Origin of the sequence: Bacillus aerolatus, assembly GCF_009183655.1 — a bacterium.
Classification (GTDB): domain Bacteria; phylum Bacillota; class Bacilli; order Bacillales; family Domibacillaceae; genus Pseudobacillus; species Pseudobacillus aerolatus.
Genome location: NZ_WEIO01000002.1, coordinates 288,358 through 403,700 on the forward strand (window position 1 = coordinate 288,358; position 115,343 = coordinate 403,700).

The window sequence follows — 115,343 nt, forward strand, 5'->3', positions numbered from 1 at the left end:
GTCATGAGCGGAAGTTTGTTTTGGGAGCGACTCACGAAGAAGTTATTACAAGCTTGATCCGCGATGAAGTAAAATCGTACAAGCGTCTGCCGTTAACACTCTATCAAATCCAGACAAAGTTTCGTGATGAACAGCGTCCGAGGTTCGGTTTGCTGCGCGGAAGAGAGTTTGTTATGAAAGATGCGTATTCTTTCCATACATCACATGAAAGCCTCGGAGAAGTGTACGATCGTTTATTTACGGCTTATTCGAATATTTTCCGCCGCTGCGGTCTCAATTTCCGGGCGGTCATCGCCGATTCAGGCGCCATGGGCGGGAAAGATACACATGAATTCATGGTGCTTTCCGACATTGGGGAAGATACGATTGCTTACTCTAATTCATCCGATTATGCAGCTAATATCGAAATGGCTCCGGTTGTCACAGCTTACGAAAAAAGCGGAGAAGCGGAAGGTGAAGTCGAGAAAGTTTCCACACCAGATGCGAAAACGATCAGCAGCGTAGCAGAGCTGCTTAATGTTTCTGCCGAACAGTGTCTTAAGTCTCTCCTCTTTAAAGTAGACGGAGAAAACGTGCTTGTCCTTGTGCGCGGCGATCATGAAGTGAATGACATTAAGCTGAAAAACTTGTTCCAGGCAGACACTGTAGAGCTTGCCCCCCATGAGGAGGTCAGCGAAGTACTTGGCTGCACGATCGGTTCTCTCGGACCAGTGAATGTGAAAGAAGGCGTCAAAGTGATTGCTGATCACGCAGTGAAGGCCATCACAAACGGCGTATGCGGAGCAAATGAGGAAGGCTATCATTTTATTAACGTGAATGCGGAGAAAGATTATCGTGTCGATCAATATGCTGACTTGCGTTTTATCCAGGAAGGTGATGTGTCGCCGGATGGGGAAGGAACGATTCAGTTTGCTAAAGGCATCGAAGTAGGGCACATTTTCAAATTAGGTACAAGATACAGCGAAGCGATGAATGCGGTTTACTTGGATGAAAATGGGCGGACACAGCCAATGATTATGGGCTGCTACGGAATCGGCGTTTCTCGGACGATGGCCGCAGTTGCCGAGCAGTTTAATGATGAGAACGGATTTGTTTGGCCTAAAGCACTTTCTCCGTTTGATGTTCATTTAGTTCCGATTAACATAAAAGATGAAAACCAGCGTACGCTCGCAGAAGAAATTTACAGTGCGCTTCGAGAAAGCCGGTATGATGTGCTGATGGACGATCGGGCTGAGCGTCCGGGAGTGAAATTTACCGACAGCGACTTAATTGGTTTGCCTGTCCGGGTAACCATCGGTAAAAAAGCAGCTGAAGGCATCGTCGAAGTGAAAGTCCGCAAAACAGGCGAAATGATAGAAGTTCAGAAGAGCGAATTAGTTTCAACGCTTCATGAAATTTTTCAAACAATATAAACAATTAAAGGTGCCTAATACAGGTGCCTTTTTTCTTCCGAATTTCTGTTAAAATAGAAGAGAACGATGAAATTGGGAGGCATATAAATGAATGAAGAATCCCAGGGAAGACGACAGCGGATGCAGTTGTTGCTTCAGCAGCTGCAATTGACAGAAGATGCAGTTGTCAAACATTTTGAGGGAGCAGAAATAGTAAAGTTAACTGTAGAACGCCAGACGAAACGATGGCATTTTTCTTTTATAACAGAAGCGATTATTCCTTGCCAGGTGCTCGAGAAATTCACGAATGCATTAAACCATGCATTTAAAGAAATTGCTCGTGTTACATTTTCAGTAACAGTGAGGAGTGCGGCTGTGTCGGAGGAGTTGATCAGCGAGTATTGGACTTATTGCGTGAGCCAGCTCGAAGGTATTTCCCCGCCAATGCTCGCACTGTTAAATGGCCGCAAGCCCGTTGTAAAAGGCAATAAATTAACGGTCCATGTCGGCAATGATGCGGAAGGAATGACTCTGAAAAACAAATACGGCGATTGGATTTGCCGGACGTACCAAAGTTATGGTTTTCCGCCGGTTACGTTTGATGTGGCCGTTATGAAGCAGGAAACAAATGATGAATTTCAACAGTTTCTTGAAGCGAAACAAAAAGAAGACGCCGAACGGGCCATGCAGGCAGTTGTGGAAATGCAAAAACGGGAAGCGAATGCTGGGGAAAGCGATGAAGCAGCGAGCGGTCCACTTATGATCGGTTTGAAAATTAAGGATGATGCTGAGTTTAAAAGACTGGAAGAAATTCAAGATGAAGAACGCAGAATAGCTGTTGAAGGCTTTGTATTTGACGCGGAAACGAAAGAACTCAGGAGCGGCCGAACGCTGCTAACGTTCAAGATTACCGACTACACCGACTCGATATTAATTAAAATGTTTTCCCGTGATAAAGAAGATGCCGCTCTTTATGGCCGGGTGAAAAAAGGCATGTGGGTAAGGGCAAGAGGGACTGTTCAAAATGATACGTTTGTCCGGGATCTTGTCATGATTGCCAATGATGTGAATGAAATTGCCCCGATTACGCGTCAAGATACCGCTCCAGAAGAGGAGAAGCGCGTGGAACTTCACCTTCATACGCCGATGAGCCAGATGGATGCCGTATCGCCAATTGGTGATTTGATCGCCCAGGCAGGCAAATGGGGACATAAAGCGATTGCTGTGACCGACCATGCCGTTGCTCAGTCGTTCCCGGATGCATACAGTGCCGGCAAAAAGCATGGCGTTAAAGTGCTGTACGGTCTTGAAGCAAATTTAGTCGATGATGGAGTGCCAATTGCGTATAATGACGCCCATCGCTTATTGGCAGACGAAACGTATGTCGTTTTCGACGTGGAAACGACTGGTCTCTCCGCTGTATATGACACGATCATTGAGCTGGCTGCTGTTAAAATTAAAGACGGCGACATCATTGACCGGTTTGAGTCATTTGCTAATCCGCACCATCCTCTTTCTTCTACGACCATTAACTTAACGGGCATCACCGATGACCTCGTTCAAAATGCCCCGGAAGTGGAGGAAGTGTTAAAGAAATTTAAAGGCTGGACAGATGATGCCATTCTCGTGGCCCATAACGCTTCATTTGATATGGGATTTTTAAACGCAGGCTACACCCGCTACGACCTTGGCAAGTCGGTGAATCCGGTGATTGACACGCTGGAATTGGCTAGGTTTTTGTATCCTACGATGAAAAATCACCGGCTCAATACACTTGCCAAAAAGTTTGATGTGGAATTGACCCAGCACCATCGGGCGATTTACGATGCGGAAGCGACAGGATATTTGTTTTTGAAAATGCTCAAAGATGCCGCCGAAAAATCCATCTCTTATCATGATGATTTTAATGCTCACATGGGAGAAGGCAGTGCCTATAAACGCGCCCGGCCATACCATTGCACCATCCTCGCACAAAATGACACAGGTTTAAAAAATTTATTTAAACTCGTCTCTATTTCTCATATTGATTACTTTTACAGAGTGCCGAGAATTCCGAGGTCCGTTTTGCAAAAACACCGGGAAGGACTGATTATCGGCTCGGGGTGTGACAAAGGTGAAGTATTTGAGAGCATGATGCAAAAAGGAATGGAGCAGGCAGAGAAAGCGGCTAAATTTTACGATTACCTCGAAATACACCCGAAGGAAGTATACGCCCATTTACTTGAAATGGAACTTGTCCGTGATGACCATGCGCTTGAAGACATTATAAAAAAAGTAGTGGAGCTCGGTGAAAGAATGCAGCTGCCTGTAGCCGCTACCGGTAATGTTCACTATTTAAACCCGACGGATAAAATCCATCGTAAAATCCTAGTCAATTCCCAAGGAGGAGCCAATCCGCTTAACCGTCATGAATTGCCGGACGTCCATTTTCGAACGACAAATGAAATGCTGGACGCATTCAGTTTCTTAGGAAAAGAGACAGCGGAAAAAGTCGTTATCGAAAATACGAATAAAATAGCGGATATGATCGATGAGGTAAAGCCAATTAAGGACGACCTTTATACGCCAAAAATTGAAGGGGCGGATGAAGAGATCCGTAATATGAGCTATGAAATGGCGAGAAGCATTTATGGCGAGCAATTACCTGAAATCGTTGAAGCTAGGTTAGAAAAAGAGCTGAAAAGTATCATCGGCCATGGATTCGCGGTTATTTACCTTATTTCACATAAGCTCGTGAAGAAATCATTGGATGACGGCTATCTTGTCGGTTCGCGGGGGTCTGTCGGTTCTTCATTCGTCGCAACAATGACTGAAATCACCGAAGTAAACCCGCTGCCGCCTCATTACGTCTGTCCGCAGTGCCAGAAATCCGAGTTTTTCAATGACGGTTCTGTCGGCTCCGGATTCGATCTGCCTGATAAAAACTGTCCGGACTGTCAGATTAGATACACGAAAGACGGCCACGATATTCCGTTTGAAACCTTCCTTGGATTTAAAGGAGACAAGGTCCCGGATATTGATCTCAATTTTTCCGGTGAATACCAGCCCGTTGCCCACAATTACACGAAAGTGCTGTTTGGTGAAGAGTATGTGTATCGTGCCGGAACGATCGGAACAGTGGCGGATAAAACGGCATTCGGGTACGTGAAAGGATATGCAGGAGACAATAATTTGCAGCTGCGAGGAGCGGAGGTAGATCGGCTTGCGAAAGGCTGTACAGGTGTGAAGCGGACGACGGGACAGCATCCGGGCGGAATTATCGTTGTGCCGGATTATATGGATATTTATGATTTTTCGCCGATTCAATATCCGGCAGACAGTGACAAGTCAGAATGGAAGACGACTCATTTTGATTTCCATTCTATTCACGATAATTTGTTGAAACTTGATATTCTGGGGCACGATGACCCGACCGTCATTCGGATGCTGCAAGATTTGTCTGGCATTGATCCGAAAACGATTCCTACAGATGACCCGGAAGTAATGAAAATTTTCAGCGGCACGGAATCACTCGGTGTAACAGAAGAGCAAATTATGTGCAAAACAGGGACGCTCGGTATTCCGGAATTCGGCACGCGATTCGTCCGGCAAATGCTTGAAGACACGAAGCCGACGACTTTTTCCGAGCTCGTCCAGATTTCGGGATTATCCCATGGTACCGATGTATGGCTCGGCAATGCCCAGGAGTTGATTCATAACGGCATTTGCGAATTGAGCGATGTGATTGGCTGCCGGGATGATATTATGGTGTATTTAATCTACCAGGGACTCGATCCCGCCTTTGCCTTTAAGATCATGGAATTTGTCCGTAAAGGCAAAGGTCTCACTGAAGAAATGGAAGAAGAAATGCGCAACAAAGGAGTGCCTGAATGGTATATTGATTCATGCAAAAAAATCAAGTACATGTTTCCTAAAGCGCATGCCGCAGCTTATGTATTAATGGCTGTCCGGATTGCTTACTTTAAAGTCCATATGCCTCTTCTTTATTATGCGGCATACTTTACCGTAAGGGCAGAGGACTTTGACGTGGATGCGATGGTCAGAGGAGCGGCGGCCATTAAATCCATCATTGAAGAAATTAACGCGAAGGGGCTTGAAGCTTCGCCGAAAGAGAAAAGTTTGTTGACTGTGCTGGAATTGGCGCTTGAAATGTGCGAGCGGGGCTTTAAATTCCAAAAAGTCGATTTGTATCGTTCCAGTGCCAATCAGTTTATTATTGATGGCGATTCGCTCATTCCTCCTTTTAATTCGATTCCAGGACTGGGCACAAATGCCGCTTTCAATATTGTGAAGGCTCGTGAACAAGGAGAGTTCCTTTCAAAAGAAGATTTGCAGCAACGCGGAAAGGTATCTAAAACAATCATTGAGTATTTGGATAATCACGGCTGTCTCGCTTCACTTCCTGATCAGAACCAGCTGTCCCTTTTTTGAGCCGAACAGCGGCTGAGTTGCATAAAATAAAGGGTTATGGTATATTTTTAATGGAAATACTAATTGATAACTCTCTTTGAAAGAGTGGGGCATCCCCACTCTTTCGTGTTTGTAAAAGGGTTTCATTCTTGGTCAGGGATTTCATTCAACCAGGAGGGTATATATGAGTAAAGTGATTGAAACAGTTGAACAGTTAGTAAAACCAATTACTGAAGACCTGAATTTAGAATTAGTTGATGTTGAATACGTAAAAGAAGGAAAGAATTGGTTTCTGCGTGTCTACATTGACAAAGAAACAGGAGTAGATATTGAGGAGTGCGGAATTGTCAGTGAGCGGCTGAGTGAAAAGCTGGACGAAACAGATCCAATCTCTTATAACTACTTTTTGGAAGTTTCTTCTCCGGGTGCGGAACGCCCGCTGAAAAAAATCAGGGATTATGAGCGTGCGGTTGGAAAACGTGTGCATGTGAAAACATATGAGCCGATTGATGGAGAAAAAACGTTCGAAGGCACTTTATTGTCATTTGAAAAGGAAGAGCTGGTCATTGAGTATTTAATCAAGACGAGAAAAAAACAAGTGACCCTTCCGTTGGAAAAAGTAGCAAAAGCCCGGCTTGCCGTTTCTTTTTCTTAAAAGAAACAGGCCGTACAGGCGCGCAGCTTTTTCTATAATAGCGAGGAATAGCCGGAATTCCGGCTTACCTTGTTTTGACTTCAAGGGGAAAAATGGCAGTTTATCATTATGTAAGGGGGGCGGAAAGTCCGATGAGCACTGAACTATATGATGCTCTTTTATATTTGGAAAAAGAAAAAGGAATTGAACGAAATCTAATTATCGAAGCGATTGAAGCTGCACTTGTCTCTGCTTACAAGCGAAATTTCAACCAAGCGCAAAATGTCCGCGTTGATTTGAACCTTGAATCAGGCACGATGCGCGTGTTCGCCCGCAAAGAAGTGGTAGATGAAGTGTTCGATTCGCGTCTCGAAATTTCCGAAGCTCAAGCGCGCGAAATCAACCCGTCTTATGAAATCGGGGACATTGTCGAGCTTGAGGTTACACCTAAAGATTTCGGCCGCATCGCCGCTCAAACAGCTAAACAAGTTGTTACTCAACGTGTGAGGGAAGCGGAGCGAGGTATTATTTATTCGGAATTTATTGACCGTGAGGAAGATATTATGACGGGAATTGTCCAGCGGCAAGATTCCCGTTTCATCTACGTCAGTCTCGGCAAAATCGAAGCGCTTTTGCCGCTGGCTGAGCAAATGCCAAATGAAAGTTATAAGCCCCATGACCGAATTAAGGTGTATATTACGAAAGTAGAACGGACAACAAAAGGGCCGCAAATTTTTGTTTCAAGAACCCATCCGGGACTGTTAAAGCGTTTATTTGAAATTGAAGTGCCGGAAATCTTTGACGGCACAGTGGAGATTCGATCTGTTTCCCGTGAAGCGGGTGACCGTTCGAAAATTTCGGTCTATGCTGAAAATCCTGAAGTCGATCCGGTCGGTGCGTGTGTTGGGCCAAAAGGAAACCGCGTCCAGGCGATTGTCAATGAACTAAAAGGCGAAAAAATCGATATCGTGAAATGGTCCGAAGACCCAGTTGTATTTGTAGCCAACGCGCTAAGTCCATCGAAAGTAGTCGATGTGCAGGTAGACGAAGAGGCGAAAGCAACAACGGTCGTCGTTCCTGATTACCAGCTGTCTCTCGCCATCGGCAAACGCGGTCAAAATGCCCGCTTGGCAGCCAAGTTAACAGGTTGGAAGATTGATATTAAAAGTGAGACAGATGCGCGTGAAGCCGGAATTTATCCACGTGAAAACGTTGTATCGGCTATTGAAGACGAAGAGGCTTATGACTTTTCCTCCGAAGAAATTGAATAAGAGGTGAAGAAAAATGACTCATCCCAAAAAAGTACCGTTAAGAAAATGTGTAGCTACAGGGGAAATGAAAGCAAAAAAAGAAATGGTACGTGTTGTCCGCTCTAAAGAAGGAGAAGTGTCCGTGGATGTAACTGGAAAAAAGTCCGGCCGCGGAGCGTATGTGTCAAAAACAAAGGAAGCCGTTGAATTGGCGAAAACAAAAGGCATTTTATCCAGGCAGCTGAATGTCAGTGTGCCGGACAGTGTATTTGAAGAACTCCTTTCAATTGTGGAAAAGGAGACGAATTAAACGATGAATGAGCCTCAATGGGCAAGGCTATTAGGATTAGCTACAAGAGCACGAAAGATCATTTCAGGTGAAGAGCTGACAGTAAAAGAAATTCAAAAAGGCCGGGCAGAGCTGGTGTTGCTCTCAGCAGATGCATCACCAAATACAAAGAAAAAAATCCAGGACAAAGCAAGCTTTTATCAAGTGCCCTTAAAGTGGATTGATAATCGGTATGTTCTCGGCCAGGCAATCGGCAAAGAGGCAAGGGTAGTTGCAGCCGTTTTAGACGCAGGGTTTGCTAAGAAGCTTTCCGCCCTCCTCGATGATACTATGCGGGGGTGAACATATGAGTAAACAAAGAGTATATGAATACGCGAAAGAAAAAAACGTGTCAAGTAAAGTAGTCATTGAAAAATTAAAAGAGTTGAATGTAGAAGTCTCTAACCATATGACTGTTATTGACGAGGAGGCTATACAAAAATTGGATAAATCGATCTCAAACAAACAAACTAATCAACCAAAAACAGGCCAGCAAAACAAGCAGGCAGCAAGCACTCAGGGAACAAGCCGTGGAACTGCTGCTAATAAAAGCAAGCCGGGAACTAAAGGAACATCCGGACAGAAAAATACGCAACAAAAAGGATTTAATCAGGCAAAAGGGAACAATAGAAATCAAGGGAGAGGCAAGCAGCAAGGTAATAAACAAAGGCAATCAAAGCCAGTTGCTGCAACACAGCCGCCAAAAGTAAAAGAACTCCCTGAGAAAATTACTTTCTCCGGCTCGTTAACGGTTGCGGAATTGGGGAAAAAATTAAACCGTGAACCGTCCGAGATTATTAAAAAGCTGTTTATGTTAGGTGTCATGGCCACGATCAACCAAGAATTGGACAGCGATGCTATTGAGCTTGTAGCCAGCGAATATGGTGTAGAAGTAGAAGAAGAAATTTTAATCGATAAAGCAGATCTGGAAGTATATTTTGGAGAAGATGATGAAGGCAAACAAATCGAACGTCCAGCAGTTGTGACTATCATGGGGCACGTTGACCACGGGAAAACAACACTTCTTGATTCGATCCGTAACACGAAAGTATCAGAAGGAGAAGCCGGCGGGATTACGCAGCATATCGGTGCGTACCAAATTGAGGAAGGCGACAAGAAAATCACGTTCCTTGATACACCAGGGCATGCGGCGTTTACAACGATGCGCGCACGGGGAGCAAAAATCACAGATATTACCATTCTTGTCGTGGCTGCAGATGACGGTGTCATGCCGCAAACAGTCGAAGCCATCAACCATGCGAAGGCAGCTGAAGTGCCAATTATCGTAGCTGTGAACAAAATTGATAAGCCAACAGCTAATCCAGACCGCGTGATGCAGGAATTAACTGAGCAAGGACTTGTTCCGGAAGCATGGGGCGGCGAAACGATCTTCGTTCCGCTTTCAGCCAAGACAGGTGAAGGTATTGAGCAATTGCTTGAAATGATCCTGCTCGTTGCAGAGGTGGAAGAGTTAAAAGCGAACCCTGGCCGCCGGGCAATTGGTACTGTAATTGAAGCCGAGCTTGATAAAGGGCGAGGCTCTGTTGCGACATTGCTTGTGCAAAATGGAACGTTAAATGTCGGAGATCCGATTGTTGTCGGCAATACGTTCGGCCGTGTTCGTGCTATGGTGAATGACCTTGGCCGCCGGATAAAAACAGCTGGTCCATCGACACCGATTGAAATTACCGGTTTAAATGACGTTCCGCTTGCCGGTGACCGCTTTGTCGTATTTGACGACGAGAAAACAGCTCGTCAAATTGGTGAATCCCGTGCTCAAGAAGCTCTGCAGGCACAGCGCAGCGAAAAAACGCGTGTTAGTCTTGATAACTTGTTTGAGCATATGAAGCAAGGGGAAATGAAAGACTTAAACATCGTTTTGAAAGCTGACGTTCAAGGATCACTTGAAGCTGTTGCGGCAGCTCTTAACAAACTGGAAGTAGAAGGCGTGAATGTGAAAATCATTCATACGGGCGTCGGTGCCATCACTGAATCCGATATTATTCTTGCTTCTGCTTCAAATGCAATCGTGATTGGCTTCAACGTCCGTCCAGATGTAAATGCGAAGCGGGCAGCTGATGCAGAAGCAGTCGATGTTCGTCTTCACCGCATCATTTATAAGGCAATTGAAGAAATTGAAGCGGCAATGAAAGGGATGCTCGACCCTGAATTCCAGGAAAAAATTATCGGTCAGGCAGAAGTACGCCAAACCTTTAAGGTATCCAAAGTGGGTACAATTGCCGGCTCTTACGTCACAGAAGGAAAGATTACCCGTGACAGCGGCGTGCGTTTAATCCGTGACAGCATCGTTATTTTTGAAGGGCAAGTCGACGCACTTAGACGTTTCAAGGATGATGCCAAAGAAGTCAGCCAAGGATATGAGTGCGGAATTACCATTAAAAACTTCAACGATGTTAAGGAAGGCGACATTATTGAAGCCTTTATTGAGGAAGAAATCGAGCGCAAATGATTGGTTACGCCGAAGTAGAATATTTAATTTATGATTCGCACTCGTTAAAGGAAAAGCGGGCAGTGTTGCAGCGCACCATTACGCGTCTCAAGCAAAAGTTAAATGTCTCCGTGGCGGAAATTGACCATCAAGACGTCTGGCAGCGTACAAAACTTGCCATAGTCACTGTCGCTTCCTCCAGGAAGGCAGCGGAAAGAGAGCTGGCTAATGCCTTACACTTTCTGGATTCTTTCCCTGAGTGGGAACGGCTCGCTACTTCCTATGAATGGCTATAGTGAGGTGAGAAAGATGAGTCTTCGTTCGAATCGTGTCGGTGAACAAATGAAAAAAGAACTGACAGATATTTTAAACCGGAAAGTAAAAGATCCGCGCATTGGCTTTATTACCGTAACGGATGTAGAAGTCACTGGCGACCTTCAGCAGGCAAAGGTGTATATCACAGTCCTTGGTAAGGAACAAGAACGTGAAGATACGTTAAAAGCTCTGACGAAAGCAAAAGGATTTATCCGTTCGGAAGTTGGACAGAGAATTCGCCTGCGCAAAACTCCGGAGTTGCTTTTTGAAATTGATGAATCGATTGAATATGGCAACCGCATTGATACTCTGTTAAGAGAAATCGACAGCCATTCAACGGACCATTGATGAATACAAAAGGTTCATAAGGTTCTGGCCTCTTCAGTGAATGCTATATAGACGTCTATTTTTCACACATCTATATTCATTTCCTCTGGAGGTACGGAACCTTTTTTATGCCTTAAAAAGGAGAGAAATCGAATGAATGGTATACTTCCTCTTTGGAAGGAAAAAGGAATGACCTCTCATGATTGCGTGTTTAAAGTGCGCAAAATCCTTCGAATGAAAAAAGTAGGCCATACCGGAACGCTTGATCCCGACGTGGAAGGAGTATTGCCTATTTGTGTTGGCCGGGCGACGAAGCTCGCCGAGTACATAATGAATTCAGGAAAAACATACGAAGGTGAAGTGACCATCGGGTTTTCAACGACAACAGAAGATGCTTCTGGAGAAATAGTGGAACAACAGCCTGTTCATTCCAGTATTACTAGAGCTGAAATATTGAGAGTTCTGCAGTCGCTGACTGGTGACATCATCCAAACGCCGCCGATGTTTTCCGCGGTGAAAGTAAACGGCAAGCGGCTGTATGAATATGCCCGTCAAGGTATAGAAGTAGACAGGCCTTCGAGAACAGTCACGATTCATGAGCTAAAATTATTGGACGACAAAGAATTATTTGAAGGAGAAACTATTCGTTTTTCTTTCCGTGCCACCTGCAGCAAAGGGACATATATCCGTACGTTGGCCGTGATGATCGGTGAAAAGCTTGGGTATCCGGCACATATGTCGAGCCTCGTACGTATCTCTTCAGGAGGCTTTAACGAACAAGAATGCCTCACGCTTGATGCGTTAAAAACACTTCAAGAAAATGAAGAGATTTTAACCGTTCTTCAGCCTCTCGCAAAGGGAGTGGATCATTTGCCGAAATGGATAATAAGTGGTACATTAGCAAAGAAAGTAATCAATGGGTCTGTACTAGATGTTCCTGCAGATTGGCCGCTGGAAGCGAAGGAAGCAGCGGTATTTGAAGATGAGGAATTGCTGGCTATTTATCAGCTGCATCCGACAAAGCCGGGGAAGATTAAGCCGGTTAAAGTGTTAGTCGATTGACGGGAAGACAGGTGAAGACAGTGAAAGTATGTATGTTACACCATCCTCATAACCTACAAAAAAACGACTTGCCTCTTTTAGTAATGGCCCTTGGATTTTTCGACGGAGTCCATACCGGGCACCAACAAGTGATTCGTGCAGCGATAGAGAAGGCAAAGGAACAAGGTATGAAGAGTGCAGTGATGACGTTTGACCCGCATCCATCCGTCGTCCTTGGGCACAAGCATAAACAAATAAAATATATTACTCCCCTCGATGAAAAGATCAAAAGAATCGAATCATTAGGCGTTGATTATTTGTTCATCGTTCGATTCACTTCTGATTTTGCCGCGCTTGAACCACAGCAATTTGTCGATGATTATATTATCGGCCTGCATGTACAGCATGTCGTGGCTGGGTTTGACTATACATATGGCAGACTTGGTAAAGGCACGATGGAAACCATCCCTTTTCATTCACGCGGAGCGTTTACTTCTATAGCCGTTGATAAATTTGAACACAACGAGGAAAAAGTCAGTTCCACAAAAATCCGGCAGCTGCTCAGTGAAGGTAATGTGGAAGAAGCCGCCAGGCTGCTTGGGCGGCCATATGAAGTAAAGGGAACAGTGATTCATGGAGATAAGCGGGGCCGCAAAATAGGATTCCCAACAGCAAATATAGAAGTAAATGAAGACGATCTCGTCCCTGAATCAGGTGTATACGCGGTGAAAATAAAAGTAAAAGGAAAATGGCATAACGGGGTGTGCAATATCGGCTACCGTCCGACGTTTAAACATCCTGACGAACATCGGCTGTCAGTAGAAGTGCATATATTTAATTTTCAGCTTTCTATTTATGGAGAAGAAGCAGCCATCCAGTGGTATGTTCGTTTGCGTGGCGAGCAAAAGTTTGATGGAATTGAAGCGCTTGTTACTCAGATCGATAAAGACAAGCAGGCGGCGATTACTTACTTTGAAAAGTATGCATAAAAGGTTGCACTCTTTCTGGAAATAAGTTATGATAAGAAATGGATTATTTGAACCGTTGCTCGGCATCGCGCCACTCCGACGCATGCTTGGTAACTGGGGATTTTATAAAAAATAAGGAGGAATTACAATGGCATTAACACAAGAACGCAAAAACGAAATCATCAACGAACACAAAACTCATGAGAGTGATACTGGTTCTCCGGAAGTACAAATTGCTGTGCTTACAGAGCAAATCAATACGCTAAACAACCATTTGCGAACTCATAAAAAGGACCATCATTCACGCCGCGGTTTGTTAAAAATGGTTGGACGTCGTCGTAACCTGTTAACATACCTTCGTAACAAAGATGTTCAACGTTACCGTGAATTAATTCAAAAACTCGGCTTACGTCGCTAAGCAGCTTAAAAAAAGCGGGATTCTTTCCCGCTTTTTTATTAGGAGAAAAATAGTTGGGATTAAATTCCAACGGAAGATCGAAATAGGATGAGTAACTTGTGTTATTTTAGTGAAAAATACATAAGATAGATAAATTCAATGATTTGACTTTGCATGGCTCATAACGAGTGTTATGCTATTAGTTAGAATTGCAGGTAATGACATATTTTATTGATATAGAGAGGGGTTCATTTATGGAGCAAGGGAAACAGACATTTTCCATAGAATGGGCAGGCCGCAAGCTGACTGTAGAGATCGGCCAGGTCGCTAAACAAGCAAACGGAGCGGCATTAATCCGCTATGGAGATACAGTAGTTTTAAGTGCAGCAACTGCTTCAAAGGAAGCAAAGCCTTTTGATTTTTTTCCATTGACAGTGAATTATGAAGAACGTTTATATGCAGTCGGGAAAATTCCGGGCGGCTTCATTAAAAGGGAAGGACGCCCGAGTGAGAAAGCGACATTGGCAAGCCGTCTAATCGACCGTCCAATCCGTCCGCTGTTTGCGGAAGGTTTCCGTAATGAAGTGCAAGTGATCAGCATGGTGATGAGTGTAGATCAGGATTGTTCTTCCGAAATGGCTGCCATGTTCGGTTCATCACTTGCTTTAAGCATTTCTGATATTCCGTTTGAAGGCCCAATTGCCGGTGTCATCGTCGGCCGTGTAGATGGAGAGTTTATCATCAATCCATCTGTTGAGCAGCTTGAAGCAAGCGATTTGCATTTAACAGTAGCAGGAACGAAAGATGCAGTGAACATGGTTGAAGCCGCTGCGGACGAAGTGCCTGAAGAAGTAATGCTTGAGGCGATTATGTTCGGTCATGAAGAAATTAAACGGTTAATTGCTTTCCAAGAAGAAATTATACAGGTGGCCGGTAAAGAGAAAACGGAAATTGCCTTGTATGAACTAAATGCAGATATTGAGCAGCAAGTGCGCTCTATCTGCGAAAAAGATTTGATCGCAGCTATCCAAGTGCAAGAAAAACATGCACGTGAAGACGCGATCAAGGCGGTAAAGCAGACAGTTATTGAAAAATTCACCGCTGAAGAAGCGGATGAAGAAACGATGAAGCAAGTGTCGCAAACTTTGGACAAGCTTGTAAAAGAAGAAGTTCGCCGCTTAATCACAGTGGAAAAAGTAAGACCAGATGGCCGGAAAATCGATGAAATTCGTCCGTTATCTTCCCTAGTCGGTATATTGCCGCGTACACACGGTTCCGGCATGTTTACACGCGGACAAACACAAGTGCTCAGTATTTGTACGCTTGGTGCATTGGGAGACGTACAAATTTTAGATGGACTTGGCATTGAAGAGTCTAAACGCTTTATGCACCATTACAACTTCCCGTCTTTCAGTGTAGGCGAAACCCGTCCGCTGCGTGCGCCGGGCCGCCGCGAGATCGGACATGGCGCTCTCGGTGAACGTGCGCTTGAACCAATCATTCCGAGTGAAAAAGATTTTCCGTATACAATTCGGCTCGTATCAGAAGTACTTGAATCAAACGGTTCTTCATCGCAAGCAAGTATTTGTGCAAGTACAATGGCCATGATGGATGCTGGTGTTCCTATTAAAGCGCCTGTAGCCGGAATCGCGATGGGTCTCGTGAAGTCCGATGAAAACTACACTGTTTTATCTGATATTCAAGGAATGGAAGATCATTTAGGCGATATGGACTTTAAAGTGGCCGGTACGTCTAATGGTGTCACTGCTTTGCAAATGGATATTAAAATTGAAGGCTTGAGCCGGGAAATTCTCGAAGAAGCACTTCAGCAGGCGAAAAAAGGCCGTATGCATATTTTAGAGCATATGATTTCAGCGATTGCGGAACCGCGCAGTGAATTGTCCGCTTATGCTCCGAAAATTTTAACAATGACCATCAATCCGGATAAAATCCGTGATGTTATTGGGCCGAGCGGCAAGCAAATTAATAAAATCATCGAAGAAACCGGCGTTAAGATTGATATCGAGCAAGATGGTACGATCTTTATTTCTTCGGTTGATGCTGAAAAGAATAATGTTGCGAAGAAAATTATCGAAGACATCGTCCGCGAAGTGGAAGTGGGCCAAATGTATTCAGGTACGGTTAAACGTATTGAGAAGTTTGGCACATTTGTAGAACTCTTCCCTGGAAAAGACGGTCTTGTCCATATTTCAGAGCTTGCTGAAGAGCGTGTCCGCAAAGTGGAAGATGTTGTTTCACTTGGTGATAAGTTGCTCGTGAAAGTCATCGGAATAGATGATCAAGGACGTGTAAATCTTTCCCGTAAAGTAGTGTTGAAAGAACAAAAAGAAGCAGCTGAAAAACAGCAGCAATCATAATAGTTAAACCAGAGGGGGGATCCTCTGGTTTTTTGGCGTGTTCTACTTCCGTTTCATTTTTCATAATTTTAAAACAACGGAAGGAGGCATGGACAATGCCGAAAATAAAACATATGATTAGTATAGTGGTAATTGTTGTGATAATGTTATTTTTTGTTGAAAGCAAGGCAGTCAATAGTTACCTTGATCAATTAAAAAACAAAGCGGAGTTCGTGCATAAAGGCGTTCAGCCATTGTTACATGAAATAAAACAAGAAGCGAAAGACCGCCGAGTCCGGCCGCAGAATGCAAAAGTCGACCCAGTATGGAAAGCGGTGCCTGGCTATAACGGGCTGGAAGTCGATGTGAAAAAATCGTATAAATCTATGAAAAAAGATGGGATATTTAACGAAAGTCGTTTAATATACAAGCAAGTGCCGCCTGCCGTTCAGTTAAAGGACTTACCACCTGAGCCAATCTACGGTGGCCACCCCGAAAAGCCGATGGTCAGTTTCGCTATCAATGTTGCCTGGGGAGAGGAATACTTGCCAAAAATGTTAGAAGTATTGAAAAAGCATTCAATTCATGCTACGTTTTTCTTCGAGGGACGGTGGGTGAAAAAACATCCAGACCTGGCGAAAGTGATTTTAAACGCTGGGCATGAAGGAGGAAATCATTCCTATACTCATCCTGATATGGCAGTGATCAGCGCCGAGCGTGCAAAAGAAGAAATGGAAAAAACAAACGATGTAATAGAGGCGGCGACAGGTACGCGTCCTGTGTTGTTTGCTCCTCCGAGCGGCAGCTTTACCGGTGATACGGTTAAGGTGGCTCATCGTCTCGGGATGCGCACGACTTTGTGGACGGTAGATACGATTGACTGGAGGAAACCGTCGCCTGATGTACTTATTAACAGAGTGATCAGCCGCGTTCATCCTGGTGCTATTATTTTAATGCATCCGACTGAAGCATCGTCAGCCTCCTTAAATACATTGATTATCGAAATAAAAGCAAAACAACTGAAGTTGGACACTGTGTCCAACTTGCTTAGTGAAACTAGAATTATTTCTCATAAAACAACTAGTCATTAACGAACTTCGGCTTTTTTACAGCAGCTGAATTAGGAGGATTACATTGATAAAGAAGTTTACTTGTGATAATGGAGTTAGAATAGTAATGGAAGAAATACCAACGGTGCGATCAGCGGCGATTGGCATTTGGATTGCGACAGGCTCGAGAGATGAAACGCTTAAAAATAACGGAATTTCTCATTTTTTAGAACATATGTTTTTTAAAGGAACAGAGACGAAATCGGCGAAAGAAATTGCTGAGAGCTTCGACAGCATCGGAGGCCAAGTCAATGCGTTTACTTCAAAAGAGTATACTTGCTACTATGCCAAAGTGCTCGATAACTATGCCGCTTATGCGCTGGAAACTCTCGCGGATATGTTTTTCAATTCGACTTTCGTTGAAGAAGAAATGAATAAAGAAAAAAATGTAGTATCGGAAGAAATTAAAATGTATGAAGACACACCGGATGATATTGTTCATGATTTGCTGAGCAAAGCGGTCTACAAAAATCACTCACTCGGTTACCCAATTCTCGGTACAGAAGAAACGCTGGCCTCTTTTACAAGAGAGGGATTAAAGCAATACATGCACGATATGTATACACCTGACCGCGTTGTTATTTCTATCGCAGGCAATGTGAACGATGAGTTAATTCAGCAGGCGGCAAAGCTCTTTGGATCTTATGAAGGAGTCAGCCGTTTAACGAACGACATACCGCCTGAAACATTTGCAGAAAAGGTATCCCGACAGAAAGAAACAGAACAGGCGCATCTTTGCCTTGGGTTTGAAGGGCTGCCGATCGGACATAAAGATATATACAGCTTAATCATTCTAAATAACATTTTAGGGGGAAGCATGTCTTCCCGATTGTTCCAGGAAGTACGTGAACAGCGCGGCCTTGCTTATTCTGTTTTCTCTTATCATTCCTCTTTTCAAGACAGCGGACTGATGACTATATACGGTGGCACGGGAGCAAGCCAGTTGGATGAATTGTTTGAAACGATGCAGGCGACGTTTGCCTCATTGAAAACGGAAGGGATCAGTGAAAAAGAACTGCATAACAGCAAAGAGCAGTTGAAAGGCAGCTTAATGCTCAGCCTAGAAAGTACGAACAGCCGAATGAGCCGAAACGGCAAAAATGAGCTTGTTTTGAAAAAACATCGTTCTTTAGATGAAATTGTCAGTCTTATCGATCAAGTCACGCTTGAGAGCGTCAATAACTTAGGTGAGGGAATATTCAGCAGCGATTTTTCAGCTGCATTAATCAGTCCGGACGGGAAACTGCCGGCGACTATGTAAAGTAACACAGCTTCTGCTATAAAAGCAGAGGCTTTTTCTATGGAAAAGAAACTTCTTCTCTATCCATTTCACCGAAATATTATTTTTTCATACAATGTAGAAGTGAGGAAGGAGAGAGTGTAAAAAGGATGGTGAAGACGATGCTGACAGAGCTCCAAGTGGCGGTATTAGGCGGAGATGCCCGCCAGCTTGAGATCATCAGGAAATTAACAGAGCTCGATGCAAAAGTGTATTTAGTGGGATTTGATCAGCTTGAACAAAGCTTTACCGGCGCTGTAAAAGAAAAACTGGAAGATCTGCCTTTTGACGAATTAGACGCTATTGTTCTGCCTGTAGCAGGTTTGCAGCCAACAGGAGAAATTGAAACGGTGTTTTCAGCTGATCACCTCCGTTTAAAGAAAGAAATGCTCATGAAAACACCAGCCCACTGCATCATATTTACAGGGATCAGCCCGCCGGTTCTCACAAAACTGGCAGAACAAACAGGCAAAACACTCATCTGCTTGTTTGACCGAGATGATGTAGCCATTTATAACTCCATCCCGACAGCGGAAGGAGCGGTTATGATGGCAATTCAGCATACGGACTTTACGATTCATGGCTCATCTGTTGCTGTACTCGGCATGGGGAGGGTCGGGATGAGTGTGGCAAGAACGTTTAATAATTTAGGGGCCAAAGTAAAGCTTGGTGCGAGAAAAAGCGAACATTTAGCACGTGCTATAGAAATGAGGTTAACACCGTTTTCGATTGAACAGCTCCCACAAGAAGCAGAATCTCTGGACATTATTATCAATACAATTCCTTCTCTAGTAATCACCGCTCAAGCCATCGCGAAAATGAGATCACACACACTGATTATTGACCTTGCTTCCAAACCAGGAGGAACTGATTTTCAATTTGCCAAAAAAAGAGGCATAAAAGCCATCCTTGCTTTAGGACTTCCGGGGGTTGTTGCTCCGAAGACAGCAGGTCAGATTTTAGCAGGCGTGCTTGCGGAACTGTTAAAGAAAGATGGATTAAAATGAAAGGGGATTAGCTAACATGTCATTAAAAGGGAAGCGGATTGGCTTTGGCATTACCGGCTCTCATTGTACGTACGAAGAGGTATTCCCTCAAATAAAAAAGCTTGTCGAGCTTGGAGCGGAAGTGGTACCTGTCGTTACTGCTACGATGAAAGGAACAGGCACTCGTTTCGGCGAAGCGGGGGTATGGGTAGAAAAGATTGAACAAGTGACAGGAAAAAAAGTGATTGACTCAATTGTGGGTGCTGAGCCCCTTGGGCCAAAAGTTCCGCTCGACTGCATGGTCATTGCCCCGATCACTGGCAACTCTCTTAGCAAGTTTGCCAATGCAATGACGGATTCCCCAGTCCTAATGGCTGCAAAAGCGACACTCCGTAATTTAAAACCGGTTGTTCTTGGTATATCGACGAATGATGCGCTCGGGTTAAACGGATTAAACATCATGAGACTTATGCCGGTAAAAAATATATACTTCATTCCTTTCGGCCAGGATGACCCAATTAAAAAGCCTAACTCGATGGTTGCAAGGATGGCCAGTTTGCAGGAAACGATTGAAGCTGCATTAAATGGGAAACAAGTACAGCCGGTAATCATTGAGAGATTCAGGGATGGGAGTTAATTTCTCCCTCTTTTCTCTCTTTTTTTAAGAACTCAGCATTTTGTTGCTCTTTTTAAGCTTTAATGTGTTAAAATAGTAGCTATTAAAAGTGCTGTTCTATTCTTTTTACTATTTAATATTATTTGAAAACTATTACATATGCACAAGTTTATTTGTCCATAGGGAATCTGAAAGGGGAAAAAGAAAATGAGTAATAATGGATTTCACGTCGCTCTTGTAGGTGCAACGGGAGCGGTCGGCCAACAAATGCTTGAAACACTAGAAGAGAGAGAGTTTCCAATCCGCGAGCTGACATTGCTTTCATCTGCGCGTTCAGCCGGGAAAGTCATTCTTTTTAAAGGTAAAGAGGTCACTGTGCAGGAAGCAAAGCCTGAGAGTTTCGAAGGAGTAGACATCGCTTTGTTTAGTGCAGGAGGCAGCATTTCGAAACAGCTCGCTCCAGAAGCGGTGAAACGAGGCGCCATTGTCGTGGATAACACGAGCGCTTACCGCATGGATAAAGAAGTTCCGCTCGTCGTACCGGAAGTGAATAAAGATGATTTAAACAAACATAAAGGCATTATTGCCAATCCAAACTGTTCAACGATTCAAATGGTGGCGGCACTTGAGCCGATCCGCCAATCATACGGGTTGAAGAAAGTAATTGTTTCGACTTACCAGGCTGTGTCCGGAGCAGGAGCGCAAGCTATAGATGAAATGTACAACCAAACACAGGCGATTCTTGATGGTAAAGAATTCGCACCTGAAGTACTCCCAGTCGGCGGTGACAAAAAGCATTATCAAATCGCTTTTAATGCCATTCCTCAAATCGATAAATTTGAGGAAAACGGATTTACATTTGAAGAAATGAAAATGATCAATGAAACAAAAAAAATCATGAATATGCCTGAACTCAGCGTAGCAGCTACATGTGTACGCCTTCCGGTAGAAACGGGTCATTCAGAGTCTGTTTATTTTGAAGTGGATACCCAAGGCTTGTCAGCAGCCGACATTAAAAACAAATTAACAGATGCTCCCGGAGTGGTGCTTGAAGATAATCCTGCAGAACAAGTGTATCCGATGCCTGCCCATTGCGTCGGTAAAAAAGAAGTATTTGTAGGCCGGGTGCGCAAAGACCTGGATGAAGATACTGGATTCCATATGTGGGTTGTTTCCGATAACCTTATCAAGGGCGCTGCCTGGAATTCTGTACAAATTGCAGAAACGCTTATCGAGATGGAGCTAGTGAAGGAAAAGTAATACTTGGATGATCACACCACGGAAGTGCAGAGGTGTTTACAGTGAAAATTATCATACAAAAATTCGGCGGTACATCTGTACGCAACGAAGAATCGCGCCAGCATGCAAAGCGGCATATTGAATCAGCAATTAAAGAAGGATATAAAGTAGTTGTCGTCGTTTCTGCAATGGGCCGTAAGGAAGACCCTTATGCAACGGACACATTGCTATCTCTAGTGAATGGAACAGAGATGAAGCTGACGGCAAGAGAGCAGGATATGCTTCTTTCTTGTGGTGAAGTGATATCCAGCCTTGTTTTCACGAATATGCTGCTCGAAAGCGGGATTACCGCCTGCGCCATGAATGGCGCTCAGGCAGGGTTTGTGACGAACGATGATCACACGAGTGCTAAAATCCTTGAAATGAAATGTGACCGGCTATTGAAGGCACTTGAATCGCACGATGCAGTTGTCGTAGCCGGTTTTCAAGGAGCCACTAAGGCGGGAGACACGACAACAATCGGACGCGGAGGAAGCGACACGTCAGCGGCCGCTCTCGGCGCTGCCTTAAAAGCGGACTGGGTAGATATATTCACAGATGTTGAAGGAATAATGACAGCTGATCCCCGCATTACAGACAAGGCACGCCCGCTGTCCATCGTCACCTATACTGAAGTGTGTAACATGGCTTACCAAGGAGCAAAGGTTATTCATCCGCGTGCGGTGGAAATTGCTATGCAGGCGAAAGTGCCGGTGCGCATCCGTTCCACTCAATCTGCCGGAGTAGGCACGCTTGTCACTTCGATTACGAAACCAAACCAAGGTCCGGACGTGCGTGAGCGCCTTGTTACGGGAATTGCCCACGTCAGTGACGTTGCTCAAATAAAGGTGCAAGCAAAAAAAGATCATTACAATGTACAGGCGGAAGTATTTAAAGCGATGGCCAATGAAAAGATCAGTGTAGACTTTATTAATATTTCTCCAACAGGTGTCGTCTATACTGTCGCGGGACACGTAGCTGACCGCGCCCTTCTTGTTTTGAAAGAAATGGGTTACGAACCTGAAGTGGAGAAAGGATGCGCAAAAGTATCGGTTGTAGGAGCTGGTATGACAGGTGTACCTGGTGTTACATCGAAAATTGTCACTGCGCTGGCTGAAAAAGGTGTTCGTATTTTACAATCTGCCGACAGCCATACAACCATTTGGGTGCTTGTGAAAAATGAAGAGCTCGTTACAGCAGTTAATGCGCTTCATGATGCATTTCTTTTACACAAGGATCAATTCGAATATGAAAAAAATTAAGTCATTGATTTGAGTGAAGGAGGAATTAGTATGGTTTCTTTCGGGCGGGTGTCGACAGCAATGGTGACGCCATTTGACTCAAAAGGAAACGTTGATTTTGAAAGAACGACCCAGTTGGTGGACTATTTAATAAGCAACGGCACAGATTCTCTTGTCGTAGCTGGAACGACAGGAGAATCGCCTACTTTGACTGTCGAAGAAAAAGTTGCTTTATTCTGCCACACAGTTAAAGCAGCAAATGGACGAGTACCTGTCGTGGCGGGAACTGGCAGCAACAATACACGCCAGTCTATAGAATTAACGAAAAAAGCGGAAGAAGCAGGCGTGGATGCGATTATGCTTGTTGCCCCTTATTACAATAAACCGAACCAGGAAGGCTTATACCAGCATTTTAAAACTATTGCCGAAGCTACTAAACTGCCGGTAATGATTTATAATATCCCAAGCCGTTCCAGTGTCAATATTACACCTGAAACAACGATCAGATTGTCAAAAGTGCCTAATATTGTCGCTACAAAAGAAGCGAGCGGTAATTTAGATGCGGCAACAGAAATCATTGCAGGTACAGACGGTGATTTTCAAGTTTACAGCGGAGACGATGGTCTTACCCTGCCGATCCTTTCAGTAGGAGGAGATGGCGTCGTATCTGTTGCTTCCCACGTTGCAGGCAATGAAATGCAACAAATGGTGACAGCTTTCTTGAACGGTGATTATCAGCGGGCGGCAAAACTGCACCAGCAATTGTTACCGCTCGTCAAAGGGCTGTTTACAGCCCCGAGCCCTGTTCCAGTAAAAACGGCTTTGCAGCTGAAAGGCATGGATATGGGATCTGTACGTTTGCCGCTTATTCCTCTTTCGGAAGCTGAGCGCGCTGCTTTACAAAAGTTATTATAAAACACTTTAAAATGCCCGATAAGAAAAAGATCTCTTAAAGGATGCAATCGCAGAAATCACTTTTTCTGTCTCCGCTTCCGGCAGGCGATCGCTTATCCGGGCATTTTTTTGTCATGATAAAAATGCTGAAAGCGCCGGCAGTTCATGGAAGTTAGTATTGGCTTTACTTTCCTTCATCCCTTATAATAAACATAATGTGATGGGACGGGTTGTTCTTAAGTATAGGAGGAAGTTTATAGTGAGTAAGAAAAAAAATGAAACAATAAAAGTAATTCCGCTTGGCGGAGTAGGTGAAATCGGCAAGAATATGACAGTCGTGGAAGTGGACGAAGAAATTTTTGTAATCGACAGCGGGCTGATGTTCCCGGAAAATGAAATGCTCGGAATTGATATCGTCATTCCCGATATTTCTTATTTAGTAGAAAATAAAGAGCGTGTAAAAGGAATCTTTTTAACGCATGGACATGAAGATGCGATTGGCTCATTAGGCTATGTGCTGCAAAAAATTAAAGCGCCTGTTTATGGAACGAAGCTGACCATTGCTTTGGCTAAGATGCGCCTGCGTGAAGAAAACGTGAAAGAAGAAGTGAAATATTATACCGTTCATTCAGACACGCGTCTGCGCTTTGATGGAGTGGAAGTGACCTTTTTCCGCACAACGCACAGTATCCCTGACTCTGTTGGGGTAGCTATCCACACATCGGAAGGTGCAATTGTGCATACGGGTGAATTTAAATTTGACCAAGCTGCCAAAGGCTTGTATACACCAGATATCGGAAAAATGGCGCAGCTTGGCCAAAAGGGCGTGTTCATGCTCTTGTCTGACTCAACAGAAGCAGAGCGTCCGGGACACACAACTTCTGAAGAAGTGATTGCCGGCCAGTTATCGGATGCCTTTCACATGGCAAAAGGAAGAATCATAGTTGCTTCGTATGCTTCCAACTTGATTCGCATTCAACAAGTATTCGATGCGGCTTATGAGAATGGGCGCAAAGTAGCTGTCAGCGGAAAAAATATGCAGCGGGTCAATGATATCGCGATCAAGCTTGGTTATTTAAATGTACAGGAAGATTTACTTGTCAGCCTGCAGGAAATGGCTGAATATCCGGAAAACAAAGTTGTCATTTTAACAACTGGCCTGCAAGGTGAACCGATTGAAGCACTGCAAAAAATGGCCAAAGGTACAAACAAACTTGTGAAGATTAAAGAAGGAGATACGGTTTTAATTACCGCTACTCCTTCACCTGGTTTAGAATTGCTCATGGCAAAAACAATCAATCTTCTTCATCGTGCCGGAGCCAATGTTTTAACAGGGGACCGCAAAGTGCATGTTTCCGGTCACGGTTTTCAGGAGGATTTGAAATTTATGCTGAACATGATGAAGCCGCGTTACTTTGTCCCGGTTCAGGGAGAATACCGCATGCTGAAATCACATGCTAAATTAGCTGCTCAAACGGGCGTGCCAGCGGAGCAAATTTTCATTCCTGAGAAAGGAGACGTCATTGAATATAAGAACGAAAAAGTGCGCGTCGGTTCCAAAGTATCAGCGGGCAACGTGTTAATTGATGGAATCGGAGTAGGAGATGTCGGCAACATTGTCTTACGCGACCGCAAACTTTTGTCTCAAGACGGTATCTTCATCGTTGTCATTACCTTAAGCAAAAAACAAAAAAGAATCGTCTCCGGCCCAGAAATCATCTCAAGAGGTTTCGTTTACGTTAGAGAATCCGAAAAACTAATGGAACAATCCACAAAACTAATTACAGACATCGTTGAAAAAAACATGGCAGGCGAATCATTCGACTGGGCCAGCATCAAACAAGACATAAGAGATCAACTCAACTCATTCCTGTTCGAAAAAACAAAACGCCGCCCAATGATCCTGCCAATCATCATGGAAGTATAGAAAAGCGGAGCCGACTGCTCTGGAGCGACAAGCATATGACAGGAGGATGAAATGGCGTACTTCAGCCATGTAGTCAGACTGGCATATGACCTCGAGCTCCAAGGAGGCGAAGCTGGACAATAGAAAAGCGGAAGCGCCTGTTTTGCCCCGACAAGCAAATGTTCTTCTCCAAAGAAGTCGTTCTTTGACTTCATTGGAGAAGGTTATTTGACCTCGAGGGGCAGGGCGCTGCAGCTGGCCAAGAAAAGCGGAAGCGGCCGTACAGACTCGGCAGACATAAGACGGACCGCCGAAGTGGCGCTTTATGCCACACAGGCGTGACGGCTTATGGCCGAGAGTCTGGCCGCTGCAGCTGGACAATAGAAAAGCGGAAGCGTCTGTTCTGCCGCAAGTGAAACAGTAAAGAACAATAAAGAACAAACCATCAAAAAAAATAAGCCGCTTGGCTTATTTTTTTTGATGATTTTTCCAACCGCGGCTTCGTCTGTATAATATCAGCCAAGATGAGGAAAATATACATATTCAAACGAAAAGCGGAGACGGCCCGTTAGCGCGATTAAGAGGTTGGAGGGCTCCGATAGAGAGACCGAAACCGTCGTACGCGCCGCTAGCTACTCTCGAAAGGAGAAAAATAGTTATGGATATGGAAAAGAAGATGGTAGAAGAAGCAGGACAGGATGAATCAACCGAAAAAACAGAATCATCTTTAATGGAAAAAATCCAGCAGCTTGGACAGACAAATGTGCCTCAACTTACGAATGATACACCTGTGCATTGCTTAACAATTATCGGTCAGATTGAAGGACATATGCAGCTTCCTCCGCAAAATAAAACAACAAAGTATGAGCATGTCATTCCGCAAATCGTCGCCATTGAGCAGAATCCGTCAATTAAAGGGCTGCTAATTGTGTTAAATACGGTAGGTGGAGACGTGGAAGCCGGACTCGCCATATCTGAGATGCTAGCTTCACTGTCAAAACCAACTGTTTCTATTGTTCTCGGCGGAGGTCATTCCATCGGTGTGCCGATTGCTGTGTCATGTGACTATTCTTTTATCGCAGCAACCGCAACGATGACGATTCATCCAATCCGGTTAACAGGTCTTGTCATTGGTGTGCCGCAAAGCTTTGAGTATTTGGATAAAATGCAGGAGAGAGTAGTGAAATTCGTTACGAAACATTCTTCGATTAAGGAAGAGACATTTAAAGATTTAATGCTCGCAAAGGGTAATTTAACGAGAGACATCGGCACGAATGTGGTGGGAAAAGACGCGGTGGAGTGCGGCTTAATCCATGAAGTAGGCGGCATTGGCGAAGCCATGAAAAAGCTTAATGAATTAATTGCTGCTAAAGAAGAGAATGGAACGATGATTCAATGATTTTATATACAGTGATGCCGCAGGAATACATTTTTCCTCAAAGTGAGCAGGCAAATAACTTAGAGTTGGTTACGTGGAACGGAATTCCCCTTTTTGCTGAACGTGAAGAACACCAATATAAAGTGATCCGTGTAATCAGTACAAATCCAGCCCATTATTTAAATCAACAAGTTGCGCCGGGACAATTTATTTCTCTCTAAGCACGGTTAGATAGGTGCGAACAAATATGCTATAATAAAGAAAGCAGCCAGAGAGGCTGCTTTCTTGCTTTTTGTTTTAATCTAATGATTAGGTGGGAGCTATGACAAGTAAAAAGAAAAAATCGTCCAAACGGACAAAAAAGTCGGCAAAAATGAAAGAGGCAGTCAAGTTAGAATTGATGGGCATCATTATTATTGCTGTAAGCATTATTGGAATTATTAAGCTCGGAGCGGTAGGCAATGCTTTCGTTTATTTTTTTCGTTTTTTCTTAGGCGAATGGTATATGATTGGCTTCATCGGTACGATTGCATATGGAGTTTACATAATGATGAAGCGCAAAAAGCCTTTCTTATTTCGAAGAAGGCAAGTCGGTCTTTATATCATATTGATCAGCATGTTGCTTTTAAGCCATGTGAAGTTGTTTGAACTGCTAGGCAGTGACCGGCCATTTAATGAACCGAGCGTGTTAATTAACACGTGGGAATTGTACTGGCTCGAAGTAAAAGAAGGAATGGAGAGCAGTAAAGATCTCGGAGGCGGAATGATTGGTGCTATGCTGTTCGCGGTTTCCTATTTTCTATTCGATACACTTGGCACAAAAATGTTAAGTTTTGTGCTAGTGATAATCGGCTTGATTTTAATTACCGGCCGTTCATTTGGTGAGGTCTTTAATAAGCTGTTCGTAGCGGGAAAGAAAAATTTGAAAAAGCAATGGGCCGCTTTTCGCCAAGATATGAAAGATTGGAAAGATGAAAGAAAATCAAGGCGGACAGAGACAGCTGAGAAAGATGAACCAGCTTCACGTGCCATTGAAATTAACAACGAGCCGCTTACTCGACCAGAAATCAATGAGAGTAATTACACGGCCCCTGAACCAATTATATCTAGTTTTGCGGAGCGGGCCTATCAGGATGAGCCGGTATCGGTCCAAGCGCAGAAAGAGCAAGAGGCGAAACCAGTCCAGGCGGCTGATAAGGAAGAAGATGGCCGGACGCCTTCTATTTCTTTCACAGAAATGGAAAACAAAGATTACAAGCTTCCAACGCTTAATTTGCTAACGAAGCCAAAGCAGACGGACCAAAGCAAGGAGTACAAACAAATTCATGCGAATGCAGCAAAGCTTGAAAGAACATTTCAAAGCTTCGGCGTCAAAGCAAAAGTGACACAAGTCCACCTCGGGCCTGCCGTAACTAAATATGAAGTACATCCAGATGTAGGCGTAAAAGTAAGTAAGATTGTTAGTTTAAGTGACGACCTTGCGCTTGCTCTGGCAGCAAAAGATATTCGGATGGAAGCCCCCATTCCAGGAAAATCAGCAATTGGGATTGAAGTGCCAAATTCAGACGTGGCGATGGTTTCATTGCGGGAAGTGCTTGAAGCGAGTGCAAATGAAAAGCCAAACTCAAAGCTGATGATTGCCTTCGGGCGTGATATAACCGGAGAAGCAATTTCAGCAGAACTGAATAAAATGCCGCATTTACTCGTGGCTGGAGCAACAGGGAGCGGGAAAAGTGTTTGCATAAATGGCATTATTACTAGTATTTTAATGAGAGCGAAACCGCATGAAGTCAAACTGATGATGGTTGACCCGAAAATGGTAGAATTAAACGTTTATAACGGCATTCCTCATCTTTTGGCCCCCGTTGTGACCGATGCGAAAAAAGCTTCCCAGGCACTGAAGAAGGTTGTGGGAGAAATGGAACGCCGGTACGATCTTTTTTCGCATAGCGGGACGAGAAACATTGAAGGATACAATACTTACGTAAAACGTCACAATGAAGAAACGGGCGAGAAACAGCCATATCTCCCTTATATTGTCGTCATTGTAGATGAATTGGCAGACTTAATGATGGTAGCTTCCAGTGATGTGGAAGATTCGATCACGAGACTTGCCCAGATGGCACGGGCGGCTGGCATTCATTTAATCATTGCTACACAGCGCCCATCCGTAGACGTCATTACGGGTGTCATTAAAGCGAATATCCCATCAAGGATTGCCTTCGCTGTGTCTTCCATGACAGATTCGAGAACGATTCTTGATATGGGTGGCGCGGAAAAACTGCTGGGACGCGGAGATATGCTTTTCTTCCCTGCGGGTGCTTCCAAGCCTGTCCGGGTTCAGGGGGCGTTTTTATCTGACGATGAAGTAGAAGAAGTGGTGGACTACGTCATTTCACAGCAAAAAGCTCAATATCAGGAAGATATGATACCAGAGGATGTTCCGGAAACGAGATCTGAAGTGGAAGATGAATTGTATGAAGAGGCCGTGCAGCTCGTATCTGATATGCAAACAGCTTCCGTTTCGATGCTCCAGCGGCGCTTCCGCATTGGATACAGTCGGGCTGCCAGGCTGATCGATGAAATGGAAATGCGCGGTGTTGTCGGGCCGTATGAAGGCAGCAAACCGCGTACAGTTTTAATTGCCAAACAAACAGAAGAACATATGCAATGAAAAAAGCTGTTGGATGTAAATTTACATCCAACAGCTTTTTTGCATAAAAAACACTAAAAATTTACAAAGGCTGGAATTAATATTTATAACAGTACAAATGCGGGTATACAAAGGAAAAGTTAATATTTATGCAGGTGAAAGGCATAGAAATAAAACAAATTACAACAAAATTCGATTTTATCTTTTCATTCCGAATAAAAAGTGCTATCTTAAGTGTAAATTAGCAGAAATGTTATACATCAGAGGTCTGATGTTGTAAGAAAGTGGGTGGTTAAATGACAATAAAATCGGATAGCCGGCATCTATACCTTCAAGTAATTGACCGCTTAAAAAGAGATATTGAAGCAGGCGTTTACAAAGAGAAAGAAAAGCTTCCTTCTGAATTTGAACTGGCTAAGCAGCTGGGGGTCAGCCGTGCTACTTTAAGAGAAGCCCTCCGGATTCTTGAAGAAGAAAATGTTATTATCCGTAGACACGGAGTTGGAACGTTCGTCAATGCGAAGCCGCTATTCACCTCAGGAATTGAACAGTTGACAAGTGTAACGGATATGATCATTCAGGCAGATATGGAGCCTGGCACGATTTTTTTGAGCTCAGGTACACAAAGCCCGACAGAAGAAGATATGCGTCGGTTCGACTGCCAGCCGGAAGAAGAAATATTCGTTGTTGAGCGGGTTCGTACAGCCAACGGAGACCCTGTTGTTTATTGCCTTGATAAAATTCCGGTGAAACATTTTCCGGAAAATTACGATTACAATGATGAATCTCTCTTTTCCTTGCTGGATCGAATAGGCAACCGAACAATTTCTCATGCGGTAGCTCAAATTGAACCATTTGGCTACCATGAAAAAGTTTCGCCTATTCTACAGTGTGATCCTGAAACCGCTTTACTTGTTTTAAAGCAGCTTCATTTTGATGAAACGGATGAACCGATTCTTTATTCAGTGAACTACTTTAAAGCGGATAAATTCAGTTTCCATGTATTGAGAAAGCGGTTCTAACTTCATGTGTTCTTATCGAGCATTCCGTTTTTAGAAAACGTACCAGCAGTTTACTTGCTGGCTGCGCCTTACGTGCTGACAATCTTAGCACTCGCCGGATTTATCGGCCGTGCCGACGCGCCAAAGGCGCTTGGCTCATCTTATATTAAAGGAAGCAGATAAGAATCAAACCGTCCATACGTGGGCGGTTTTTTTGCTGGATAATTTAAGTAGATGGAAACGTTTCAATTTCTAATTAAATGCACCTCATGTATAGTAAAAGTAAGTTTTTCTTAAATACAAGCATGAATCACGGAATAAACGGATAGAAATAAAGACATAGCTGTTGGAAAAGGAGGGTATTTTAGTGGCATTGATAAATGAAACCATTATAAAGAAAAAAGGGTACAATTTGCATATCGTCAGGACGGATAAATATAAAACAAATACAATCGTATGGAAAATGAAAGCTCCGCTCCAAAAAGAAACGGTAACGAAAAGGGCACTGCTGCCTTACGTGCTTCAAAGCGGCTCGGAGAAATATCCGACATCGACTGACTTGCGCTCTTATCTCGATGATTTGTACGGCGCCAGTTTCTATGTTGATTTAGCAAAAAAAGGAGACTACCATACAATTAGTTTCTCGATGGAAGTCGCCAATGAAAAGTTTTTAAAAGAAGGAGAACCGCTTCTCGAACAAGCGCTGCAATTTTTGCACGAAATATTGCAAAAGCCGAATGCAGAAAACGGGGCGTTCAATAGCGAAATTGTCATAGATGAAAAGCGGAATTTAAAACAGCGGATTGAATCGATTTATGATGATAAAATGCGCTATGCCAGCGCACGTCTTTTGGAAGAAATGTATGCGGGAGATCCGTATGCCCTTCAGTCGAATGGCATCCTTGAGGATGTAGAGGGAATAAACGAAACGGATCTTTACAGTTATTATGAACAGGCATTTACAGGAGATGAAATGGATTTATATATTGTCGGAGATGTAGAAGCCGGCCAAGTGGAAAAAATGGCGGACCGCTTATTTCAATTCAACAGCAGAACCCCTCAATCTTCCAAGGCAGCAAAAACAGCTGCAACATCCGTTAAACCGAAAGAAATTAAAGAAAAACAGGAAATTAATCAGGGCAAACTTCATATCGGCTGCCGGACTCACGTCACTTTTGGAGACGATGACTATATTGCTTTGCAATTGTTTAATGGTGTTTTTGGCGGCTTTTCCCACTCGAAGCTGTTTACGAATGTGCGGGAAAAAGAAAGCCTCGCTTATTATGCGGCCAGCCGTCTTGAAAGCCATAAAGGCTTTTTGATGGTTCTTTCGGGTATCGACAGCAAAAATTACACAAAAGCGGTCGAGATTATTCGCGAGCAGCTGACAGCCATGAAAAACGGAGAGATCTCTGACAGCGAATTACTGCAAACAAAAGCTGTAATCCGCAATCAGTTGCTTGAAACGATCGATACGGCTAGAGGTGTGATTGAAATGCTCTACCAAAATGTTGTTGCTGGCAAAGAAATGACTATTGATCATTGGCTGGAAGCTGTTGAGCAGACGACGAAAGAAGAAATTACAGCGGTTGCCGATAAAGTGGAAATGGATACAATTTACTTTTTGTCGGGAATGGAGGGAGAATAATGGAAAAGATCGTGTTTGATCAGCTGCAGGAAGAACTGTTTTATGAAAAAATGGACAATGGCCTGGATGTGTATGTACTTCAAAAAAAGGGGTTCAATAAAACGTATGCGACTTTTACGACAAAATATGGTTCGATCGATAATCAATTTATCCCCCAAGGCGGAAATGACTTTATTCATGTTCCGGACGGAATCGCCCATTTTTTAGAACACAAAATGTTTGAAAAAGAAGATGGAGATGTGTTTCAGCATTTCAGCCGTCAAGGCGCTTCGGCGAATGCATTCACTTCGTTTACGCGGACAGCGTATTTATTTTCTAGTACAGACAACGTACAGAACAATTTGGAAACACTCATTAATTTCGTTCAGGAGCCTTATTTTACTGAAAAAACAGTCGAAAAAGAAAAAGGCATCATCGGCCAGGAAATTCGTATGTACGATGATAACTCGGATTGGCAGTCTTATTTCGGGCTTATTCAAAATATGTACCACACGCATCCGGTAAAAATCGATATTGCCGGTACGGTAGAATCGATTGCGGATATTACAAAAGATCATTTATATGAATGCTATCGCACATTTTACCATCCGAGCAATATGCTGCTATTTGTAGTCGGTTCCATTGACCCGCAAGAAACGATCGAGTTCGTCCGGGAAAATCAATCGAAAAAAGATTATACGGACCAGCCGGAAATTAACCGCTTGTTTGAACAAGAGCCAGCAGAAGTCAAAGAACAGAAACGAGTATTGAAAATGAACGTTCAAACATCAAAGTGTCAAGTCGGACTAAAAGCAATCGATACAGAGCTGCAAAGTGAACAGCTGCAAAAACGGGAATCAACGATGAACGTCATGCTCGATATGCTATTCGGAAAAAGCTCACCGCTTTATTACCAGCTTTATCGCGAAGGGTTAATTGATGAAACGTTTTATTATGACTTTACCCAGGAAAAAGGCTTTGGTTTTGCGATGATCGGCGGCGATACCGCAAAGCCTGACGAGCTTGAGAAGCGTATCCGCACGATTTTACTGGAAACAAAGACAGGAAAACATTTAACGGAAGAAGCTTTAAAACGGTCCATAAAGAAAAAAATAGGTTCTTTTTTGCGGGCAGTGAACTCTCCTGAATACATTGCCAATCAATTTACCCGGTACACATTTAATGGAATGAATTTATTTGAAGTTGTTCCGGTTCTCGAGGGAATTACATTAGATGATGTATTAAATACAGCCAGGCAAATGATTTCAGAAAATCGGTTGACCACTTTTCATATTTTACCTAAATAAGTCTAATGGTGAACAAAGCAGCCGGATTCTTTCTTTCATTTGACATGGTGGGGGACAGGAGTTCGGCTTCTTGCATAATGAGGGAAAAGAAAGCCGAAATACATAAAGGGGAATAAAAGTATGAAAAAGTGGGTACTTGTTACCGGTGCGAGCGGGGGGATTGGGGAAGAAATTGCCCGCAAGCTGGCAAAAGAAGGTTGGAATTTATACCTTCAATATTTTAAAGGAAAGGAAAAAATCGATCAGCTCCAAAAAGAGCTGGAGCTGATCGGGTCAGAAGTGATTGTTATCCAAGCCGACTTAACGGCTGCCGGCGGAGCCCGCTTGCTCGCCAGCCACTTATTTACAGTAGAAGCGGCAATATTTGCTGGAGGAACGGCTCACTACAGCTTGTTTCAAGACATTGAGGAAAAAGACATAGACAAGTTGTGGCAACTGCACGTGAAAAGCCCGATGGTCATCGTCCAACAACTAATTCCAAAGCTTCGGAAGGCGATTTTTCCATCGATTGTTTTGGTGTCTTCTGTGTGGGGACAGACCGGGGCTGCCTGTGAAGTGGCTTATTCAACAGTAAAAGGAGCGCAAATTGCTTTTGTTAAAGCATTGGCAAAAGAGCTGGCTCCATCTAACATACGAATTAACGCAATCGCTCCCGGGGCTGTCAATACACCGATGATGGCCCAATTTTCAATGGAGGAAAAAATGGAAATAGCTGCCGATATTCCGATGGGCCGGCTTGGAACTGCGGCAGAAATAGCTGAAGCTGTTCATTTTGTTTGTTCGCCTTCTTCTTCTTATATAACAGGGCAGGTTCTTGCGGTTAATGGCGGCTGGTATACGTAATTCAAATGAATAATTTTTTTCACCGGGGAACAAACTATTGTTGTAACTCAATAAAGGAGGGACAAGAATATGTCAGTACTTGATAATTGGCAAGAATGGAAAAGCTTTTTAGGGACAAAATTAAACCAGGCGGCAACTACGGGGATGGACAACGAAACGATTAACAACATGGCTTATCAGGTAGGAGATTATCTTGCCAATAAAGTGGACCCGAAAAATGAACAGGAAAGAGTCCTGTCAGATTTATGGTCAGTCGCTTCCAAAGAAGAACAGCAAGCTATTGCCAGCATGATGGTAAAATTAGTGCAAAATAATGGAATTCGTTAAGAGAGGGAGGTTTTCCCTCTCTTTTTTCTTTCATTAAAAGAGTAAATCATATATTATAGAAGCTAGGCATTATCATTAACGGGCTTTTCAGCAAGCCGCTAGGAGCGTTTTTATGTCCAAAAAAGAATGGTACTTAGAATATAAAATTGTTAAAAACCGTCCTGGGCTGTTAGGCGATATATCTTCGTTGCTTGGTATGCTTTCGATTAATATCGTGACGATCAATGGAGTGGATGAAGCGAGCCGCGGCTTGTTAATGCTAGCTCAAAGTGAAGATCAAATCAGAAGGCTGGAATCCATTTTGCTGACAATGGATACGATTCAAATTATCAAGTTAAGAGAACCTAAACTGCGGGACCGCATGGCTGTCAGACATGGCCGCTACATCCAGCGGGATGCCGATGATAAAAAAACATTCCGTTTTGTCCGGACTGAACTTGGACTTCTCGTTGATTTTATGGCAGAATTGTATAAAATGGAAGGACACAAATTAATTGGCATTCGCGGCATGCCGAGAGTCGGGAAAACCGAATCGATTGTGGCAGCAAGCGTGTGCGCTAATAAAAGGTGGCTGTTCATGTCATCGACAATGATTAAACAAACGGTCCGTGATCAGTTAATCCTCGATGAATACAACCCAAACCATCTTTTTATTATGGACGGGGTAGTGTCGACGAAACGAGCTAGTGAAAAGCATTGGCAGCTTGTGCGGGAAATTATGCGCCTGCCGGCAGTGAAAGTAGTGGAGCACCCAGATATTTTCGTTCAAAACAGTGAATATAAATTAGAAGACTTTGATTATATTATTGAGCTTCGCCATCATCCCGATGAGGAAATTACATACGAACCGGTGGAAAAAAATAGTTTGTTCCAGGATTCGAACTTCGGAGGTTTTAACTTTTAATTATGGAAGGTGTTATGGGTGACAGAATTAGGAAACCGCTTAAGAGAAGCGCGAGAAGCAAAAGGGCTGTCGTTGGCCGATGTACAGGAAATAACGAAAATTCAAAAAAGATATTTAAGCGGCATTGAAGAAGGGAATTACGAGATGATGCCCGGCAAGTTTTACATTAGGGCGTTCATTAAGCAATATGCTGAAGCAGTTGGACTGGACCATGAACAGCTGTTTGAAGAATACAAAAGTGAAATTCCGTCTTCCTACGAAGATGAAATTCCACAGCGGGCGACGAAGGTGGAAAAAGTACGGACGACCGTGCCTGCTGAACCTTCCCAATTCCTTGAATACTTGCCGAAAATTTTAGTCACAGCTTTTGTCATCGGAGCCATCTTTCTAGTATGGTTTCTCATTCCGAAAAGTGATTCCAATGATAAAGCAGTGAAAGAAGAAGCGGTTGTTGAACAACCGAAAAGCCCAGTGGTCGATGAGAAAGAGACAAAGAAAGAAACAGCTGCCCCAGAAAAAGAAGTAAAAAAAGAAGAACCGCCTAAGCCTAAGCAAACGTTGTCAGCAGCGGGCGCGAGCGGCAGAAAAGCGACGTATCAGCTCCAAAATGCAGAGAAGTTTGAAGTGTCTGTTCTATCTAAAGGGGAAACATGGGTGGGAGTAACCGACGGAAGCGGAAAAAGCTATTATGGCAATATGCTGACAAAAGGGCAATCGCAAACGTTTGATTTAACCGGACAAACATCAGCAAAAATTGTTGTTGGCTTTGCGCCAGATACAGAAATTAAAATCAATGGCGAAACGTTAACGTACCAGCTTCCTGCTGCCGAGCAAGTAAGGCAGGATATTATTATCCAGGTGAAGCCGGCTGCACAATAATTTAGCAGCTGTTCAGATGGCTTTTTGAAAAGCCGTCTGACGATAGAATAGGTGGAGGGTCCATTGTGAATTTACCGAATAAGATAACTGTTTCAAGGATTTTAATGATCCCATTGTTTTTAGTAATTATGCTGGCCGACTTCGGTTGGGGCGACATGACGTTTTTGGGCACAACGATGCCGGCTGCGCACTTTTGGGGCGCTATGCTGTTTATTTTTGCTTCGACGACCGATTGGATTGACGGCTATTATGCAAGAAAATTAAATATGGTCACAAACTTAGGGAAATTTTTAGATCCGCTTGCCGATAAACTACTCGTGTCAGCAGCGCTGATCGTGCTTGTTGATTTTGACTTGGCCGCTTCTTGGATTGTCATTGTCATTATCAGCCGCGAATTTGCAGTGACAGGACTGCGTTTAATCCTGGCGGGTGAAGGCGAAGTAGTCGCTGCCAACATGCTCGGAAAAATTAAGACGTGGACGCAGATCATTGCGATTGCTGCTTTACTGCTCCATAATGCTCCATTTGAAAGCTGGGGAATTCCGTTTGCGGATTTTGCTCTCTGGGTCGCTGCTTTCTTCACTGTCTGGTCAGGCTGGGATTATTTTTATCTCAACCGCCGGATATTTAAACATTCGAAATAAGAGGGAACACCATTGGTTATCGGCCAATGGTGTTTTTTGAAGAAAAAGAAAGGATGAAGAAGATGAATGCAGAAATTATTGCGGTTGGATCTGAATTGCTGTTGGGACAAATTGCGAACACGAATGCCCAGTTTCTGTCCCAGCATCTAGCAGAGATTGGCATTAATGTGTACTATCATACCGTCGTCGGCGATAATAGCCGCCGCTTGCTGGACGTCGTGAAAGAAGCGGAGAAACGGGCGGACTTGCTGATTTTTACCGGCGGTCTCGGCCCAACGAAAGATGATTTAACGAAAGAAGCGATCGGGTCACATATCGGCCGCCCGCTCGTTTACAATGAAGAGGCCCTAAAAAGTATTGAAAGCTATTTTATAAAAACGAAGCGTCCAATGACGCCAAATAATAAGAAACAAGCACTTGTAATGGAAGGCAGCACTGTTCTGCCGAATGACCACGGCATGGCACCCGGCATGATGGTGAAAGGAGAAAAAAATCTCTATATGCTTTTGCCTGGCCCGCCCCGGGAAATGCAGCCAATGTTTATTGACTATGCTAAACCGCAATTATTAAATTTACTTGAAAAAGTCGAAAAAATAGAATCGCGAGTATTAAGGTTTTTCGGCATTGGCGAATCTGCGTTAGAAACGGAAGTAGAAGATTTGCTGCTTGCCCAGCAAAATCCGACGATTGCGCCGCTTGCGGGAGACGGGGAAGTGACGCTTCGGATTACTGCTAAACATGAATCAGAAGAGACGGCTCTGCAGATGATTCAAGAAACGGAAGATGAAGTTCTCCGCCGGGTCGGCGAGTATTTTTATGGGTATAACGATACGACCATTGCCCGTGAACTTGTCGGTCGTTTAAAAGAAACAAACCAGACAATAGCAGCAGCTGAAAGCTTAACGGGGGGCTTATTTCAAAGTGAAATTACGGCTGTTCCTGGTGCAAGTGCTATTTTTAACGGAGGCGTCGTTTGCTATTCAAATGAAGTGAAAGAAAAGCTCGTGCAAGTAAAAAAAGAAACGATTACCGTTCATGGAGCAATCAGTAAAGAATGTGCCATTGAACTGGCGGAAAACGTCCGCCGCCAGTTTGATGCTGATTTTGGAATCAGTTTTACCGGGGTTGCCGGTCCTGATGAAGCAGAAGGTCATCCGCCCGGCACGGTTTGGCTTGGCTTGGCTTGTAAGGACAAGGCGCCGAAAGCATTCAAGCTTGAACTGGCTGGCAGCCGAACAGGTATTAGAAAGCGGACGGTGAAATTCGGCTGCCATTATTTATTAGCCGAATTTGCAAACGATAAATGAAAATATTCGGAATATTATTGGCTATTCCGATAGATGTGCTATATAATTAAAAGCAAGAGTCCGTTATCTCTTCAATTGAATATCAATACTCTTATTAAGAGCGGTGGAGGGATGAGGCCCGACGAAGCCCAGCAACCTTCAGGCAAGTTTGTCTGAAACGGTGCTAAATCCTGCAGGCGTTATGTCTGACAGATAAGAAGGGAATGCATAATGAACCCCTCTTCTTATTCGAGAAGAAGGGTTTTGTGTTTCTTAAACACTATTAATTATATTGTTTAATAAATTAGGAGGGATTGACAATGACAAAAGACAATTGGAGCCAGGAAACGATTTTGCTTCATGGAGGACAAGTGCCAGATCCAACAACGGGGGCCCGTGCTGTGCCGATTTATGAAACAACTTCTTATGTATTTGAAGATACCGAGCATGCCAGCGCTTTATTTTCTCTTCAAAAGCCGGGCAACATTTATTCCCGTATTATGAATCCGACAGTCGATGTATTTGAAAAACGCGTCGCTTTGCTTGAAGAAGGAGCAGCGGCGGTCGCTCTTTCGTCAGGAATGGCTGCGATTGCTTTTTCGATCTTGAACTTGGCCCACGCCGGAGATGAAATTGTGGCAGCGGCTAACCTGTACGGAGGTACATACAATTTATTCGCTAACACTCTTCCTAAATACGGAATTAATGTGAAGTTTGTCGATTCCACTGATCCGGAAAATTTTCGCGCCGCTATCACTCCAAAAACAAAAGCCTTTTTTGGTGAAATTATCGGCAATCCGTCATTGAATGTGCTTGATGTGGAAAAAGTGGCAGACATTGCTCATGAAAATGGTATTCCGTTAATTGTGGATAATACATTTGCTTCTCCTTATGGAGCGAAGCCGCTTACGTGGGGAGCTGACATCGTTGTCCATTCCGCGACGAAATGGATCAGCGGCCACGGTACCGTTATTGGCGGCGTCGTTGTCGATGGCGGGAAATTTAACTGGAACAGTGAAAGATTCCCGAGCTTTACAGAGCCCGACGAATCTTACGGCGGTTTAAAGTTTGCTGAACTTGAAGGACCGGCATTCGCCATCAAACTGCGCGTTCAATCGTTGAGAGACTTTGGTCCATCCTTAAGTGCCAACAGTGCTTTCCTATTGCTTCAAGGCCTGGAAACATTGCATTTGCGCATTCAGCGGCATCATGAAAATACGTTGGCCATCGTTGATTATTTAAAAAATCATCAAGGTGTCGAATGGGTGTCCCACCCAAGCCTCGAAGATCATCCGTCTCATGAACTGGCGAAGAAATATTTAGATAACACGTTTGGCTCCATTGTTGTTTTCGGCATAAAAGGCGGACGGGAAGCTGGGAAAAAAGTAATCGATAACATCGAATTGTGGTCACACGTAGCAAATGTCGGAGATGGTAAATCATTAATCATTCACCCGGCATCGACGACTCATCAACAATTAAGCAGCGAAGATTTGGCGAAGTCAGGAACAACAGAAGAATTGATCCGCTTATCGATCGGGCTGGAGTCAACGAAAGACTTAATCGCAGACTTGAACCAGGCGATCGAAAAAGCAACAGGTGCAGCTGTTAAAAGCTAAAAGTGATAAATGATTAGATGGAGCTTCTGTACAACAATGTGCAGAAGCTTTTGTTCTAATTGAAATTACCATCTCCTGCAGTCTTGTGATAAAATAAAGGAGCGGGATTTACTTTTTCCTTTTTTTCTTTCTTCCTTTTTCTTCTAGCCTTTCTATATTTCTATTTTTCTATCCTCTTTTTTCGCTTTCTGGAATAAATAAAAAACCGAATAAATGTTCGCTTTTTGCTTGAAATTGTCTCAATAAAAAGGTATAGTTATTGTAGATTCTGAAATAACATGTGAACACGCATTTTATTTGATAGATTGTCAATTTTAAGGAGGAATTTTAGTGAACGATCGTCAAGCAGCATTAGATATGGCCTTAAAGCAAATTGAAAAACAATTTGGAAAAGGTTCCATTATGAAACTCGGAGAGCAGACAGACCGAAAGATTTCTACTAGCCCAAGCGGTTCGCTCGCTCTTGATGCAGCACTTGGAGTAGGCGGTTATCCGCGCGGACGTATTATTGAAATTTATGGGCCGGAAAGCTCCGGTAAAACGACGGTGGCTCTTCACGCGATTGCAGAAGTACAGGCAGGCGGAGGCCAGGCGGCTTTTATCGATGCTGAACATGCGCTTGATCCAGTATATGCCCAAAAATTAGGAGTTAATATTGATGAACTACTGCTTTCACAGCCGGATACAGGAGAGCAGGCGCTTGAGATTGCAGAAGCTCTTGTCCGCAGCGGCGCCGTTGACATTCTTGTTGTTGATTCTGTGGCCGCACTCGTGCCGAAAGCAGAAATTGAAGGTGAAATGGGTGACGCGCACGTCGGTTTGCAGGCGCGCTTAATGTCACAAGCGCTTCGGAAATTGTCCGGGGCCATCAACAAGTCTAAAACTATTGCTATCTTTATTAACCAGATTCGCGAGAAAGTCGGCATTATGTTCGGGAACCCTGAGGTAACTCCGGGAGGCCGCGCGCTGAAGTTCTACAGCTCCGTCCGCCTCGAAGTTCGCCGTGCCGAAGCGTTGAAGCAAGGAAACGAAATAGTTGGTAACAAAACGAAAATCAAAGTAGTGAAGAATAAAGTGGCTCCTCCATTCCGTGTAGCGGAAGTGGATATCATGTACGGTGAAGGAATCTCTAGAGAAGGTGAAATCATCGATATGGGGTCCGAGGTGGATATTGTTCAAAAAAGTGGTGCCTGGTACTCTTATAATGAAGAGCGCTTAGGGCAAGGCCGGGAAAACGCCAAGCAATTTTTGAAAGAAAATCCGGACATTCGCCAGGAAGTCATGATGAAAATCCGCCAGCATTATGGCCTGGATGCAGAGGTTGCTGTAAATGCCGAAGAGGAAATGCCGGAAGATTTCAACTTGCTTGATGAATAAGAAGCGGGAGCGATGTCAAACAGCATCGCTCCTTTTTCTTTCAAACAATGAGAATAAAGTAATTGTCGGGGATGAAACCCTTGACAACAAATTTTCACAACTATAAAATTGAAATGTATATTTTACATTTTTTTCTCTTAAAAATGGAAAGTTAGAAGCTGTATATTGAAATGTTGACACAATGTATCAGCCGACATGTTAAAAGCATGGCAAAAGTTCATAGCAAGGGGAGGTGAAAGGATGGAAGCTATTACAATCATCTCCATTTTGCTTGGCCTAATCGTCGGTGTAGTTGTTGGCTATTTTGTTCGGAAATCCATTGCCGAGTCGAAGATTGCAGGGGCAAAAAGCGCAGCGGATCAAATTGTTGATGACGCAAAACGCGAAGCAGAAGCCTTAAAGAAAGAAGCCCTGCTCGAAGCAAAGGATGAAATTCACAAACTTCGTACAGACACGGAATTAGAGCTTCGTGAGCGAAGAAACGAATTGCAAAAACAAGAGAATCGTTTGTTACAAAAAGAAGAGAACCTCGATCGAAAAGATGAGTCGCTTGATAAACGCGAATTACAGCTTGAGAGAAAAGAGGAGGCTCTTGCGGAGAGACAACAACATATTGAAGAGATGGACAGCAAAGTGGAAGAGATGATCAAAACACAGCAGGCAGAACTAGAACGAATCGCCAGCCTGACTCGGGAGGAAGCCCGCTCGATTATTTTGGAACGAATGGAGCAGGAGCTTGCACACGATATTGCTGTAATGACAAAAGAGCAAGAAAACAGGGCGAAAGAAGAAGCGGACAAGAAAGCAAAATCAATCCTTTCTCTTGCCATTCAGCGCTGTGCGGCCGACCACGTGGCAGAAACAACAGTTTCCGTTGTTACTTTGCCGAATGATGAAATGAAAGGCCGTATCATTGGACGGGAAGGAAGAAACATCCGTACGCTAGAAACGCTGACAGGTATTGATTTGATTATTGATGATACACCGGAAGCTGTCATTCTTTCCGGATTTGATCCAATTCGTCGTGAGACCGCGAGAATTGCACTTGAAAAACTTGTGCAGGATGGACGTATTCATCCAGCGCGTATTGAAGAAATGGTGGACAAAGCACGAAGAGAAGTAGATGAGCACATTCGTGAAGTCGGTGAACAAACAACGTTTGAAGTGGGTGTTCACGGTCTGCATCCGGACTTAATCAAAATTCTCGGACGCTTGAAATACCGTACAAGTTATGGCCAGAATGTATTAAAGCACTCGATGGAAGTAGCTTATTTAACCGGCTTGCTGGCAGCTGAGCTCGGCGAAGACGAGACGCTTGCCCGACGCGCCGGACTGCTGCATGATATCGGTAAAGCAGTCGATCATGAAGTAGAAGGAAGCCACGTAGAAATCGGTGTGGAGCTTGGGACGAAGTATAAAGAGCATCCGGTCGTCATTAACAGCATTGCTTCCCACCACGGTGATACAGAGCCGACTTCTATCATTGCTGTGCTCGTTGCTGCTGCCGATGCATTATCAGCCGCAAGACCAGGCGCACGCAGTGAAACTTTGGAAAACTATATTCGCCGCTTGGAAAAACTCGAAGAAATTTCTGAGTCGTACGACGGCGTTGAGAAGTCATTTGCCATCCAGGCAGGACGTGAAGTACGCATCATGGTAAAGCCGGAACAAATTGATGATCTGCAGGCTCATCGATTAGCTCGTGACATCCGTAAGCGGATCGAAGGAGAACTCGATTATCCGGGACACATCAAAGTAACAGTCATAAGAGAAACACGTGCTGTGGAATATGCAAAATAAAGCGGTGTGATTTATCACACCGCTTTCCCTATGGGAAAATAAAGGGAAGGAAAGGAAATTGTATGAAAATATTATTTACAGGTGACGTCGTTGGAGCTCCGGGACGTGATATGATCAGCCAGTATTTGCCGATGCTCAAAAATAAATACCGTCCGGACTGGACAATCGTGAACGGAGAAAACGCCGCATCGGGACGAGGCATTACAGCCAAAATTTACCGTCAGTTTTTAGCAGATGGTGCGGATGCGGTGACACTCGGCAACCATGCCTGGGACAATAAAGACATCTTTGACTTCATTGATGAAGCGAAAGCGCTCGTGCGGCCGGCTAATTTTCCTGAAGGGACACCGGGATCCGGTTTATTATTTGTCAAGCGGGCGGGCATAGAAGCGGCAATTATCAATTTGCAAGGGCGGACGTTTATGCCTGCGCTAGACTGCCCTTTTAAAAAAGCAGAATCGCTTGTAGCAAAAGCGCGTGAACGGACGCCGGTCATCTTTGTTGATTTTCATGCCGAAGCGACAAGTGAAAAACAAGCACTCGGCTGGTTTTTAGATGGAAAAGTAACAGCTGTGATTGGCACCCATACTCACGTCCAAACAGCTGATAATCGCATTTTGCCAAAAGGAACAGCTTATTTATCTGATGTCGGTATGACAGGCCCGTACGACAGCATTCTCGGTATGGAAAAGGAAGCAGTCTTGAAAAAATTTATAACGGGGCTGCCGGTCAGGTTTGAAGTGCCGAAAAGCGGACGAACCCAGCTGAGCGCCTGTTTGATCGAAATAGATAAAAAGACAGGGACAGCCAAAAAGATTGAACGAATTTTGATTAACGATGACTTCCCATTTATCGCTGAATAAGCGATGGTCCTCTTTTGTTTAACGAGACAAGTAATACAGAAGCCAGTCCTCGAATATAGTAGCAATGGAAGGACAGCGACCAACTATGTTCACTGGAATGAGCATTCGGTATGGTTTAACAAAAGGGGGACAAGAAATGGAGATATTAAAAGTTTCGGCAAAATCTAATCCTAATTCTGTAGCTGGTGCACTTGCCGGTGTTCTGCGAGAAAGAGGGGAAGCTGAAATTCAGGCGATCGGAGCCGGAGCGCTGAATCAAGCGGTGAAAGCGGTAGCGATCGCCCGCGGATTCGTTGCTCCGAGCGGGGTGGACTTAATTTGTATTCCGGCTTTTACAGATATCATGATTGAAGGAGAAGAACGAACAGCCATCAAATTGATTGTCGAACCTCGATAACATTCTTCTATTTAAATAAAAACCCGGCTTAACGACGGCAAAAAGAGAGCAAACATCGCTCTTTTAGACTGCTTTCTTGAGACGGGTTTTTCTTTTTTGAAAAGTTTTTGCATTTTTTAGATAAAAGGGTTATATTTTATATGTTATTCCGATTAAGTTAGTTAGTTTTATCCTTTTTGAGAGGGTGAATAAGATGATTTTTGACGCTCATTGTGATGTATTATATCAATTACAAAAAGATAAGAGAAAAAGCTTTAACGACTCTTCCTTGCATGTTACATATAGCGGCTTAAAGCAAGCAAAAGCAAAAGTCCAATGCTTTGCCATTTTTTTGCCGTCAACTATCCAGCCGCATGACCGGTTTAGATCAGCACTGGAGCAAGTCGACTTGTTTTATGAAAAAATCATCAAGCCATATCCTGACATGAAAGTGATTACGAAGAAACAGGAATTGGACGAATTAAAATCGGGAGAAATCGGGGCAGTGCTTACGCTCGAAGGCTGCGAAGCCATTGAAGAAGATCCATTAAAACTAACAACTTTATACCGGCTTGGCGTAAGGTCAGTTGGGTTAACTTGGAATGGTACAAATGCCTTGGCAGATGGAGTGATGACAAAAAGAGGCGGCGGCGTCACAGAGTTTGGAAGCCAAATTATCCGTATGCTCAATGAGTGGAAGATTTGGACAGATGTTTCCCATTTATCGGAAAGAGCTTTTTGGGATGTGATGGAACTGGCGGATACGCCGATTGCCAGCCATTCAAACTGTTATCGGCTTTGTCCGCACCCGCGTAATTTGACAGACGATCAAATTCAAGCATTGATTAAAAAAGACAGTGTCATCGGCCTATCATTCGTCCCGTTTTTTGTTAAAGAAAAAGGAAGCGTATCGGCAAAGGATTTGTTGAAACACGTAGAACATATTTGTAAGCTTGGCGGTGAAAATCATCTTGGATTCGGTTCTGACTTTGACGGCATTGATGAAACGATCTCGGGATTAAGCTCATTTGAATCGTATGAAAGGTGGGCTGAAGAGCTAGATAAACACTTTTCAGCTGAGCAGACAAAAAAGTTTCTTTGGACTAATTTTTCCAGCAGATTTCCCGTCTAGTGAAAAATTTTGAGTATAGTGCTTTAGAAATAAAAGTGATAAACTAAAACAGTAACAGTTTCGGAGATCCGAACGGACTAAAGGAGTTGGATATTCTATGATAAATCAGCTTTCCTGGAAAGTTGGAGGACAACAAGGTGAAGGGATTGAAAGCACGGGGGAAATTTTCTCTACAGCTTTGAATCGACTAGGATATTTTCTATATGGCTACCGCCATTTCTCATCCCGCATTAAAGGCGGGCATACAAACAACAAAATCCGTGTCAGCACAACTCCTGTTCGTGCAGTCGCAGACGACTTGGACATCTTAGTCGCTTTTGATCAAGAAACAATTGATGTGAACTGTGGGGAGCTTCATGACAAGGGAATCATTATCGCTGATGCAAAGTTTAATCCGGTTAAGCCGGAAAATACAAAAGCAGAATTGTATGCGGTTCCTTTTACAGAAATCGCTGCAGACCTTGGAACTTCCCTGATGAAAAACATGGTGGCAGTGGGAGCGTCTTGTGCCGTTATTAATTTAGACGTTCAAGTGTTTACAGGTGTCGTTCAGGAAATTTTCGGTCGCAAAGGAGAAGCCGTTGTTCAAAAGAACATGGAAGCGATCCAGCAAGGCTATAATTACATGTTCGATCAGCTCGGAGGAAAGGTTGGCGCTATGCAGCTGCAGCAGGCAGACGGGCAGCAGCGAATGTTTATGATCGGTAATGATGCGATCGCACTTGGTGCATTAGCAGGCGGTGTGCGTTTAATGGCCGCTTATCCGATTACACCGGCATCAGAAATTATGGAATATTTAATTGAAAAACTACCAAAAGTAGGCGGAACGGTTATTCAGACAGAAGATGAAATTGCGGCAGCTACGATGGCGATCGGTGCTAACTATGGCGGCATTCGTTCGTTCACTGCTTCTGCAGGACCTGGTCTTTCGTTAATGATGGAAGCGATCGGGCTTGCCGGCATGACAGAAACACCGCTCGTCGTTGTCGACACACAGCGCGGCGGCCCATCAACCGGCTTGCCGACAAAACAGGAACAATCCGACTTAATGGCCATGATTTACGGTACTCACGGAGAAATTCCAAAAGTGGTCATCGCACCAAGTACAGTGGAAGAAGCGTTTTATGATACGATCGAAGCGTTTAACCTGGCGGAAGAATACCAGTGTCCGGTCATTCTCTTATCTGACCTGCAGCTGTCACTCGGAAAGCAATCGGTCGAACCGCTCGATTTTAGCAAAGTAGAAATCCGCCGCGGCAAGCTCGTTCAGGAAGAGTTGCCAGAAGGAGAAGATAAATCATACTTTAAGCGCTATGAAGTAACAGAAGACGGTGTGTCTCCACGCGTTATTCCAGGCATGAAGAACGGCATTCATCACGTAACAGGTGTAGAGCACGATGAAACGGGCAAGCCGTCGGAATCTCCTGCGAACCGCCAAGCGCAAATGGACAAGCGGATGCGCAAGCTTGAGAACATCCGGTTTGAAACGCCCGTATACAAAAACGCTAAACATGAAGAAGCTGATTTGCTTTTAATCGGATTTAACTCTACTCGCGGAGCAATTGAGGAAGCGATCGAGCGTCTGGAGCAGGAAGGAACGAAAGTAAACCACGCTCAAATCCGGTTAATACATCCGTTCCCAACGGAAGAGCTGCTTCCATTAATCGAATCAGCCAAATACGTTGCCGTTGTTGAAAACAATGCGACCGGGCAGCTTGCGAATATCATTAAGATGAATGCCGGCTACCCGCATAAAATTAAAAGCCTGCTGAAATATGACGGCAATCCATTCCAGCCGCATCATATTTACAATGGCAGCAAGGAACTTTTCAAATTGCACCACATATATTCAAGCAGCAAGGAGCGGTTATAAATGGCAACATTTAAAGATTTTCGTAACGATGTAAAACCAAACTGGTGTCCAGGATGCGGCGACTTCTCTGTACAGGCTGCTATTCAGCGTGCGGCAGCCAACGTAGGCTTAACGCCTGAGCAGCTTGCAGTCATTTCTGGAATCGGCTGCTCGGGCCGTATTTCAGGATACATTAAATCATATGGATTGCATGGAATTCACGGCCGCTCCCTCCCTATTGCACAAGGTGTAAAAATGGCAAACAAAGATTTAACAGTCATTGCTTCCGGGGGAGACGGCGACGGATTCGCGATTGGCATGGGGCATACGATCCATGCGATGCGCCGTAATATCGACATCACGTATATCATTATGGACAACCAAATTTACGGATTGACGAAAGGACAGACATCTCCGCGCTCTGCCCAAGGCTTTGTAACAAAATCAACTCCAAAGGGAGCGATTGAAGGAACAATTTCTCCAATGGAATTGGCAATTACAAGTGGAGCGTCTTTTGTGGCTCAAAGCTTTTCCACGGATTTGAAAGACTTAACAGCGATTATTGAAGCGGGCATTAATCATAAGGGTTTCTCGGTGATTAACGTATTCAGCCCATGTGTCACATATAATAAAGTCAATACGTATGACTGGTTTAAAGAGAATTTAACAAAACTCTCTACGATTGAAAGTTATGATTCATCCGACCGGGAACTCGCAATGAATACTCTTATGCAAAACAATGGTCTCGTAACAGGCATTATTTATCAAGATAAAGAGAGACCTTCTTATCAGGATCTTGTATACGGCTATGCAGACGAACCATTAGCAGGTCAAGAGTTAAGTCTCGACGATGAAATGTTTAATAATCTCGTGAAAGAATTTATGTAAGGAGAAAAAACCCGCAAAGCGCGGGTTTTTCTTTGTTTATTCATTGTCAATATTCATCTATTGTTTAATCGAATAGAAAGCTATATACTAAAATAATGTGTACAGCTTAATAAAAGATATTTCTTTACTTAAATATTTTCTTTATGCGGCCTTTTACAGCAAAAGAAAGGAGTTTTATCATGAATGAAGATCAACGCCTGCAAGGGCAACAAGTGAAAGAGAAAAATCCAGCGGACAAAAAATCCGAAAAGGATTACAGCAAATATTTTGAAACGGTGTTTCTGCCGCCTTCTTTAAAGGAAGCAAAAAAACGTGGAAAAGAAGAAGTGAAATATCATAACGATTTTAAAATCGATGAGCAGTTCCGCGGCATGGGTGATGGTAAAAAGTTTTACATCCGGACATATGGCTGCCAAATGAATGAGCACGATACAGAAGTGATGGCCGGGATTTTTATGGCTCTCGGCTATGAAGCAACGGATACAGTAGAAGATGCGAACGTTATTTTGCTGAATACGTGTGCGATTCGTGAAAATGCCGAAAACAAGGTGTTTGGCGAACTTGGCCATTTAAAACATTTAAAGCAGCAACGTCCTGATTTGCTTTTAGGTGTTTGTGGCTGCATGTCGCAAGAAGAGTCTGTCGTCAATAAAATTTTAAAAACGTACAATCAAGTCGACATGATTTTTGGAACGCATAATATCCATCGTTTGCCCCACATTTTAAGTGACGCTTACATGTCTAAAGAAATGGTTATTGAAGTGTGGTCAAAAGAAGGCGACGTTGTGGAAAACTTACCAAAAGTGCGCCGCGGCAATATTAAAGCATGGGTCAATATTATGTACGGATGCGATAAATTTTGTACGTACTGTATTGTTCCTTATACGCGCGGTAAAGAAAGAAGCCGCCGCCCGGAAGAAATTATCCAGGAAGTACGCCATCTAGCGGCACAAGGCTACCAGGAAATCACGTTGCTTGGGCAAAATGTGAATGCTTACGGCAAAGACTTTGACGATCTTGATTACGGTCTTGGTGAATTAATGGACGAGATCAGAAAGATAGATATTCCGCGTGTCCGCTTTACGACGAGCCACCCGCGTGATTTTGATGATCATTTAATTGAAGTGTTAGCGAAAAAGGGCAACTTAATGGATCATATTCATTTGCCGGTTCAATCAGGTTCTACCGATGTATTGAAAATTATGGCGCGCAAATATACTCGTGAGCAATTTCTCGAACTTGTTCGTAAAATTAAAGCAGCGATACCGGATGTGGCTCTGACAACCGATATTATCGTCGGCTACCCGAATGAAACAGAAGAGCAGTTTGAAGAAACGATTTCTTTATACCGCGAAGTCGGGTTTGAAGCGGCTTATACATTTATTTATTCTCCGCGTGAAGGCACGCCGGCTGCAAAAATGACAGATAACGTTCCGATGAAAGTGAAGAAAGAGCGTCTGCAGCGGCTGAACGCTGTTGTGAATGAGTTGTCGGCAGAAGCGATGAAGCAATATGACGGGCAAATTGTTCCGGTACTTGTTGAAGGCGAAAGTAAAAACAATCCCGATGTTTTAGCAGGATATACGAACAAAAGTAAATTGGTTAACTTTAAAGGCCCGAAAACAGCGATCGGCAAAATTGTACACGTAAAGATAACAGAAACGAAAACGTGGTCTTTAAATGGGGAAATGATAGAAGAACAACAATTGGCTGAGGTGAAATAAAAGTGGCAAAATATACAAAAGACGATATTCTCGCACGTGCAACAGAGCTTGCCAAAATGATTGCTGAAACAGATGAAGTAGCATTTTTTAAGGAAGCAGAAGCGAAAATTCACGAAAACCAAAAAGTACGCGAAAAAATTGCCAGCTTAAAAAGCTTACAAAAGCAAGCGGTGAATTTTCAGCATTACGGTAAAACAGAAGCACTGAAAATGGTAGAAGAAAAAATGGTGAGAATTGAACAGGAATTGGACGAAATTCCTGTTGTACAGCAATTTAAAGAATCTCAGGTAGAAGTAAACGATATTTTGCAAATTGTTACTTCGGCAATCTCCAATACAGTAACAGATCATATTATTGAGTCCACCGGCGGAGATTTACTTCGCGGTGAAACAGGCGCTCAAGTAAGAAACAGTACGCCCGGAAGCTGCAGTTAACAACAACGGCATCAAGAAGCATCAGCAAAAAACGCTGATGCTTTTTTTATTTTCCAGTTATAGGCGCCATCGGCTCTATAGTCTAGCCAATCCGTCTAGAAGGTTAAAGACAACCTTTCAGGCCGGCTCGTCTTATATTTGTCGCCGATAGGCGGGCGCCTTCCGCTTTTCCAACTTGTTTTATTATTTTTTAAATGTTCTAGGCACATGTCTCGCTTTTCGTGCATATGATAAATGGAGAACAAGCGAGGAGGTACGCTCGAATGGCAGAATACAGAGAGATTATTACGAAGTCGGTCGTTGCTAAAGGCCGAAAGTTTACTCAGACGCATCACACCATTTGCCCGCCACACCACCCATCGAGCATTTTAGGCTGCTGGATAATTAACCATGAGTATAAAGCAAAAAAGATGGGGAAAAAGGTGGAAGTTCACGGAACATATGATATTAATGTTTGGTACTCGCATCACGACAATACGAAAACTTCAGTTGTGACGGAGAAAGTGGATTATAAAGATGTGATCAAATTAAAGTACCGGGATGAAAATTGTTTTGATGATAATGAAGTGATGGCGAGAGTGCTGCAGCAGCCAAATTGCTGTGAGGCAGTTATTTCTCCTAATGGCAGCAAAATCGTCGTTCAGGCCGAAAGGGAGTTTTTAGTTGAAGTAGTTGGCGAAACGAAGATTTGTGTAGCAATTCATCCTCATGGCTGTGAAGATGATTGGGATTGTGAGATTGATGACGAGGATTATGAAGAATTGGATACAGCTTTTATAGATCATAAAAAAGGGCATTAAAACAATAAAGAGTGCGGGCCGTATAAATGCGGGCCGCACTTTTTTACGTGAAGCAAATGAAAGGCGATTATGATATAATGTGAAGTTGAAAATAGATAGGTTTTCTTGAAAGGGATTGGACATAGATGGAACAATACACTCCGATGATCCGGCAATATTTAACAGTAAAGGCACAATATAAAGATGCCTTTTTGTTTTTTCGCTTAGGTGACTTTTATGAAATGTTTTTTGAAGATGCGACGAAAGCAAGCCAACTGCTCGAGATTACGTTAACGAGCAGGGAAGGAGGCTCGGCTGAACGAATTCCGATGTGCGGGGTGCCATACCATTCCGCAGCAGCTTATATTGAACAATTAGTTGAGCTTGGATATAAAGTTGCGATTTGTGAACAGACAGAAGACCCTAAACAGGCAAAAGGTGTTGTCAAACGGGAAGTGGTTCAATTGATTACACCAGGAACAGTGATGGAAGGAAAAGGGCTGTATGAAAAAGAAAATAATTACATTGCGGCGCTGACCATTTTGTCTAATGGTATATACAGCCTTGCTTCCTGTGATTTATCGATAGGTGAGAGCCGGGCAACGGCCTTATCCACGTTAGATGAAGTCATGAATGAATTATCCACTTTGCGGGCAAAGGAAGTGGTCGTAAAGCAAGAGTTGGATGAAGGTGTGAAGAAGACGTTAAAAGAGCGGCTGAATGTTACACTGTCTTATGAAGAACAGAGGGAAGAAAGAGAAGAGTTTGTTCCGCTATTGGAAAAGGTAAACGTTCCCCATCTGCGCGAGGCAGCTTCTTTGCTTTTTCATTATTTGCACCGTACACAAAAAAGAAGCCTGGCTCACTTACAGCCGGTCGCAGTCTATGAAGTTAATCAATTTATGAAAATAGATTATTATTCAAAACGCAACCTTGAACTGACAGAAACAATCCGCTCAAAAGGAAAGAAAGGTTCGCTGCTTTGGCTCCTCGACGAAACGATGACAGCCATGGGCGGGAGAATGTTAAAGCAATGGATTGACCGGCCGCTTATCGAGCAAGAAAAGATTACTGAGCGCCTGTCCATGGTAGAAGTACTGATTCAGTCCTTTTTTGAACGCCAGGAAATTCGGGAGCTGCTGAAAGAAGTATATGACCTTGAAAGGCTTGCCGGCCGGGTCGCTTTCGGCAATGTGAACAGCCGGGATCTCATTCAGCTGAAGAAGTCACTTCAGCAAATTCCTGTATTGAAAGCTGTCCTGCTGCAAATTCAGAGCGCGGAAATACAGAATCTCTCTAAAAAAATGATTCCTTGCGAAGAATTGACGGATCTTTTAGAGCGTTCTTTAATCGATCAGCCGCCGCTGACAATTAAAGAAGGCGGAATGATTAGAGATGGCTTTCACATTGAACTGGATGAATATAGAGATGCGAGCCGAAACGGGAAAAACTGGATTGCTAATTTGCAAAAAGAAGAAAGAGAAAGAACAGGCATCAAATCATTGAAAATAGGCTATAACCGTATTTTTGGTTATTATATTGAAATTACGAAAGCAAACCTTCATTTGCTCGAAGACAACCGCTATGAGCGTAAGCAAACATTGGCCAATTGTGAACGTTTTATTACGCCGGAATTAAAAGAAAAAGAAACACTCATTTTACAAGCAAACGAAAAAATGATGGAGCTCGAATATGAATTATTCGTAGAAATCCGGGAGCAAGTAAAAGTATTTATCCCGCAGCTGCAAGAGCTTTCGCGGCTTGTCAGCGAGCTAGATGTGCTGCAGTGCTTCGCGCAAGTAAGTGAGAAGCGGCAATACGTCAAACCGCTTTTAGCGGACAACCGCCAGCTCTTCATTAAAGACGGACGCCACCCAGTTGTGGAAAAAGTGATGGATTCACAAGAATATGTACCGAATGATTGTCTAATGGACAGTGAGCGGGAAATGCTGCTCGTGACCGGGCCGAACATGTCGGGAAAAAGCACATATATGAGGCAAGTAGCTTTAACAGCAATCATGGCGCAAATTGGCTGTTTCGTTCCCGCTGGAGAAGCAACACTGCCAATTTTTGATCAAGTATTTACAAGAATCGGGGCAGCCGATGATTTAATTTCCGGACAAAGTACGTTTATGGTAGAAATGCTGGAAGCAAAAAACGCAATCACGAACGCAACAGATCAATCTTTAATCTTGTTTGATGAAATCGGGCGCGGCACATCCACTTATGACGGCATGGCTTTAGCCCAAGCGATCATTGAATATATTCATGAACATATCGAAGCAAAAACGTTGTTTTCCACTCATTACCATGAGTTGACTGTTTTAGAAGAAGAGCTTCCCCGCTTGAAAAATGTGCATGTCAGTGCTGTGGAACAAAATGGCCGGGTTGTTTTTCTTCATAAAATTAAAGAAGGTGCAGCAGATAAAAGCTATGGGATACATGTGGCTGAGTTGGCTGAGCTTCCCAAGGAATTAATTGAACGCGCAAATGACCTTTTAACAAAACTGGAACAGAAGGAAACACCGAATTTAAGAGGTAAAAATAGTAAACAACAAGAAAAGCAGAGCAAGATAGAAGAAACCTCAGGGCAGCTATCTTTTTTTGGCGACTCCGTTGCTGCTCCCTCTCAAGTGCCGGGAAAAGAAAGAAAAGTAATCGAAGAATTGAAATCGTATGATTTGCTGGAAATGACCCCTCTCGAAGCTATGAATGTACTGTATGCCCTGCAAAAGAAAGTGAAGAAGTAATCGGACAGAAGAAAGCAGGTGATTCCATTGGGAAAAATTATTCAGTTAGATGACGTACTATCGAATAAAATTGCTGCCGGTGAAGTAGTGGAACGCCCCGCTTCCGTCGTTAAAGAGCTCGTTGAAAATTCGATTGATGCCGGGAGTACCGTCATTGAAATCGATGTGGAAGAAGCGGGCCTTGAAAGCATCCGTATTCTCGATAATGGCGCAGGAATAGAGCCGGATGATGCGTTGAAGGCTTTCTCCCGCCATGCGACGAGCAAAATTAAAGATGAAAATGATTTGTTCAGAATCCGGACGCTTGGCTTTCGGGGCGAAGCACTGCCGAGCATCGCATCCGTGTCTGAATTGATGATGACTACCGGAACAGGTGAAGGACCGGGAACAAAGATCGTCCTTTCAGGCGGTATAATTCAAGAACACGAGCCGGCAGCAAGCCGAAGAGGAACAGATATAAAAGTGTCAGGACTGTTTTTTAATACGCCGGCGCGCTTAAAATATATGAAAACGATTCATACAGAATTGGGTAATATTACAGATGTGGTAAACAGACTCTCTCTTGCCCACCCGGAAGCGGCTATTCGTCTCCGCCATAATGGCAGAGAGCTGCTGAGGACGACAGGAAATGGGGATGTCCGCCAAGTGCTCGCAGCGATTTACGGATTGAACACGGCGAAAAAAATGATCCCGCTTTCTGCTTCCTCTCTTGATTTTACAGTGAGCGGCTGGATTTCCTTACCGGAAGTTACGCGGGCTTCAAGGAACTATATTTCTGTGATGGTGAACGGCCGCTTTATTAAAAATTACAGCTTAGCGAAAGCGATCCAGGAAGGGTACCATACACTGCTTCCAATCGGAAGGTACCCGATTGCGTTAATTAGCATTGTCATGGACCCTGTTTTAGTGGATGTCAACGTTCATCCGGCTAAGCTGGAAGTGCGGTTCAGCAAAGAACAACAGCTGCAGGAAGTAATTACAGCAGCGATTCGCGCAGCGTTTCAAAAAGAAACATTAATCCCCAGTGCCTCTCCTGCACCTAAAAAAGCAAAGCTCGTATCTGACCAGCAGGAACTCATTTTTGATCATAATAATCAAAAACAGAATAAAAAAGAATACAGTCCTGTAAAAACGATTCAGTCCACTCGGCAGTCTCAGCGTGAACAGCTGCCGCCGGCAGAAAAAATGAAAGAATTATATACGAGAGAGCTATATGAAATAGCTGAAGAGAAGCAGGAAGAGGATTTTCCTACGGAAATGAAAGAAGAAAAGGGCCGCTTTTTTGAAGATGCACCGTCATTGCCGGTTGATAACTGGGAAGAGGAAAGCCAAACAGAAGAAAACGAAATAGAGGCAAGCCGTCTCCCGCCTCTTTACCCAATCGGGCAAATGCATGGTACGTATATTTTTGCCCAAAATGAAAAAGGGCTGTATATGATTGACCAGCACGCTGCCCAGGAAAGGCTGAAATATGAGTTTTACCGTGAAAAAGTGGGACAAGTAGAAAAAGAACTGCAGGATATGCTTGTGCCGCTGACATTAGAATATTCAGCAGACGACTGTATAAAAATTTCCGAACATCTGCAGGACTTGATGGATGTAGGCATTTTCTTGGAGCCATTCGGGGAGCGGGCCTTTATTGTGAATGCCCATCCACAGTGGCTTCCTAAAGGAGAAGAACAGCAAATGATCGAAGACATTATCGAGCAAATGCTGTCCATGAAAAAGGTGGATATTAAAAAACTGCGGGAAGAAGCTGCCATTATGATGAGCTGCAAAGCATCCATCAAGGCGAACCAGCACTTGCGTCAAGACGAAATCCAGCAGCTATTAGATGACCTGCGCCAAAGCAGCGACCCATTCACCTGCCCGCACGGCCGCCCCATCATCATCCACTACTCCACCTACGAAATGGAAAAAATGTTTAAACGAATTATGTAATGAAGGAGTCATCCCTTTAGTAGAACAATGCATTAAAGTGGTGGGGGACTGACCCCTATTGCGTTAATGCGATACAGTGAGGGTGTTATCCGTTGAATTGCTAGTCGGATAATTCCTAGTTAATCGGGTGGTTCTTGTATAGTTCTTCATGTGTACCAAGACCTGTGATTTTGCTTTGTTCAATGCCGACGATTTGGTTGGTTTTGATGCTAGTTGATAGGGGGGGGGCGATGACGATTGTCGTCCGCCCGATAACTTCATCCCGCGTTCGCCAACTTCTGTCTCATACTGTTCATGAAAACTTTTAATAAACTTTGCGGAGTTAGCTAACTTCGCTGTTTTTTTATGTCTGCATCCGAGATGGCTCCTTTTATTCCGTTCTCCCGCCGTCACTTTGATCCATTCACTGGCAAACGTCATATTGTGTGAAATGCAAACCTGGAATCAAAATATAGTAAGACAACCAAAATCCCCCCTGCATTCCACTATACGCCCAAAGCAAAATAGCCTAATATAGAAAAAGAATAAATTGCTTTTCTGCTTTAGCGCACTGGGGGTCCCCGCTGCATTACTGCGTTAAAGCGCCGGGGACTGACATCGGTAAATTATATATAAAGGTGACTGGTATGCTATGGGCAATGTAAGGGAAGGGTTTCGGTTTAGGGTGCTTGTTAGTGTGGTGGCGATTTCAGGGTTTAGCCAGGGGATGCTCCTGCCGTTGATTGCTGTTTTGTTTGAACAGGAGGGGATGTCTGCTTCGTTGAATGGACTGAATGCGGCTGGCTTATATATTGGCATTTTGCTTGTTTCTCCGTTTATGGAAAAGCCTTTGCGGCAGTTCGGCTATAAACCGGTGATCATTTTTGGCGGGCTGCTCGTTAGTATTGCGCTATTTGCTTTTCCACTGTGGAAGTCGTTTTGGTTCTGGTTTGTGTTAAGGTTGTTGATTGGGATCGGTGATCATGCGCTCCATTTTGGCACGCAAACGTGGATTACGTCTTTTTCTTCGCCTGAGCGCCGGGGACGCAATATTTCTCTTTACGGATTGTTTTTTGGTTTCGGATTTGCAGCGGGTCCGCTCATGACGGGATTGATTCACTTCAACGAGTCTTTGCCGTTCATTGTTTCAGGAGCGCTTTGTCTTATTTGCTGGGGATTTTTATTTTTTCTAAAAAATGATTTTCCAGAGCAGCATATTGAAACGAACTCAATTCGGGAAACGCTAAAACGTTTTCGAGAAGCTTCCCGCTACGGGTGGATCGCTTTTTTACCGACTTTTGCTTACGGTTTCTTGGAATCTTCTTTTAATGGGATCTATCCAATTTACGGCGTGCGGACCGGTCTTTCCGTTCAGGAGATTTCTGTGATTTTAATGTCATTTGCAATCGGCGGCATTGTCTTTCAGTTTCCACTCGGCATGATAAGTGATAAATATGGCAGAAAACGTGTGTTAGCCGTGATCTTATCGGCGGGCACCATGCTATTTTTTATCGCGGCTCTTGTTGATCATTCTTATTCCTTGCTGTTGATTTCGATTTTTTTGGCCGGCATGGTAGTCGGTTCCACTTTCAGTTTGGGGATTAGTTTTATGACCGACTTAATGCCACGGCAGTTGCTGCCGACAGGCAACTTGCTGTGCGGTATGGCTTTTAGCATAGGCAGCCTAATCGGTCCTTATTCGGGAGGATTGGCTTTGCAGACGTTTGCCAATGTTAGTTTTTTTACAGTTATTAGTGTCATTTTTTTGTTGATTACAATTACATTTTTCTTGTACAACAGGCGGTCTTTAAAGAAAGAAAAGGCGTTACCGCTTAGTTAAACACAGGAAGATATAACGGATTTTTAAACTCAAGAGGTTTGCCGGGATGAAAAGGTTATTTTTCCCCTCTTAATGCTGAAAGGATAGCGGCATCATTAAATGAAAGCAAGATGAAAAAGGAGAATGCATGATGAATTTTCATGGACAAAAGATTTTACCGGCTGTCCGCACAATGAAGGAATTTGACAAAATGCTCGATACTCCGTTTGAATATGGCGTGTTTTTAGATCTTCACGTCGGCATGGTGAAAAGCGTGTTTGATTATGCGAGACAGCATAAGAAAAAAATGTTTTTGCATCTCGATTTAATTCACGGATTAACGGGTGACGAACATGCAGCCGAGTTTATTGCGCAGCACGCTAAACCGTATGGCATCATTTCTACAAAGGGCAGTGCTATTATGAAAGCGAAGCAAAAAGGGCTGTTAGCTACCCAGAGGGCATTTATCATTGATTCAAGCGCACTGGAGCGCAGTATCAAACTTATCGAACGGACAGATCCGGACTTTATAGAAGTTTTACCTGGAGTTGTACCGAAAGTAATCAAGACACTTCATGAACAAACAGGAAAGCCGATATTTGCCGGTGGACTAATTGAAACAAAAGAAGAAGTGGAAGAAGCGCTAGAAGCTGGAGCATGTGCAATTACAACGTCAAACCGGGAGTTGTGGAAGCTTTATTATTAAAATAAAAGATTCAAGAAAATTAAATTTGTAAATTGATTGACACCGCTTACAAATTCATTTACGATAATGATAAGTTAATAACTTGTGACGGAGAACATTGAGATTCACGACGTATTCCTTTTTAAAAGGATGTTTGTTGTGAATTTTTTTGTTCTCTTTTTTTATTTCATTAAGTAAAAAAGGAGTAGAACAATGACGCCATTTATGGGAGAACTTCTAGGAACAGCATTGTTAATTGTGTTTGGAGCAGGAGTTTGTGCTAATGTGAATTTAAAAAAGTCATTTGCTTTTGGTTCAGGCTGGATAGTTATCGCCTGGGGGTGGGGACTCGCTGTTGCGATGGCTGTGTATGCGACCGGCCAGTTTAGCGGAGCGCACTTAAACCCTGCAGTCACTTTTGCTTTAGCGTTTGCCGGAGACTTTGCCTGGACAGATGTGGCTCCCTATATCGCTGCTCAGATGATTGGCGCCGTGATTGGAGCGGCTATTGTGTACTTGCATTTTCTGCCGCATTGGAAAGCAACGGATGATCCGGCAACAAAGCTCGGCGTCTTTGCCACTGGCCCGGCCATTGAGCATCCCTTTTCTAACTTATTAAGTGAGATTATCGGGACTTTTATTTTAACAGTTGGAATATTATCCATTGGAGCCAACCAATTTACGGAGGGGCTGAATCCGTTTATTGTAGGATTATTAATTGTAGCCATTGGTTTGTCCTTGGGAGGAACGACAGGATATGCGATTAACCCGGCCAGGGATCTTGGTCCGCGAATCGTTCACTTTCTGTTGCCGATCGCGGGTAAAGGAGATTCTAATTGGAAGTACGCTTGGATTCCTGTTGTCGGTCCGCTCTTTGGCGGCTCGCTTGGCGGCTTGTTTTACCGGGCGGTATTCACTGGAGAGATTGTGATAGAGCTGTGGGCAGTAACCGCTGTCACTACCGTCGTATTACTTGTTATTTTCACATTTGGGAAGAAAAATCATACTGCTTCAAATCAGGTGGATATAGGATAAAGGGAGGAAAAGAAAATGGAACAATTTATTTTATCACTTGACCAAGGCACAACAAGCTCAAGAGCTATTTTATTTAATAAGAAAGGCGAAATAGCGCATGTTGCCCAAAAAGAATTTACTCAGCAATTCCCACATCCCGGCTGGGTTGAACATAACGCGAATGAAATATGGGGAACAATTCTTGCCTGCATTGCAACCGTTTTATCCGAAAATAATATTAATCCGGAGCAGATTGCTGGTATTGGCATTACAAATCAGCGGGAAACAACAGTCGTTTGGGAAAAAGAAACTGGGCGCCCGATCTACAATGCGATCGTTTGGCAGTCTCGGCAGACGGCGGATATTTGCAATGAATTAAAACAGCGGGGACATGATGCCCTATTCCGAGAAAAAACAGGGCTGCTTATTGACGCCTACTTCTCCGGTACGAAAGTGAAATGGGTTTTGGACAATGTGGAAGGGGCCCGCGAGCAGGCGGAGAAAGGCGAGTTGTTATTCGGTACGATTGATACGTGGCTCATCTGGAAGCTGTCCGGCGGCAAAGCGCATGTCACAGATTATTCGAATGCATCAAGAACGTTGATGTACAATATCCACGATTTAAAATGGGACGAGGAGCTTCTGGACATTTTAACTGTTCCTTCATCGATGCTCCCTGAAGTGCGGCCTTCTTCTGAGGTGTACAGCAAAACAGCACCGCACCATTTTTTTGGAAAAGAAATACCAATTGCCGGTGCCGCCGGTGATCAGCAGGCTGCTTTATTCGGACAAGCTTGCTATGAAGCAGGAATGGCAAAAAACACGTACGGCACAGGTTGTTTTATGCTCATGAATACAGGAGAAAAAGCCGTTGCTTCCAATCATGGATTGCTCACAACGATTGCCTGGGGAATTGATGGAAAAGTGGAATATGCGCTAGAAGGCAGCATATTTGTCGCCGGATCGGCTATCCAGTGGCTACGAGACGGCCTGCGCATGGTTAAAGATGCAGTGGATACGGAAGAGTATGCTGTCCGTGTCGCTTCTTCTGAAGGTGTCTATGTAGTGCCAGCCTTTGTCGGGCTCGGCACGCCTTATTGGGATAGTGATGTGCGCGGATCGGTATTTGGCTTGACGAGAGGCACTTCAAAAGAGCATTTTATCCGGGCGACACTTGAATCGCTCGCTTACCAGACGAAAGACGTGCTTGATGCGATGGAAGCCGATTCCGGCATTTCCCTGAAAACATTGCGTGTCGACGGCGGAGCGGTGAAAAATAACTTCTTGATGCAGTTCCAAAGCGACATGCTGCAAGTGCCGGTTGAGCGGCCGATTATTAATGAAACAACAGCTCTTGGTGCCGCTTATCTTGCAGGGCTCGCGGTCGGATTTTGGAAAGACCGCAGTGAAGTATCAGCTAAATGGCAAATGGAGAAAAATTTCAACCCGGAAATGAAAAAAGACGAACAAACGCGTTTATATAAAGGTTGGAAAAAAGCGATAGAAGCAGCTTTAACATTTAAAATTTGAAATCTGTCCATTTATATCATATAATAAGATTAAGTTAATAAACTGTCTGGAGAAACGGAGAGACTTGTCTTCATAACGATGCGTAATCGTTATGTTTTGGCAGGTCTCTTTTTCGTTTTTTATAGGCGGGAAATGGGTAGTTAAAAAATGGAGGGAACATGATGACATTTTCTAGCTTGCAGCGAAAAGAAATGTTAAATAAACTGCGAACGGAACATTTCGATCTAGTAGTTATCGGCGGTGGAATTACAGGAGCGGGTATTGCGCTTGACGCAGCAGCACGCGGCATGAAGACGGCTGTTTTGGAAATGCAGGATTTTGCCGCCGGTACGTCAAGCCGTTCAACGAAGCTTGTGCATGGCGGCTTGCGTTACTTAAAACAATTCGAAGTAAAGATGGTCGCAGAAGTAGGGAAAGAACGCGCTATCGTTTATGAAAACGGCCCCCACGTCACCACGCCGGAATGGATGCTTTTGCCGATGCATAAAGGCGGAACGTTCGGCAAATTTTCCACGAGTATTGGTTTACGCGTCTACGACTTTCTTGCTGGTGTGAAAAAGTCGGAAAGACGAAAAATGTTGTCTGCTGAACACACATTGGAAAAAGAGCCGCTCGTGAAGAAGGAAGGTTTAGTGGGCGGCGGTTATTACGTGGAGTACCGGACTGACGATGCCCGGCTGACGATTGAAGTAATGAAAAAAGCAGTAGAAAAAGGGACGGCAGCCGTTAATTATGTGAAAGCGGAGGAGTTCATTTATGAGGGGCAGACAGTTATCGGGGTTCGGGCGAAGGATGTATTCACGGGCGAAGTCCTGAACATTCGGGCGAAAAAAGTAGCGAATGCGGCGGGCCCTTGGGTCGATGAAGTGCGAAAAAAAGATCATACAGTGAACAATAAACATTTGCGGCTCACAAAAGGCACACATATTGTCATCGACCAGTCAAAATTTTCGCTGAAGCAGGCCGTTTATTTCGATTCTCCTGATGGGCGGATGATTTTCGCGATTCCGCGTGACGGCAAAGCATACGTGGGAACAACCGATACGTTTTATGATCAAGATAAAGCAAGTCCGAAAATGCTGGCTGAGGACCGGGAATACTTGTTAAGTGCTATTCGCTACATGTTTCCTAAAGTACAAGTGGATGCATCTGACGTGGAGTCGAGCTGGGTTGGTGTCCGCCCGCTTATTTATGAAGAAGGGAAAGATCCTTCGGAAATATCAAGGAAAGATGAGATATGGGAAGGGGAAAGCGGGTTAATTACTATCGCCGGCGGAAAACTGACTGGTTATCGTAAAATGGCGGAAACAGTCGTAGATCTTGTTTCTAAACGATTAAAAGATGAAACCGGAGCCGTATTTAAAGAAAGCCAAACGCTTCATTTGCCTATTTCGGGAGGAGACGTCGGAGGAGCGGATCAGTTCACGTCCTTTGTAGAAAGAAAAGGAAAAGAAGCCGTTTCATTCGGATTAACGAAGCAAGAAGGTGAAAGTCTCGCCCGCATGTACGGTTCAAATGTGGATCAGCTGTTTGCGCTCGCCAAACAAGAAGCGCCGGCCCGTTTGCCTAAAAAGCTTTATGTCCAACTAATGTACGCCATTACCTATGAAATGGCCGTTAAGCCGGTCGATTTCTTTATACGCCGGACAGGAGATTTATTCTTCCGAATTGATGAGGTTGTCCGTTACAAAGAACAAGTCATTCAACTGATGGCAAATGTGTTTCAATGGGAGCCTTCCATTAAAGCCGCTTATCAAGCAGAAGTGGAAAGGGAAATAAAAGATGCACAAGTTCCAGTTGATATTCAATAGGGGGCGAAAATCCGGTGCAGAGAGAACCGGATTTTTCTCTTTCCATGTTTAAAATTGCAAAAAGCGGCGAGAATATAGTATTAGCTTTAATAAGTGATTGTACATATGATACGATAAGAAAAAAATGATAAAGGCAGTGAAAAGATTGTGTCAGCGAGAAAAGCTTATCGTATTAATCGGTCCGACAGCGGTAGGTAAAACCACCTTAAGCATCCATTTAGCTAAACGATTCGGCGGAGAAATCATTAGCGGAGACTCCATGCAAATATACAAGGGAATGGATATTGGCACGGCAAAAGTCACTCCGGAAGAAATGGACGGAATCCCTCATCATTTAATCGATATAAAAGAACCGGACGAACCATTTTCAGCCGCTGAATTTCAACAGCTCGTCAGGCAGAAAATAACGGAAATCACGAATAAAGGAGCTTTGCCAATCATCGTTGGCGGGACAGGTTTATATATTCAATCAGTGATTTGCGATTATCAATTTTCTGAAACAGGCAGCGATTTACAGCTGCGGGCAGAATTAGAGCGGGAAGCGGAACGTTCGGGAAAAACAGCCCTTTATGAAAAGCTCGTGCACATTGATTCGGAAGCCGCCGCTGCTATTCATCCGAATAACGTGAGGAGAGTCATTCGTGCGCTCGAGATTTATTACACAACGGGAAAAAAGATGTCTCATCAACAAATGAAGAATTCTTCTGAGCTTTTATATGAGACTGCTTTGATCGGGCTGACGATGGAACGGGAGCTATTATACAGCCGTATCAACGAAAGAGTGGACAAGATGATGGCGGAAGGCTTGCTTGAAGAAGTGGGAGAGCTTTGGAGAAAAGGCATCCGAAGCGGCCAGGCTGTGCAGGCGATCGGCTACAAGGAACTGTTCGGCTATTTGAGAGGAGAAGAATCCTTAGAATCTGCCGTCGAGCAATTAAAACAAAATTCGAGAAATTATGCCAAGCGGCAGTTGACATGGTTCCGAAATAAAATGCAGGTTGACTGGTTTGACCTGTCAGATGAAGAACAGCGAATGGGAAAAATAAATGAAATTTCGGATTTTATAGCAGGAAAGCTGCATTTGAAAGAGAATTAAATAAGTATAGATAGAAAGAGGAGGAAAAGACATGAAACAAGGGATTAATATACAGGATCAATTTCTGAATCAGCTGCGAAAAGATGGAACACTCGTTACTGTATTTTTATTAAATGGCTTTCAATTGCGGGGTTATATAAAAGGGTTCGATAACTTTACCGTCTTATTTGAATCAGATGGAAAACAACAGTTAGTTTATAAACACGCTATTTCTACATTCGCTCCTCAACGAAATGTACAAATTTCTTTAGAAGAACAAGAATAAATCCGTTAAAACGTGTACAGTCCCTTGTACACGTTTTTTATATACAGAAAGATGTATGTTTGCTTTTATGATGAATAGAATGAAGAAAGGGAAATTATTTCTCGGGAAAGCGCAAAATAAGACATTAAGTGACGGCCTCCGTCAAATTTGGTGGGGTGATAGAAGTGAAGCAGCCAATTCGCATGAAAGACAACGGCCAAATCAATGTTGTGCTGCACACCAAAAATGACCGCATCCAGCAGCCAGTCCGTGAAGAGCGGCCTTATACCTGGTCCAGTTCCTCTGAGCATGCGGTGTTGAAGAAGGTAGAAAGTGAACTGGATGCTTTAATAGGACTTGAAGATTTAAAAAAGATGATCAGGGAAATATATGCGTGGATTTTTGTCAGTAGGAAAAGAGAAGAGAGCGGATTGAAGGCAGGCAAACAAGTGCTGCATATGATGTTTAAAGGAAATCCGGGGACAGGAAAAACAACAGCTGCCCGCATTATCGGCAAACTTTTTTTTGAAATGAAAGTATTGTCAAAAGGACATTTGATTGAGGCAGAGCGTGCCGATTTAGTCGGCGAATATATCGGGCACACGGCGCAGAAAACGAGAGATTTAATTAAAAAAGCGATGGGGGGCATTTTATTTATTGATGAAGCTTACTCGCTTGGCAGAGGTGGAGAAAAAGATTTTGGGAAAGAAGCGATTGATACACTTGTAAAGCATATGGAAGATAAGCAAAATGATTTTATATTAATTTTAGCGGGATATCCGAGGGAGATGAACCATTTTTTTACATTGAATCCAGGTTTGGAATCTCGTTTTCCTCTTATTTTTCAATTTCCGGATTATCGCCCCGAACAATTAATGGCTATTGCAGAAAAAATGGCCGCTGAAAAAGAATATAAATTCAGTAAGGAAGCAAAAATGAAGATGCGCGAACACTTTGTCCGTGTGAGAGAGGAAAATAATCAAACATTTTCAAACGGCAGGTATGTGAGAAATTTAATTGAAAAAGCGATGCGTTCACAGGCGGTCCGCTTGCTTGACGAAAGCAGCTACCAATATGAAGAACTAATGATGCTGTATTCAAAAGACATTCACTTTAACTAGCGGATGAAATTGAAAAGGATAGTAACCGGCAGAAAAGCCATGACGAACCGGGTAAACGTAATCAAACATGTTGCCAATATTGAAGTTATCTTCTCACCTGCTTATAATGCCCGGCTTTTCTGCAGCTGCATACTCAACTGTAGTTGTTTTTATTTTCTGATAAATAATTGTCAAAATAGTTTTTATTGTGATACTATTGTGTTGAAGGTGGTCCAAATGAAAAAAAAACCATTAAAAGCAAGAATTGTTGAAACATCGCTCGTCATGTTTGAAAAACACGGATACCACGGGGTGACCGTCGATCAGATTGTGGAAGAGTGCGGTACGTCCAAGGGGGGATTTTACCACAACTTTAAATCAAAAGACGAATTGCTGTACAACATTCATGACGTCTTTATTTCGTATGTGCTCGACAGGGCAAAAGAAGCATATGATAATTACAGCACACCTACATCACGGCTCTGTGCCATTATACTGTCTTTTACAAAAGTATTTGATTTGTATAAGCCGCATATTACTGTTTTTTATCAGGAAAGCACTTATTTAAAAGGGGATTTTCAAGAAAAGATCAATGCAAAGCGCGATGAATATCGAAAAATAATTTTACGAGTTATTCGGGAAGGTCAAGAAAATGGCGACTTTCGCCCGGAAGTGTCTGCTGAAATTACGACGATGGCCATTATCGGCATGGTGAACTGGACGTATAAGTGGTTTAAGAAAGATGGAGAGCTTTCGATTGAAAAAATAGGAGAAATATTCAATGACTTGCTCGTCCATGCGTTAGTGACTGAGAAAGGCATGGAAAATCAAGACATTCACACATATTTACTAAAAAGTCAGCTGATCAGTGAATAAGCTGGCTATTATAACGACTTACAGAGACCGACTAGTCTGTCCTTATAAATAACGGTCAAAACAAGGGGGAATTCACATGAATTTTGAATTAACGAAAGAGCAGCAAATGTTAAAAGAAATGGTAAAAGGCTTTGCTGAAAAAGAAATCAAGCCGTACGCGCAAGAACTGGATGAAACATCACAATTTCGTGAACAGACATTTAAGAAAATGGCGGAACTCGGACTTCTCGGCATTCCATTTCCAGAAGAGTATGGCGGAGCAGGCGGTGACACGGTATCTTATGCGATTGCCGTGGAAGAAATCGGCAAAGCATGCGGCGGAACTGGTTTAAGCTATGCAGCGGCGATCAGCCTTGGGGCAAGTCCTGTTTTTTATTTCGGAACTGAAGAACAGAAGCAGGAATGGCTCGTGCCAATGGCGAAAGGAGAAACATTGGGTTCGTTTGGATTAACGGAACCGAATGCCGGTTCAGATGCAGGCGGAACAAGAACAAAGGCAGTACTTGACGGTGATGAGTATGTGATCAATGGCGAGAAATGCTGGATTACGAATGCCGGCTATGCGCGGCAAATCATTGTAACAGCTGTTACAGGTAAAAGAGAAGATGGCAAAAACATCGTATCAGCCATTATTGTGCCTGCTGATGCGCCGGGAGTAACTATTTCCTGCAACTATGACAAAATGGGCGTCCGCGCTTCAAACACATGTGAAATTGTATTAGATAATGTGCGAGTACCGAAAGAAAATCTTCTTGGAGACAGTAAAAAAGGATTCAGCCAGTTTTTATACACATTAGATGGAGGCCGCATTTCTATCGCCGCTTTAGCTGTGGGCATCGCCCAGGCTGCCTTGGAAAAAGCGCTGCAGTACGCAAAAGAGCGGGTGCAATTCGGTCAGCCGATCTCTAAATTCCAGGCGATTCAATTTAAGCTGGCAGATATGGCTACTGAAGTAGAATTGGCACGCAATCTCGTGTATAAAGCAGCCTGGCTGAAAGATCAAGGCAAGCCATTTGGAAAAGAAGCGGCCATGGCAAAGCTTTTCGCGTCAGAAACGAGTTTCCGTACGAGCAATCAGGCGATTCAAATTCACGGTGGATATGGATATATGCGTGAATATGATGTGGAAAGGTTTTTGCGCGATGCCAAATTGCTTGAAATTGGGGAAGGTACTTCTGAAATTCAGCGCCTAGTCATCGCGCGGCATCTTGGCTGTTAAAAGATAAGAGGGGGAAGGGTCGTAATGAGCGAATTGATGCGTGAAACTGTAGGGGAACTATTAGCAAAAAGAGCTGAACAACTTCCACAACATGAAGCACTTGTCTATCCAGATCGAAATTTACGATATACGTACAGTGAATTTGATCGGCTGTGCCGGACAGCAGCCCGCGGATTAATGGCACTCGGCATTGATAAAGGAGAAAATTTGGCCGTTTGGGCGACGAATGTCCCTGAATGGGTGACCCTGCAGTTTGCAACAGGTAAAATGGGAGCGGTTTTAGTTACGGTCAATACGAACTACCGCGCATCTGAACTTGAATATTTATTGAAGCAATCAGAAAGCCGGACACTCATTTTAATAGAAGGTTATCGCGGAAATTCTTATATCGACACCATTTATGAACTTTGTCCTGAGCTAGATTCATGTGAACCGGGAAAGCTGGCATCAAAACGGCTGCCTCTCTTAAAAAATGTGATTGTCCTCAGCGAAAAAACATACAGCGGCATGTACAACTGGGCTGACATTTTAGCAATGGCAGATGAAGTGACAGAGGAAGTGTTAGACGCAAGGGCAGCTGAACTCACACCTGATGAAGTCATCAATATGCAGTATACATCTGGAACAACGGGCTTTCCGAAAGGAGTTATGCTGACACACAGCAACTTAGTTAATAATGCTTTAAATATTGCCGGCTGCATGGAGTTAACGCAAGACGATCGGCTATGTATACCAGTGCCGTTTTTTCACTGTTTCGGCAGTGTCATTGGAACTCTCGCCTGTGTAACCGTTGGAGCAGCGATGGTGCCTGTCCAAGAATTTGATCCGGAAACGGTGCTCGCGACTGTAGAAGGAGAAAAATGCACAGCACTGCATGGCGTGCCGACGATGTTCATTGCTGAATTGAATCATCCGAATTTTCAAAACTATGATTTGTCTACGCTTCGAACTGGCGTCATGGCAGGATCTAATTGCCCGGTAGAAGTGATGAAGGCAGTAATGAATAAAATGCATATGAAAGAAATTACAATTTGCTATGGCCAGACAGAATCTTCACCCGTTATTACGCAGACGCGTACAAATGATCCTGTTGAGCTTCGTGTAGAGACGGTAGGGCGCGCACTTCCAAAAGTAGAAGTGAAAATAGTGGAACCCGGGTTAATGGAATCGCTTCCCCCAAACGTGCAAGGCGAATTGTGTACACGAGGATATCACGTAATGAAAGGCTACTATAATAATCCAAGTGCAACAAAAGAGGCTATTGATGAAGAAGGATGGCTTCACACGGGCGACCTCGCTGTGATGGATGAAAACGGTTATATAAGAGTAACAGGTCGTTTGAAAGATATGATCATCCGCGGCGGTGAAAACGTTTACCCGCGCGAAATTGAAGAATTTTTGTACACTCATCCGAAAATATTAGACGCTCAAGTCATCGGTGTACCAGATGAAAAATACGGAGAAGAGGTAATGGCATGGGTTATTTTAAAAGAAGGTGAAGAAGCGTCTGCGGATGAAATCAAAGACTACTTTAAAGATAAAATTTCCCGTCATAAAATTCCGAAACACATTCAGTTTACGAAAGAGTATCCGATGACAGCTTCAGGAAAAATTCAAAAATTTAAACTTCAGGAACAGTCGCTGAGCTTGTTTATGTAAAACGGAAAGGGGCGTTACATATGTTTTCGAAAATCTTGATTGCTAATCGCGGAGAAATTGCTTTGCGCATTATCCGTACGTGTCAAAAACTAAGAATCCAAACGGTTGCTGTTTATTCAGAGGCAGATGCGGATTCACTGTTTGTTCGGCAGGCAGATGAAGCTTTCTGTATCGGCAAGCCGCAAGTAAACCTCAGTTACTTAAATGCAGATGAAATTATTCGGGTAGCGAAAGCGAGCGGAGCGGAAGCTGTTCATCCGGGATATGGCCTTCTTTCCGAAAATGCATCATTTGCCCAAAAATGTATAGATGAAGGCCTTGTGTTTATCGGGCCATCACCTAGTATTCTTTCAGCGATGGGAAGCAAAATTGAAGCCCGTAAGACGATGAAGCAGGCAGGCGTTCCGATTATTGAAGGAGTCAACATTCCACTTGAAAATGAAGAAGAAGCAAAAGAGGCAGCCAAGTCCATCGGCTATCCGCTTATGCTAAAAGCATCGGCAGGGGGCGGCGGAATCGGCATGCAGCTCGTTCACTCCGACGAAGAGCTTGTAAAAGCCTTTGCTGGGAACAAAAAAAGAGCAGAATCGTTCTTCGGCGATGGTGCTATGTTTCTTGAAAAGTATATTCAGAAGCCGCATCACATTGAAGTGCAAATATTAGCTGATTCCCACGGCCAAGTCATTCCTTTATGGGAGCGGGAATGTTCGATTCAGCGCCGTAACCAGAAAGTCGTGGAAGAAGCGCCTTCGCCATTTATTAGCGAAGAAACGCGGAGCTGTATGCTTGATGCCGCAGTGAAAGCAGCCCAGCATATTGGCTACACGAATGCGGGCACGATTGAATTTTTAGTCGATCATGAACAAAATTTCTACTTTCTTGAAATGAATACGAGACTTCAGGTCGAGCATCCCGTAACTGAAGAAATCACCGGGCTGGACTTAGTTGAAGAACAACTAAAAGTCGCTGCCGGTGAAAGATTGGCGCTTACGAGGGAAGCAGTTCAGCGAAATGGCCATGCGATTGAGGTGCGGATTTATGCGGAAGACCCGAAAACCTTTTTTCCTTCACCAGGACAAATCACCGAATTTGAGCTGCCGCAAGGTGAAGGCATCCGCAATGAATGTGCCATTGAAGCAGGTTCAGCAGTTACACCATTTTATGATCCGATGATCGGCAAGCTCATTGCATGGGGAGCAACGAGAGAAGAAGCATGCACTCGCATGCAGGCCGCGCTCGATCAATTTAAAATTGAAGGCATTAAAACAAATATACCAATGCTCAAAAAAATTGTCAGTCATAAACAGTTTTTAAAAGGGTTGACTACAACTCAGTTCGTGGAGGAATATTATTTGCCGGAGTTAACAACAACGAAATAAAGGAGAGATTACAATGGCAACAGTACAGGCAAGTATGGCAGGAAACGTATGGAAGGTTCTTGTGTCGGAAGGGGAAGAAGTAAAAGCAGGGCAGGACGTCGTCATTTTGGAATCGATGAAGATGGAAATACCGATCGCGGCAGAAGAAGACGGAACGGTTCGAAAAGTCCATATAAATGAAGGAGATTTTGTCAACGAAGCGGATGCGCTAGTTGATGTGGAATAGGAGGAGGGCCCCTTGAAGCTTCCAAAAAAAGTGACTATCAAAGAAGTAGGCCCCCGGGACGGGCTGCAAAACGAGCCGCAGCAAGTAGGTACAGAAAATAAAGCGGCTTGGATTAACCGTTTGTCAGAAAGCGGACTGTCTTATATTGAAGTGACTTCTTTTGTTCATCCGAAGTGGATTCCGCAGCTGGCAGATGCTGCGGATGTGCTTTCTTCTATTAAAAGGAAGCCGGGTATTACATATGCTGCTCTTGTGCCGAATAGGCAAGGGCTAAAAAGAGCGCTTGAAAGCAATGTCGATGAAGTCAGCGTATTCATGTCGGCAAGCGAAGCGCATAACAAGAATAACATTAATAAAACGATTGCAGAAACGCTGCCGGTGTTACAAGAAGTAGTTTCAGAGGCAAAGGCGGCCGGGAAAACAGTCCGCGGTTATTTATCGACCGTCATCGCCTGTCCGTACGAAGGAGCAGTGCCGCCGGAACAAGTGAAAAAAGTCGCCGCGCAGCTATTCAATATGGGCATTGACGAACTGTCGCTCGGCGAAACGATTGGCGTAGCCGTACCAACGGAAGTAGAACGACTGCTTGAAGTGCTCCTTCCTGAATTTGCAGCTGACCGGCTTGCGATGCATTTCCATGATACGAGAGGGACCGCTCTTGCAAATATCTCGAAGTCTCTTGAAATGGGCATTACGACATTTGATAGTGCCTTGGGGGGACTCGGGGGCTGTCCGTATGCCAAAGGAGCCTCAGGAAACGCAGCGACGGAAGACTTGCTTTATATGCTTGATGCCATGGGAATTGAGACGGGTGTTCGGATGGAAGGACTCATTGAAGCAGGCGAATTAATGGAATCCATTCTCGGCAAACCGCTCAACAGCCGGCAAATGGATATTTACCGCAGAGTAGAAAAGGAGTGAAGCGTGTGGCAGACACAGTTTTAGTCACGAAGCAGGAAGAAGGTATTGTCGTCCTCACACTGAACCGCTCTGAAGCAGCCAACGCATTGTCCCGGCAGCTATTGTATGACTTGCATGATGCTCTTTACAATATAAAGCATGACCGGGAAGTACGTGTTGTTATTCTGACAGGATCGGGAGAAAAAGCATTCTGTGCAGGAGCAGATTTAAAAGAAAGAAAAGGGATGAACGAAGCGGAAGTAAAGCAAGTTGTCAATTTAATCGGCTCTGTTATTAACGACGTGGAAGCGCTGCCGCAGCCGGTCATTTGTGCGATCAACGGTGTAGCTTTTGGCGGAGGTCTTGAACTTGCCTTAGCCTCTGATATCCGCATCGCTTCTACTCAGGCAAAAATGGGACTGACCGAAACGTCTCTTGCCATTATTCCTGGAGCTGGCGGCACGCAGCGGCTGCCGCGCCTAATTGGAACAGGCAAGGCAAAAGAAATGATTTTTACAGCGAAGCGGATTACAGCCGGGCAAGCGGAACACATTGGTCTCGTCGAACATACAGCCAATCCAGCAGAATTAATGGAACGGGCAATCCATTTGGCGAAAGAAATCGTCATTAATGCACCACTTGCTCTTTTTCAGGCAAAGACGGCAATCAATCAAGGCATGCAGACAGATATTGCAACAGGGCTCCAAATAGAAAAGCTCGCTTATAACAACCTAATACCGACAGAAGACAGGCTGGAAGGACTGCAGGCATTTGCAGAAAAGCGTCCTCCGGTATATAGAGGAAAGTGAGGAGAAATTAATATGAACGAAACAGATTTGAAATCGAATTACGAGGAAAAGAAAGACACCATTTTAAAAGGCGGACAGGAGAAGTACCACGAAAAAAATAAAGAACAGGGAAAAATGTTTGTCCGTGATCGTCTTCGTCTCCTTTTTGACAATGGTTTGCAAGCAGAAGACGGCATGTTTGCTAATGTAATGGCTGGAGACTTGCCGGCAGATGGTGTCGTGACCGGAGTTGGAAAAATCAATGGCCGGACAGTGTGCATCATGGCCAACGACTCCACTGTGAAAGCTGGATCTTGGGGCAAGCGGACAGTAGAAAAAATTATCCGCATCCAAGAAACGGCAGAGAAACTTCGCTGTCCAATGCTCTACCTTGTTGATTCAGCAGGGGCGCGGATTACAGACCAGCTTGAAATGTTCCCAGGCCGCCGGGGAGCTGGCCGTATTTTCTATAATCAAGTGAAAATGTCTGGAAAAGTACCGCAAATCTGCTTGTTGTTCGGTCCATCCGCTGCGGGCGGCGCCTACATTCCAGCTTTTTGTGACATCGTTATAATGGTCGAAGGAAATGCTTCTATGTATCTCGGCTCGCCACGGATGGCGGAAATGGTTATCGGTGAAAAAGTGACGCTTGAACAAATGGGCGGGGCAAAAATGCACTGTTCTATTTCAGGCTGTGGAGATGTACTCGCAAAAACAGAAGAAGAAGCGATTGAATATGCAAAAAAGTATTTAACGTATTTTCCTGACAATTACACGGAAAAGCCTGTTCCTAAAACACCGAAAGCACCGGCTGCTTTTGAAAAAACAATTGAAGAGCTTATTCCTAAAAATCAGAATGCCCCTTTTGATATGTATCAGCTGATTGAACGCTTGATCGATGAAGACAGTTTTTGTGAGATTAAGAAATTGTTTGCTTCTGAATTGATTACAGGGCTTGGACGGATTAAAGGACAGCCGGTTGGCATCATTGCGAACCAGCCGCGCGTCAAGGGAGGCGTTTTGTTCCATGATTCAGCGGATAAAGCGGCTAAATTCATCAGTCTGTGCGATGCATTTCACATTCCGCTTTTATTCTTGGCAGATGTTCCGGGCTTCATGATTGGCACAAACGTGGAAAAAGCCGGCATCATTCGCCATGGGGCAAAAATGATTTTTGCAATGAGTGAAGCGACAGTGCCAAAAATGACAGTTGTCGTCCGCAAAGCATACGGTGCTGGCCTTTATGCCATGGCAGGCCCGGCATTTGAACCGGATTGCTGTCTCGCCCTTCCAACTGCTCAAATTGCTGTCATGGGCCCAGAAGCGGCTGTCAACGCGGTCTATGCGAATAAAATTGCGGCGCTTCCGGAAGAAGAACGAGCCGATTTCATTAATGAAAAACGAGAAGAATATCGTAAAGATATCGACATCTATCGCCTCGCTTCTGAATTGATTATCGATGATGTAGTGGAGCCGAATCATTTGCGGGATGAACTCTCTGCCAGACTCGATGTTTATATGTCCAAATATTTAGTCTTCACGGATCGCAAACATGGTGTGAATCCGGTGTAATAAAAGGAGGGGAAAGCATGAAGAAAATCTATTCTGATTTTAATGAGGCCGTTTCCGGAATTAAAGATGGCATGACGTTAATGGTTGGCGGTTTTGGTTTATGCGGCATACCTGAAAACTTAATCAAAGCCCTCGCTGACTCTAGAGTGACAGACTTAACTGTTATTTCCAACAACTGTGGAGTAGATGATTGGGGGCTGGGACTGTTATTAAAAAACAAACAAATCAAAAAAATTATCGGTTCTTACGTAGGGGAAAATAAAGAATTTGAGCGGCAAATGCTAGCGGGTGAAATAGAAGTGGAATTAACACCGCAAGGAACGCTTGCCGAAAAAATTCGTGCCGGCGGAGCCGGAATTCCAGCCTTTTTTACACCGGCTGGCGTTGGAACCCCAATAGCGGACGGAAAAGAAGTCCGTGAATTTAACGGAAAAGAATATTTGCTGGAAGAATCATTGACTGCTGACTTCAGCCTCATTCGAGCGTGGAAAGCGGATAAGATGGGCAATTTGATTTATAACAAAACCGCCCGTAACTTTAATCCGATGATTGCAGCTGCCGGCAAGATCACGATCGCTGAAGTCGAAGAAATCGTGGAAACAGGCGACTTGGATTCGGATTTTATCCATTCACCAGGCATTTACGTGCAAGCATTGATTCAAGGAAATCAGGAGAAACGGATTGAAAGAAGAACAGTCCGCCAATAAAGGAGGGGTACGAGTGGATACGAGAGAAAAAATTGCCAGACGGGCAGAAAAGGAAATTGAAAGCGGCAACTACGTGAACCTAGGAATCGGAATACCAACACTTGTGGCCAATTTTATTACTGAAAATAAACAAGTGGTGCTGCAGTCCGAAAACGGTTTGCTCGGCATTGGCCCTTATCCTACTGAAGGGGAATTAGATGCTGACTTAATCAATGCAGGAAAAGAAACAGTGACTGCGATTCCCGGTTCCGTTTATTTCGACAGCTCCGAGTCATTTGCTATGATCCGCGGCGGCCATGTTGATGTGGCTATTCTTGGCGGCATGGAGGTTTCACAAAACGGTGATCTAGCCAATTGGATGATTCCAGGGAAAATGGTTAAAGGCATGGGCGGTGCGATGGATCTTGTCCATGGAGCACGTAAAACAATCGTCATCATGGACCACGTGAACAAACACGGACAATCAAAAATTTTAAAAGAATGCCAGCTGCCATTAACGGGTAAAGGAGTCGTTCAGCGTATTATTACTGACCGGGCGGTGATGGATGTCGGTTCACATGGACTTGAACTGATAGAAGTAGCAGAAGGTTATTCGGTGGAAGATATTTTAAATTGTACAGAAGCGGACATGACTGTGTCTGAAAAGGTAAAACTTCAGGCGTTTTAACAAAAAAGAGGATGTCTACAAAGTGCCTGGCTCCTCCCTTGCAAGACAACAGTATAAAATCAATTGATTTTATACTGCTGTCCGATGTTGGGGATGCCTGGCTCTTTGTTTCTAGACAGCCTCTTTGTTAATGGAGCGCTCTTTTTGGGAGGCTCCATCTATGTTTGTAGGATAGAACGCGAAGGGCAGTGATAATGATAAATAGAACGACCAGCTCGGCAGGGGTGCTCGCTATGCTTAATCCGATTAATAGTCCGGCAAGCGCCGCCCATACGCCGTAAATTTCATTGTGAAGCAAAGCTGGCTTCCTTCCTGCAAGTAAATCGCGCACAAGACCGCCGCCGCTTCCTGTTAGCACAGCCGCCACAATAACAGCACTGATTGGGTGCTCCATGTCAGTTGCGTATAATGCACCCTGGACGGCAAACGCGGACAAGCCAATGGCATCGAAGAAGTTCCCCCAGACAGGCCAATGCTTTAATAAATTATGAGGGAATAATATCGTCGCTGTAATAGAGAATAATGCTATTTGAAAAAAGGCTCCTTGTTCCCACAAAGCAGAAATAGGTACGCCTATTAATAGGTTCCGGATCGCTCCACCGCCAAAAGCGGTAATCATCCCTAATATATAAACGCCAAATAAATCATAATCTTCTTCCATGGCGATAATTGCTCCCGAAATGGCGAAAGCCACTGTGCCAATTACGGTAAAAATGTCCCAAGTTAATCCCACTGGTGTCACCTCTTTTCATCAATTGCTCCCAGCAATCTATTATAGTACTAGAATAAATAAAGAGCCAGCCCATAAATTGTTAAATAGATCATTACATAAGAATTGAAGATTCAATTGCTCGGTTATTAGTAATTTGTTTGTCTTTTTGATAAGATGATGGATAGAAAATTGTGAGGAAAGAAGGAAACTAATTGAAAAAAAATGAAAAAGAACGAGTCGTTCTTGCAGGCTGTCAACTGACGGATGACACAGAGCAGTTTTTGTATTCAATGGAGGAGTTAAAATCATTGACAGAAACGGCACAAGGGGAATCAGTGGCAATGATTACTCAAAAAAGAGAACGTATTCATCCTGGTACATACATCGGCAAAGGAAAGGTGGAGGAACTGCAGCGGCTTGAAGAAGAGCTGGAGCCTGATATTATTATTTTTAACGATGAACTGTCACCGAGCCAAATCAGAAATTTATCGGCCGTGCTTAATGCAAGAGTCATTGACCGTACACAATTGATTCTCGATATTTTTGCGCGCCGTGCCCGTTCAAGGGAAGGGCAGCTGCAAGTGGAACTGGCCCAGCTGCAATATTTACTGCCAAGACTTGCAGGGCAAGGAACAGCACTTTCTCGTCTCGGAGGCGGAATTGGAACGAGAGGGCCTGGTGAGACAAAACTTGAGAGTGACCGCCGCCACATTCGCCGGCGGATTGATGAAATTAAACGGCAGCTTCAAACAATCGTACACCACCGGGAGCGGTATCGCAGCCGGCGTAAGAAGAATAAAGCATTTCAAATTGCGCTTGTTGGCTATACAAACGCCGGTAAATCTACTTTGTTCAATCGGTTAACGGCATCTGATTCTCTGGAGGAAAACCAGTTGTTCGCTACGCTCGATCCATTGACGAGAAAATTAACCTTGCCAAGTGGATATCAGGCGATTTTAACGGACACGGTTGGGTTTATACAAGATCTTCCCACAACGCTTGTTGCCGCTTTTCGTTCGACGCTGGAAGAAGTAAGCGAAGCCGATTTATTGCTGCATGTCGTTGATAGTTCGAATCCTGACTTTAATCAGCATCAACAAACCGTAAAAGATTTGCTTCAGCAGCTAGATATGGACCATTTGCCGGAATTGACTGTTTACAATAAGAAAGATGTGCGGTATGAAGATTTTGTGCCTTCTTCAGATTCGGAGCATTTGCTGATCAGCGCGCTGGAGCAGGCTGATCGATTAAAATTAAAAGAAACGATCGAAAAAATGATGAAAGAACAAATGAAGCCATACAACGGACGGATTCCGGCTTCAGAAGGAAAGCTGATTGCCCAGCTGAAAACGGAAACGATTGTTGACTCGACATCTTTTGATGAAGAAGAACAAGTTTATCGCATGAAAGGGTTCTCCTTCAGCGATCATCCAGTCGCAGGCGAAATCAATAAATATACATAATATAAAGGGAGAACACCAATGTTTGAATTACTGACACAAGGTCAAAGAATAAAGCCGATCGCTGAAGAGGCTGAAGCACAAATTGCCAATGTGCACCGCGGTATAGAAAAAATGGCAGAAACGAATCAGTTCCGAGTGCTGGAAAGCTTTCGCCACCGCCAAGTGAGTGAATTTCATTTTACACCATCAACCGGATATGGCTATGATGACAGCGGCCGCGATACACTCGAAAGTATTTATGCGGATGTATTTGGCGGGGAAGCGGCACTCGTCCGCCCGCAAATTATTTCCGGTACCCACGCCATTTCTATCGCTCTTTTTGGTATATTGCGTCCCGGTGATGAACTTCTTTATATAACGGGAACCCCGTACGACACATTAGAAGAAATTGTTGGCAGCTCCGGTAAAGGAAACGGATCGCTAAAAGAGTTTGGCATCTCTTATCGCAGCATTCCGCTCGAAGCGGACGGCAAACCGGATTATTCGGCAATTAAAGCAGCCATTCAGCCAAATACGAAAATGATCGGCATCCAGCGTTCCAAAGGATATGCTGTACGCCCTTCTTTTACGATCGCAGAGATTGAGGAAATGATTCGTTTTGTGAAAGAAATCAAAAGCGATGTCGTCGTATTTGTTGATAATTGCTACGGCGAATTTACGGAAGAAAGGGAACCGTGTCATGTAGGGGCAGACCTAATGGCTGGTTCGTTAATTAAAAACCCGGGCGGCGGGCTCGTTAAAATGGGTGGTTATATAGTCGGAAAAGCTCCTCACGTAGAAAGCTGTTCCTACCGAATGACATCGCCCGGCATAGGAGCGGAGGCAGGGGCAAGCTTGTACAGTCTGCAAGAAATGTATCAAGGTTTTTTTCTGGCGCCGCACGTTGTGGCCGAAAGCTTGAAAGGCGCCGTGTTTACGGCAGCGATGTTAGAGAAAATGGGAATGAATACTTCCCCTAAGTGGCACGAAAAAAGAACCGATCTCATTCAGTCGGTACAGTTTGACGATCGTGAAAAAATGATTGCTTTTTGCCAGGCAATTCAGTATGCTTCCCCCGTTAATTCGCATGTCACCCCGTACCCGAGCTATATGCCCGGCTACGAAGACGATGTGATCATGGCAGCGGGAACGTTTATTCAGGGGGCAAGCATTGAACTTTCTGCCGATGGGCCGCTTCGGCCGCCTTATGCTGCTTATGTGCAAGGTGGATTAACGTATGCCCATGTGAAAATCGCAGTGTGCCAGGCACTGAACGATTTAATTGAAAAAAAATTATTATAAAAAGATAAGTCAGCCGAAACGGGGGTTTCTTCCGTGCATGGCTGGCTTTTTTTATCATTTAATGCAAAATAAATTCATGTAATAAAACCTAACATAGGTTTGACACATAACGTGACGGGATATATAATAAATAACGTTAAAGAAAGGAGGAGTCATTGATGAGTAACAAAATTAGGCGTTCAATGCCATTATTCCCTATGGGGACTGTCATGAAACTGACAGAATTATCTGCCAGGCAAATACGCTATTATGAGGAACATCAATTGATTCGTCCGGAACGGACGGAAGGCAACCGCCGGCTCTTTTCTTTATACGATATTGATCGTCTGCTCGAAGTGAAAGATTTGCTTGATGAAGGCATCAATATGGCAGGAGTGAAAAAAATCCTGTTGCAAGAAGAAAATAAAGAAGTACATAGTAACGTTAAAGAAGCCGCGGGTAAAGACAAAAAGGATTTTACAAATGAAGAAGTAAGAAAACTGCTGCGCAAAGAATTGATTAACGCCGGCCGTTTTCATAGGGATGATCTCCCTCCTGGAGAAAGATATCGTTACTTTCATTAAAAACACAGTAATCAAGCAACTCACTATTTGAGGAGGAATTTGTTTTTATGGGCAAGTATACAAAAGAAGATATTATGAATTTAGCTAGGGAAGAAAACGTAAAATTTATTCGTTTGCAGTTTACCGATATTTTAGGAACAATTAAAAACGTTGAAATCCCGGTTAGTCAATTGCCGAAAGCGCTGGACAATAAAATGATGTTTGATGGATCTTCTATTGAGGGGTTCGTACGCATTGAGGAATCAGACATGAATTTATATCCCGATCTTGACACTTGGGTAGTTTTCCCGTGGACAGCAGAAAAAGGAAAGGTTGCCCGGTTAATTTGTGATATTTATATGCCAGATGGAACGCCTTTTGCAGGAGATCCCCGCAACAATTTAAAGCGCATCTTGAAAGAAATGGAAGAGCTCGGTTTTTCTAATTTTAATTTAGGGCCTGAGCCCGAATTCTTCTTGTTTAAGTTAGATGCAAACGGCGAACCGACACTGGAGCTGAATGATAATGGCGGTTATTTTGATTTAGCGCCGACAGACTTAGGCGAAAACTGCCGTCGTGACATTGTACTAGAGCTGGAAGGAATGGGGTTTGAAATTGAAGCTTCTCACCATGAAGTGGCTCCCGGACAGCATGAAATTGATTTTAAATATGCCGATGCGTTAACTGCTTGTGATGAAATTCAAACATTTAAGCTCGTTGTCAAAACGATTGCCAGAAAACATGGACTGCATGCTACATTTATGCCGAAACCGCTTTTCGGTGTGAGCGGCTCAGGAATGCATTGCAATATGTCTTTATTTAAAGATGGCAGAAATGCCTTTTATGATGAAAGCGGCGAACTGCAGCTAAGTGAAACAGCGTACCAATTTATCGCCGGCACAATCAAACATGCACAAGCTTATACAGCAATTACAAATCCGACAGTCAATTCCTATAAGCGACTCGTCCCTGGTTATGAGGCACCTTGCTACGTAGCCTGGTCAGGCCAAAACCGCAGCCCGCTGATCCGCATTCCATCTGCCCGCGGCATGAGCACGCGCGTGGAAGTGCGCAGCGTCGATCCGGCGGCCAACCCATATTTAGCGATGGCTGTTTTGCTGCAGGCAGGACTGGACGGCATTAAAAATCAAATGACGCCGCCGCCGGCAGTAGACCGTAATATTTATTCTATGAATGAAGAAGAGAGACAACAAGAAGGTGTTGAAGACTTGCCGGCTACATTGGCAGAAGCGCTTCGCATTTTAAAGAAAAGCGACGTGATTAAATACGCCCTCGGCGAGCACATTCTCGAACACTTCATTGAAGCAAAAGAAATCGAATGGGATATGTTCCGGACACAAGTCCACCCATGGGAACGCGAGCAGTATATGAAAATGTATTAATATCTCTTCTTGTTTGAAAGGGAAATTAATCTGCAAACAGAGGAAGAAAAGTAAACGTAAAATAACCTCGGCACATATTTGTGGCCGGGGTTATTTTTTGTGGAAGTGCTTCATGCAGATAACCATTTTCTGAGCGTTTCTATCATTTTTTTGGCGGCGGGTGACATCTTTTTGAGTGAAGGTGCGGCGATGCCAATTGTGCGGTAATAACCTCCTTCCAATTCGATTGCCCGCACATTATTGGGCAGCCGGTACAAAATCATTTCGGGAAGGATACTGATTCCAAGGTTGTTTTGTACCATCGAAATGATCGCCTGATCTTCTGACGTTTCGTACTTCACGTTTGGTTTCACTTTATGTTTCGTTAAGATTCTTCTCACATCATTGTCGATACTTGATTTTGGCATGATAAATGCTTCGTTTTTTAGCTGACCGAAGGAAAGGCATTCCTCGTTGTAAAGAGTATGTGCGTCCGACACAAGGCATAACAATCGATCATTTTTCAGTGGTAACGCATCAAGTGATTTCGCCGCCGGCAAAGATACAAAACCAAAATCGACTGTGCCGTTCGCAATCCATTCGTTGATTTCATCGTAATTTCCTTCAAATAACTTGATCTTAATTAATGGAAATTGCTCCGTGAAGCGTTTAATAATTTCAGGAAGCCATTGAATTGAAACACTCGGGAACGTTCCGATTCGCACGATGCCTTTTTCAATGCCGTTGATGGTGGCCACTTCTTGCATCATTTGTTCATTCCATTTTAATATTTCACGGACATGCAGCAGTATCCGCTCGCCATTTTCAGTCAGATTGGCACCGGAGCGGCCTCGCGTTAGTAAAGTAAAGCCGAACTCGGATTCCATTCCGGCTATGGCATGACTGACGGCGGATTGCGTTAAGCCGAGAGATTCCGCTGCTTTTGACAAGCTGCCTAAATCAACTACAGCACGGAATACTTCAAATTTCGCAATACTCATATCTCTCACTCCATGTATTAATTTTATTCATCTATCCTATTATAAATATTCATTTGTTTTATGGAAAGGGTGGGTTCTATAATAAAGATAAAGAAGAAATAGAGGGGGAGTTAAATTGAACAAGTATTGGGGAATGGATACCGCGCTTATTCATCAACAAAACGGTGGTGAAAGGCAAAATGGCGCTGTCGCACAAGCGATTGTTCCGGCAGTTGCTTATTCGTTTGCTGATTGCGATACCGCAATTGATGTAGTGTCTGGTAAAAAAGAAGGCATTTATTATGGACGATATGGAAATTCGACATTGCGCGCCGTTGAAGAAAAAATGGCCGTGCTTGAAAACGGGGAGGCAGCGCTCGGTGTTGGATCGGGTATGGCAGCAATCTCTATCGCATTGCTCGCTTTTTTAAAACAAGGCGACCATGTGATTGTGACGAAAGACGTGTACGGCGGCACACATAAATTTTTAACGAATTTGGCGCCGCGTTTTGGGATTTCATTCAGTTACGTCGATTGCACAAATGTGGATCATATTTTGCGGGCGATGCAAAGTAATACGAAAGCCGTTTACATTGAAACGCCGTCCAACCCGCTGTTAACTGTGCTGGATATTGAGGCGGTTGCTAAAATAACGAAACATTACAACATTCCGCTAATTATTGATAATACATTTATGTCGCCTTATTTGCAAAGGCCGCTAGATTTAGGAGCGGACGTTGTTGTCCACAGCGCGACGAAATATTTAAACGGCCACGGAGATGTTCTTGCTGGATTTGTTGTTGGCAAAGCGGAACATATACAATTTATGCGTCAAAGTATTATGGGCGATCTTGGCCAAGTATTAAGCGCATGGGATGCGTTTTTAATTTTGCGCGGTTTGAAAACGCTCGGACTCCGCGTCGAACGTCACTGCCACAACGCACACGAAATTGCGTCTTTTCTAGAGAGTCATCCTCTCGTTGAAAAAGTGTTTTATCCAGGACTTGAATGCCACCCTCAATATGAGCTTGCGCAAAGGCAAATGAAAGGAATGGGCGGAATTGTATCCTTTGAATTAAAAGGCGGCTTAGAGGCAGCGAAAGCATTTATGGATGCCTTGCAGTTGTCTATGATTTCGTTTAGTCTTGGCGATCCTGAAACACTCGTTCAACATCCGGCAACGATGACGCATTTTTCTATGTCCGATGAAGAGAAAACCGCTGCAGGTATAACAGATGGACTGATCCGGCTGTCCGCGGGTCTCGAAAGTGTCCAGGATATTATGGCAGATTTAGAGCAAGCACTTGCGGTAGTTAATCAAAGAGGAGGAAAATTATTATGGGAAACAGTGTAAAAAAAGGAATAGAAAATCTTGAACCGGTATCTATGTTTACTATTACAGCCAAGTTGATGACACACGTTTTAACGTCGGTGACGGAGCGTTTCGGCGATGAAGGGAAAGCGGCGGTAGAAGCAGGCGTGCGGCGCGTAACGGAAGAACAAGTAATTGACTTGAGAAAACGCACTGGACAGTTGGAGAAAGAATTAGATTCCAGTGCACTGTTCCGTTACGAAAAATTGTTTGATGCACAGGATGTGGAACACACGTTTAATGAGTACGCAAAAGCACAAGAGGAAGAAGGACTCGAAGCATTCACGATTTATGCGATGATGGCGAAGCTGTTCGCTCATGTGTCAAAATGTGTAGTGGACGCGTTTGGTGAAGCGGGTCAGGAAGCGATGATGAATGGAGTGGGTACGTTCGGCGAAGAGCGCGGGCGCGATATTGCCCGGCGCGCAGCTGCGGTCGGCAAGCCGAATACGATGGACAATTATTTATCCAATTACGATATGGGCCGCAGTGATCTGTTTGAATATGAAACGCTTTTTCATCCGAAAGAAATTGAGCAGACGTTTACGAAATGCGCGTTTGCGGAGCAGTGGAAAAAAGACGGAATGCAAGAGTATGGCATTTTGTACTGTCATATGATTGATCCATCCATCGCGAAAGGATTTAACCCGAATTTTGAAGTTGTTCACGATCAGTACGTTTTAAAAGAAGGGGTTTGCCATTTCCGTTTTCAAATGAAGGATGAAGCGCAAAATGAAAATTAATCAAGAGCGTCTTTGGACACGACTGCACGAGTTGAGCCAGTTTGGAAAGCAGGAGAAAGGCGGAGTGACCCGCTTTTCTTTTACAGAAGAAGAACGTAAAGCAAAAGATCTCGTTATTTCCTACATGAAAGAAGCGGGAATGATGGTGCAAGAGGACGCGGCGGGAAATGTTATTGGGCGAAAAAAAGGAAAAAATGAAGCGTCACCAGCTGTATTGATCGGTTCTCATATTGATTCGGTTCCAAAAGGCGGCATTTTTGATGGGCCTCTCGGCGTGATTGCCGGTATTGAAGTTGTTCAAACGATGAATGAATCGGACGTCGAGACGGAGCATCCGGTGGAAGTGATCGCTTTTACAGATGAAGAAGGAAGCCGGTTTGGTTTTGGCATGATCGGCAGCCGGGCTCTTGCAGGAACACTTCAATCTGAGCATCTGCAACAAAGCGATCAAGACGGAATGACGATCGCACAGGCGATGGCAAAGGCCGGATTAAATCCAGAGTGCATCGCGGAGGCGGCTCGGAATCCGGAAACGGTCAAAGCGTATGTGGAGCTGCATATTGAGCAGGGGAAAGTGTTGGAATACGCTGGGCATCCGGCTGGGATTGTAACCGGCATCGCGGGTCCTTTATGGACAAGATGGACGATAAAAGGTGAAGCAGGCCATGCCGGTGCGACGCCGATGAATCAGCGGAAAGATGCGCTCATGGCCGCTTTAAATGTCATTCAGTATATCGAGGAAGAAACGAAAAAGTACCCGAATGCGGTGGCGACAGTCGGGCAAATCGATGTTAAACCGGGCGGGGTTAATGTCATTCCGGGAGAGACGACGTTCACGCTCGATTTACGTGATATTGACGAGAGCGTCCGAGATGAGGTAGAAGCGAAAATCATTTCATATGCGCAGGCATTTTGTGAAGGACAGGGAATGGAAATCGAGGTTGACACACTTCAAAGAGTAGCTCCTGCCCCTTGTTCCGATGAGATTCGCGCTGTGATGGAAGAAGCATGCCGCGCGATGGGTATTGATCTTTATTCCTTGCCGAGCGGTGCCGGTCATGATGGCATGCAGTTTAACGAATTTTGTCCGATTGGCATGATTTTTGTCCGCTCTAAAAACGGAATCAGCCATAACCCCAATGAGTGGAGTTCAAAGGAAGACTGCGGCATAGGGACATCGATTTTATATAATACCGTGTTGCATCTTGCCAAATAAAAAATCCTCAAAAGTCAGTTCCAACTGACTTTTGAGGATTTTTAAATTAAGAGCCCATAAATACTTTAATAGCATCAACCAAGCTGTAAAGACCGAGACCAGTACAAATTAATGCGACAATCCCGCCGAAAATATTAGCTTTCAAGGAGTTCGTATATTCACCAAGACGTCTTTTGTTATTCATAATGATTAATAATAAGATCGAAATGACCGGTAATAAAATACCGTTTAATGCTTGGGCGAAGAGAAGAACGTCCATTGGTTTCAAGCCGAGGCCGGATGAAACAATACCAATGACCATGATGCCAACAAATACAGCTTTAAAGCGTTTGTCTTTCATTCCGTTTTCCCATTTTAGTACACCGCCGATTGTCATGGCTGCCCCGAGCGGCGTTGCCATAGCAGAAGAAAGGCCAGCTGCAAAGAGCCCAACACTAATGAAAACTTTTGCCCAGCTTCCTAATAGAGGCTCCAATTGCAGTGATAATGCTGCAACGTTTTCCACTTCTATGCCTCTAATTAACGTAGCGGATGTGATTAAAATCGCCGCTGTAATTAAACCACCTACTCCAATTGAGACGATAATATCCAAACGAGATTCTTTTAAATCACTTGGTTTATTCCATCTTTCTTGTACAGTTGTTGAGTGAATGAACAAATTATATGGAACGACGGTTGTTCCAATGAGAGCGATAACTGTAAGGATTGAGCCAGCAGGGATAGTGGGAACGAAAGCTCCTTTGAATACTTCTCCCATGTCAGGAGCGGCTACAATCATTGTTGTAATAAATGTGATACTCATAATGATGACAAGTGTAATCATGATTTTTTCAATAAACTTATAATTGCCGCCTAAGCCAAGAATTAAAATAATAATACCAACGACTGGTCCGAGAACGTGTTCAGGTATTCCAGTAAGTGTAGTGAGTCCTAACGAGGTACCAATCAAATCACCAGCTATATAGGCTGCACAGCCAACGCCGATTGAAACGATAACAAGCCACATTGAACCAAATTTTAAGATTGGGTTTGTGAATTGTTCCCTAATCGCGTCACCGAGGCTTTGCTGTGTAATAATCCCAAGACGGGCCGACATTTCTTGTAAAATGATCGTTGCGATGATGGAAAAAACAACTGCCCATAAAATGGCGTAACCGAATGATGCGCCGGCTCTTGTTGCGGTCGTTACAGTACCTGGGCCGATAAAAGAAGCGGTAATAACTGCTCCAGGACCGATTATTTTTAGTTTGTCTTTAAATGTCTTTTTCTCTCCCAATGTCTCGCCTACCTCCGATATTTTTCTCTCTTCCAACTGTCCCCAACCCCTTTGTTGTAATATGGAAATAATTCTAAAAATTCAAATGGATAAATAGGGAGAGCCGCACGCTCATGAATCAGAACGGGACTCTTCCAAGTAATTATAAATGGTTTGTTTTGAAACACCGAGTACCTCTGTAATTCGATCTACAGAACCTTGAATAAGAAAAGCACCTTTATCATCGAGCTGATGAACGAAATAAATTTTCTCTTCACGTGTCATCTTTCCAATGGGTACACCGATTTCCAAGAGGGTGTTTTCTATGAGGTGTTCAAATACTTCTTCAATGTTTTTCGCATAGGATTCGTTTATTGCATGATCAATTTGATTTACATCATGCGTAACGGAAAATTCACTAATAATTTGGTTCACCATAGAAAAAGCAGTGACATCAAAGTTAATACCGAGAAAGCCGATGACTTTTCCTTCGGGATTACGGATGAAGGAAGTAGATGTTTTTAAAAGCTTGCCATCTTTTGTTCTTGTTGTAAAACCAAGCATGTCTGTCACGTCATCGCCGTGGCGGCGCAGCTTTTTTAAAATGACTTCAGTCGTTGGTGCGCCAAGTTCCCGGCCTGTGACCGTCCCTTTAATGTAAATAAGAGACGATTGAACGTTGTGTAAATCGTGAATGACGACTTCACAGTTGCTTCCGAACGTTGCGACAATCATGTCGGCAATAGGAATATAGCTTTGCAAAATCTTTTTATTGTTATCATTACAGTCGTTCATTACATCACCAAATTATTTAAAAGATTTTTATATCGTATACTTGAATAAAGTCTTCTAGTAATCGTGTCCCTTTTATACTGTTACCGTTTTCATCAATCGCCGGTCCATAAATGCCGAGCCCACATCCGTCTGACAGAAGTGGATGATGACGGAGTGAAGGTGGAACCGCTCCCAAAATACCGCCGGAAACGCCGCTTTTTGCAGGCAGGCCGATAAATGCTGCGAATTTTCCAGAAGAATTATACATGCCGCATGTGAACATTAATATTTTTGTCAGTCGAACGATCGGCGCTGGAATAATTTGGATTTGGCGTACTGGATCAAAACCATCTAGTGAAAGGATAAGGCCGATTTTCGCGAGATCTTCTACGTTTATTTCAACTGAGCATAAATTAATGTACGTAAATAATGTGTCTTCCACGCTGGAGGCAAGAAGGTTGTGTTCTTTTAGAAAATTAGCAAGCGCCCGGTTCCGGTAAGCTGTTTCCCATTCCGACTCGAACACTTTTTTATTGATAGTAACATTTTTATCAATTAAGGAAGAAAGAAGGTGGACAACCCCCTGGATTTTTTCCGTAGGGGTTGTACCTGGTAATAAAGAAGCTACTGTTAAAGCGCCTGCATTAATCATTGGATTAAATGGTTTCTGTTTATCTTTTAATTCGAAGCGCAAAATGGAATTGAAAGGATCACCAGTAGGCTCTACATCCACCCAATCTAATACGTAGGAGGGACCTTTGTACATGCAGGCTGCTATGAAACTAATCACTTTTGAAATACTTTGAAGCGTGAAAGGAATCTCGTAGTCACCGTGTAAATGAATCTTTCCATCTGGCAAAAGCAGGGCACATGCCAAGTAGTTTGGATTCACGTTTTTCAATTCGGGAATGTATTGAGCGCATTCACCTGAAGGTTGATCTTTATAGTAAGCAATCTTTTCCTCGAAAAAATGATCTACTTTATAATCTATGTTTAATTGTTGATTATCGAGTTGTTGAGTCCCCACTTTGCACACCTGCACTTTACGAATTAGTCATTATTTTGATTTTTGTTCAAAATAACGCCCGCTAAAGCATACAAAATAATGGTTGACGCTAAATGCGCTGAAAATTGGCTTGGATCTTGTTGTGGATACACTTCGACAAAGTCCATGCCGATAACGCCTTCCTTACAAATTTCATGCACAAGTGTCAGTAATTCATAAGATGTCAAACCGTTTCCATCGACAGGGCCGCCTGGATTAAAAGCAAAATCAAGCACGTCACTGCAAATGCTTAAATAAACGCAGTCAACATCTTTACTAGCAAGCTGATGAATTTCTTTTGCAAATGCTTTCAAATCTTTTTGAGCGCGAATATCATTGATTGTAATCGTGACCGCATTGGCTGCTTTCGCATTGCGTCCGGCTTGCGGCTGGTTTCTTGGTCCGTGAATTCCTGTATGGATAATGCTTTCATTTCGCACTCCGTCTAATTCATATAAACGTGCAAATGGACTGCAACGTGCAAATTGGTCACCGTTATGGGACGGCAAGTTATCATAATGTGCATCAAGGTGGATAATGCCCACTTTTTTGCCTTGATCTGTCAACGCTTTCACAATTGGAAATGTAACGCCGTGATCGCCGCCAAGTCCAATTAAGAATTTGCCGCTTTTCCAAAGGTTGCCTGTGAATTCTGTAATGCGGCGCATTGTTTCATCAACATCTGCCGGAACAACATCAATATCGCCGGCATCGCCAAGCTTTATATGTTCGAAAACATCAATATGATCGAGTTCAGGTAAATAACCACTGTATCGGCCTGAGCATAGGCGCATAACTTTCGGTCCGAGCTCACATCCTGTGTAATCTCCCCACGTAACGGCACCTTCCCAAGGAATACCGTATACAATTGCGTCTACATCATTCGTAGCTTTGTCTTTTGAAATATTTTTTGCACCGAGAAAACAAGGTGTATTTCCATAAATGTTATTTGACATAAGTTGTCATTCCTTTCTAATAGGGGATTACGTAATAAATCAGATTTACTACTTGAATATAATTTTTTTTAGAAAAAAAGTCAATTTAAATTTTAAAAAAATTAAAAATCATATTCACCTATACTTATATATTTGCATTTTTATAGGATGAGATGTCTAGTTAACTAACTAAAATTTGAAAACACTTAAATAAAATAATTTATAAGCAGTTGACACCGGATAGAGGTGATGTTACATTTATTTTACAAATGTTCTTAATAAAGAACCAGGGATTTTTTTATGAAAAGGTTTTTTAAAAAATTAGCACTTTATTTATTCAAATGAATAAAGCAAATCAATGAAGGTTTCCGTAAATGTGAAGCGTTGTTGTGTATAAGCGAAATTTAACACATTTGTTCTTCAACAAGAACAAGCGCAACATATGTTTTGGGATTTACTGTGCATAATGGTGTACTTTGGAGGAGAGAAATGAGTGCAATAGCTGGTATTTATCATCTAAATGGGGAACCAGTGTCTGTTGATCATAGCAGCGGAATGATGGGGACTTTAGAAAAGTTTCCTGCCAATGATATTCAGACCTGGCATAAAGAAAATGTCTTTTTAGGTTGTCATGCCCAGTGGATTACACCTGAATCTGTAGGGGAACAATTACCATTCTATGATTATGAAAGACAATTGGCCATTACAGCTGATGCCATCATTGATAATCGGGAAGAATTGTTTGGGAGATTACAAGTGGATCGGGAGGATAGAAAAAAGATCACTGATAGTCAATTAATTTTACTTGCTTACCATAAGTGGGGGGAAGAGTCACCGAAGTTTCTAGTGGGTGATTTTGCCTTTATGATCTGGGACGAAAAAGAGCGGAAATTGTTTGGGGCGAGGGATTTTTCTGGGACAAGAACATTATATTTTTTCCGTAGTCAGCAACGATTTGTTTTTTGCACCACTATAAAGCCATTATTTACTTTACCTTATATAAAGAAAGGTTTGAATGAACAGTGGCTTGCTGAATTTTTGGCGAATCCAGGAATGTATGATTCGGTTGATCCATCTTCAACAGTATATAGAGGCATTGAACAAATACCACCTTCACATTCAATCTCAGTTAAAAATAATAAAGTAACATTAATAAGATATTGTACCCTGCCCGAGGGAAATAAATTAAAACTAAAGTCAGATAAAGAGTACGAAGAGGCTTTTCGGGATGTTTTCCAAAAAGCAGTGGATGAGAGGTTACGTACTCATCATAACGTTGGTGCCCACTTGAGCGGGGGACTGGATTCTTCATCAGTCGCTAGCTTTGCAGCTAAATCTCTATTAAAGGAAAATAAAAAATTACATACATTCAGTTACGTTCCTGTAGATGATTTTGTGGATTGGACACATAAAAGTAGAATTGCCAATGAAAGACCGCAGGTTGAATCGATCGTACAACATGTAGGAAATATGTCAGCAAATTATTTAAGCTTTGAAGAAAGAAATCCATATTCAGAGATAGATGATTGGATTGAAACATTAGAGATGCCCTATAAGTTTTTTGAAAACACATTCTGGTTAAAGGGGATATACGAAGAAGCTAGTCAAAAGGGAATTGGTGTCCTTTTAACTGGACAGAGGGGGAATTGGTCCATATCTTGGGGGCCTATCTGGGACTATTATGCTTTATTACTAAGAAAAATGAAATGGTTGCGGTTTTATCAAGAAATACACCTATTTAGTAAAAATATAGGGGCTGGTAAGAAAAAGATATTAGCGGCAATCAATAAAAAGGCATTTCCCCTTTTATATCAGGTTCAAGATTCAAAGGAATTCGATTTTCCTATGTTTATAAATAAAGACTTTGCTTTAAGAACTAAAGTATTAGAGAAATTACATGAACATGGCATTGATACTAAAGGCAGAGTGGGTTCTAACTCATATAAAATAAGAATGCAACAGTTTCAACAATTGTATTACTGGAACACAACTGGAACATATGGATCAAAGCTATCTTTAAATTATAGGGTAGTAGACCGTGATCCTACGAATGATTTAAGAGTAATCCGCTTTTGTTTATCAGTTCCAGAAGACCAATATGTACAAAACGGGTTCGATCGATCTTTAGTTAGAAGATCAACAGAAGGATATTTGCCTGACAACATTCGTTTAAACCTACGCACTAAAGGAGTTCAAGGTGCAGACGGCGTACATCGCATGAAGCCAATTTGGGATAGATTTATCGATGAAATTGAACAACTACAAAAAGAACCACTAATACGAGAATTATTGGATATTAATGTATTAGAAAAATGTCTTTCGATTATTAAAAGCAGCCCAAAACCAGAATTAGCATTCGAATTCGAATTTAAAGTTTTAATGAGGAGTTTAATTTTGTATCGTTTTATCAAAACGCTGAATTGAAAGGAGGTGACAAGATGAAAAAAGTGTGGAAAAAGCCGGAATTAGAAGTACTTAATGTAGGTATGACTATGGCGGGACCAGGGAATAAAACTCCCGATGCTGTTCAGCCCGATCCAGATGCACCTCTCTTTGATGTAGTGCATTATAGTTAATTTTAAGAAATATTTACGTTTCCGCCCTTATACGATTTGCATTGTATGAGGGCTTTCAATACTTATTTCTTTTCAGACTGATCAAAATACATAATAAGGCTTTTAATAAACTTATATTCGGGTTAATAACGGTGAATGAACTGTTGCTTTTCATTAGAGATGGTAAAGAGAGGAGGGAGAAGAAATGAGTGCCATTGCTGGGATTTATCAGATAAATAAGATGCCGATTAATATTGAGCACAGTAACGATATAATGAAAAGTTTTGAGCGATATCCTTGTGATGATATTGGCACCTGGCAAAATGAGAACGTGTTTTTAGGTTGCCATAACCAATGGATCACACCCGAGTCGGTTGGTGAGCGCTTACCTTATTATGATTCTGAAAAACAATTATCTATTACTTGCGATGCAATTATTGATAACCGTTCAGAATTACTTGAAAGGCTGCAAGTCAATCAGGCTAAGAGAAATAAGATCACAGATAGTGAATTAATTGTACTGGCTTACTTAAAATGGGGAAAGGAATCCCCCAAATATTTAATAGGCGATTTTGCTTTTATGATTTGGGATGAAAGAAAAAAAATCCTTTTTGGTGCAAGAGATTTTTCAGGAGCACGTACTCTTTATTATTATAATGACCACTCCAGATTTGCCTTTTGTACAATTATTGAGCCCTTATTCAAGCTGCCATACATTGAAAAAAAGTTAAATGAAGAGTGGCTTGCTGAGTTTTTAGTTATTCCGACAATTGTTGAAAGTACAAATATAAATACGACAGTTTATAAAAATGTTAACCAGCTTCCACCTTCCCATACGATTACGATTAAAGGCGGTAACGTATCACTTGAAAGATATTGGAGTTTAGGTTCAATCGAGACGTTAAACTTAAAGTCTGATGAAGAATACGAGGAAGCTTTTCGAGATGTTTTCAATTTAGCAGTTACCGAGAAGCTACGTACATGCGGGAATGTTGGAGCTCATTTAAGCGGAGGACTTGATTCAGGATCCGTTGTTAGTTTTGCTGCAAAGGCTCTTAACAAAGAAAACAAACAATTACATACGTACAGTTACATACCGGAAGATGCTTTTACTGATTGGACACCTAATTATTATAGAGCAGATGAAAGACCTTTTATAAAAGAAACTGTTCAACATGTAGGGAATATCAAGGATCAATACTTAGATTTTGTGGGGAAAAGCCCATTATCGGAAGTGGATGATTTCTTAGGGCTAATGGAAATGCCCTATAAATTTTTTGAGAATGCCTTTTGGCTTAAAGGAATTAACGAGAAGGCTCATAACGAAGGTGTGAAAATATTATTAAACGGTGCAAGAGGCAATCACTCCATCTCATGGGGATCGTGGAAATTAAATATGGACTATTATGCTTCATTGTTAAAAAAGTTAAAGTTATTACACTTAAACAAAGAGTTGGATGCATACTGTAGAAATTTTAAAACAGGTAAAAGAGTCATGCTGCCAATGGTGGCGAGAAATGCATTTCCCACTATTGCTCGACTGTTAGCGGCGAATAAAAAATCTGACTATCATTTCCCGTCCTTTATCAATCCAGCATTTGCCCGGAAAACGGATGTATATAATAGACTTCAACAATATGGCGTTGATGTATCGGGAACTTTTCGTGGAGATCTTAACGATTATAGAAGGAAACATTATGATCACCTTTATTTTTGGAATAAGAGCGGGACGGCAACGACGAAATTATCTTTACGTTATTCATTATGGGACCGTGATCCAACAAACGATTTACGTGTCATCCGATTTTGTTTATCCATTCCCAAAGAGCAATATGTCCAAAATGGGATGGAACGATCATTTTTAAGAAGAGCAACAAAAAACATCCTTCCTGAAAAAGTCAGGTTAAATCATTCTATACGCGGTATTCAAGGGGCAGACACAGTACACCGAATGAGTTCAAGGTGGACTTATTTCATTGATGAACTATATGAGCTAAGCAACGATCCGATCATGACTGAAATTCTTAATATAGAAGTAATTAAGAAGGCAATAGCTTACATAAAAGAACAGCCTAGCCCGGATCTCACATGGACTGATGAATTTAAAATAGTGACACGCAGTTTAATTGTTTATCGGTTTCTAAAAAGCTTGAATTGAAAAGGAGGTGAATGTATGAAGCAGCAATGGAAAATGCCAGTATTGGAAGTCCTTGATATTAGTATGACAATGAATGGACCCGGAAATGCAAACCCTGATTGCTTTGATGTGTCGGAGGCGCCAAGAGGCGAAACTCATGATGGGATGTCAAATGCAAGTTGTAGGCCAAAAGGCGGCGGCAGCAGCCCCTTGGATAGTTAACTTCTAAGCTTTACGGTTTGGCTGCCCTTATACTAACACATAACGTATAAGGGGGCTTAAGTATTAACTTCACATGAAAGCCAGGAGGTCATATGTTAAGTACTTTAAATAAAGTCGTTTATAAAGCTTTCGGTTTAAATGTTACGAGTGAAATCCCTTTGCCGGAATTGCCCGAGATTACTGATAAAGGGAAAGGAATTGATATTGTAATAGAATTAGCGGATTTAACAGACTTATGGAATGAATTAGCTGAACCTAACCGCTATTTTATAGTGAAGGAAAACTCAGTCTTGTTTCAAATACCGAATACGGCTACTTATTATATAGAGAATGGGGAGAAAATAATTGTTTCACCCATGAATGGTTCCAATGAGGGTCATGTACGGCTTTATATTTTAGGTACTTGTATGGGTGCCCTGTTATTGCAAAGAAAAACCCTGCCTTTACACGGAAGCGCAATTGCCATTAATGGAAAAGCATATGCGATTGTGGGTGATTCGGGGGCAGGAAAGTCGACTCTTGCTTCAGCCTTTTTAAATAAAGGATATCAGCTATTAAGCGATGATGTCATACCAGTATCCCTTACTAGCGATAACATTCCTATCGTAACTCCTGCATATCCACAGCAAAAGCTTTGGCAGGAGAGTTTAGATGCATTTGGAATGGAAGCAAATGAATATCGGCCAATATTCGATCGCGAAACGAAATTTGCTATTCCGGTCACATCTCAATTTGCAGCTAAATCACTCCCGCTAGCAGGAGTGTTTGAATTAGTTAAAGCAGATACGAATGAAATTGTGATAAACCCTATCTCGAGTCTCCAACGATTGCATACATTGTTTTATCATACGTACCGTAATTTTTTAATTGCCCGGCTTGGCTTAATGGAATGGCATTTCCAAATGACAGCGAAAATTGCCAATAAAATTCAAGTGTACCAATTGCAGCGGCCGATCAACCGATTTACAGCAAATGATTTAACATCCTTAATACTAAAAACAATCAATAAGGGGGTTGAAGTATGATTACAAACCAAAATATTTCATTAAACTATGAAGTTACACAAGGACAGGGCAATATTGTCAGTGATATGGACGGAGAAAAAGTGATGTTAAGCATTAATAATGGGAAATATTACAATCTAGGTGAGATGGGCGGGGAGATCTGGGATCTGATGCAGGCACCAATTACAGTAAATCAAATGGTTACTACTTTATTATCTAGGTTTCAAGTAGAACAAGACGAGTGTGAGGAGCAAGTGACATCCTTTTTAAATCACTTATTTGCTGAAGGATTAATTGAAATTGTGAACAAGGAAATTTAACAGTTTACTTTTTAAGGGGAAAAGATGATGAGAGTTTTATCCAAGATTATTACATTTTTATCATTGTGTCCAAAAGCAAAGTTCCTTTTTATTGAAGCGTTTCTTTTTTTAGGATGGGCTCGAATTCTTAAACTGACTCCATTCTCTAAAGTGGCTCCTTCATTAGGTGATCGTATGCATGAAACTTCTTATAACTATATTGATTCGAACAATGAAAAAATAAAAAATATTTCTCATGCTATCCATATAATGAGCAAATATACTTTCTGGGAGAGCCAATGCCTTGTCAAGGCGATTGCCGGAATGAAAATGCTTGAAAGGCGAGGGATTGATAGTACTCTTTATTTAGGAACTGCTAGAGATGAAGCTGGAAAAATGATTGCACATGCATGGCTGCGAAGCGGTTCTTTTTATATTTCGGGTGCGGAAGGGATGGAGAAATTTACGGTCGTTAGTATGTTTGCTAAGAGGATTAGCGACAATTCGTTAGAAGGGGAAAGTTATGAATAAAAATGTTGATCTAAACCTAACAAATCTTCCGAAAGAACTGAAGCTCATACTAGAAATTATTAAAATTGAAAACGATGATCGTATTTCTAAGGATTGGTTCGATGATACCGACTGGGATTTGTTTCTCCAACTAGCGCTGCATCATCGCCTCTACCCATTGTTATATTCTAAAATAGTGAAAATGGAAAACAGCTGGTTTCCTTCAGAAGTCCTTCAGTCCTTGTCATATTACTATAGAAAAAATACCTTTCAGATGCTTCACTTATGTGGAGAAATGGAAAAGCTAAGCCAATTATTTATGGAAAATAACATACACCCTCTCTTTCTTAAAGGCCCTATTCTTGCTGCCGATTTTTATGGGGATATCTCTAAGCGGACGTGCGGAGACTTAGATATCCTCATTCCTATAGATGATTTACAAAAAGCAAATGAATTGCTTGTAGATCTAGGGTATGAAAAAGACGAGTATATACAAACACTGCTAAATGATTGGAAATGGAGGCATCACCACTTCACTTACTATCATCCAATTCAGGGTACTAAAATTGAAATCCATTGGAGACTCAATCCTGCTCCTGGCAAAGAGCCAACATTTAATGAATTATGGAGAAGAAAAAGGAAAAGCTCGATTACTAGCTATCCAACCTACTTTATGGGCCCAGAAGACTTATTTTTTTTTCTTGTCACGCACGGTGCACGCCACGGTTGGTCACGCTTGCGCTGGTTGGTAGATATTCATCAAATCGTGAAAAAAGACTTAAATTGGAGTGCCCTTAATAAACAATTAAAAAGATATCAAAGCTGTCATATCGGAGGACAATCACTTATTCTTTCAGAACAATTATTAAAAACTGTTTTAATTAAAGAAATGCAGCCATTAACAAGGGGAAACCGCCCCAAAAAGTTAGCCCAGGAAGCGATATTTTACTCTGAAAGAATAGTGAATTTACATACTGATCCTGTTCCTAAAGATGTAGCTAAATATCATTCGCTGCACTTATTTTCATTAATGTCATTTCAGCAAAAGTTTTTATACATGCTGAGCGTGCTGCATCCATACTACACTGATGCTGAAACATTGCCTTTACCAACTAAACTCCATTTTCTGTATTTTCCTCTGCGGCCTATTTTATGGGTTTGGAGAAAAACGAGAAAACAGGCATTATCTTAGGAGGATTTTATAATGAAACCTGTATTATATTTTTTTAAGCAGTTATACTCATATTCCGGGAATAAACTATATATTAATCTCCTAGGTATGATACTTATAAGCTTCTTAGATGGTATTGGACTAATATTATTGATTCCTGTAATTAGTTATAGTGGAATTGTAAACTTTGAGACAGGAAACTCAGCTGCAACAAAAGCTTTTGAGTTTCTTCAACAAATTCCTATTACATTAGGGCTGTCTTTTATACTTGTCATGTTTTTAATTGTTAACATTGTTCAAAATCTAATTCATCGACATGTGACCATTCAAAACGTAAAAATTCAGCATGGCTTTGCTCGACATTTACGATTGGAAATTTATAAGGATTTACTCCATGCAAATTGGAGCTTTTATGTAAAAAGGAGGAAATCTGATCTTATTAATACGATAACTGCAGAATTAGCACGTGTTAGTGCAGGAACTAATACATTCTTACAACTCATAACGGCTATTATTTTTACATTCATTCAGATTGGTATTGCCTTTTTGTTATCGCCTGCAATTACAACGTTTGTATTATTAAGCGGTTTTATTTTAACCATTTTTTCTCGAGGATTCATAAAAAGATCCCGTTTACTAGGGGGCAGAACATCTGAGATAGCGCAAAATTTTTTGGCGGGTATTACAGATAACTTTAACGGTATGAAGGATATTAAAAGTAACACGTTGGAACAATCGAGAATGAATTGGTTTCAGTCTATATCACAACGTATGTATGATGAGCAGATGGAGTATATAACATTAAAGACTGCTTCCCAGTTTTATTATAAAATTGCATCTGCCGTATTAATATCCATTTTTATATTTTTATCTGTGAATCTATTTAATGCTCAAGCTGCTCAATTGATGTTGATTATTATCATTTTCACAAGACTATGGCCAAGGGTGACGGGAATTCAGGCAAACTTGGAACAAATAGCGGCTGTCACCCCGGCCTTGAAAGCAGTCATAAAACTAAAAGATGAATCCCAGATGGCTAAAGAGTTGGATGATTTAAATTCTCAAAAAATAAAGCCTATACATATTAAAGAAGGAGTTGAATGTAATAATGTATTCTTTCGGTATAATCAAAGTGAAAGTGTATATGCTTTAAATGGAATTAATGTATTCTTTCCTTCAAATCGGATGTCAGCCGTAGTCGGAAAATCTGGGGCAGGTAAAAGTACTTTGATTGACCTTTTAATGGGGCTTAATCAGCCTGAAAAAGGAGACATTCTTTTAGATGGAATTCCGTTATCAAAAGAAAACCTCCTGGCATTAAGACGTTCTATTAGCTATGTACCACAAGATCCTTTTTTATTTAATACAACGATAAGAGAAAATCTACTGTTAATTCAATCAGATGCAACCGAGGAACAGATTTGGGAAGCGTTAAGATTCGCTGCTGCCGATGATTTTGTTAAAAAGCTTCCTCAAGGATTAGATACACTCATTGGCGACAGGGGAATTAGACTCTCTGGTGGAGAACGACAACGTCTTGTTCTTGCTCGAGCAATATTAAGGAAACCGTCTATTCTTGTTTTAGATGAAGCAACAAGTGCATTAGATACAGAGAATGAAACAAAAATTCAAGAAGCACTCGAAAGACTAAAAGGTAAAATGACTATTGTTGTGATTGCACATCGTCTTTCCACTATTAGGAATGCGGATCAAGTAGTTGTACTAGATAAGGGTGAAATTATTCAAAAGGGTGAATTCAAACAGTTAGCAAGTGAAAAAAGCGGTATGTTTAGTAATCTCCTAAGAAAGCAAATGGAAGCTGCTTTATAATTGAAGACTTGCTTTGGTTTAAAAGCCGAAAAAATATAAGTGTTGACATGTTCTTTATTAAGAACTAAAATAAAGAATATAATAGGAGTTTTAGTTAACTAAAATACGGTATGAAATCACGCTTTGTATCTATTTGGGTGTATTTTTTTTGATTGATTTGTTCTTTAATAAGAACATAAAAAGTCATACCAATAAGGTGGTTTTTATGAATCATTCAAGTCAAGAGAACAGCATGGATAAAAGAATAGCAAAGGAAATTAATTTAAAGGAGTTATACAGGGTAATAAAAAAACGCCTTTGGCTCGTTGCGCTGATAACCATATTGGCAACTATAGCCGGCTGGTTCTATGGTAATGTCAATAAAGGCCCTCTATTATATCAAACTTCAACGAATATTATTATCGGTGCAGATGCGGAGTACAGAAAAACTCTTCAAGTAATTATTAAAGACACTGTTGTTTTAGAAAAAGTGATTAAAGAACTAGGGGTGGAAAAATCACCGGAAGCATTGGCCTCACAAATCAATGTAGAAAGTATCGATGAATCCCAAGTAGTAAAGATCAGTGCTACCGATTTGGATCCAGAACAAGCTGTAAAAATAGCGAATACAACTGCAAAAGTATTTAAAGAAGAGATTCTGGCTATTGTTGGTTTTAAGAATGTTCGGATTCTATCAGGGGCTAGGTTTAATCCTAATCCCATTAATGAAAGCAATGGGAACAAGGTTATTTTGACAACTTTTATTTTAGGAATAATAGCAGGCATTGGGTTGGTGTTTTTAATTGATTCTCAAGATCACTCAATTAAATCAGAAAATGACATAGAAAAGATGTTAGGGGTCCAAGTTATAGGAAGTGTTTCTAGAATGAGTAGAAAGAATATTAGTAAAAGGAAAAGCAGGCAAACGAAGTTAAAGTTCAGAGGTGAAACAATTGGTTTTAAATAAAATAAAAAAAAGAAACTTAATTACTCACACAAATCCGGAGTCTATAATTTCCGAACAATTTCGCACGATACGAACGAATATTCAATTTATAAACGGAGACAAAAAAAGCAACAAACTTTTAATTACTTCTCCCGGTAAAGAGGAGGGAAAGTCTACTACAGCCGCTAACATAGCCGTATCGATGGCTCAACAGGGAGAGAAAGTACTTCTTATAGACGGAAATTTAAGAAACCCGAGTATCCACAGCACATTTGAAACGTTAAATGTGAGCGGATTAACAGATGTTCTTATGGGAGAGGCGATATTTGAAGAAGCCGTTTATTCTTCGAAAATTGAAAATTTGGACATTTTAACAAGCGGAGCTATTTCATCCAATCCAGCTGAATTATTAGCATCTCAAATGATGAAGCAATTACTACAAAAAGTAAGCCCTTTATACGAAACGATACTAATAGACTCACCGTCAGTCCTTGAAGTAACCGATCCGAAAATCATAGCGAACTTATGTGATGGAGTCGTATTAGTGGTTAGGCAAGATAAAACAAATATCGAAAATGCCTTTGAATCGAAAAAAGTTCTAGAATATGCAAAAGCTCAAATTGTAGGCGTGATTTTAAATGAAAAAACCTAGAACATAGTACTATAACTCGTAACAAACATATATTTTTTGATTTCTTCGTTCTTTATTAAGAACAACTTATTCTTTTTATATGTAATTTAGTATGGTGATGTCTCCTTACCACTATCAATGGAGGCACTCGATTATGCTGTGGGTTGAAAGACCTTAGACGCCAGTCGTCAGTAGTGTGATGTGAGGGGGGGTTAAATGCCCTATGTAATATTAAAGATCTTAATTATGCGGTTTTTAAGAAGACAATATAATTAAGATCTTTAATTTGACGGAAGTCATTAAAAGAAGTTATTAAAAGGGGAGATCTTATGTCCTACCAGCAAAGGTTATCTTTATTTATTATTGTGGATACTTGTATTGTACTAACCGCTATCTTCTTCGGGGGTTTTTTAGTAAACGCCAGCCTTCACGTTATTACTTTTCCAATAGTGGCCAGTTCTATTTCTATCATATTAAGTCATCATATATTTTCATTTATATTTAAAGTTTATAAAAAAGCATGGGAATATGCGAGCATTGGGGAATTAATCATTATTTGTAAAGTAGTTACTTTAGCTATATTAACTGCTAGTTTCGTGCAGCAAGTTATGGTGAATGAAATTCATTTTAGGTTGCTTATTGTCACTTGGCTGCTTCATATGGTGTTCATCGGCGGTTCAAGATTTTGTTGGAGAATATATCGTGATAACTATTTGAACAAAAACAATAACAAAAAACGAACTCTAATTATTGGTGCCGGTTCTGCGGGGACGATGGTGGCGAGGCAATTATTGAAAAGTAACGATACAGATTTACTACCAATTGCATTTATCGATGATGATATGAAGAAACATCATCTAGACATACTGGGAATTCCAGTACTGGGTAGTGTAAATCGCATGGAAAAGACTATTCAAGAATTAAGAATAGAGCATGTTATTATCGCTATTCCCTCACTTTGCAAGAAAAAATTAAACGCTATCTTTCAACAATGTGCAAAAACAAAAGCCAAAACACAAATCCTTCCTATGTTGGAGGATCTCGTTACTGGGAAAATTGCCGTTAATCAGTTTCGTGATGTGCGGGTGGAGGATCTTTTAGGAAGGGAACCAATTGCTTTAGATATTGATAGTATTTCGGAGTGCATAACTAATAAAGTAGTATTAGTAACCGGTGCGGGAGGTTCAATTGGTTCCGAAATCTGCCGTCAAATATCTAAATTTAAGCCTCAAAAACTAGTTTTGTTAGGACATGGCGAAAATAGTATTTATTCGATTGAACTGGAGTTAAAAGAACAATTTGGACATTTGCAGATCGAATTTTTGACTGAAATTGCTGATTTGCAAGACGCAAAAAAAATGATGTCCGTGATGAGTACATATCAGCCTGATGTTGTTTACCATGCTGCTGCTCATAAACATGTGCCTCTAATGGAGCGCAATCCGGAAGAAGCCGTTAAAAACAATATAATTGGAACAAGAAATGTGGCAGAAGCGGCAAGTTGGCATGGAGTAGAAACGTTTGTAATGATCTCTACGGATAAAGCCGTTAACCCTACAAGTGTAATGGGAGCAACAAAGAGGCTTGCCGAAATGATTATTCAAGATATGAATAAAAAAGGCAAAACCAAATTTGTTGCCGTTCGATTCGGTAATGTCTTAGGAAGTCGTGGCAGCGTTATCCCACTATTTAAAAAACAAATAGAAAAGGGCGGTCCAGTTACCGTTACACATCCTGAAATGGTTCGATATTTTATGACCATACCCGAAGCTTCAAGGTTAGTCATTCAAGCCGGAGCGCTGGCCAGAGGCGGAGAAATTTTTGTGTTAGATATGGGGCATCCAGTAAAAATAGTCGATCTGGCTCGAAATCTAATCAAGCTATCTGGTTATTCTATTGAAGAAATCGGAATAGAGTTCACTGGAATAAGGCCCGGTGAAAAACTTTTTGAAGAATTACTAAAAGAAGATGAAATAAATGAACAGCAAGTATACCCTAATATTTACATTGGAAAAACAGCAAAATTATATCTCGAAGAAATTGATGAAATTATCGAAAGTTATACCGCTTTAGATAAAGAAATACTAAGAGCAATACTTATTTACTTAGCGAATAATAAAGTTAAAGCGAAACCTGAGCCAGTAATGACAGTTTCAGGTTAAAGAGGAGTGAAGGAAATGAAAGTCAGAAAAGCAATTATCCCAGCAGCTGGTTTAGGAACGAGATTCCTCCCAGCAACAAAGGCTATGCCAAAAGAAATGCTGCCTATTGTTGACAAACCAACCATTCAATATATTGTCGAAGAAGCTATTGAGTCAGGAATTGAAGATATTATTATCGTTACTGGAAAAGGGAAAAGGGCGATTGAAGATCACTTTGATCATTTCTTCGAATTAGAGCAAAATTTGTTAGAAAAAGGAAAGTTGGATTTGTTAGATGCAGTTCAAAAGTCATCAAAGATGGTGGACATTCATTATATTCGTCAAAAAGAGCCAAAGGGTTTGGGGCATGCCATTTGGTGTGCACGTAAGTTTATTGGAAATGAACCATTTGCTGTTCTATTAGGTGACGATATTGTTAAGTCGGCAAAACCTTGCCTTAAGCAAATGATGGAACAGTATGAAAGGTACAATGCATCCATACTCGGGGTTCAGTCGGTTGCCGAAGAGGAAGTTTCAAGATATGGAATTGTTGATGGAAATCTAATAGGAGAACGTTTTTATAGCGTCAATAGTTTAGTAGAAAAGCCGAAGCAAGCAGAGGCACCTTCTAATTTAGCCATTATGGGCAGATATATTCTTAACCCAAGAATTTTTGAAATATTAAGTAAACAAAAGCCGGGGGCTGGCGGGGAAATCCAATTGACAGATGCCATTGCTGGATTAAACCTTTATGAGGCGGTTTATGCCTATGACTTTGAAGGAATTCGGTATGACGTTGGGGAGAAGATGGGATTTATTCAAACGACGATAGAGTTTGCCTTACAACGAGAAGATTTAAAAAAAGAACTATTAGATTATCTATCATCCACTCTTGATAGACAATTGATTAAATAGGTTAAGCTATGAGAAAAAAGGTGTTGTTTTGTGCAACGGTTGATTTTCACTTTAGTGCCTTTCACTTACCGTATTTAAAATGGTTTAAAGAGCAAGGGTGGGAAGTTCATATTGCCGCAGCTGGCAGCTTAGAACTTCCTTATGTAGACAAGAAGTATAACATACCTATTCAAAGATCTCCTTTTAAAAGGGAAAATATAGGGGCATTTAACGAGTTGAAATCAATTATTGATGAAAATCAGTATACAATCATTCATTGCCATACGCCGATGGGGGGAGTCTTAGCCAGGTTAGCTGCACGAAAAGCGAGAAAACATGATACAAAAGTGCTCTATACTGCACATGGCTTTCATTTTTGCAAAGGCGCATCTTTTCTAAACTGGCTCGTTTATTATCCAATTGAAAAATGGCTGGCTCGTTATACCGATTGTTTAATTACGATTAATGAAGAGGATTATAGACTCGCACTCAACCACCATTTTAAGGCAAGTAAAATTGAACATATTCATGGCGTAGGAGTTAATACAGAACGATTTACTCCCGAAAAAGATAAAGCAGGACTAAGGGCAAAGTATCATTATTGTAATGATGCTTTTTTGATGTTTTATGCAGCTGAATTTAATAAGAATAAGAACCAGCAAATTCTTATTGAGGCAACAGCCTTAGTTAAGAAGCAATTGCCAAATGCAAAACTTCTTTTAGCCGGGGAGGGGCCGTTGCTCGAACATTGCAAAAGACTCTCGATCAAGCTTGGAGTAGAAGAGATGGTCGATTTCTTAGGCTATCGAAATGATATCGAATCATTAGTAAAAATGAGCGATGTTGCTGTGGCCTCAAGTTTACGGGAAGGTCTGCCTGTCAACATAATGGAAGCCATGGCTTGCGCGCTGCCTGTTATAGCTGTTAATAACAGAGGGCATAGAGAACTCGTTTCTCATAATAAAAATGGCTGGCTTGTCGGAAACAACAGCATAGAAATGGCTGATAAAATCATTCATCTTGCCGGAGACCAAGAGTTAAGAGAACAATTTGGATCACAAAGTCGGGAAATAATTTTAACAACATACAGTTTAAATAAAATTTTAGAAGAGAAGAGAAAAATGTATAAAAAAATCATGGATGAGATGGAGGAAGTTCAGTGGGCAATCCATTAAAGGTATTACATGTTGTCGTAAATATGAACCGTGGTGGTGCTGAAACGCTCATTATGAACCTATATCGGAATATCGATCGGTCTAAGGTTCAATTTGATTTCTTAACATGTAAGCCAGGAGCTTTTGATGAAGAAATTATAAAAATGGGCGGGAAGATTCATAGAATTTCCTATGTTTCAGAGGTTGGGCACTTCAAGTATATCCGGGAATTAAACCAATTTTTTTCTACCCATAAAGAGTATAAAATCGTTCATTCGCACATGGATAAGATGAGTGGATTCGTTCTTCGGTCAGCCAAGAAAGCTGGGATTCCTATTCGTATTTCACACAGTCATAATACACAAAGTGAAGGAGGGGTAGCTATAAGAACTTATAAATGGTTTGCAGGAAAATTGATCATCCCTAATGCTACTACTTTCTTTGCCTGTTCGAATTATGCTGCTAAATGGTTATTTCATGCGAAATATAGCGATACCCATATTCTGAAAAATGGGATCGAATATGAGAAGTTTGCTTTTTCTAATGAGGTTAGAAAAGAGGTAAGAGAGGAATTAAAGCTAAGTAATAAATCCATTGTCCTCGGACATGTCGGAAGGTTCGCTCATCAGAAGAATCATTCTTTTTTAATAGATGTCTTTGAAGAACTCTCTAAAAAGAATGAGGATGCAGTCTTGTTATTAATTGGTGATGGTCCTTTACGTAAGGAGATTGAGGCGAAAGTACAGAATTTAAAATTAGAAGAGAAGGTTACGTTTCTTGGAATACGAAGTGATATTAATCGAATCCTTCAAGCAATGGACATATTTGTATTTCCATCTTTGCATGAGGGTTTACCCGTTTCATTAATTGAGGCTCAAGGGGCAGGGGTACCTTGCTTGATATCAGATCGTGTTTCACTAGAAGTGGATCTAGGAATGGACTTAGTCGATTATGCTCCCTTGGATGATAAAGCGGTATGGATGGATATGGTAAAAAGAATTTCATCAAAACGAATTTCAAGAACAAATGCCCAAGAGTCTTTAATAGAACAAGGGTATGATATCACCGCAACTGCAAATAAAATTGAAGATTTTTACTTAACTATTTCAGGGTGAATAAAAGTATGAAAATGTTAACAGTATTTACTCCAACGTATAATCGTGCATATTGTTTAGAAGCTTGCTACAAAAGTCTAGTTCGCCAAACGTGTAAGGATTTCATCTGGTTAATTATCGATGATGGTTCTATAGATAATACAAAGGATTTGGTAAATAGCTGGATTAAAGAAAATAAAATCGAAATCAGATATTATTGGCAGGAAAATCAAGGGATGCATGGTGCTCATAATACTGCCTATGAACTGATTGATACTGAATTGAATGTGTGCATAGACTCCGATGATTATATGCCAGAAGAGGCTGTGGAAAAGATAACGAAATTTTGGAGCAAGTACGGCAGTGAAAAAGTAAGTGGCATGATTGGACTGGACTCATACACAAATAATGAAGTAATTGGCACCAAATTGCCGGAAGATCGGAAAAGCTCTACATTGTTTGACCTTTATAATAAGCATGGTGTATCGGGTGATAAAAAGCTCGTCTATCGAACAGAATTAACAAAACAATATCCATATCCTATTTTTCAAAATGAAAAATATGTAGGGCTGGCTTACAAATATTATATGTTAGATAAACAATACGAAATGCTTCTCATGAATGAAGTACTTTGTTGTGTAGAGTACCTTTCCGATGGTTCATCACTCAATATGTTGAATCAATATAGAAAAAATCCAAAAGGCTTTGCATTTTACCGCAAAGAATTAATGACGTTACCTTTTGCAAGTGTATCGTTTAAATTTCGGCAAGCTATCCATTATGTGTCTAGCAGTTTATTGATGAATAATAAAAGGTTCTTAAAAGAAACCCCAAGCAAAGGCTTAACTGTTTTAGCTATTCCGTTAGGCGCACTATTATATGTATATATTACATCTAAAACTAGGACTGCACAGAGTTAAGCTAATGATCTCAGCAGTCTTTTTTGTGTACACCAGATGTTATAAGAAATTATCTGTCTTGAAAGGAAATATAAAATGACTTTTCTATGGTTGAATCTTGCTATCGTTTTTATTTTTTCCTTTTTTGCAAGGTACTTTGCTGCGCCAGCATTAGCAACAGGTTCATCGGTTCCTGTAAAACCGAACAAAACCTTAGTGTTAGGTGCTTTGCTATCATTAATAATTATTTCAGGCCTAAGATCAAATATAGGGGATACTTACTTTTATAAACATCTCTATGAGACAAATGATTTTACGTGGGAGTATATTACTTCTCAGAAAGATATGGGATTTGGAATTCTGCAAATGATTTTAAAAAAATATTCAGAAGATCCTCAAATTATGATTTTTACAACGGCTTTGATCACAAATGTCCTTATTATTTCTGTTTTATTTAAGTATTCAAGAATGTTTGAGCTAAGCACTTATGTTTATATTACAGGTGGCTTATTTTTAGTTTCAATGAACGGTATTAGGCAAGTACTAGCTGCCGCCATAGCTTTTACTGCGACCAAGTATTTAATCAACGGAAATTGGATCAAGTACTTCCTAATCGTTCTTTTGGCATCAATGTTTCATCAAAGTGCATTAATACTTATGCCTATTTATTTCCTAGTTAGATATAAGGCGTGGTCTAAAGCAACATATATTCTTTTATTTTTCTCTATCTTAATTGTTATTGGTTTTGAGCAGTTTTCAGCCATTTTATTTGCGACTATTGAGGACACGCAGTATGGACAATATTCAGGTTTTGATGAAGGTGGAGCAAACACAATTAGGGTGGCAGTAGCCGCTGTGCCGCTAATCATTGCCTATCTTGGCAGAGAAAGACTTAGAGAGGTATTTCCAAGCAGCGATTACATCGTGAATATGGCGCTAATAGGACTTGTATTTATGATTATTTCGACACAGAGCTGGATTTTTGCAAGAGTTTCTATTTACTTTAATTTGTATCAAATTATTTTAATTTCCTGGATCATAAAGCTTTTCAGTAAAAAAGATCAAAGGTTCGTTTATTACACATTATTGATTTGTTATTTTGTATACTACTATTATGAAAATGTCATTAGTTTAAATGTTTTTTATAAAAGTGATTTTTTTGACGATTTCTTTTAAGTAAAGTACAGAAAGGAGGAGGAATATGACAAAACCAGGATATCCTAAAAGAGTCCTGCACATTGTAAGCTCAATGGGGCGGGGCGGAGCCGAGACATTGATTATGAATATTTATAGAAATATAGATCGAATGAAAGTCCAATTTGATTTTGTTACTCACAGTCATGGAAAGGGAGACTATGATGATGAAATTAAATCAATGGGCGGAAAAATATATAGCATCCCGAGTTTAGGGACAGCTGGTCCTATTAACTATGTAAAGCGGTTGAAGGATGTGATGTCTGCTAATGATTATGCAGCTGTACATGCCCATACTGATTATCAGAGCGGCTTTCCGGCATTAGCAGCAAAAATGTGTGGGATTGAACACCGAATTTGCCATTCGCATAGCAATAATTGGTTAAAACAAAACGGTTTAAAAGAAAGGTTTATGTTAAAAACACTTCAAGCAGTAATTAAGTTCTCCGCAACTAGGTTTTGTAGCTGCAGCGAAGAAGCGGCGGGATTCTTATTTGGAAAAAGTGCAATCATGAACAATAAAGTTGATATTCTGAAAAATGGGATTGATATGAGCCAATATACGCACAGTGATCCGGGCACGGGCAGTAGAAAGAGTGTGTTAAAGGAGCTTCATTTAGCGGAAGAGACAAAAATAATCGGTCACGTAGGCCGTTTTTCAGAATCGAAAAATCATCTATTTATTTTAAAAATTTTGAAAAGTATAGCAGAAGAGGATTCTCGTTTTGTCGCTATTTTAATTGGGGATGGCCCTTTGAGAGAAACAATTGAAAAAGAAGCTGAAAAACTGGGATTAATAAAGCATATAAGGTTTTTAGGGGTAAGAACAGATATACCTAGGCTTATGAATGCTTTTGATGTTTTTCTATTCCCTTCCTTATTTGAGGGCTTCGGTATCGTCATGCTGGAGGCTCAGAGTTCTGGGATTCCATGCGTAGCATCATCTTCTGTACCCAGCAGTACGGATATGGGATTAGGGCTAGTAAAATACTTAAATCTTGACGATCATATGGATCAATGGCGTGACAGTATTAAAGCCGCCATTTTCATTGAGCGGCCAAATAAGAATTTGATTATTAAAAATATCTCTGAACTTGGTTTTAATATTCAAGAAAGTTTGAATGATTGGTTAAGATTATATGGGCTTCAAAACCAGTAATCATAAGGTATCTTAAGTGAGCGGGGTATTACATAATGAAGAAAAAGATCTTAATCTCTTCTTTTGATTTAGCAATAGGTGGTGTAGAGCGCAGTTTAATCGGCTTATTAAATCATCTAGACTATAGTAAATATGATGTAGACTTAATGCTTTTTAAACATGAAGGAGAATTTCTTCCATTTCTGCCTTCAGGGCCGAACCTTTTGGCGGAAGTTCCTCAATATGCGACCTTTAGAAAATCAATTCATCAAACTGTGAAAGAAGGATATTATTCGATTGGCATTTCCAGGTTACTAGCTAGATCTGTAAGTTCCTTGCACGGGAAAATGAAAAGTATTGATGAACCGGGGTATTTGACTATTCAATATGGCTGGGAAATGTCAAATCCCTTTCTTCCAAAATTAAATAAAGAATATGATGTGGCTATAGGTTTCCTATGGCCACATCATTTTATAGGAGAAAAGGTAAAGGCAAAGAAAAGAATCGGTTGGGTACATACGGATTACTCCAATATCTACGTAAATAAAAAAATAGAAAGCCGTATGTGGAATAAGGTAGATCATATCGTGGCCGTTTCGGAAGAATGTTCCAAAACCTTCCTGAATGTATTTCCTGATTATAAGGAAAAAACGACAGTGATCGAAAATATTCTTTCACCCCAAATGGTTAAAGAACAAGCTAAGTTAGAGGTTCCTATAGAAATTAAGAAGGCGCCGGGGAAAACAATGTTAGTAACGGTAGGAAGGCTTTCACATGCAAAAGGTTTGGATCAGGCTGTGAGAGCATGTAGGGAGTTGCTCGACGACGGATATGACATTGAATGGTATGTGGTAGGCTACGGTCCTCTTGAAGATGAGTTGAAAAAACTAATCAATGAATTAAATCTGCAAGATCGATTCTTTTTATTAGGAAAGAAGGTCAATCCTTATCCTTACATAAAAGCATGTGACATTTATGTGCAGCCATCTAGATATGAAGGCAAGGCCGTTACTATTCGTGAAGCACAAATTCTAGAAAAACCAGTCGTCATAACTAATTTTCCTACCGCAAAAAGCCAAGCTCGAGATGAATTTGATGCGTTAATCACACCGCTTACTATTGCTGGAATCGCAAACGGGATAAAGAGGTTAGTAGATGATAAGGATTTAAAGGAAAATCTAATCTCAAATATTCGTAAAAAGGATTATGGGAACATGGCTGAAGTAGAGAAATTGTATCAATTAATGGAAGCTTAATTTGAAATAAGGGAGGTTGATGAAAAATGGCTGTACTCATTACTGGAGGGGCCGGTTATATCGGCAGTCATACGTGCGTCGAATTGTTAAATGCGGGTTATGAAATTGTAGTGGTCGATAATTTTATCAATAGTAAACTTGAGTCATTAAAGCGTGTAAGTGAGATTGCAGGGAAAAGCTTTAAAGTGTATCAAATTGATATATTAGATGAGAAGAAGCTGGAAAAAGTGTTTGTCGAAAATACAATTGAAGCCGTTATTCATTTTGCCGGATTAAAAGCAGTTGGCGAATCAGTTCATAAACCGCTTTCATATTACTATAACAATATTGCAAGTACAATTATATTGTGTAAAGTGATGAAGAAACATCGTGTGAAAAACTTAGTATTTAGCTCATCGGCTACTGTTTATGGAGTGCCAGAGCGCGTACCAATTTGCGAAGATTCTACCTTGTGGGCCATGAATCCGTATGGCCGAACAAAGCTAATGATTGAAGAGGTTTTACGTGATCTGTACGAGTCCGATCGCAATTGGAGTGTTGCTCTTTTAAGATACTTTAATCCAATTGGAGCTCATGAAAGCGGACTTATAGGTGAAGATCCGAATGGAATTCCTAATAATTTAATGCCATATATTACTCAAGTAGCGGTTGGAAAGTTAAAAGAACTAAGTATCTATGGGAATGACTATCCAACGGATGATGGGACTGGTGTAAGGGATTATATTCATGTGGTTGATCTGGCAAACGGGCATTTAAAAGCACTTGAAAAAGTAATGGAAACAACCGGAATTGATGCGTATAATCTTGGGACTGGAAAAGGATATAGTGTATTAGAGGTGGTCGCAGCCTTTGAGCAAGCATCAGAAGTAATGATACCTTATAAGACCGTTGACCCGAGACCTGGTGACATAGCGGTGTGCTATGCAGACCCTTCTAAAGCCCAACAAAAACTTGGGTGGACTGCAGAAAAAGGGATTGAGGAAATGTGTGCGGATTCCTGGAGATGGCAATCCAATAACCCCAATGGATATGAAGAAATAACAAATATAATAGATGAAGAAAATCCCCGCTTATTAAAAGAAAGTGGGGATTTTTCGTATGAGATGGTACCGGAAAGCCTGGCAAAGTGAGGAAAACGAATAAATGAACATATCTGAAAAGCTGTCTCAACAGCAATTCAAAGAATTGTTAGAGGACATATATATAAAGGGACAGGAAACAGAGTTCATACAAACAGAAGACATATTGAAGGATATACAAAATAAACTGTTAACACTATTGGCAAGAACAAATTAACCCAAATTTAAACGTGGGAGCAGGAACGAAATGAAAAGATTTTTAGATTTTATGTGTTCATTATTACTACTTATTATTTTGTTGCCTATTATTTTATTAATTGGCCTATTAGTCAAATTAAAATTAGGCAGTCCAGTCCTATTTAAGCAAAAGCGTCCGGGATTACATGGCAAGCCATTCTATTTGTATAAATTTCGTTCGATGACAGATGAAAGGGGCCATACGGGAAATCTGTTGCCAGATTATATTAGATTAACTTCTGTTGGAAAACTTTTGCGAAGGTATAGCTTAGATGAGTTGCCGCAGCTCATTAATGTTATAAAGGGAGACCTTAGTTTAGTAGGGCCACGCCCACTTTTAATGGAGTATTTGCCATTATATACACAAGAACAAGCTAAACGTCATCTAGTAAGACCAGGAATAACAGGATGGGCACAAGTGAATGGACGTAACGCCATTAGCTGGGAAGAGAAATTTGAATTAGATGTTTGGTATGTGAATAACCAATCTTTATTCCTTGATTGGAAGATCTTATTTTTAACGATCAAAAAAGTGATCAAATCTGAAGGAATTAGGCATGACAACCATGCCACTATGCCAGTCTTTAGAGGGAGTCTGAATAAATATGAAAAAATGTGATCTAAATATACTTTTTACTAGTTCCGGAAGAAGGGTATCCCTTATAAAAAAATTCAAGGAAACGTTTTCTCAGCATGATATTTCTGGAAAAATAGTGACTGCGGATATGAAAAATACAGCACCGTCACTATTTTTCGGCGATAAGCATTTTCTTGTACCGAGAGTAACAGACCAGAATTACTTAGAAGAGGTTTTAAAAATATGCAAACTAGAAGAGATTGATCTATTAATTCCTCTCATTGATACAGAATTAGTTTTATTGGCCAAAAATAGAAATGTATTCGAGGAAATTGGTGTAAAAGTAATGGTATCAAGTATGAGATTAACCGAGATTACCTTTGATAAATTAAAAACGTATGAATTCTTCTTAAACAACCGAATATCCACACCTCACGTATATAGTGAAGAGGAAATAAAGAAAAATAATTACAAGTTTCCTTTACTAATAAAGCCTAAAAACGGAAGTTCAAGTGTGGGTGTTACTAAAATAAAGAATGAAAAAGAATTAAATTTCTTTAAAGACTATATTCCAAACGCAATGATTCAAGAGTACGTATCAGGTGATGAGTATACTGTGGACGTAATGACAGATTTTGATGGAAATATAAAAACGATTGTACCGCGACTACGAATGGAAACAAGGGCTGGTGAAGTAAGTAAAGGTGTTACAAAAAAAGATTTTGAAATCATTAATGCTGTGGAAGATGTTATGCATAAGCTGCCTGGTGCAGTTGGATGTATAACCTTACAATGCTTTAGGAAAGAAAATGGTGAAATAACTTTTATTGAAATAAACCCACGGTTCGGTGGAGGAATTCCGCTTTCGATCGAGGCAGGTGCAAATTTTCCCCTATGGACAACAGAAATGAGTAAGGGAGTAAGATTTACAAAGCAAGACTTTTCCTGGAAGGAAGATCTTACAATGCTTAGATATGATGAAGCTATATTTGCGGAGATTATTCAAAATGAAAATAAATGCATTAGTCTTTGATATCGATGATACTCTTTACCAAGAAATTGACTATGTTCTTAGTGGCTTTAGAGCTGTTGATATGTGGTTGGAAAACAATTTTGATATAACTGATTTTTACGGTTTGGCTACTGACTTATTTAATTCAGGTGAAAGAGCGAATGTTTTCAATAAAACATTAGAATTATTAAATGTTAGTTTTAACGAGAGTATGATATCCAAGATGGTAAGCGTTTATAGAGCTCATAAACCAGAAATTGAATTGTTAGACGATGCTAAATGGGTAATTGATAATCTACATGGAAGTATTAAAAAAGGGATAATATCAGATGGGTATCTTATTACACAGAAACAAAAGGTAGAAGCATTAAACTTAAAAGAAAAATTTCACACAATTATTCTCTCTGACATCTACGGAAGGAGCAATTGGAAGCCAAGTCCAATGCCGTATAGAGAAGTAACAAAGGGATTAAGTTGCTTACACAATGAGTGCGTTTATATCGGGGACAATTTAAAAAAAGATTTTGTTACTGCAAAAAAATTGGGGTGGCTGACGGTACATGTGAAGAGAACTACTGGAATTTATTCTAATTTAGTAGTCGATAAAGAGTTAAAAGCTCATTATCAAATCAATGACCTAAGGGAGCTTATTAATATAAGAGAGCTTAGACACCTTTTTGATATAGATAATCAAGAAAGGGTAGTGGTTAAATGACTTTTATAAATAAAAAAATGCACCTTTCCCCTCCGCATTTGTCTGGAAATGAATTAAAATATATTCAAGAAGCGCTTGATACGAATTGGATTGCGCCACTCGGACCCAATGTGGATGCCTTTGAAAATGAATTAGCCCGTTACATAGGAGCCAATGAAGCTGTTGCCTTAAGTTCAGGAACTGCAGCTATTCATTTGGCTCTTTCTTTATTAGGTGTAAACAAAGGAGATACGGTATTTTGTTCTACCCTTACATTTGTAGCGAGTGCTAATCCCATTCTTTATCAAGGGGCAGAGCCAGTATTTGTTGATTCGGAACCGGAAACTTGGAACATGTCACCGGAAGCGCTCGAAAAGGCATTCAAAGAAGCTGCTCTTGCAGGAAAGCTGCCAAAAGCAGTCATCGTAGTCAATTTATACGGCCAAAGTGCAAAGATGGATGAAATTCTATCGATATGTAATGGATATGATGTACCGATTATCGAGGATGCGGCTGAATCGCTTGGTTCCAGTTATAAAGGAAAGCCAAGTGGTACTTTTGGTAAATTTGGTGTTTTTTCATTCAACGGGAATAAAATCATTACAACTTCCGGTGGCGGAATGCTCGTATCCGACGATGTCGATACTCTAAAAAAAGCGCGCTTTTTAGCCACTCAATCTAGAGATCCGGCCCCTCATTATCAGCATAGCGAGATAGGCTTTAATTATCGAATGAGTAATATTTTAGCAGGCATTGGAAGGGCGCAGCTAGAGGTACTAGAGGAAAGAGTGAACGCTAGACGATTCACATTTTCCCAGTATTACGAAGAATTATCTTATATATCGGGCATTCACTTTATGCCTGAGCTGGAAAATACGATGTCTAACCGCTGGCTTACAACTTTAACAGTAGACGAGAAAGAAACAGGGATTTCCTCTAACGTTTTATTGCAATCTTTAGCTGAAGAAAATATCGAAGCGCGCCCCGTTTGGAAGCCGCTTCATTTGCAGCCATTATTCGAAGGGGCAAAATACTATCCTCATAAAGATCATCATAGTGTGTCTGAACAGTTATTTACGACGGGCATATGCCTGCCTTCGGGCTCCAATCTATCCGAAGAAGAGTTAATGAGAGTGGTCGATTGTCTTAAACATGAATTAAAACTAAAAGTTTAGAGAAGCCATCCAATAAGGATAAAAGAGGTACGAATAAATGATAGGAAAAAATATATACGAAATTCGAAAAAGAAGGGGATTGTCGTTAACAGAACTTGCCGATCGTGCCGGCATAGCTAAGTCGAACTTAAGCAATATTGAAAGGAACTTAAACCAAAATCCTTCTATAAATGTGATAGAAAAAATAGCAGTTGTTTTAGGAGTGGACCTCAAAACGTTATTAAAGGTAGAAAGAAATATAGAACCTAAACGAACACAGCTTGATGAAGAATGGGTTGATTTTGTTAATGAATTAAAAGAATTGGGGGTCCAAAAGGAGCAGATGCAAGAATATAAAACATTGCTTGAATTTATTAAATGGCAAAATGAGCAGGATGTAAATAAAGAAAGTGGAAAACGGTCAACAAATTGATTAAATAAACATGTCCTGATATTTTCTCTTAAACAGAAGGAGATCAGGAGGTTATTAAAAAAATGTATACAAAAAGTTCCGATAAAAAATAGTAAGCGGCGGCACACAGGTGTTTCGAATTTTCAAATAAGAAAAGGATGTGCGGGTGTGAAGATTTGTACTATAACATGCCACGATGTTTATAATCATGGTGCCTCGTTACAGGCATATGGATTAATGAAGTATTTAACAAACTGTGGTCATGATGTTGAAATAATAGATTATAAACCAGATTATTTAAGTAATCATTACAACCTATTAAGCATTGATAATTCAAAATGGGCAAGAAATATTTTAACAAAATCAATATATTTAGTACTAAAGATCCCGATGAGAATACCGGAACTAAAAAGAAAAAAAGCTTTTGATAAGTTTACTAATGAATACTTAAAGATAACAAAATCAAGATTTGCCTCTAATGATGAAATAAAGAAAAACTTACCTTATGCAGATGCATTTATATGTGGGAGTGATCAAATTTGGAATAGTTTACATGAAAATGGAAAAGATCCGGCGTTCTATTTAGACTTTGT

Annotated in this window: 103 protein-coding genes, 2 pseudogenes and 1 riboswitch (2 of these 106 only partly in view); of the genes and pseudogenes, 98 read left to right on the forward strand and 7 right to left on the reverse strand. The window is 41.9% G+C overall.

The genetic code is table 11. The features are described 5' to 3' along the window. From F9802_RS05070 to mutL, 47 genes and pseudogenes are all read left to right on the forward strand, one after another. Positions 1-1,412 carry the 3' portion of a proline--tRNA ligase gene (locus F9802_RS05070; RefSeq protein WP_152150071.1) on the forward strand. The gene continues 295 nt to the left of window position 1, outside the view, so the window shows 1,412 of its 1,707 coding nt (coding positions 296-1,707); its start codon lies off the left edge, out of view; it ends in the stop codon at positions 1,410-1,412. Positions 1,413-1,499: 87 nt separating this feature from the next. Further along, complete coding sequence (locus F9802_RS05075) at positions 1,500-5,822, forward strand: PolC-type DNA polymerase III (protein WP_152150072.1); 4,323 nt, start codon at positions 1,500-1,502, stop codon at positions 5,820-5,822. Positions 5,823-5,985: 163 nt separating this feature from the next. Further along, positions 5,986-6,456 carry a ribosome maturation factor RimP gene (gene rimP / locus F9802_RS05080; protein WP_152150073.1) on the forward strand — a complete coding sequence of 157 codons (471 nt, stop codon included), beginning with the start codon at positions 5,986-5,988 and terminating at the stop codon, positions 6,454-6,456. A 131-nt stretch (positions 6,457-6,587) separates the two neighbouring features. Further along, positions 6,588-7,706 (forward strand): transcription termination factor NusA, encoded by a 1,119-nt coding sequence (gene nusA / locus F9802_RS05085; protein ID WP_152150074.1) that lies wholly within the window; start codon positions 6,588-6,590, stop codon positions 7,704-7,706. Positions 7,707-7,719: 13 nt separating this feature from the next. Continuing rightward, on the forward strand, positions 7,720-7,995 hold the full coding sequence (rnpM, locus tag F9802_RS05090) for an RNase P modulator RnpM (RefSeq protein ID WP_152150075.1): 276 nt from the start codon (positions 7,720-7,722) through the stop codon (positions 7,993-7,995). 3 nt (positions 7,996-7,998) lie between these two features. After that, positions 7,999-8,316 (forward strand): YlxQ family RNA-binding protein, encoded by a 318-nt coding sequence (locus F9802_RS05095; RefSeq protein ID WP_152150076.1) that lies wholly within the window; start codon positions 7,999-8,001, stop codon positions 8,314-8,316. A 4-nt stretch (positions 8,317-8,320) separates the two neighbouring features. Further along, the gene (infB, locus tag F9802_RS05100) at positions 8,321-10,483 is read left to right on the forward strand and encodes a translation initiation factor IF-2 (protein WP_152150077.1); all 2,163 of its coding nucleotides are present in this window, start codon (positions 8,321-8,323) and stop codon (positions 10,481-10,483) included. Beyond that, complete coding sequence (locus F9802_RS05105) at positions 10,480-10,758, forward strand: DUF503 domain-containing protein (protein ID WP_152150078.1); 279 nt, start codon at positions 10,480-10,482, stop codon at positions 10,756-10,758. Before infB ends, F9802_RS05105 begins: the two co-directional genes overlap by 4 nt. Before the next feature lie 13 nt (positions 10,759-10,771). Further along, entirely contained in the window at positions 10,772-11,125 is a 354-nt protein-coding gene (rbfA, locus tag F9802_RS05110; RefSeq protein WP_152150079.1) for a 30S ribosome-binding factor RbfA, read from the forward strand. Between the two features lie 132 nt (positions 11,126-11,257). Further along, entirely contained in the window at positions 11,258-12,166 is a 909-nt protein-coding gene (truB, locus tag F9802_RS05115) for a tRNA pseudouridine(55) synthase TruB (RefSeq protein ID WP_152150080.1), read from the forward strand. Between the two features lie 20 nt (positions 12,167-12,186). Next, the gene (ribF, locus tag F9802_RS05120) at positions 12,187-13,134 is read left to right on the forward strand and encodes a bifunctional riboflavin kinase/FAD synthetase (RefSeq protein WP_152150081.1); all 948 of its coding nucleotides are present in this window, start codon (positions 12,187-12,189) and stop codon (positions 13,132-13,134) included. Positions 13,135-13,261: 127 nt separating this feature from the next. Next, a complete protein-coding gene (gene rpsO, locus F9802_RS05125; protein WP_152150082.1) occupies positions 13,262-13,531 on the forward strand; it encodes a 30S ribosomal protein S15 in 270 nt (89 codons plus the stop codon). A 233-nt stretch (positions 13,532-13,764) separates the two neighbouring features. Next, complete coding sequence (gene pnp, locus F9802_RS05130) at positions 13,765-15,888, forward strand: polyribonucleotide nucleotidyltransferase (protein WP_152150083.1); 2,124 nt, start codon at positions 13,765-13,767, stop codon at positions 15,886-15,888. A 95-nt stretch (positions 15,889-15,983) separates the two neighbouring features. After that, a complete protein-coding gene (locus F9802_RS05135) occupies positions 15,984-16,958 on the forward strand; it encodes a polysaccharide deacetylase family protein (protein WP_191991765.1) in 975 nt (324 codons plus the stop codon). A 43-nt stretch (positions 16,959-17,001) separates the two neighbouring features. Beyond that, positions 17,002-18,237 carry a M16 family metallopeptidase gene (locus tag F9802_RS05140; RefSeq protein WP_152150084.1) on the forward strand — a complete coding sequence of 412 codons (1,236 nt, stop codon included), beginning with the start codon at positions 17,002-17,004 and terminating at the stop codon, positions 18,235-18,237. A gap of 140 nt (positions 18,238-18,377) precedes the next feature. Then, entirely contained in the window at positions 18,378-19,262 is an 885-nt protein-coding gene (gene dpaA / locus F9802_RS05145) for a dipicolinic acid synthetase subunit A (RefSeq protein WP_152150286.1), read from the forward strand. A 16-nt stretch (positions 19,263-19,278) separates the two neighbouring features. After that, the gene (locus F9802_RS05150) at positions 19,279-19,878 is read left to right on the forward strand and encodes a dipicolinate synthase subunit B (RefSeq protein ID WP_152150085.1); all 600 of its coding nucleotides are present in this window, start codon (positions 19,279-19,281) and stop codon (positions 19,876-19,878) included. A gap of 186 nt (positions 19,879-20,064) precedes the next feature. After that, positions 20,065-21,117, forward strand: a complete 1,053-nt coding sequence (asd, locus tag F9802_RS05155; protein WP_152150086.1) for an aspartate-semialdehyde dehydrogenase — start codon at positions 20,065-20,067, stop codon at positions 21,115-21,117. 41 nt (positions 21,118-21,158) lie between these two features. Further along, positions 21,159-22,397: an aspartate kinase gene (gene dapG / locus F9802_RS05160; protein WP_152150087.1), complete on the forward strand. Its 1,239-nt coding sequence runs from the start codon at positions 21,159-21,161 to the stop codon at positions 22,395-22,397. Between the two features lie 30 nt (positions 22,398-22,427). Next, entirely contained in the window at positions 22,428-23,291 is an 864-nt protein-coding gene (gene dapA / locus F9802_RS05165) for a 4-hydroxy-tetrahydrodipicolinate synthase (RefSeq protein WP_152150088.1), read from the forward strand. Positions 23,292-23,529: 238 nt separating this feature from the next. Beyond that, complete coding sequence (locus F9802_RS05170) at positions 23,530-25,197, forward strand: ribonuclease J (RefSeq protein ID WP_152150089.1); 1,668 nt, start codon at positions 23,530-23,532, stop codon at positions 25,195-25,197. A 643-nt stretch (positions 25,198-25,840) separates the two neighbouring features. Next, positions 25,841-26,575, forward strand: a complete 735-nt coding sequence (locus F9802_RS05175; protein WP_152150287.1) for a ClpP family protease — start codon at positions 25,841-25,843, stop codon at positions 26,573-26,575. Continuing rightward, positions 26,572-26,775: a YlzJ-like family protein gene (locus tag F9802_RS05180; protein ID WP_152150090.1), complete on the forward strand. Its 204-nt coding sequence runs from the start codon at positions 26,572-26,574 to the stop codon at positions 26,773-26,775. The genes F9802_RS05175 and F9802_RS05180 overlap by 4 nt, the downstream gene beginning before the upstream one ends. Positions 26,776-26,876: 101 nt before the next feature. Beyond that, entirely contained in the window at positions 26,877-29,228 is a 2,352-nt protein-coding gene (locus tag F9802_RS05185; protein WP_152150091.1) for a DNA translocase FtsK, read from the forward strand. A gap of 275 nt (positions 29,229-29,503) precedes the next feature. After that, positions 29,504-30,229, forward strand: a complete 726-nt coding sequence (locus F9802_RS05190; RefSeq protein WP_152150092.1) for a GntR family transcriptional regulator — start codon at positions 29,504-29,506, stop codon at positions 30,227-30,229. A 42-nt stretch (positions 30,230-30,271) separates the two neighbouring features. Next, positions 30,272-30,391 (forward strand): annotated as a pseudogene (locus F9802_RS05195) (ABC transporter permease); the annotation flags it as partial. 184 nt (positions 30,392-30,575) lie between these two features. Further along, entirely contained in the window at positions 30,576-31,856 is a 1,281-nt protein-coding gene (yfmF, locus tag F9802_RS05200; protein WP_152150093.1) for an EF-P 5-aminopentanol modification-associated protein YfmF, read from the forward strand. After that, positions 31,856-33,142 carry an EF-P 5-aminopentanol modification-associated protein YfmH gene (yfmH, locus tag F9802_RS05205; protein ID WP_152150094.1) on the forward strand — a complete coding sequence of 429 codons (1,287 nt, stop codon included), beginning with the start codon at positions 31,856-31,858 and terminating at the stop codon, positions 33,140-33,142. Before yfmF ends, yfmH begins: the two co-directional genes overlap by 1 nt. A gap of 120 nt (positions 33,143-33,262) precedes the next feature. Beyond that, complete coding sequence (gene ymfI / locus F9802_RS05210) at positions 33,263-33,985, forward strand: elongation factor P 5-aminopentanone reductase (protein ID WP_152150095.1); 723 nt, start codon at positions 33,263-33,265, stop codon at positions 33,983-33,985. A gap of 69 nt (positions 33,986-34,054) precedes the next feature. Then, a complete protein-coding gene (locus tag F9802_RS05215) occupies positions 34,055-34,312 on the forward strand; it encodes a DUF3243 domain-containing protein (RefSeq protein WP_152150096.1) in 258 nt (85 codons plus the stop codon). 112 nt (positions 34,313-34,424) lie between these two features. Next, a complete protein-coding gene (locus tag F9802_RS05220; protein ID WP_152150097.1) occupies positions 34,425-35,216 on the forward strand; it encodes a DUF3388 domain-containing protein in 792 nt (263 codons plus the stop codon). Between the two features lie 18 nt (positions 35,217-35,234). Then, positions 35,235-36,095, forward strand: coding sequence for a helix-turn-helix domain-containing protein (locus tag F9802_RS05225; RefSeq protein ID WP_152150098.1), 861 nt, complete (start codon positions 35,235-35,237; stop codon positions 36,093-36,095). 65 nt (positions 36,096-36,160) lie between these two features. Beyond that, positions 36,161-36,739 (forward strand): CDP-diacylglycerol--glycerol-3-phosphate 3-phosphatidyltransferase, encoded by a 579-nt coding sequence (gene pgsA, locus F9802_RS05230; RefSeq protein WP_152150099.1) that lies wholly within the window; start codon positions 36,161-36,163, stop codon positions 36,737-36,739. Between the two features lie 62 nt (positions 36,740-36,801). Continuing rightward, a complete protein-coding gene (locus F9802_RS05235) occupies positions 36,802-38,046 on the forward strand; it encodes a competence/damage-inducible protein A (protein ID WP_152150100.1) in 1,245 nt (414 codons plus the stop codon). 88 nt (positions 38,047-38,134) lie between these two features. Beyond that, positions 38,135-38,245: riboswitch (SAM riboswitch) on the forward strand. A gap of 100 nt (positions 38,246-38,345) precedes the next feature. Further along, positions 38,346-39,644, forward strand: a complete 1,299-nt coding sequence (locus F9802_RS05240; protein ID WP_152150101.1) for an O-acetylhomoserine aminocarboxypropyltransferase/cysteine synthase family protein — start codon at positions 38,346-38,348, stop codon at positions 39,642-39,644. A gap of 330 nt (positions 39,645-39,974) precedes the next feature. After that, complete coding sequence (gene recA, locus F9802_RS05245) at positions 39,975-41,021, forward strand: recombinase RecA (RefSeq protein ID WP_152150102.1); 1,047 nt, start codon at positions 39,975-39,977, stop codon at positions 41,019-41,021. Positions 41,022-41,261: 240 nt separating this feature from the next. Beyond that, the gene (rny, locus tag F9802_RS05250) at positions 41,262-42,821 is read left to right on the forward strand and encodes a ribonuclease Y (RefSeq protein ID WP_152150103.1); all 1,560 of its coding nucleotides are present in this window, start codon (positions 41,262-41,264) and stop codon (positions 42,819-42,821) included. A 62-nt stretch (positions 42,822-42,883) separates the two neighbouring features. Continuing rightward, entirely contained in the window at positions 42,884-43,684 is an 801-nt protein-coding gene (locus tag F9802_RS05255) for a TIGR00282 family metallophosphoesterase (RefSeq protein ID WP_152150104.1), read from the forward strand. Positions 43,685-43,820: 136 nt separating this feature from the next. Beyond that, entirely contained in the window at positions 43,821-44,081 is a 261-nt protein-coding gene (gene spoVS / locus F9802_RS05260; RefSeq protein WP_152150105.1) for a stage V sporulation protein SpoVS, read from the forward strand. Positions 44,082-44,274: 193 nt separating this feature from the next. Then, complete coding sequence (locus F9802_RS05265) at positions 44,275-45,192, forward strand: dipeptidase (protein ID WP_152150106.1); 918 nt, start codon at positions 44,275-44,277, stop codon at positions 45,190-45,192. A 97-nt stretch (positions 45,193-45,289) separates the two neighbouring features. Further along, positions 45,290-47,065: a 2-oxoacid:acceptor oxidoreductase subunit alpha gene (locus tag F9802_RS05270; RefSeq protein WP_152150107.1), complete on the forward strand. Its 1,776-nt coding sequence runs from the start codon at positions 45,290-45,292 to the stop codon at positions 47,063-47,065. After that, complete coding sequence (locus F9802_RS05275; protein WP_152150108.1) at positions 47,066-47,932, forward strand: 2-oxoacid:ferredoxin oxidoreductase subunit beta; 867 nt, start codon at positions 47,066-47,068, stop codon at positions 47,930-47,932. It abuts the gene before it with no gap. 179 nt (positions 47,933-48,111) lie between these two features. Further along, the gene (gene miaB, locus F9802_RS05280; protein ID WP_152150109.1) at positions 48,112-49,656 is read left to right on the forward strand and encodes a tRNA (N6-isopentenyl adenosine(37)-C2)-methylthiotransferase MiaB; all 1,545 of its coding nucleotides are present in this window, start codon (positions 48,112-48,114) and stop codon (positions 49,654-49,656) included. Between the two features lie 2 nt (positions 49,657-49,658). Beyond that, the gene (locus F9802_RS05285; protein ID WP_152150110.1) at positions 49,659-50,090 is read left to right on the forward strand and encodes a RicAFT regulatory complex protein RicA family protein; all 432 of its coding nucleotides are present in this window, start codon (positions 49,659-49,661) and stop codon (positions 50,088-50,090) included. Positions 50,091-50,353: 263 nt separating this feature from the next. Then, positions 50,354-50,890, forward strand: coding sequence for an outer spore coat protein CotE (locus tag F9802_RS05290; RefSeq protein ID WP_152150111.1), 537 nt, complete (start codon positions 50,354-50,356; stop codon positions 50,888-50,890). Positions 50,891-51,015: 125 nt separating this feature from the next. Further along, positions 51,016-53,619 carry a DNA mismatch repair protein MutS gene (gene mutS / locus F9802_RS05295; RefSeq protein ID WP_152150112.1) on the forward strand — a complete coding sequence of 868 codons (2,604 nt, stop codon included), beginning with the start codon at positions 51,016-51,018 and terminating at the stop codon, positions 53,617-53,619. Between the two features lie 27 nt (positions 53,620-53,646). Then, complete coding sequence (mutL, locus tag F9802_RS05300) at positions 53,647-55,560, forward strand: DNA mismatch repair endonuclease MutL (protein ID WP_152150113.1); 1,914 nt, start codon at positions 53,647-53,649, stop codon at positions 55,558-55,560. 236 nt (positions 55,561-55,796) lie between these two features. Here the strand turns inward: mutL and F9802_RS19900 are convergent. After that, positions 55,797-55,896: pseudogene (locus tag F9802_RS19900) on the reverse strand (hypothetical protein); the annotation flags it as partial. Between the two features lie 295 nt (positions 55,897-56,191). Between F9802_RS19900 and F9802_RS05305 the strand changes: the two are divergent. The 18 genes from F9802_RS05305 to F9802_RS05390 all read left to right on the forward strand — a co-directional run bounded on the left by F9802_RS05305 (position 56,192) and on the right by F9802_RS05390 (position 74,831). Next, positions 56,192-57,379: an MFS transporter gene (locus F9802_RS05305; protein ID WP_152150114.1), complete on the forward strand. Its 1,188-nt coding sequence runs from the start codon at positions 56,192-56,194 to the stop codon at positions 57,377-57,379. A gap of 130 nt (positions 57,380-57,509) precedes the next feature. Beyond that, complete coding sequence (locus F9802_RS05310; protein ID WP_152150288.1) at positions 57,510-58,064, forward strand: glycerol-3-phosphate responsive antiterminator; 555 nt, start codon at positions 57,510-57,512, stop codon at positions 58,062-58,064. A 192-nt stretch (positions 58,065-58,256) separates the two neighbouring features. Beyond that, positions 58,257-59,078 carry an MIP/aquaporin family protein gene (locus tag F9802_RS05315; protein WP_152150115.1) on the forward strand — a complete coding sequence of 274 codons (822 nt, stop codon included), beginning with the start codon at positions 58,257-58,259 and terminating at the stop codon, positions 59,076-59,078. A 15-nt stretch (positions 59,079-59,093) separates the two neighbouring features. After that, positions 59,094-60,587 (forward strand): glycerol kinase GlpK, encoded by a 1,494-nt coding sequence (glpK, locus tag F9802_RS05320; protein ID WP_152150116.1) that lies wholly within the window; start codon positions 59,094-59,096, stop codon positions 60,585-60,587. 161 nt (positions 60,588-60,748) lie between these two features. Then, positions 60,749-62,398: a glycerol-3-phosphate dehydrogenase/oxidase gene (locus F9802_RS05325; RefSeq protein WP_152150289.1), complete on the forward strand. Its 1,650-nt coding sequence runs from the start codon at positions 60,749-60,751 to the stop codon at positions 62,396-62,398. A gap of 124 nt (positions 62,399-62,522) precedes the next feature. After that, the gene (gene miaA / locus F9802_RS05330; protein ID WP_152150117.1) at positions 62,523-63,494 is read left to right on the forward strand and encodes a tRNA (adenosine(37)-N6)-dimethylallyltransferase MiaA; all 972 of its coding nucleotides are present in this window, start codon (positions 62,523-62,525) and stop codon (positions 63,492-63,494) included. A gap of 31 nt (positions 63,495-63,525) precedes the next feature. After that, positions 63,526-63,759, forward strand: a complete 234-nt coding sequence (hfq, locus tag F9802_RS05335; protein ID WP_049661654.1) for an RNA chaperone Hfq — start codon at positions 63,526-63,528, stop codon at positions 63,757-63,759. 164 nt (positions 63,760-63,923) lie between these two features. Beyond that, the gene (gene spoVK, locus F9802_RS05340) at positions 63,924-64,859 is read left to right on the forward strand and encodes a stage V sporulation protein K (RefSeq protein ID WP_152150118.1); all 936 of its coding nucleotides are present in this window, start codon (positions 63,924-63,926) and stop codon (positions 64,857-64,859) included. Between the two features lie 216 nt (positions 64,860-65,075). Further along, entirely contained in the window at positions 65,076-65,714 is a 639-nt protein-coding gene (locus F9802_RS05345; RefSeq protein ID WP_152150119.1) for a TetR/AcrR family transcriptional regulator, read from the forward strand. A gap of 76 nt (positions 65,715-65,790) precedes the next feature. Continuing rightward, positions 65,791-66,933: an acyl-CoA dehydrogenase gene (locus F9802_RS05350; protein ID WP_152150120.1), complete on the forward strand. Its 1,143-nt coding sequence runs from the start codon at positions 65,791-65,793 to the stop codon at positions 66,931-66,933. 24 nt (positions 66,934-66,957) lie between these two features. Further along, the gene (locus tag F9802_RS05355) at positions 66,958-68,592 is read left to right on the forward strand and encodes an AMP-binding protein (RefSeq protein WP_225435196.1); all 1,635 of its coding nucleotides are present in this window, start codon (positions 66,958-66,960) and stop codon (positions 68,590-68,592) included. Positions 68,593-68,612: 20 nt separating this feature from the next. Beyond that, positions 68,613-69,971, forward strand: coding sequence for an acetyl-CoA carboxylase biotin carboxylase subunit (locus tag F9802_RS05360; protein WP_152150121.1), 1,359 nt, complete (start codon positions 68,613-68,615; stop codon positions 69,969-69,971). A 7-nt stretch (positions 69,972-69,978) separates the two neighbouring features. Further along, positions 69,979-70,197, forward strand: a complete 219-nt coding sequence (locus tag F9802_RS05365) for an acetyl-CoA carboxylase biotin carboxyl carrier protein subunit (protein ID WP_318636104.1) — start codon at positions 69,979-69,981, stop codon at positions 70,195-70,197. Between the two features lie 12 nt (positions 70,198-70,209). Further along, positions 70,210-71,118: a hydroxymethylglutaryl-CoA lyase gene (locus F9802_RS05370; protein ID WP_152150123.1), complete on the forward strand. Its 909-nt coding sequence runs from the start codon at positions 70,210-70,212 to the stop codon at positions 71,116-71,118. A gap of 5 nt (positions 71,119-71,123) precedes the next feature. Then, positions 71,124-71,906: an enoyl-CoA hydratase gene (locus F9802_RS05375; RefSeq protein WP_152150124.1), complete on the forward strand. Its 783-nt coding sequence runs from the start codon at positions 71,124-71,126 to the stop codon at positions 71,904-71,906. A gap of 12 nt (positions 71,907-71,918) precedes the next feature. Continuing rightward, entirely contained in the window at positions 71,919-73,457 is a 1,539-nt protein-coding gene (locus F9802_RS05380; protein ID WP_152150125.1) for an acyl-CoA carboxylase subunit beta, read from the forward strand. A gap of 17 nt (positions 73,458-73,474) precedes the next feature. Next, a complete protein-coding gene (locus F9802_RS05385) occupies positions 73,475-74,164 on the forward strand; it encodes a CoA transferase subunit A (protein WP_152150126.1) in 690 nt (229 codons plus the stop codon). Continuing rightward, positions 74,139-74,831 carry a CoA transferase subunit B gene (locus tag F9802_RS05390; RefSeq protein ID WP_152150127.1) on the forward strand — a complete coding sequence of 231 codons (693 nt, stop codon included), beginning with the start codon at positions 74,139-74,141 and terminating at the stop codon, positions 74,829-74,831. Before F9802_RS05385 ends, F9802_RS05390 begins: the two co-directional genes overlap by 26 nt. 127 nt (positions 74,832-74,958) lie before the next feature. On the opposite strand, the gene F9802_RS05395 is transcribed toward F9802_RS05390, so the two are convergent. Further along, positions 74,959-75,564, reverse strand: a complete 606-nt coding sequence (locus F9802_RS05395) for a trimeric intracellular cation channel family protein (protein WP_152150128.1) — start codon at positions 75,562-75,564, stop codon at positions 74,959-74,961. Between the two features lie 191 nt (positions 75,565-75,755). Here F9802_RS05395 and hflX point away from each other — a divergent pair, with 191 nt between their 5' ends. The 4 genes from hflX to glnA all read left to right on the forward strand — a co-directional run bounded on the left by hflX (position 75,756) and on the right by glnA (position 80,232). Continuing rightward, on the forward strand, positions 75,756-77,006 hold the full coding sequence (gene hflX / locus F9802_RS05400) for a GTPase HflX (RefSeq protein WP_152150129.1): 1,251 nt from the start codon (positions 75,756-75,758) through the stop codon (positions 77,004-77,006). A gap of 18 nt (positions 77,007-77,024) precedes the next feature. Then, positions 77,025-78,287 (forward strand): methionine gamma-lyase family protein, encoded by a 1,263-nt coding sequence (locus F9802_RS05405; RefSeq protein WP_152150130.1) that lies wholly within the window; start codon positions 77,025-77,027, stop codon positions 78,285-78,287. 158 nt (positions 78,288-78,445) lie between these two features. Further along, positions 78,446-78,850: a MerR family transcriptional regulator gene (locus tag F9802_RS05410; protein WP_152150131.1), complete on the forward strand. Its 405-nt coding sequence runs from the start codon at positions 78,446-78,448 to the stop codon at positions 78,848-78,850. Between the two features lie 47 nt (positions 78,851-78,897). Then, a complete protein-coding gene (gene glnA, locus F9802_RS05415) occupies positions 78,898-80,232 on the forward strand; it encodes a type I glutamate--ammonia ligase (RefSeq protein ID WP_152150132.1) in 1,335 nt (444 codons plus the stop codon). Positions 80,233-80,342: 110 nt separating this feature from the next. Here glnA and F9802_RS05420 read toward each other — a convergent pair whose 3' ends face one another. Then, entirely contained in the window at positions 80,343-81,212 is an 870-nt protein-coding gene (locus F9802_RS05420) for a LysR family transcriptional regulator (RefSeq protein WP_152150133.1), read from the reverse strand. Between the two features lie 133 nt (positions 81,213-81,345). Between F9802_RS05420 and F9802_RS05425 the strand changes: the two genes are divergently transcribed. The 3 genes from F9802_RS05425 to F9802_RS05435 are packed head-to-tail and all read left to right on the forward strand — an operon-like array spanning position 81,346 to position 84,522. Continuing rightward, positions 81,346-82,545: a trans-sulfuration enzyme family protein gene (locus tag F9802_RS05425; RefSeq protein WP_152150291.1), complete on the forward strand. Its 1,200-nt coding sequence runs from the start codon at positions 81,346-81,348 to the stop codon at positions 82,543-82,545. Further along, positions 82,530-83,306: an L-2-amino-thiazoline-4-carboxylic acid hydrolase gene (locus F9802_RS19905; protein WP_225435197.1), complete on the forward strand. Its 777-nt coding sequence runs from the start codon at positions 82,530-82,532 to the stop codon at positions 83,304-83,306. The genes F9802_RS05425 and F9802_RS19905 overlap by 16 nt, the downstream gene beginning before the upstream one ends. Further along, entirely contained in the window at positions 83,296-84,522 is a 1,227-nt protein-coding gene (locus F9802_RS05435; protein WP_152150134.1) for a Zn-dependent hydrolase, read from the forward strand. The genes F9802_RS19905 and F9802_RS05435 overlap by 11 nt, the downstream gene beginning before the upstream one ends. Positions 84,523-84,568: 46 nt before the next feature. On the opposite strand, the gene F9802_RS05440 is transcribed toward F9802_RS05435, so the two are convergent. The 4 genes from F9802_RS05440 to F9802_RS05455 form a co-directional block, all read right to left on the reverse strand. Beyond that, on the reverse strand, positions 84,569-85,834 hold the full coding sequence (locus F9802_RS05440) for an Nramp family divalent metal transporter (RefSeq protein WP_225435198.1): 1,266 nt from the start codon (positions 85,832-85,834) through the stop codon (positions 84,569-84,571). A 75-nt stretch (positions 85,835-85,909) separates the two neighbouring features. Further along, positions 85,910-86,572 (reverse strand): helix-turn-helix transcriptional regulator, encoded by a 663-nt coding sequence (locus F9802_RS05445; protein WP_152150135.1) that lies wholly within the window; start codon positions 86,570-86,572, stop codon positions 85,910-85,912. 16 nt (positions 86,573-86,588) lie between these two features. After that, entirely contained in the window at positions 86,589-87,542 is a 954-nt protein-coding gene (gene glsA / locus F9802_RS05450; RefSeq protein ID WP_225435206.1) for a glutaminase A, read from the reverse strand. A gap of 59 nt (positions 87,543-87,601) precedes the next feature. Continuing rightward, complete coding sequence (locus F9802_RS05455) at positions 87,602-88,552, reverse strand: agmatinase family protein (protein ID WP_152150137.1); 951 nt, start codon at positions 88,550-88,552, stop codon at positions 87,602-87,604. Positions 88,553-89,020: 468 nt separating this feature from the next. Here F9802_RS05455 and F9802_RS05460 point away from each other — a divergent pair, with 468 nt between their 5' ends. From F9802_RS05460 to F9802_RS05585, 26 genes are all read left to right on the forward strand, one after another. After that, on the forward strand, positions 89,021-90,955 hold the full coding sequence (locus tag F9802_RS05460) for a lasso peptide isopeptide bond-forming cyclase (protein ID WP_152150138.1): 1,935 nt from the start codon (positions 89,021-89,023) through the stop codon (positions 90,953-90,955). Positions 90,956-90,969: 14 nt separating this feature from the next. Next, on the forward strand, positions 90,970-91,107 hold the full coding sequence (locus tag F9802_RS05465; RefSeq protein WP_152150139.1) for a paeninodin family lasso peptide: 138 nt from the start codon (positions 90,970-90,972) through the stop codon (positions 91,105-91,107). A gap of 184 nt (positions 91,108-91,291) precedes the next feature. Beyond that, positions 91,292-93,244 (forward strand): asparagine synthase-related protein, encoded by a 1,953-nt coding sequence (locus tag F9802_RS05470; RefSeq protein ID WP_152150140.1) that lies wholly within the window; start codon positions 91,292-91,294, stop codon positions 93,242-93,244. A 15-nt stretch (positions 93,245-93,259) separates the two neighbouring features. Next, a complete protein-coding gene (locus tag F9802_RS20200; RefSeq protein ID WP_152150141.1) occupies positions 93,260-93,445 on the forward strand; it encodes a paeninodin family lasso peptide in 186 nt (61 codons plus the stop codon). Positions 93,446-93,537: 92 nt separating this feature from the next. Then, a complete protein-coding gene (locus F9802_RS05480) occupies positions 93,538-94,470 on the forward strand; it encodes a phosphoenolpyruvate carboxykinase (ATP) (protein WP_152150142.1) in 933 nt (310 codons plus the stop codon). Then, a complete protein-coding gene (locus F9802_RS05485) occupies positions 94,467-94,769 on the forward strand; it encodes a lasso peptide biosynthesis PqqD family chaperone (protein ID WP_152150143.1) in 303 nt (100 codons plus the stop codon). Before F9802_RS05480 ends, F9802_RS05485 begins: the two co-directional genes overlap by 4 nt. 27 nt (positions 94,770-94,796) lie before the next feature. Continuing rightward, complete coding sequence (locus F9802_RS05490; RefSeq protein WP_152150294.1) at positions 94,797-95,279, forward strand: lasso peptide biosynthesis B2 protein; 483 nt, start codon at positions 94,797-94,799, stop codon at positions 95,277-95,279. Continuing rightward, complete coding sequence (locus tag F9802_RS05495) at positions 95,272-96,450, forward strand: nucleotidyltransferase domain-containing protein (RefSeq protein ID WP_152150144.1); 1,179 nt, start codon at positions 95,272-95,274, stop codon at positions 96,448-96,450. The genes F9802_RS05490 and F9802_RS05495 overlap by 8 nt, the downstream gene beginning before the upstream one ends. A gap of 12 nt (positions 96,451-96,462) precedes the next feature. Continuing rightward, complete coding sequence (locus F9802_RS05500; RefSeq protein ID WP_152150145.1) at positions 96,463-98,259, forward strand: ABC transporter ATP-binding protein; 1,797 nt, start codon at positions 96,463-96,465, stop codon at positions 98,257-98,259. 205 nt (positions 98,260-98,464) lie between these two features. Continuing rightward, complete coding sequence (locus F9802_RS05505; protein ID WP_152150146.1) at positions 98,465-99,205, forward strand: YveK family protein; 741 nt, start codon at positions 98,465-98,467, stop codon at positions 99,203-99,205. After that, the gene (locus F9802_RS05510) at positions 99,192-99,836 is read left to right on the forward strand and encodes a CpsD/CapB family tyrosine-protein kinase (RefSeq protein ID WP_152150147.1); all 645 of its coding nucleotides are present in this window, start codon (positions 99,192-99,194) and stop codon (positions 99,834-99,836) included. Before F9802_RS05505 ends, F9802_RS05510 begins: the two co-directional genes overlap by 14 nt. Positions 99,837-100,144: 308 nt before the next feature. After that, positions 100,145-101,977, forward strand: coding sequence for a polysaccharide biosynthesis protein (locus F9802_RS05515; RefSeq protein WP_152150148.1), 1,833 nt, complete (start codon positions 100,145-100,147; stop codon positions 101,975-101,977). Positions 101,978-101,992: 15 nt separating this feature from the next. Further along, the gene (gene galU, locus F9802_RS05520; RefSeq protein ID WP_152150149.1) at positions 101,993-102,871 is read left to right on the forward strand and encodes a UTP--glucose-1-phosphate uridylyltransferase GalU; all 879 of its coding nucleotides are present in this window, start codon (positions 101,993-101,995) and stop codon (positions 102,869-102,871) included. A gap of 8 nt (positions 102,872-102,879) precedes the next feature. Continuing rightward, positions 102,880-104,025 carry a glycosyltransferase family 4 protein gene (locus F9802_RS05525; RefSeq protein WP_152150150.1) on the forward strand — a complete coding sequence of 382 codons (1,146 nt, stop codon included), beginning with the start codon at positions 102,880-102,882 and terminating at the stop codon, positions 104,023-104,025. Beyond that, on the forward strand, positions 104,010-105,119 hold the full coding sequence (locus tag F9802_RS05530; protein WP_152150151.1) for a glycosyltransferase family 1 protein: 1,110 nt from the start codon (positions 104,010-104,012) through the stop codon (positions 105,117-105,119). The genes F9802_RS05525 and F9802_RS05530 overlap by 16 nt, the downstream gene beginning before the upstream one ends. Before the next feature lie 8 nt (positions 105,120-105,127). Next, positions 105,128-106,018: a glycosyltransferase family 2 protein gene (locus F9802_RS05535; protein WP_152150152.1), complete on the forward strand. Its 891-nt coding sequence runs from the start codon at positions 105,128-105,130 to the stop codon at positions 106,016-106,018. 75 nt (positions 106,019-106,093) lie between these two features. After that, positions 106,094-107,173: an EpsG family protein gene (locus tag F9802_RS05540; protein WP_152150153.1), complete on the forward strand. Its 1,080-nt coding sequence runs from the start codon at positions 106,094-106,096 to the stop codon at positions 107,171-107,173. 25 nt (positions 107,174-107,198) lie between these two features. Beyond that, positions 107,199-108,350, forward strand: a complete 1,152-nt coding sequence (locus tag F9802_RS05545; RefSeq protein ID WP_152150154.1) for a glycosyltransferase family 1 protein — start codon at positions 107,199-107,201, stop codon at positions 108,348-108,350. A gap of 32 nt (positions 108,351-108,382) precedes the next feature. Further along, on the forward strand, positions 108,383-109,585 hold the full coding sequence (locus tag F9802_RS05550) for a glycosyltransferase (RefSeq protein WP_152150155.1): 1,203 nt from the start codon (positions 108,383-108,385) through the stop codon (positions 109,583-109,585). Positions 109,586-109,611: 26 nt separating this feature from the next. Continuing rightward, positions 109,612-110,715, forward strand: coding sequence for a UDP-glucose 4-epimerase GalE (gene galE / locus F9802_RS05555; protein WP_152150156.1), 1,104 nt, complete (start codon positions 109,612-109,614; stop codon positions 110,713-110,715). A 196-nt stretch (positions 110,716-110,911) separates the two neighbouring features. Then, complete coding sequence (locus tag F9802_RS05560; protein WP_152150157.1) at positions 110,912-111,520, forward strand: sugar transferase; 609 nt, start codon at positions 110,912-110,914, stop codon at positions 111,518-111,520. After that, positions 111,507-112,511, forward strand: a complete 1,005-nt coding sequence (locus F9802_RS05565; protein ID WP_152150158.1) for an ATP-grasp domain-containing protein — start codon at positions 111,507-111,509, stop codon at positions 112,509-112,511. The genes F9802_RS05560 and F9802_RS05565 overlap by 14 nt, the downstream gene beginning before the upstream one ends. Further along, entirely contained in the window at positions 112,486-113,205 is a 720-nt protein-coding gene (locus F9802_RS05570; protein WP_152150159.1) for an HAD family hydrolase, read from the forward strand. The genes F9802_RS05565 and F9802_RS05570 overlap by 26 nt, the downstream gene beginning before the upstream one ends. Continuing rightward, positions 113,202-114,359: a DegT/DnrJ/EryC1/StrS family aminotransferase gene (locus tag F9802_RS05575; RefSeq protein ID WP_318636103.1), complete on the forward strand. Its 1,158-nt coding sequence runs from the start codon at positions 113,202-113,204 to the stop codon at positions 114,357-114,359. Before F9802_RS05570 ends, F9802_RS05575 begins: the two co-directional genes overlap by 4 nt. Positions 114,360-114,396: 37 nt before the next feature. After that, complete coding sequence (locus F9802_RS05580; RefSeq protein ID WP_152150160.1) at positions 114,397-114,771, forward strand: helix-turn-helix domain-containing protein; 375 nt, start codon at positions 114,397-114,399, stop codon at positions 114,769-114,771. 147 nt (positions 114,772-114,918) lie between these two features. Further along, positions 114,919-115,343: the 5' end (the start) of a polysaccharide pyruvyl transferase family protein gene (locus tag F9802_RS05585; RefSeq protein ID WP_152150161.1), read on the forward strand. The gene runs 694 nt beyond the window's last position; 425 of the gene's 1,119 nt are visible here — the first part of the coding sequence; the start codon lies at positions 114,919-114,921; the stop codon falls past the right edge of the window.

Bases quoted from the DNA above. Each gene is read 5' to 3' on its own strand.
- asd (WP_152150086.1), top strand. From the start codon at position 20,065: ATGAGTAATAATGGATTTCACGTCGCTCTTGTAGGTGCAACGGGAGCG.
- F9802_RS05180 (WP_152150090.1), top strand. From the start codon at position 26,572: ATGATTTTATATACAGTGATGCCGCAGGAATACATTTTTCCTCAAAGT.
- F9802_RS05540 (WP_152150153.1), top strand. From the start codon at position 106,094: ATGACTTTTCTATGGTTGAATCTTGCTATCGTTTTTATTTTTTCCTTT.
- F9802_RS05135 (WP_191991765.1), top strand. From the start codon at position 15,984: ATGCCGAAAATAAAACATATGATTAGTATAGTGGTAATTGTTGTGATA.
- mutS (WP_152150112.1), top strand. From the start codon at position 51,016: ATGGAACAATACACTCCGATGATCCGGCAATATTTAACAGTAAAGGCA.
- F9802_RS05255 (WP_152150104.1), top strand. From the start codon at position 42,884: ATGAAAATATTATTTACAGGTGACGTCGTTGGAGCTCCGGGACGTGAT.
- rbfA (WP_152150079.1), top strand. From the start codon at position 10,772: ATGAGTCTTCGTTCGAATCGTGTCGGTGAACAAATGAAAAAAGAACTG.
- F9802_RS05535 (WP_152150152.1), top strand. From the start codon at position 105,128: ATGAAAATGTTAACAGTATTTACTCCAACGTATAATCGTGCATATTGT.
- F9802_RS05410 (WP_152150131.1), top strand. From the start codon at position 78,446: ATGAGTAACAAAATTAGGCGTTCAATGCCATTATTCCCTATGGGGACT.
- F9802_RS05315 (WP_152150115.1), top strand. From the start codon at position 58,257: ATGACGCCATTTATGGGAGAACTTCTAGGAACAGCATTGTTAATTGTG.
- F9802_RS05360 (WP_152150121.1), top strand. From the start codon at position 68,613: ATGTTTTCGAAAATCTTGATTGCTAATCGCGGAGAAATTGCTTTGCGC.
- F9802_RS05560 (WP_152150157.1), top strand. From the start codon at position 110,912: ATGAAAAGATTTTTAGATTTTATGTGTTCATTATTACTACTTATTATT.
- F9802_RS20200 (WP_152150141.1), top strand. From the start codon at position 93,260: ATGAAGCAGCAATGGAAAATGCCAGTATTGGAAGTCCTTGATATTAGT.
- F9802_RS05175 (WP_152150287.1), top strand. From the start codon at position 25,841: ATGGAAAAGAAGATGGTAGAAGAAGCAGGACAGGATGAATCAACCGAA.
- F9802_RS05515 (WP_152150148.1), top strand. From the start codon at position 100,145: ATGTCCTACCAGCAAAGGTTATCTTTATTTATTATTGTGGATACTTGT.
- infB (WP_152150077.1), top strand. From the start codon at position 8,321: ATGAGTAAACAAAGAGTATATGAATACGCGAAAGAAAAAAACGTGTCA.
- pnp (WP_152150083.1), top strand. From the start codon at position 13,765: ATGGAGCAAGGGAAACAGACATTTTCCATAGAATGGGCAGGCCGCAAG.
- rny (WP_152150103.1), top strand. From the start codon at position 41,262: ATGGAAGCTATTACAATCATCTCCATTTTGCTTGGCCTAATCGTCGGT.
- F9802_RS05185 (WP_152150091.1), top strand. From the start codon at position 26,877: ATGACAAGTAAAAAGAAAAAATCGTCCAAACGGACAAAAAAGTCGGCA.
- miaB (WP_152150109.1), top strand. From the start codon at position 48,112: ATGAATGAAGATCAACGCCTGCAAGGGCAACAAGTGAAAGAGAAAAAT.
- ymfI (WP_152150095.1), top strand. From the start codon at position 33,263: ATGAAAAAGTGGGTACTTGTTACCGGTGCGAGCGGGGGGATTGGGGAA.
- F9802_RS05385 (WP_152150126.1), top strand. From the start codon at position 73,475: ATGAAGAAAATCTATTCTGATTTTAATGAGGCCGTTTCCGGAATTAAA.
- spoVS (WP_152150105.1), top strand. From the start codon at position 43,821: ATGGAGATATTAAAAGTTTCGGCAAAATCTAATCCTAATTCTGTAGCT.
- F9802_RS05455 (WP_152150137.1), bottom strand. From the start codon at position 88,552: ATGTCAAATAACATTTATGGAAATACACCTTGTTTTCTCGGTGCAAAA.
- F9802_RS05570 (WP_152150159.1), top strand. From the start codon at position 112,486: ATGAAAATAAATGCATTAGTCTTTGATATCGATGATACTCTTTACCAA.
- F9802_RS05445 (WP_152150135.1), bottom strand. From the start codon at position 86,572: ATGAACGACTGTAATGATAACAATAAAAAGATTTTGCAAAGCTATATT.
- F9802_RS05505 (WP_152150146.1), top strand. From the start codon at position 98,465: ATGAATCATTCAAGTCAAGAGAACAGCATGGATAAAAGAATAGCAAAG.
- F9802_RS05350 (WP_152150120.1), top strand. From the start codon at position 65,791: ATGAATTTTGAATTAACGAAAGAGCAGCAAATGTTAAAAGAAATGGTA.
- F9802_RS05075 (WP_152150072.1), top strand. From the start codon at position 1,500: ATGAATGAAGAATCCCAGGGAAGACGACAGCGGATGCAGTTGTTGCTT.
- F9802_RS05485 (WP_152150143.1), top strand. From the start codon at position 94,467: ATGATTACAAACCAAAATATTTCATTAAACTATGAAGTTACACAAGGA.
- F9802_RS05235 (WP_152150100.1), top strand. From the start codon at position 36,802: ATGAATGCAGAAATTATTGCGGTTGGATCTGAATTGCTGTTGGGACAA.
- F9802_RS05270 (WP_152150107.1), top strand. From the start codon at position 45,290: ATGATAAATCAGCTTTCCTGGAAAGTTGGAGGACAACAAGGTGAAGGG.
- F9802_RS05095 (WP_152150076.1), top strand. From the start codon at position 7,999: ATGAATGAGCCTCAATGGGCAAGGCTATTAGGATTAGCTACAAGAGCA.
- F9802_RS05355 (WP_225435196.1), top strand. From the start codon at position 66,958: ATGAGCGAATTGATGCGTGAAACTGTAGGGGAACTATTAGCAAAAAGA.
- F9802_RS05460 (WP_152150138.1), top strand. From the start codon at position 89,021: ATGAGTGCAATAGCTGGTATTTATCATCTAAATGGGGAACCAGTGTCT.
- dpaA (WP_152150286.1), top strand. From the start codon at position 18,378: ATGCTGACAGAGCTCCAAGTGGCGGTATTAGGCGGAGATGCCCGCCAG.
- yfmH (WP_152150094.1), top strand. From the start codon at position 31,856: ATGGAAAAGATCGTGTTTGATCAGCTGCAGGAAGAACTGTTTTATGAA.
- F9802_RS05495 (WP_152150144.1), top strand. From the start codon at position 95,272: ATGAATAAAAATGTTGATCTAAACCTAACAAATCTTCCGAAAGAACTG.
- galE (WP_152150156.1), top strand. From the start codon at position 109,612: ATGGCTGTACTCATTACTGGAGGGGCCGGTTATATCGGCAGTCATACG.
- F9802_RS05405 (WP_152150130.1), top strand. From the start codon at position 77,025: ATGTTTGAATTACTGACACAAGGTCAAAGAATAAAGCCGATCGCTGAA.
- F9802_RS05105 (WP_152150078.1), top strand. From the start codon at position 10,480: ATGATTGGTTACGCCGAAGTAGAATATTTAATTTATGATTCGCACTCG.
- F9802_RS05500 (WP_152150145.1), top strand. From the start codon at position 96,463: ATGAAACCTGTATTATATTTTTTTAAGCAGTTATACTCATATTCCGGG.
- F9802_RS05480 (WP_152150142.1), top strand. From the start codon at position 93,538: ATGTTAAGTACTTTAAATAAAGTCGTTTATAAAGCTTTCGGTTTAAAT.
- F9802_RS05240 (WP_152150101.1), top strand. From the start codon at position 38,346: ATGACAAAAGACAATTGGAGCCAGGAAACGATTTTGCTTCATGGAGGA.
- F9802_RS05465 (WP_152150139.1), top strand. From the start codon at position 90,970: ATGAAAAAAGTGTGGAAAAAGCCGGAATTAGAAGTACTTAATGTAGGT.
- F9802_RS05545 (WP_152150154.1), top strand. From the start codon at position 107,199: ATGACAAAACCAGGATATCCTAAAAGAGTCCTGCACATTGTAAGCTCA.
- F9802_RS05435 (WP_152150134.1), top strand. From the start codon at position 83,296: ATGAAAATTAATCAAGAGCGTCTTTGGACACGACTGCACGAGTTGAGC.
- F9802_RS05215 (WP_152150096.1), top strand. From the start codon at position 34,055: ATGTCAGTACTTGATAATTGGCAAGAATGGAAAAGCTTTTTAGGGACA.
- F9802_RS05345 (WP_152150119.1), top strand. From the start codon at position 65,076: ATGAAAAAAAAACCATTAAAAGCAAGAATTGTTGAAACATCGCTCGTC.
- F9802_RS05565 (WP_152150158.1), top strand. From the start codon at position 111,507: ATGAAAAAATGTGATCTAAATATACTTTTTACTAGTTCCGGAAGAAGG.
- glnA (WP_152150132.1), top strand. From the start codon at position 78,898: ATGGGCAAGTATACAAAAGAAGATATTATGAATTTAGCTAGGGAAGAA.
- F9802_RS05275 (WP_152150108.1), top strand. From the start codon at position 47,066: ATGGCAACATTTAAAGATTTTCGTAACGATGTAAAACCAAACTGGTGT.
- F9802_RS05470 (WP_152150140.1), top strand. From the start codon at position 91,292: ATGAGTGCCATTGCTGGGATTTATCAGATAAATAAGATGCCGATTAAT.
- rimP (WP_152150073.1), top strand. From the start codon at position 5,986: ATGAGTAAAGTGATTGAAACAGTTGAACAGTTAGTAAAACCAATTACT.
- F9802_RS05380 (WP_152150125.1), top strand. From the start codon at position 71,919: ATGAACGAAACAGATTTGAAATCGAATTACGAGGAAAAGAAAGACACC.
- truB (WP_152150080.1), top strand. From the start codon at position 11,258: ATGAATGGTATACTTCCTCTTTGGAAGGAAAAAGGAATGACCTCTCAT.
- F9802_RS05425 (WP_152150291.1), top strand. From the start codon at position 81,346: ATGGATACCGCGCTTATTCATCAACAAAACGGTGGTGAAAGGCAAAAT.
- F9802_RS05150 (WP_152150085.1), top strand. From the start codon at position 19,279: ATGTCATTAAAAGGGAAGCGGATTGGCTTTGGCATTACCGGCTCTCAT.
- dapA (WP_152150088.1), top strand. From the start codon at position 22,428: ATGGTTTCTTTCGGGCGGGTGTCGACAGCAATGGTGACGCCATTTGAC.
- F9802_RS05220 (WP_152150097.1), top strand. From the start codon at position 34,425: ATGTCCAAAAAAGAATGGTACTTAGAATATAAAATTGTTAAAAACCGT.
- F9802_RS05265 (WP_152150106.1), top strand. From the start codon at position 44,275: ATGATTTTTGACGCTCATTGTGATGTATTATATCAATTACAAAAAGAT.
- nusA (WP_152150074.1), top strand. From the start codon at position 6,588: ATGAGCACTGAACTATATGATGCTCTTTTATATTTGGAAAAAGAAAAA.
- F9802_RS05420 (WP_152150133.1), bottom strand. From the start codon at position 81,212: ATGAGTATTGCGAAATTTGAAGTATTCCGTGCTGTAGTTGATTTAGGC.
- F9802_RS05575 (WP_318636103.1), top strand. From the start codon at position 113,202: ATGACTTTTATAAATAAAAAAATGCACCTTTCCCCTCCGCATTTGTCT.
- miaA (WP_152150117.1), top strand. From the start codon at position 62,523: ATGATAAAGGCAGTGAAAAGATTGTGTCAGCGAGAAAAGCTTATCGTA.
- F9802_RS05580 (WP_152150160.1), top strand. From the start codon at position 114,397: ATGATAGGAAAAAATATATACGAAATTCGAAAAAGAAGGGGATTGTCG.
- F9802_RS05305 (WP_152150114.1), top strand. From the start codon at position 56,192: ATGGGCAATGTAAGGGAAGGGTTTCGGTTTAGGGTGCTTGTTAGTGTG.
- F9802_RS05325 (WP_152150289.1), top strand. From the start codon at position 60,749: ATGACATTTTCTAGCTTGCAGCGAAAAGAAATGTTAAATAAACTGCGA.
- hfq (WP_049661654.1), top strand. From the start codon at position 63,526: ATGAAACAAGGGATTAATATACAGGATCAATTTCTGAATCAGCTGCGA.
- rnpM (WP_152150075.1), top strand. From the start codon at position 7,720: ATGACTCATCCCAAAAAAGTACCGTTAAGAAAATGTGTAGCTACAGGG.
- F9802_RS19905 (WP_225435197.1), top strand. From the start codon at position 82,530: ATGGGAAACAGTGTAAAAAAAGGAATAGAAAATCTTGAACCGGTATCT.
- F9802_RS05290 (WP_152150111.1), top strand. From the start codon at position 50,354: ATGGCAGAATACAGAGAGATTATTACGAAGTCGGTCGTTGCTAAAGGC.
- F9802_RS05490 (WP_152150294.1), top strand. From the start codon at position 94,797: ATGAGAGTTTTATCCAAGATTATTACATTTTTATCATTGTGTCCAAAA.
- F9802_RS05525 (WP_152150150.1), top strand. From the start codon at position 102,880: ATGAGAAAAAAGGTGTTGTTTTGTGCAACGGTTGATTTTCACTTTAGT.
- rpsO (WP_152150082.1), top strand. From the start codon at position 13,262: ATGGCATTAACACAAGAACGCAAAAACGAAATCATCAACGAACACAAA.
- galU (WP_152150149.1), top strand. From the start codon at position 101,993: ATGAAAGTCAGAAAAGCAATTATCCCAGCAGCTGGTTTAGGAACGAGA.
- F9802_RS05190 (WP_152150092.1), top strand. From the start codon at position 29,504: ATGACAATAAAATCGGATAGCCGGCATCTATACCTTCAAGTAATTGAC.
- F9802_RS05310 (WP_152150288.1), top strand. From the start codon at position 57,510: ATGAATTTTCATGGACAAAAGATTTTACCGGCTGTCCGCACAATGAAG.
- glpK (WP_152150116.1), top strand. From the start codon at position 59,094: ATGGAACAATTTATTTTATCACTTGACCAAGGCACAACAAGCTCAAGA.